The sequence below is a fragment of the Streptomyces puniciscabiei genome (genome assembly GCF_006715785.1).
Lineage (GTDB): Bacteria > Actinomycetota > Actinomycetes > Streptomycetales > Streptomycetaceae > Streptomyces > Streptomyces puniciscabiei.
Window position 1 is genome coordinate 173,015 of the sequence record NZ_VFNX01000001.1, and the last position, 113,971, is coordinate 286,985.

Sequence of the window (113,971 nt, forward strand, 5' to 3'; positions counted from 1 at the left end):
TCCTGCTCTTCGGCCCCGACAAGCTGCCCGAGGTCGTCCAGAAGGTGACCGGGTTCCTGCGAAAGGTCCGCGAGTTCTCCGAGGCCGCCAAGGAAGACGTCCGCTCGGAACTGGGTCCGCAGTTCAAGGACCTCGAGCTGGAGGACCTGCATCCGAAGACGTTCGTGCGCAAACACCTCCTCGGCGGCGAGGGCGACGGCCTCGGGATCGAGGAGATCCGCTCCGCCCTGGATCCGAGGGCGGAGCTGGCGGAACTGACCGACGCGGTGAACGGCGAGCCGGGCGAATCGACCGAGCGGGCCGCGCGAACCGACCCGACCGGGCGGGCCGGGGGTGCGGCGAGAGGAGCGGCGTCGCCGGAGCCGCCCACCGTGCATGCCTACGATCCCGACGCCACCTGAGCCACGACGAGTGGTCAGGTGGACGGGGCTGAACCGAGCGATCAGGGACACCGCGGAGGCCCGGCCCGTCACCTGCGGGATACGGCGGACGACCGGCCCGTCACCCGAGGGACACGGCTGTGGGCCGCCCCCATGACCCGAAGGCGAACGGGCCGCCCCTCGACGGTGGACGGAGGCGCACCGGCCCCTTAGGCCCGAGGAGGAAAGCGTGCCCCCTCACCCCGCGTGGCAGCCGCTGCCACACCGGCTGGGGTGGACGCCCCTCACCCTGGCGTGAACCAGCCGGTCCCCGGCTCAGCCTGAGCGGACAACACCTTTACGCCAACGTGAAGTACGCGAGGCTGCCCAGGCCCGCCACCGAGCAGTAGATGGCGAACGGGATGAGAGTGCGGTTCTCGAAGTAGCGGACGAGGTAGCGGGTGGCGAGGTAGGCCGCCACGAAGGCGGCGACGCTGCCCGCCAGCAACGGACCGCGCAGGCCGTCGCCCTGGGCGCCGAGCAGCGGGGGCAGCTTGAGCAGTGCGGCTCCGCCGATCACCGGCGTGGCGAGCAGGAAGGCGAAGCGGGCGGAGTCCTCGTGGCCCAGGCCCTTGAAGATCCCCGCGCTGATCGTGGATCCGGATCGGCTGATGCCAGGCAAGAGGGCGAGGATCTGGGCCGCACCGATCGTCACGGCCTGCCGGATCGTCATCCGGGTTATCCGCAGGTCCGACTGCTCCTCCGCCGACAGATGCTCCTCCCCGGGGGCGGTCACGGCCCCGGCCCGCCTGCGGCCGCTGCCGCCGCGCCGCAGCTGCTCGGTGACGAAGAGCACGATGCCGTTGAGCGCCAGGAAGATCGCGGTCGGGACGGGCTTCCCGAGCGTCGTGCGGAACACCTTGTCGAGCGCGACGCCGGCGACCGCGACCGGAATGCACGCGCTGACGATCAGCCAGGCGAGCCGCTGGTCCACGGTCTCGATCCGGCGCTGGGTGACCGACGTCGCAAGGCCCCGGATCACCCGGACCCAGTCCCGCCAGAAGTAGACGACGAGCGCGAGCGCGGTGGCCAGGTGGAGGCCGACCAGCTCGTTGAGATAGAGGGAGCCGTCGGCGGAGACGTCCAGGTCGTGTTTCCAGTGCCCGCCCAGCAGCGCCGGGATCAGGATGCTGTGCCCCAGGCTGGAGACGGGGAACAGCTCGGTGACGCCTTGCAGCAGGCCGACGCCCACGGCTTCGGGGTAGGTCAGAACGGACATGGGCCGGCCTTCGTCTCCAGGTGCGCGAGAGAACGGAACCGCGGACCCCGCGCGCGGCGGACGGCTCCGGTCGCGCAAGGTACTGCAGGCGGGCAAGAAACCGACAGGCCATCCGAAGTGTCCGGCAACCATTGCTCCCTCTTTGGACGCCGACACCCGGACCGGCGCCAGGAATTACCCGCCATCGCCCGAATTGCCCCCGCCGAGCAGGTTGCGTTCGTGGTGCTTGCGGGCCAGGACGAGTCCGGCGGCGTAGAGGGCGAGGACGATGGTGAGAAGCAGGTAATACTCAAGCGGGAGCGTGGGGAGGCCGAGCGGCGGGCCGAGAGGGGAGGGCGGCAGCACCAGGCCGATGACCGCGAGAGCGGCAGCGGCCCAGCCGACCGGGCCGGGCGGTCGGTCCTCGAAGAAGCGGCGGCCGGTGCGCAGCAGCAGCATCACCAGGCTCTGGGTGATCAGGTTCTCGGTGAACCAGCCGGAGTGGAAGACCGCCTCGTCCCCGGCTGGGCCCGCGCCGTGCAGGGAGAGGGCCAGGGCGGCGAAGGTGGCGAGGTCGGCCGCCGCGTTGAGGATGCCGAACCCGGTGATGAAGCGCAGCAGGGCGCTCGGATCCAGTGCGGCCGGGCGGCGCAGCAGGGCCGGGTGGGGGCGGTCGTAGGCGAAGGCGAGTTGCACGGTGTCGAAGCACAGGTTCTGCACCAGCACCTGCGCCGGGAGCATCGGCAGGAAGGGCAGCAGCAGGCCGGCTGCGAGCATCGCGATGACGTTGCCGACGTTGGAGGACAGGGTGACGCGCAGATACGTGGCGATGTTGCCGCTGCTGTGCCGGCCCGCGGAGATGGCGTGGCCGATGGCGGTGAGGTTCTTCTCGGCGAGCACCACGTCGGCGCTCTCGCGGGCCACGTCGGTGGCGTCGCGCGGGGCGATGCCGACGTCGGCCGCCCACAGCGCGGGCACGTCGTTGACCCCGTCCCCGAGGAAGCCGACCGTGTGCCCGCCGGTGCGCAGCGCGGCGCTGATCCGTGCCTTGTGCTCGGGGGTGCAGCGGGCGAAGAGCGTCGTACGGCGGGTCAGCTCGGCCAGTTCGGTGTCGGTCAGGCCGTTGGTGTGCTCGGCGGTGACGACGGCGTCCGTACCGAGCGGGACGCCCAGGTCGCGGCAGGCACGGGCCGCGGTGCCGGGGTGGTCGCCGGTAAGGATCTTGACGGTGACGCCGTGAGCGGCGAGCGCGGCGAGGGCGGCCGCCGCCGTGGGCGCGAGGGCGTCGCGCAGGGTGACGAAGCCGCGGAAATCCAGGCCGCGTTCGTCTGCCGGGGTGTAGTCGCGCAGCCGGGCCGGGCGTTCGGCGGTGGCGACCGCCAGCACCCGTAGACCGTCACGCGCGGCTCGGTCCGCCAGCTCCGCCAGGCTTTGCGCCTCCTCCGGCTCCAGGGCGCAACGCTCAAGGACGGTCTCCACGGCGCCCTTGACGACGAGCGTGTGCGAGCCCAGCCGGCCGGGGGTGCGCACCACGGCCGTGGCCAGCCGGCGCACGGGATCGAAAGGGAGCGCCGCGACCCCGTCGTACGCCATGAGGTCGTCCTCGTCCGCCGCGTCCAGGACCGCCTCGTCCAGGGCGTCGGGCTCGGGCAGCTCGGCGAGCTGGAGGGTCCACCAGGCGTTGACGGCGGCCCAGCGCACCACCTCGGGATCGTCGGCACCGGCCGCGTCCAGGCCCCGCTCGACCACCGGCCGGTCCTGAGTGAGGGTGCCCGTCTTGTCCAGGCACAGCACGTCGACCGCGCCCAGGTCGTGCAGGGACGGGAGCCGTTTGACGATCACCCCGTGCGCGCGGGCCAGCAGCGATGCGCCGCGCGCCAGACAGGTGGTGACGACGACCGGCAGCATCTCCGGCGTCAGCCCCACCGCCACCGCCACGGCGAACGGCAGGGTCTCCAGCCCCCGGTCGCGCAGCGCGGCGTTGGTCATCAGCACCAGCGGCGGGGTGAGCAGCATGAACCGGATCAGGATCCACGAGATGCCGTGCACGGACCGGTCGAAGGCGCTCGGCTCGCGTCCGCCGGCCGCGCGGTCATGGGCGGCCGCGAACCCGGTGCGCTCGCCCGTCTCCAGCACGACCGCGGTGCCGCTGCCGGTGGCGACGCTGCTGCCCTGGAAGCACAGCTGCGGCTGCTCGAACACCGCGGCCGGGGCGGGCCCGGCGAAGTCCGCCGCGTGTTTCGCGACCGGGGCCGACTCCCCGGTCAGCGCCGACTGGTGGACGGTCAGGCCCCTCGCGCGCAGCAGCCGTACATCCGCCGGGACCAGGTCGCCCGGGCCGAGCTGGACGATGTCGCCGGGGACCAGGTCCTCCACCGGGATCTCCCGGGCGACGGGTGCCGCGTCCTCGTCGGCCCGGCGCAGTACGGTGGAAGTGGTGGCGACCAGCTCGCGCAGGTGGGCCACGGACCGATCGGCCCGGCGCTCGCCCGAGGCCCGCAGTACCGTGCTGATCACGACCAGCACGAGAATCACACAGGCAGTGGCCCAGGCGAACACCACCGCGGAGACCACGGCGAGGCACAGCAGTACCGCGGTGAAGGGGTCGCGCAGGCTGCGCAGCAGCAGGAGCGGCCAGGAGGCGTCCTTGCGGGCGGGCAGCGTGTTGACCCCGAAGCGAGCCAGGCGCACCGCGGCCTCGTCCTCGGTCAGCCCGCGCGGCCCGGTGTCCAGCCGCCGCAGCACCTGCAGTGCCGTGCCCGCGTCGGGCGTTCCGGCGGCCGTCCGCGCAGCGGTGCTGCCCGGCGCGCGCGTGCCCGGTACGACCCCGGACACTGGCCCCGCGGCGTCCTCTCCCCAGGCTGGGGCACTCCTAGGCATCGGTCCTCTGCAATCCGCCCGCGAGGGCGGCCGGTTCCGCGGCGCGCCGGGACAACTGGCCGACCAGCACGCGGACGACCGTGACGACATCGGGGTCGTCGACGTAGTAGATCTGCCGCCGGCCCTCCCGGCGGGAGCGGACGAGACCCGCGAGTCTGAGCTTGGACAGGTGCTGGCTGACGGCGGGCAGCGCCCCGCCGATCCGGTCCGCGAGCGCGCTCACGTCGCTCTCGCCCTGGGCCAGCGCCCACATGATGTGCAGCCTCGGCGCCGCGGCCAGCAGCCCGAAAGTGGCGGCCGCCTCCGCGAGCACTTCGGCGGACGGATCCTCGAAGCCGCCGGCGATCTGCGCCACAGTTCCCTCCCCTTTTCGCCACCGGTCCACCAGGGTCGTCCGCATGCGCGCGGCCACCAGTCTAGGCGTCACCTGCCGGACCTCTCGGGCGTCACCTGCACATCGAGGCTGCGCTCGACGAAAGCGCCGGGCCGGCCGTGGTCTGTGCCCGCAGGTGGGTGACGGAGACTGGGCAACGAGGCGGGCCGCCTACACCAGCCGCGTGCAGGCGTCGGTCGTCACTCGGTGCGGCCGGCACCGATCCGCACTGCAACCACGCGACGAGCTTTCCCCGCTCACGAAGCGGCGTCCGTCCCACCGCCATCGGCCGACGTCGCCGGGACAGCCTCTCAGCGTGCGCCCTCCAGGCTGCAGGAATGCCGGGAGATGTGCGCCCCCGGGCTCCCCACCGCATCACTGCCGGACCGCGATCCAGGACAGACGCCATGACTTCCGACACCTCCGCTCCGCCGGTCGCCCCGGCCCCGCCCCTGGGCCGCGCGGGATCGGCCGGTGAGCGGCGCCCGGCGTCCGACCTGTGCCGGACTGGACGGCCCGGCCGCCCTGGTCGCCCTGGTCGCCCTGGTCGCCCACCGGTTGCACCGTCTCGGCATCGGACGGACAGCCGCGCGGCGCTGCTCCTGCCGAGGTCCAGAGACCAGCCGGGCCGGTCGCAGAGGTGCTCGGCCGGCTGTCCCCAAGGACATCGGCGGCCGACCTCGGACCGCCGCCGGCTTCTCATGGTGGTTTTGACGGCTTGATGAGCCGACGCTGACGCACAGCCCCGCCGCCCCAGGCCGGGTTTCAGACACTCCATACCCAAATCTCATACTTGTGCTGGAACCCGGGAGCGGTCAGGGGGAGTCATTCCAGGCAGGGGGTCGACCACCAGAGAGGCATGAGGATGGCTGATCAGAGCAGCTACCCCGCGCGGGGCGGGGCCGCCTGGCACTGGTGGTTCCTCGGCCCCTGGGCGGCGATCTGGTTCCTGGCGGACCTGCACGGCGGCGGCTACTCGTGGCACTATTTCGCGAACGGCAGCACCTTGCTGTTCTCCGGCTCCGGAGCCTCGCCGGCAGGGGGCCTGCACCTCTATGCGAACTACCCGAACCTACAGATAGGACCACTGGCCTTCCTCTGCGCCTGGGTTCTGGGGAACCTCGGCGGGGTCGTCGTCGCCCAGCTGACGATGATGAGCGTCGGCGTTCTGGTGCTGCGGCTGATCGAGCAGACGGCACTGGCCCGGCAGCCGGATCTGCGGTCGCGCCCGCAGGCCCTGCGGACGACCGTCGCGGCAGCCGGCGCGGTGTTCCTGATCGTCTGGGCATCGCTCGCGGTGCACTACAGCCACCTCGACGACGTGCTGGCGCTGCTCCTCGCGGCACTGGCGATCCGGGCGGTCCTCGCTGACGTCCCGGCACTGGCGGGACTGAGCCTGGGCCTGGCCGTGGACGCCAAGCCCTGGGCACTGGTCTTCCTGCCGCTGGCTCTCGCCGTGGCCCGCACCCGACGACGGCATGTCGCGTTCTACGCCGTCGCCGCCGTGCTGTTGGCCTGGCTGCCCTTCGTCGTCGCCGACCCCGCGACGCTGGGTGCGACCCAGTACCACATCGTCAACGAACCGTCCTCGGCGCTCCGCGCGCTCGGGGTGTCGGCGGCGGGGACGCCGTCCTGGGACCGGCCTGCGCAACTCGTACTCGGCTGCGTGCTCGGGGCGGCCGCGGTCCTCCGAGGGCGCTGGGTGGCGGTGCCGCTGCTCGGCATCGGCGCGCGACTCCTGCTGGATCCCGGCGTCTACGACTACTACTCGGCGGGACTCCTGCTCGGCACCTTGGTCTGGGAGGCCCTGGGGCTGCGTCGGCCCGTGCCCGTCTGGTCGCTGGTCTCCTTCAGCGCGCTCTACCTCGCCCCGAGGCTGACCAACGACGCGCACGTCCTGGGCGACCTACGGCTCTGGCTGATTCTGGCGGTGACCATCAGCGTCCTGCTGGCTCCACGGGACTGGTGCGCCGCGCCGAAACCGAGCAAGGTCGCCGTCGGCGCCCTCCGGCTTCCTCACCAAGGCCCGTGGGTCGCCCACTCGGTCGGCGCGGAAGCGAGCAGGCCGTCCGTGCATCACTGAGCATGACTGACATGAGCCAGGGCACAGGCTCTGTGACTACCGCGTCGACAGGCGGCCGTGAACCTGCTGACCGAAGGGGCTCGATTCCCCGCCCCGCCGACCTGGTCCCGGACGCTACCGGTCTGGACGCCCTCACCAGCGTGTGCAGGGCAGCCGAGAAGCAGCGAGCCATGTTCATCGCCGTCGGACGCCCAGCCCCGCGGTGGACGGTCGAAGCCGACGTGCTCGGTGCCCCACAGCACGCCATCGACGCCCGGCGTACCACGCCGTACGAGAGGCCGTCCTCCGCCTGATCCGCTCCCGGCGGAACCGCCCCGGCTCCTCCGCCGGCCCCGTCCACCTCGAGCTGCACGACGTGGACAGCGATGCCCGGGCCCGCGAACCGGCCGCCGAACTGCACGCCGCCCTCAATGGCCACCTCGAACGCCTGTCCGGCGGACCTGTCCCGTACGTGCGTGTTCGCGTCACATTTGCTCCAGCAGAAAGACGGCGACACATGAAGCATGCTGCGCGGCCCAGATGGCTGGCATTCGCCCTGCCAGCCGCAACTCTGGCCGCCGCGGTACCGTGCGTGATCCCGCCTCTCGCGGGCGCCTCTTCTGCGCCGGCCACGCAGCCGGCCTCACCCAGGCCGGGGAGCCGATGCCCAGCTCGACTTCCAGGCCGGAGGCCGTGGAACAGCGTCGTTCTGTGATCGGTCCCCACGACTGGGTGCGGATCACTTCGCCCAGCCCCGGTTCCACGGTCCAGGCATCCTCAAGCAGATATCGGGACCCGTCCGTGGTGAGCAGGACGATGTCGATGTCGGAGTCCGGTCGCGCGGCATTGCGGGCGCAAGATCCCGCCAAGAGCAGACCGACGATGTCATCACGACCTCTCGCCCAGCGTGTGATCCGGTCGATGACCTCGTTGATCTCAGCGACCCGTTCCGGCGACGGCGCGGTCGCACGATTCACTGAGCCTTTTCAGCGTGGCCACCGATCGGGTGATGACCTTGGTGCCCGCAACGGACAGGGCTCCCGTGCCGTTGGGTGAGGTGTTCGAAGTCTCAACCTGCCGGTCCAGGAGCCCTGTTGGTTCCCTATCCTGCCGCACTCGACCTGCCTCATGCGCTGGTCGAGTGGGTCACGATGCTTATCGTCACCCGCGAGGGTGACCGCCGCTGCAAGCTCCCGCCGCACCAGCGCGCCCTCGTCGCTCTCGCCTACCTGCGCAAGCACGAGACTCTCGCGCAGATCGCCGCCGGGTTCGGCATATCCGTCGGCACCGCCCACGCCTACACCACCGCCGTCGTGCGGCTCCTCGCCGACCGGGCGCCGGGCCTGCTCAAGACCCTGCGCGAGCACGACCCGGACTACGTACTCCTGGACGGCACCCTCAGCGAGTGCGACCGCCTGGGCGACGGACGCGCCGATTACTCCCACAAGCACCGGCGCCACGGCGTGAACGTGCAGGTCGTCACCGATCCCGTAGGCCAGCTTCTGTGGATCTCGCCGGCCTTGCCGGGCCGTGCTCACGATCTGACCGCCGCACGCACCCACCGCATCATCCGAATCTGCGAACGCCAGGGCGTCCCGATCGTCGCCGACCGCGCCTACATCGGCGCCGGCTCCTGGGCCACCACCGCCATCCGCCGCCCGCCCAACGGCGGAACTGTCACCGACCGAGCGGACGCTGAACCGGGCACTCGCCCAGGCCCGCGCTCCCGTCGAACGAGGTGTCGCCCGCCTGAAGTCCTGGCGGATCTTCCGCCGCAGCCGCTGCAGCCCGAACCGCATGACGGACATCGCCGCCGCAGTCCTCACCCTGGAGAGGCAACGTTGAAAAGGCTCACTGACTGAGGTCTTTCAGCGTTGCCGCTCCAGGGTGAGGACGGCTGCTGCGATTGACGTCATTCGATTCGGGCTGCACCGTGCTCGTCGGAAGATCCGCCAGGACTTCAGACGGGCAACTCCACCCTCGACTGGGGGCCGTGCCCTGGACAGCGCCCGGTTGACGGTCTGTTGGGTGAGCGACAGCTCGCCTCCGGCAGGCCGTCTGGCCGGTGTGGTCACCCACGCGCCGGCACCGATGTAAGGGCGATCGGCCAGGATCGGCACTCCCTGGCGCTCACAGATCCTGATGATCCGATGGGTACGGGCCGCGGTCAGGTCATGGCAGCGCCCCGGCAGGGCCGGCGACAGCCACAGCACCTCGCCGTGAGGGTCCGTGACCACCTGCACGTTCACCCCATGTCGACGATGCTTGGCCGAGTAGTCGGCGCGGCCGTCGCCGAGGCGGTCGCACTCAGCCAGGGTGCCGTCGAGCAGGACGAACTCGGGGTCTGCCTCGCGCAGAGCGCGCAACAGACCGGGCGCGCGGGCTGCCAGGAGGTCGATGACCGCGGTGACATAGGCGTGCGCGGTGCCGACCGAGATCCCAAACCCGGCGGCGATCTGTGCGAGGGACTCATGCTTGCGCAGGTACACCAGAGCGACCAGGGCACGCTGGTGCGGCGGGAGCTTGCAGCGGCGGTCACCCTCGCGGGTGACGATGAGCATCGTGACCCACTCGATGAGCGCATGGGGAAGGTCGAGTGCGGCAGGATGAGGGACCAACAAGGCTCCAGCGCCGATGGGTTGAGACTTCGAACACCTCCCTCAACGGCACGGGAGCCTTGTGCGTTCTGGCCACGGTGCCTGTCACTCGATCGGTGGCCCCCCTGAAAGACCTCACTGATCGTCGCGATGCACCTCTAATGTCCCGTCCCTCGCCGAAGAGCCGTTCGAAGGAACGAGCACCGGCCAGCGTCCTGAGGTTCGCCTCTGTGAGCCCGCATGACTCTTTTCCGCCCTGCTGCTGGTGTGCAGTTTATGCCCCGCCAGCAGGCGGGGTGAGAGCCGACAACTTATGTGGATTGACGTCCAACTCGACCAGCGCCAGGGTGCTCACCCGGTCACGGCCCTTCTCCCGGCGCGGGAGTTCACGGTCTCGGTTGCCGCCGCGAGGACGGTGACTCACTCAAGGCTCTGGCCCTCACAGCCCACCAGCTCCGCCAGCACCCGGCCTGCCGGATGCGCTGAGACGTCGCTGCCGCTGCACAACACGCTGCTTGGCACCGACTGAGACGTCGATATCCTTTGGCGTGATCCTTCATTGAGCCGCGCATGACGGATGTGTTGAGCGGTTGCTGCCGGACGAGTTGTGGACGCTGTTCCAGCGGGTGGTCCCGCTGACGCAGGTCGTAGGCCCGCAGGGCGGCGGCCGACGGCGCGCCGGACACCGTATGGGCCGCATCCGCCACGGTTCCAGTCGACACCGGTAATGGGGCCGCGCCGTGACGGGTGGCAGCATGGTCAGTCGCTTGCAGCCGTTCACAGGGTGCTGTGCCAAGGTGACGCACTATGTTCATCGTGTTTTCACCTTCATGCGAACCGACGCCGGAAGTGTGACCCATGTAGAGCGGTTGACGGAGAGGCCCTGAAACGTGACGGTGTGCTGGCGTGGAACGGTGACCGCGGGTCGCTCAAGGACATGGATGCCGGTGCTGGCCTGGGCGGTGACGCGAACCGCACTGCTGCTGACGCTGTTCGGCGCCCTGCACTTCCCCGGTGACGACGTCCGCCCCGACGTGGTCGTCATCTACCACGGCTGGTACGAACGGCTGCTGACCGGCAGCTTTCCGGCCGGCGACGTCACCTGGCAGTATCCGCCCGCCGCCGCGGCGGCCTTCCTCGCTCCGGCACTGCTGCCGTTCCTGACCTACTCGCACGCCTTCTACCTGCTCGCCTGCGCCGCCGACGCGACGGTCCTGGCGATGCTGCTGCGGGCCGGGCGGGCCGACAGCCGGGACCTGGCCGGCGCCTGGCTGTGGGTCGCCGGGGTCGCCGTGCTCGGCCCGCTGGCCCTGGCCCGCTATGACGTGATGGTCACCGCCCTCGCCGTCGCCGCCCTGCTGGCCGCCGCACGGCACCCCCGCGTGGCGGGCGCGCTGGCCGGGATCGGCGCGCTGGTCAAGGTCTGGCCCGTACTCGTGCTCGCCGGTGCGCGGCCGGGCCGCACGACCCGACGCTCCTGGGGGGCGGCGCTGGTCACTGCCGTCGGTGTCAGCGCCGCCTTCCTGGCTTTCACCCGGGGACCGTTCGCGTTCCTCACCGAGCAGCGTCAGCGCGGCGTCGAGATCGAGTCGCTGGGCGCTCTGCCGTTTCATGTCCTGCGCTGGCTCGGTCTGTGGCACGGCACCTCCCGGCTGCACTACGGATCGTTCGAGTTCCTGGGCCCGTATGTGCCCACCGCGGCCCGGATCGCACTGGTCGGCGCGGTGCTGGCCTTCTGCTGGCTGGTCTGGTGGCGGGTACGCGCCCGCACGTTCAGCGACGTCGTGCTCTACGACGCTGCGTTCGCCGCGGTGCTGGTCTTCGTCACCACCAGCCGGGTGATCAGTCCGCAGTACCTGATCTGGCTGCTCGGCCTCGGCGCGCTCTGCCTGACCAGCCGCTCCACAGTCCAGCGCCGACCCGTGCTGCTCATCCTGGTCGCGTGCTTCTTCACGGTGCTCGAATTCCCCATCGGCTTCGGTCCGGTCGTGCGGAGCAACCTGCCCGGCATAGTCGTACTGCTGATCCGCGACGGGCTGCTTCTGGTGGCAACGGTCTCCTCCTGCCGCCGACTCTGGCGCAGTACGGCCTCCCGGCCGGACGCGACGCCTGACGACGCGGCGTCCTCAGGCGCGGACTACGCGGTGGCGCACATGGGTTGACCCACCCGAGGACCAAGGGCGTCAGCCGCCCCCGCCCCGGTGATTGTCGGCGTCGATTCCGGCACGCACCTGGCCAAGTCGCCTTCGTCACCGGCGCCGGCTCCGGCATGGGCCTTGGCCACCGCCCGCGCCTTCGCCGCCTCCGGCGCCGCCGTCGCCCTCGCCGACATCGACGAGTCGGCCGTGAACGCGGCGGCGAAGGACCTCACCGACGACGACCACCAGGCCCTCGCCCTGTGTGCGACGTCGCCGACGAGGACCAAGCGCCGACCTCGGCTCGTCATCGATCGTGGAACGGTTCATGGCCTCACTTCGGCACGTGTGGCTGGACCGGTCCGGTGGTCTTGTCGGTCACCACGCCGGCGCATGCCTGCGCTTCCGCCAGGTACCGCGCCACCGGCCCCATCGTCAGCATCCCGCTCGCCCCGCCCGCGTGTTCGGTGCGGGCGGGGCGCAGGGCCGTTGCCGCGCGGGCGGCGAGCGGGCGCTCGTCGAGGCGGGCGGCGGCGTGGGCGGTCAGGCACCACAGCCACCGTCTCGGAGATCCTCAAGAACGAGGGCATCGAACCCGCGCCCGACCGAGCCGCCACAACCTGGTCCGACTTCCTGCACTCCCAGGCCGACACCCTCCTGGCATGCGACTTCATCGAGACCGTCACCCTGACCGGCCGAAGCCAGTACGTCCTCGCCGTCATCGAGCACACCACCCGCCGCATCCGGATCCTCGGCACCACGGCGCACCCCCGCCGCGCACTGGGTGAGCCAGGCCGCACGAAACCTCGTCATGGACCTCGAAGACGCCTCAGCCACCGTCTCTTACCTCATCCGGGACCGGGACTCGAACTTCCCTGCGCTCTTCGACCAGATCCTGGCAGCCGCCGGCGTCGAGACCGTGTTCACCGGCGTCCGGATGCCGCGCATGAACTCAATCATGGAGCGCTGGGGCCAGACCTGCCGCCACGAACTCCTGGACCGCACCCTCATCTGGAACGAGCGCCACCTGCGCCACGCCCTCCGCCAGTTCGAGCAGCACCACAACACCCACCAGTCCCATCAAGCGATGAACCAGGCAGCACCAGTGCGCGCGGTCCCTGAACCAATCACCGATCCGGGGCGCATCTCCTGTCTGGACATACGCCGCCGAGACCGGCTCGCCGGAGTGATCCACGAGTACCGACACGCCGCCTGCCCTGGTCGGACGAAATATTCGACAGCCGCAGGGTCGGCACCGTCCGCCGCGAGTGCACCGACCGCCTACTCATCATGAACGAACGGCACCTGCGCACCGACCCGAACACCTACACCGACCACTACAACCGGCACCGCCCCCACCGATCCCCACACCAACGATCTCCCCATGCCTCGGAGACCAGCCAGACGGCACCTGTCATCCCCTTCGGTGGCCGCGTCCGCCGCACTCAACTACTCGGCGGCCCCATCAACGAGCACCAGCAAGCAGCCTGACGGCAGCAACACAAACGGCCTGATCATCAGCCCGAACCAGGGTTTTCACGCGGGTCACCCATACCGCTGCCCGGGAACCCGAGTGCCCCGGTTATCCGGATTTACCGACAGAGATCATGTTCATCTCGGTGAATTCACTCGGTATTACGCTGTCGTGAGCCATGACTTCTGAATCCACCGCAGCTCCCGACACCGACTGGTTTCGGGTGGCAATTCGAGCGGGGTTCGCCGCCCTCGGTCTGCGCTGGTACGCGGTGCCGGCCGTCAGCGACATGTCGCTGGAGATCGGCGGGGTCACGTACCCGGCCGCGCCCTTCAACGGCTGGTACATGGGCACCGAGATCGGCTCCCGCAACCTCGCCGACACCGACCGCTACAACCTGCTGCCCGCCGTCGCCGAGCTGTTCGGCCTCGACACCCGCAACGAGCGCACTCTGTGGCGCGACCGCGCCCTGGTCGAGCTCAACCTGGCGGTCCTGCACCCCAGCCGCTACCGGCCGGCGACACAGGGCGCCGGTGTCGGTGGTGACTGGTTCGACCTGATCCCGCTGGGCGCCGGCCGGGTCGGCGTGCTGATCGGCGATGTGATGGGCCGGGGACTGGAGGCCGCAGCCGTCACGGGCCAACTCCGGTCCGCCGCACACGCATTGGCAAAGACCGGATTGCAGCCCCGACAGCTGATGCAGGCCATGGAAGCCGTGGTCGCCGACCTCGACGTCCCCGACCAACTGGTCACCTGCTGCTATCTGACCCTCGCCGCCGACGCGGGCGACGTGACCATATGCTCGGCCGGGCACTTGCCGGTTCTCGTCACCGTTCCCGGTCAAAGCACCCAGACGCTTCCCGCGACGGTGAACGCACCCCTCGGCGTCGGCGGCGTGATCTACGAACAGTGCTGCACGACGATTGCCCGCGGCGCCACCCTCGTGCTCTACACGGACGGCCTGATCGAGACCCCCGGCACCGACATCGAGGACCAGCTCATCCAGCTGGTGGCCACCCTGGACAAGCTCACGACCACAGCTCCCGACCTGGAAACCACCGCCGACCACGTCCCGTCGACCATGCTCCCGGACGCCGACGGCCACGACGACGTCACGCTCCTGCTGACCCGGTTGCCCGAGGCTCCGCTGGCCACGGCCGCGATGGACCTGCCCTCGGTGCCGGAGTCCGTTCCGACGGGCCGCGACCTCCTCGACAAGACGCTCAGTGCCTGGGGCTGCAACGAACCGCACGGACAACGCACGCCTCCTGCTCTCCGAGATCCTCACCAACTCCGTCCAGCACGCGGAAGGCCCGATCACCCTGCACCTGTGCCACACGGACACCGACCTCACCGTGGAGATCAGCGACCGCAGCCCCCACCTGCCCCAGCCACGTGTCACGGCCGAGGACGACGAATGCGGCCGCGGCCTGCTCCTCGTCCCCGCCCTAGCCAACGCCTGGGGCGTCCGGCCCACGGACGAGGGCAAGACAACCTGGTTCGGCCTCAAGCTCTGAGCTCGTCCCACCTTCCAAGCGTGGGTCTGCTCGCCTGGCGGCTGCGGTGCCTTCGGTCGCCTTCTTGGCTGCGCCGACCTCGGCGGCGAGTTCGTCGGCGTACTCCTCCGCTTCCCGGCCCGCTACTACGACACAACATCGGCCGCTTCACCCAACCCGCCCCCTCCGGCCGGGAAAACGCAATGCGGCACCGGCGGAGCACTCAGCGGACCTCGATCATCATCTCCATGGCGTCGCGAGCGGGGTGTGTCCTCGCCGGGGCGAAGGAGGCCGGGCCGGGCGCCTGACCGCCAGTGCCGGTCGGCCATGGTCACTCTTGCCGGTCGCGGGCCCGACGGAACCTGTCCAGGCCCTCGCGCAGGTCCACGATCGGGTCGGGGTAGTCGAGCGCGGCGCGGTCCGCTCCGGGCAGCTTCCACGGCTCGTGCACTGCAGGCGCGTCGATGTTCCTCAGTTCGGGCACCCAGCGGTGGACGTAGGTGCCGTCGGGGTCGTACCGCTTGGCCTGGGTGACGGGGTTGAGGACCCGGCCCGGCCGGGTGTCGGTCCCGGTACCGGCCACCCACTGCCAGTTGAGCTGGTTGCTGGCGATGTCACCGTCGACCAGCCAGTGCAGGAAGTGGGCGGCGCCGATGCGCCAGTCGACGTAGAGCGTCTTGGTCAGGAAGCTCGCGGTCAACAGGCGGGCCCGGTTGTGCATCCAGCCCTCGTGGCGCAGTTGCCGCATCGCGGCGTCGATCACCGGGTAGCCGGTACGGCCTTCCCGCCACGCCTCGATGTCGGCCTTCGCCGTGCGCTCGGTGCGCCAACGGTCGCCCTTTGTCCGGTAGTCGGCGCGGGCGGCGTCCGGGCGGGCTGCGAGCACCTGACGGTGGAAGTCGCGCCAGGCGAGCTGCCGTACCAGCGCCTCGGCGCCCGGTCCGCCGCGGCGGCGGGCGCGGTGCACCAGTTCTGCCGGGGAAAGGGTACCGAAATGCAGGTGCGCGGAGAGCCGGGAGGTGGCGTCGGCGGCCAGGTTGTCCCGGGTGTCGTCGTAGGCGTCCAGGCCGTGCCGCCAGTAGGCGGTCACCCGCTTGCGGCCCTCGGTCTCTCCGCCGGGCGGCAGGGCGGGCGAGACCCCGGTGACCTCGCTCCGGGCGGGCACCGGCTCGCCGTGCACCCGGTCGGGCACACGCACGCGACGCGGAGCGGCCACAGCCGGGCGCAGACGGGCCTGGGCCCACTGTCGGTAGTACGGCGTGAAGACGGCGAAGTGGTCCGACGAGGAGGGGCTCACCTCGCCGGGCGGCACGGCCACGGTGACCGCGTCGTGGACGAACAGGCGGCGGCCGCCGGACTCCAGGGCCCGCCGGAGCCGGTCCTCCCGGCGGGTGGCGAAGGCGCTGTGCGCCGCCGCCATGTACACCTCGTCGGCGTCGGCCTCCCGCACCGTACGGCACACCTCCTCCACCAGGTCGCCGGAGCGCACCACGAGGCGTCCGCCGCGCTCGCGCAGGGAGGCGTCCAGGTCGGCCAGGCAGTCGGCGAGGAAGGCGCTGCGGTTCGGCGTGGCGAACCCGGCGGCTTCGACGGCCAGGTCGCGCACGAAGAGCGGGACGACCGCGTCGGCGGACTTCAGCGCCGCGCGCAGCGGCGGGTGGTCGTGCAGGCGCAGGTCGGAGGTGAACAGGACGACCGAGACGCGCATGGGCTTCAACTACCCGCTGGACGAGTCCGGTTCCCGGCGGTGTGCCGAGGCTTCCGCGACCTGCTTCAGCGCCGATGCCGTGGCAGGGTCACCAACCTTGGCGGGTTGCTCGTGCGGGTGGCTCTCGTGGTGAAAATGGGAGGGCGCGAGCCTGTCGCCCGGGCCGTAGAGCTGCGACAAGGTGTCGGCGGAGTCCGTGAGGGCAAGGTCGGCGTCGGCCGCAGCGGGCCAGCTACCGCCCTGCGTGTCGTTCTCGGCGTTTCCGGCCCTGGTGGCCTGGGCCGCCTCCCCCGGCGCGCCTCGTCGGGGGCCCGGCTGGGTCAGCCACGCCACGGCCGCGCCGGTGAGAGCCACGGGCCATTCCACCACCCCGGCGACGCCGAGCACCCCGGCTCCGGTGTAGACCGCCATCCGCCGACCACGTGGAGAGATCGCTCCGATCCACTCCAGCGCGCTGTCGCCGACCTTGCTCACCCGCCCGGCTCCGGGCAGGCGGCGCAGCCCGGAGCCGACCGCCCGGAACGGCTGCGGAAGATCCGACAAACCTGTCCTGACCTGGCTCATGTCCCGCTCCTTCCGCACGTCCTCAAGGGGTCCGAGCCCCGAGTTTCCCGATGTCACACCGCATATGCCCCCGTGCAGGCGTTATCAGGTTCCGGGGCTCTGGTGCGTCCCCTCTCTGATGACGCGTTCCCAGGCAGGCTGGGGGAACTCGGAGCGGACGGACCGGAGGTGGTTCGGTGGCTGGTGAGGGTCTGGGCCTGGACGAGGTGCTGCGGGCGGCGGAGGATGCCGCGCCGGTGGAGTCAGTGGATGTGGTCGCCCGGAACCCGGAGAAACGGTTCTCGGCGACAGGGGTGTCGTTCCTGTTCGTCGACCTGATCGGGCAGGAAGCCGTACGCCTGCCCAGAGCCGGTAAGGCGGGGCGGGCGCGCGGCGAAACGGAGAGAGTCGAGCCGGCGGGCAGCGTCTATGACCGGGTCCTGCGCAGCCAGCTCCTGCACCAGGAGGACGACGGGGAGGGCGGGTGCCGGGCGGTGGTGCCGGTGACGAACCGCGGCGACCGCATCGGCGTACTGGACCTGGTCGTGCCGCACGCGAACGAAAGGGTCCGCGACGCGGTCGCCCACGCAGCGCACGCGCTCGCATACATCGTGGTCACCGACCGCCGCTTCACCGATCTCTACCACTGGGGCCGGCGCACCACTGCTGTGAGTCTTGCCGCGGAGATCCAGCACCAGCTACTTCCCTCGGTCTCCTGCTGCGAGGCGGCCCAGTTCACCCTGGCCTGCGGTCTGGTCCCGGCCGACGACATCGGCGGTGACACCTACGACTACGCCCTCAACCAGGACAGGCTGTATCTGTCGATCACTGACGCGATGGGGCATGACACCGCTTCCGCCATGCTGGCCACGCTCACGGTCAATGCCCTGCGCCGAGCCCGCCGCGCCGCTGAAGGTGTCCTCGGCCAGGCGCATGCCGCCCACGAGGCGATCACCGAGCACGCCCGCGGCACGGCCACCGGCCAGCTACTCTGCGTCACTCTGGGGACGGGCGAATGTCAGCTGGTCAATGCCGGCCACCCCTGGCCGCTGCGGCGGCGCGGGGCACGGCTGGAGGAGCTCGCCGTCAAGATCAACCTGCCCTTCGGGGTTCCCGTTCCGGTCACCTACGAGGCGCAGCGGTTCGACCTCCAGCCGGGCGACCGCCTGGTGCTGCTCACCGACGGCATGACCGAGCGCTGCTCGGCCGCTGTCGACCTGCCCGCCCTCATCCATGACACCCGCGACGAACGCCCCGCGAAGCGGTCCGCGCTCTGACTGGCGCTGTCCACGACGCGTGCGGCGGCTCTCTGCCGGACGATGCCACCACCATGGTCCTGGACTGGCACGGCGGCTCCGGCCGACGCCACAGCGGCGCCGGCGCCGACAGTTGACACACCTGGGCCCGCACGGATCTGCCGACGCTCCCAGGGGGGCGGGTGGGCTCAGGCTCCCCCGGTCCAGCGGCCGCGCCGGGAGAGCCGCCCCACCGTGGTCAGGACAGACTGCCCTTTTCGCACACCTGGCGGGCGACCTCGCGGAGCTTGACGTTGTTCTCCTGGGAGTAGCGGCGCAGGACGTCGAACGCCTGGTCCTGGGTGAGACGGTGGCTGCCCATGAGGATGCCCATGGCCTCCCCGATGACATGTCGGGTAGCGACGGCCTGTTCCATCTGGGCATGGGTACGAGCGCTGGAGAAGGCAACCGCGGCATGGGAGGCCAGCAGCCAGCCAGCCGTCTCACTGACCTCGGTGAACGCCCCGGGCCGACGGGAGTAAAGGTTCAGTGCACCGAGATCCTCGTCCTCGGTGAACAGCAGGAAGCCCATCATGCTGCCGAGTCCCAGCTCCCGGGCAGGGGGCGCGTAGGAGGGCCAGCGCTGATGCTCGGCGGCGAAGTCGGCGATGCGGAACACCCGCTCTCTGAAGTGTGTGCGGGCCGCGTCGAAACACGGGCCTTCCTGCAGGCGCCCTTGCAGCTGGTCGCTGTCGACGACCAGCCGGTCCGTCGGGGCGAGAGACTCCACGCGCTCGCCACGCAGAATCAGAACACCGGCGGCGTCGCAGCCCTCGACCAGCTCAGTGGCGGACCCGGTGATCCGCTCCAGTGTGGCATCCACCGAGTCCTGGGCCAGCAGATCACGTGCCATGGTCGCCATCTGCTGTGCGAACACACGCCAGTCCATGTCATCTCCTGTCGCCACCCTTGGCAGAGCAGATGCCTACTCGCTTGCCACTTCCTCGGACACGCCTGTTAGCTTATCCATACCAAACATTTTGGTATGGAGGAGAGGTCAAGGTGGGTGCGGAGAGGTCGGCGTGGCTGGACCAGGGCTTGACGTTGCTGGCGGAGCAGGGTGCGCCCGCGGTGACGCTGGATCGGCTGTGTGAGCGCATGGGCATGTCGAAGGGCGCCTTCTATCACCACTTCGGATCGATGCCGAAGTATCGGATCCGATTGCTCGACCACTTCGAGGCCAAGTGCACCACGGCGATCATCAATGGAGTTGAAGCGTCCGACACGCTTCCGGCCCGGGAGCGGCTGGCCAGGCTCCTGGCTGAAGTGACGAAGGACGCCGGCCCGCCGCTGGAGATCGCGATGCGGGCCTGGGCGAAACAGGATCCCGAGGCGGCGCGGGTGCAGGAGCGTGTCGACGCAACCCGCATTGGATATCTGCGGGATCTGTGCGAACAGGCCGGCCATGGCAGACCGGATCAAGTGGCCAAGATGCTCTATCTGATGTTGGTCGGGGCGGAGCACCTCACGCCCCCGCTCCCGAAGCCAGAGCTGCGCGGCATGTACGAGCTGCTGATGCCACTCCTGGACCGGTCGGCCTCCTGACTTCGTCGGCGATCGAGATGGATCCCTCACCCGACGTTCCCGGAAGGAACACTGCGTCATGAATGCCTCCGCCCGCCCCGAATCGCGCACATCCAACGCCAGAGGTCTCCGTCTGTGGGTTCCCCGCCTGATGCTCACTGCCGCAGCGGTGCACATGATGGTCGGCGTCATCGCCTCGTACTCGTACTGGAGCGGCATCGTCTCCGACGGACTGTGGAACACCGTCCGCAACGACAACTACACCCGCATGATGGCCCTTTGGTTCATGATCAGCGGAGTTGCCTTCTTCGGCCTTGGGCTCCTTTCTAGAAGAGTCGTGATCGCCGTAGGCGCGATGCCCGTGGAGACCGGATGGATCCTGCTGGCACTCGGAATCCCGGTGGCCGTACTGGAACCGGTCTCAGGTGGCTGGTCACTGATTGCCATCGGCGTGCTGGCGGTGGTGGCGTCGCGGCGCGACAGTGGCATGACGGACTACGACCGACCGGGCGGTCGACGAGCGGGAGGAACGCTCGCTCCAGGCGCGGCCCCACTCAATACCGCGCCCTCTGAATAGGTGCTCTGCACCAGTGTGCGGTTCGTGATCATTCATGCGGGATGATCTCGGCATGAGTGGTGGCGATGGGCTGTTCGAGGTCGAACCGGTCGAGAAGAAGCAGCCGCAGGGTTGTCCGGCATCCGTGGACAAGACGTTCCGGGACTTCGACCCGCACCAGGTCCTGCTGCTGCCCCCGTCGCTGGACGACTGGCCGCCTGAGGATCATCTCGCCCGGTTCGTTGCCGACCTGGTCGACGAGGTGCTTGACCTTTCCCCGATCCTGGCGGACTACGCCGACAAGCGCGGCTACCGGCCCTACGATCCGCGGTTGATGGTGCGGCTGCTGATCTACGGATACAGCACCGGTATTCGTTCTTCGCGGGCGATCGAGCGTCGTTGCGTCGATGATGTCGCGCTCCGGTTCCTGGCTGCCGATCAGGCCCCGAACTTCCGCTCGATCGCCCGGTTCCGCCGGCCGCCACTTGGATGCGCTGGCCGACCTGTTCGCCCAGTCGCTGCACCTCGCAGAAGCTGGGCATGGTCAAGATGGGCCGCGTCGCGCTGGACGGCACGAAACTGGAAGCGAACGCCTCCAAACACAAGGCGATGAGCTACGGCCGCCTGGTCGACAAAGAAGAGCAGATCGAGGCTGAGATCGCCGAGTTGGAGGCGAAGGCTCGAGGTTTGCCGGCCGACGCCGAGGCCACCGACGACGCCGAGGGCCAGGTCTTCGGCGTCGACGGCAACGAGGCGGACCTGCCAGCCGAGCTGGACCGGCGGGAGAAGCGCTCGCGAAGCTGCAGGCCGCCCGCGCGCAGATCGAGGCCGAGGCCGCCGACAAGGCCCATCGCCACGCAGAAGACAAAGAACGCCGCCGCCAGCAGCGCGCCGGTACCGGCGATGAGCAGGCTGTCGCTGACGCCGGCGAGAAGGCAGCCGCGAAGGCACGGCCGAAGCCCAAGGCCCAGGCGAACTTCACCGACCCTGACTCGCGGATCATGAAGAACAGCGACGGCGCCTACATCCAGGCATACAACGCCCAGGCCGTCGTCGACGAGCAGCCCCAAGCAAGTCTTGGTCGACGCCGGATACTGCTCCCAGACCAACCTCGAAGCCGCACGGGACCGCCAACTCGACTGCGACACCAGCACGTTCATGGCCATTGGCCGTTCTCGGCCACGACGAGCAGATCCTGCGCGCACCCCTCGGACGCATCCCCAAGAACGCCACGCTGAAAGAGCGCATGGCTCGCAAGCTGCGGACGAAACCCGGCAAGGCTGCCTACAGCCGCCGCAAGGCCATCGTCGAACCCGTATTCGGCCACATCATGACCTGCCGCAGCGGCCGCCAACTCCTCCTCCGAGGCGAGGACGGAGCCCGCGGCGAGTGGCGACTGCTGGCCGCCTGCCACAACCTTCGCAAGGTCTTCCGGCACGCCGGAACCACCGGCCTCGCCGCCCTGGCCGGCTGACCGACCGAGCCTCGCAGCTCGTCACCGGCCCCCACCCGGTCGCCCCCCACGACCCGCACCCCGACCGCCCTCACGGCTGTCCGCGGGGCGGCCGCGACCGACCCAATCAATCACGGCCGCCAGCCGCTCACCTGTTACCGAGACACGCTCCTAGCAGACGGCATGCGCGCTCCCGTCCCCCAGGATGCGGCGGCGGGTCCTCGCCAGGGCGTCCGGGTCGGCGCGGTCCACGTACCAGGGGCGGTTGAGCCGGTCGGAGTTCTCCCGCGGCACCAAGTGGACGTGGAGGTGGAAGACGTCCTGCCAGCCCGCGGGGCGATTCGCCTGGAACAGCGTCAGGCCGTCGGGCTTCAGTACCCCGTCGAGGACCTCGGCCATGCGGTGGACGGTACGCATCACCGCTGCCGCGTCGTCCTCGGAGATCTCCCAGATGTCCGCCGCGTGCGCGCGGGGGATGACGAGGGTGTGGCCCTCCATCACGGCGGTGTTGTCGAGGAAGGCCACGGTCCGCTCGTCCTGGAAGAGGATCTCCGCGTGCAGCCGGCCCGCCACGATGTCACAGAACACGCACTCGGACGCCATGTCAGCCCCCGTCCTTGCGGGCGGCGGCGTCGATCAGCTCACGCCAGCGGCGGACGGCGGCCGGGTCTACCGGGCTGTCCCAGCCCCGGTGACGCACCGAGGTGCCGACGTGGAAGGCGTCGACGCCCCGGGCGCGCAGCGCGGGGACGTGCTCGGCGCCGAGTCCCCCGCCCGCCATGACGGCCAGGGTGTGGCCGGGCTCGCCCTGGCGGTCCGCCTCGGCCAGCAGGGTGGGCAGTCCGTCCGCGACACCGGCGGCGCTGCCCGCGGACAGCAGGGTGTCCAGGCCGGGCAGCCCCTCGATGGCGAGCCGTACCGCCGTCCGGTCGGCCGCGTGGTCCACGGCCCGGTGGAACGTCCAGCGGCAGCCCGGCACCGCGTCGAGCAGGGCGCGGACCGCGGGCAGGTCCGGCGCGCCGTCCGCGGTGAGGAAGCCGAGGACGAACTCCTCGGCGCCCGCCGCCCCCAGCGCCCCGGCGGCGGCACGCAGGGCGTCGAGGTCGGCGGCCTGGAAGCCGCCCGTGTCGCGCAGCATGACCCGCACGGGCACGGTGACGGCGTCCCGGGTGCGCACGAACTCCGCGAGCGCGGGGGTCATTCCGTCGGCTTCCATGTCGGCCGCCAGCTCCAGCCGATGGGCGCCGCCCGCGACAGCGGCGCGCGCCTCCTCGGCGGAGGTGACGACGACCTCCAGAATCCCCTCGCCCATGGCTCAGACCTCCGTCCGGGTCGCGGCGGTCATGGCGGCCGTCGGCGGTGGCCAGGTCATCCCGGTGAGATCGGGGACGATCAGATCGGCCGCGGCCAGCGCCTCGGCGGACTGGGTGGAGGTGATCGCCACGCAGTCGGCTCCGGCGCTCTTCGCCGCCGCGACCCCGGCCGGGGCGTCCTCGAAGACCACGACGTCGGCGGGCGAGACACCCAGCGCCGCACAGCACTTGAGGCAGCCCTCCGGATCGGGCTTGCCGCGGCTCACGTCGTCGGAGGTGACTAGCACGTCGAACAGGTCCAGCGCCCCGACCGCGCCGAGTTCGTGCCGGGCGTAGTCCCGGGTGCCCGAGGTCACCAGGCCGAGCGGGACCCCCGACTTCCTCAGCCGGGCGAGGAGTTCGAGGGCGCCGGGGATCGCGCCGACCGGGGGCATGTCGGGGAGGGTCGTGTAGGCGAGGGCCTCGGCGAAGAGTTCGTCCACGGTGTGTCCGGGGAAGCGGGGCAGGTGGTCGAGCAGCGCCTCGCGAGGGGGCCGCCCGGCGAAGCCCCGGATGGTGGCTTCGTCGTGGGGGACGCCGTGGTTGCGGAAGAGCCGCGACCACGCCTCATAGCTGCGGGGCTCGGTGTCGATCAGGGTGCCGTCGAGATCGAACAGCGCGGCGGTGTACATGTCGGCTCCTTCGGACGGTCGGTGGCTCACCGCACCTGGGCGGAGAGGGCGGCAAGGTCGCGGGCGGTCCTGGAGAGCGGAAAGCGCGCCGCGTTGGCGAACCCGGACCGGCGCAGACCGTCCAGCGCGCCAGGGTCGTCCCGCAGCCCGGTCAGCTCGGCCAGCGCCCGCCGCGGATCGGCGAGGAGATCGAGGGGCAGCGCCGAGTCGCCCAGCGCGTCCCGCAGCCCCGGCACCGGCTGGTACGCCACCGGCAGCCCGCACGCCTGCGCCTCCACGGCCACCAGACCGAACGCCTCCAGCTTCGCGGACGGCACCACCAGCAGATCGTGCTCGGCGAACGTCGCCCACAGCTCCTCGCGGCTCAGCCACCCGAGATGCCGTACGGCCGACAGGTCCCGTTCCCCGGCCAGCCGCCGGAACTCGGCGACCGGCGCGGCCATGCTGAGCCGCACCCCGGGTACGCCGGTCAGCGCGGCGACCAGTTCGGCGGCGCCCTTCTCGGCGGTGAGCCGGCCGGCGTACAGCACCCGGAGCGGCCCGTCCTCCCGGGGGACGCGGACCGGCGGCTGGGCCAGCAGGGCGTCCGGGACGCCCCAGGGGATGTGGACGATACGGCCGCTGTCCGTCCGCGGGGCCAGCCGGCGCAGTTGGTCGGCCATCCCGGCGGTCGGCACCACCAGGGAGCGGGCCGACTCGACCGCCTCCCGCAGCACCGCGCCCTGGGTCTCGTACTCGGCGGCGAACAGCAGGTCCGTGCCGTGCACCAGGCCGATGGCGGGATGCTTGGGGTAGCCCCGCAGCAGCGCCGGGGTGGCGCCGAAGGCGAGGTGCTGGAGGTGGACGACGTCCTGCTCGGTGTGCGGGAAGCGGGCGGTGACCGCGTCCGTCAGTCGGTCGACGTAGGCCCAGAAGCCTTCGCCGCTGAGCTGTTTGCCGGGGACGCCCAGCAGGGCGAGGGGGCTTTCGTCGGGCGGCGGGGTGGCGTCCGCAACCCCGGGGATCAGCATGAACGCGCTCGCCGCCAGCGGCCCGTCCGGGTCGAGGTACAGGTCCTTGAGCAGCTCGACGCTGCCGCCCGGACTCCCCCAGGGCAGATCGAGTCCGGTCAGGATCCGGGGTGCGCTCACCGCAGCTCCTCGTACAGCCGCGAGATGTCGATCCCGCTGGTCCGGGTGTATTTGCGGCCCAGTCCCTGATAGCTGGCCATCGCGCCCTCGGCGACCAGGAAGACGATCTTCCCGAAGGGCATCAGCGGATAGACCCGCACCGGCCGCGCCACCCGGATCTCCAGGGTCCAGCGGATGGCGTGGCCCACGTGTCCGAGCGGGGCGGAGACATGGACCCAGATGCCGAGCGCGCCGAGGCTGCGGTCGCCGTTGATCATCTGGGCGTAGCGCTCGGAGTGGGTGCGCTCGTGGGTGACGCCGAGGTAGAGCTGCCCCGGCCGCAGCACCATGCCCTCGGGCGGGATGACGTGCTCGGTGACCCGGGTCACGGCGGCGGCGTCCAGCTCGTCGCCCTCGCAGACCCGGATGCGGTCCCCGAGGTGCCAGTCGTAGGCGTTCGGCGAGATCCGCTCGGGATCGTAGGGCTCGATCACGATGTCGCCGCGCTCCACGGCGGTGGCGATGACTTCGCGGGTGAGGATCATGTCGTCGGCACCGCCACGTCCTTCCAGTAGCGGGACTCCTGGGGGCCCGCCGAGGACTGGTACTTGCCGCGGTAGAGGTCGACCTCGCCGAGCGACACGAAGAACATGATCTGGCCGATCTTCATCCCCGGGTACACCCGCAGCGGCCGGACCGGGGAGAGCATCAGCGTCCACTGGCCGTGGAAGCCGATGTCGCCGATGGGCGCCGTGATCTCCACGAACAGCCCGAGCCGCCCGACCGAGGACCGCCCGAAGAGCAGCGGCACGTACTGGTCGGAGCCGACCTGTTCCACGGTGTGCCCGAGATAGAGCTGGTCGGGTCTGAGGACATAGCCGTCCTCCCCGATGGTGATCTCCCGGGTGGCGTTGGGCCGGTAGGGGTCGATGACCTCGTCGGTGTAGGTCAGCAGCCGGTCGCCGAGGCAGACGTTGTAGCTGTTGGGGTTCACCTGGGCCGGGTTGAACGGCGAGATGACGATCCGGCCGTCGTTCGCGGCCTCGGTGATCTCGGGACCGGTGAGGATCACGTGGCCCTCCCCGTGGCGCCCGCGGCGCCCTCGAAGTCGAAGTCCACCCGGTCCGCCACGTCCAGCTCCCGCAGCATGCGCAGGATCCCGGAGAAGTCGGTGACGAGCAGGTCCGCCTGTCCGCTGCCCCGGGAGTCCTCGACGATGTCCCGGGCCTTGGGGATGCCCGCGAACTCCAGGACCTTCAGCCACCAGTCGAAGTCCTCGGCGCAGAAGGCGTTGATGCCGGCGGGCAGGGACGCCACGAAGAAGTCCTGCTGGGGCTTGGAGAGGTTGACGAAGACGTCCTTCATCACCTCGACCATGACCGGGCCGTGCGCCGACTCGTCGCGGGCGTGCAGCCGGGCGATCGTGGAGTGCAGCGGCTGCACGGTGGTGTCCCGGGCCATCAGGTCGAGGAAGGCGTTGACGCTCACCTCGCCGACCGTGGTCCACAGCAGGTAGAGCAGGTCCGACTCCCAGCGCTCGGCGGAGGCGTCCTGCGCCTGGTGCAGCAGCCGGTTGGTGACGGGGTGCCCGCAGTCGGGTTCGGCGGTGATGCCCCGGGCCTGGCGGGTGCGCTGCATGCCGAGCATGTGCATGTACGTGTGCCACACCTCGTCGATGTGGGACTGCCGCACGATCTCCTTGACCTCGAAGCGGTCCACCCCGGGGAACACGGCATGGCCGAGCTTCTCGAAGGTGGGGTTGACGACGAACTCCTCGGCGGCCACGACGCGTTCGTTGTACGCGATCCAGCCCAGGGTGTTCGCCGTGCGCCGTTTGTCCTCCGGGGCGTCCCGGAAGTCGGGGTGCTCGCCGAACGGCATCAGCGCGACGGGGTAGTCGAGCAGTTCGGGGTCGTACTCCTCGGCTCCGGTGACCTTCTCCATGTCGGTGCGGACGGTGGCCCGGCGGGGCCAGGCCGCCGCCAGCCGGCGGAGCGTGCTGGGGCCGACCTGACCGGTGGCTTCCTCGATGGATCCCAACTCTTGCGTTCCTCCGTTGTCTTGCCGCGTCATTCGGCCGGTCCTGCGGTGGGGCGGGCCTCGATGACCCGGTATCCGCTGAAGCCGAGCGGCGCGCCGATCTGTGTCAGCTCGAGGCCGGCGGCGTCGAGGAGCTCGGTGAACTCCCGCTCGGTGCGCTCCCGGCCGTGGGTCAGGACCATCAGGTTGAGGTCGCTGACGGTGAGGAAGGGGTCGGTCGTGGTGTCCGCGACGGGCGGTGCGACGACCTCGACGATCAGCACCCGGGCCGGGTCCGCCATGGCCCGGCGGCAGTTGCGGAGGATCGTCACGCAGGTCTCGTCGTCCCAGTCGTGCAGCACGCTCTTGATCACATAGCGGTCGCCGCCCTCGGGCACGACGGTGCGGAAGTCCTGGGCGGCCAGTTCGCACCGGTCCGCGACACCCGCGGCGGCGAGGACGTCCGGGGCTGCGGCCACCCCCACCGGGGTGTCGACCAGGATCCCGCGCAGGTGGGAGTGGTGCCCGAGCACCCCGGCGAGCAGGGCGCCGTTGCCGCCGCCGACGTCCACGACGGTCTTGACGCCGTCGAAGTCGTACGACCGGGCCAGCGCCTGGGCCTCCGCGCCGCCACTGACCGCCATCGCGGCGTGGAACTCCGCGCCCAGCTCCGGATCGGCCGCGAACAGGTCGAAGACCGAGCCTCCGGTGACCGACTCCACGGACGGCCGTCCGGTGCGCAGACACTCGGTGAACCGTCCCCAGGACGCCCAGACGGCTTCGCTGAAGTAGGGCATCAGCATCGGGCGGACGGAGCCCGGCACGTCCGAGCGGAGCAGGTCGCCCGCCGGGGCCAGCCGGAAGCCGTCCTCGCCCTCCTGCTCCACCACGCCGAGGGTGGCCAGGCCCCGCAGCAGTCGGCGCAGCGCCGGGACCCGGGTCCCGGTGTGTTCGGCCAACTCCTCTGTGGTCAAGGGTTGTTCGGCGAGCAGGTCGGGGAGCCGCAGCCGGGCGGCGGCGTGGATCATCTGGGCGGGAATGAAACCGAAGGCGAGGCGGTAGAGGCGGGCTGCCGCCATCGGGTCGATCATGGTCACGTGCCACTCGTTTCCGGACGAACAGGAGCGAAGGAGATGGGCAGTGCGGTCAGCCCGCACAGGATGCTGATCTGGCGCCAGCGCAACTCGTCGGCCGGGACAGCCAGTTGCAGTCCGCCGAACCGGCCGAGCAGCGCTCCGAGCGCCGTGGTCGCGAGCATCCGGGCCAGCGGGGCGCCGAGGCAGTAGTGGATGCCGTGCCCGAAGGCCAGATGGGGGTTGGCCGTCCGCCGTACGTCCAGGGTGTCGGCGTCCAGGAAGGCGCCGGGGTCCCGGTTGGCCAGGGACAGGCCGATGTTGACGACCGAGCCGCGGGGGATCACGGTCCCGCCGATGACCACGTCGTCGACGGCGACCCGGAGTGCGGACTGGCCCGCCGATCCCTCGTAGCGCAGCAGTTCCTCCACCGCCGACGGCAGCAGCGCCGGGTCGTCGCGGACCAGGGTCAGCTGGTCCGGGTGGAGCAGCAGGGTGAGCAGTCCGTTGCCGATGAGGTTGGTGGTCGTCTCGTGTCCGGCGACGAGCAACAGCACGGCCAGGCCGATGAGTTCGTCGTCGTCGAGGCTGCTGCGCTGTTCCTGGGCCACAATGAGGGCGCTGAGCAGATCGGGCTGCTCGTCCGGCGCCAGGCCTGGTCGTACGGCGGCACGCTTGGCCGCGACGAGCCGGGTGAAGTAGGCGCGCAGTCGGCGGGAGCGCTCCTCGCGGGTGCGCGGTCCGGCGGCGGTGGACAGGGTGCGCGCGGCCCAGGCGCGGAAGGCGTCCCGGTCCTGGGTGGGCACGCCGAGCAGCTCGCAGATGACCAGCACGGGCAGCGGGAAGGCGAGGTCGGCAATGACGTCCGCACGCCCGGTGGGCGCGAGGGCGTCGAGGAGTTCGCCGGTGACGGCCTCGGCCCTCGGCGCCAGCGCGTTGATCCGACGGCGGGTGAACCCGTGGGAGACGAGTCCGCGCAACCGGGTGTGGTGCGGCGGATCGTTGTTGGCCATCGGGGAGTAGGCGTTCGCGGTGTCGACCGGACGGCCGAGACGGCGCGGGTCGTTGGAGAGCCCGGGGGCGCGCAGGGCCTGGCGAGCCTCGGCGTACCCGGAGACCAGCCAGTACGTGAAGCCGCTCTCCTCCCGTACCAGGCGGACCGGTGATTCCGTGCGCATCCGCTGGTGGACCGCGTCCGGTTCGGTGAGCAGCCGGTACGGGCTGAAATCGAGCAACGGTTCGAGATCCGGCTTAGTCTGCACCTGTTCCCCCTGAGCCGACCGACCGGATCACCTTCGCACCGTGTGCCGGAAGCTGTCGTCCGCCCCTGGACCGGATTTGCTTCTCAGACTGGAGGTTGAGGTTCCGACTCCGTCTCCACCGGCCGCCACCTGGGGCTGTGAAGCCGAGCTCGAATGGCGCTAGATCTTTCCGGCGAGCTATCAGTACTCTGCAAGACGAGACAAGTGGTCCAGACCATCGGTCGTGGCCCGCTTCCAGTACGTCTGTCTTCGGGATTCATGCACTCATGGGGGTTATTTCACAGCATGACGAACACAACTGAGGCTGACTGTATACGGGTCCTGATCTGCGACCCACGCCATCTGATGCGAGCGGGGATGGTCAGCGTCCTGGAGAGAGAACCGGACATCAGCGTGGTGGGCGAGGCCCTCGACGGCCGGGAGATGCTCACCGCGGTGCAGAGCCTGCGCCCGCATGTCGCACTCATCAACCACGACGCCGACGCCGTGGACGGCATCGCCATGGCGCGCAGACTGCGCAGAACGGCCCCGGACAACGCGCCGGGCGTCCTCATGCTCAGCTCCCGGACCGAGCAGGCGGAGCTGCTGTCGGCGCTGAAGGGCGGGGTGCGCGGCTTGCTCCCGGGCAACTGCGACCCGCGGACCCTGCCCGCCGCCATCCGTGACATCGCCGGCGGCGCGATGGTCCTGAAGTCACCGAACGCCGTGCAGCTGATCGGCAGACTGCTCAACCGCTCGCCCGAGGTGGCCGCTTCCGCGGGCTCCGGGCAGCTCGCGCTGCTCACCACCCGGGAGCGCGATGTGCTGTCACTCGTCGCGAACGGCCACTCCAACCTGGTGATCGCGAAGATGCTGTCGCTGAGCGAGGCGACGGTCAAGTCCCACCTCTATCACCTGTGCCAGAAGCTCGGCCTGCGCGATCGCACCCAGGCCGTGATCCTCGCGTACGAGACGGGCCTGGTCCGCCCCTGCGCGGCCTGATCCGGCGGCCGGGGGCGGTGTCGGCGGCAGCGACCGACGCCGGTACCGTCCTCAGCCCGCCGCGGAGAGCAGTTCGGCCGCGTCGACATGGCTCACCGCCACCGACAGGAACGTGTTCACGGACGCCGGATCGCTCGCGATCCATCGGGTGAACTCCAGTCTCTCCCGGGTCACTTCGAGCCGTGCGGTGTCGAGCGCGGTCCGGTAGCGCGGCTCCATCAGCCGTCGGTGGCCGTCGGCATAACGGTCCAGGGCGGTCTCCAGCTCCCGGACGTCGTGCAGCCCCGCGCCGACCGACCCGGCGAGCAGCGCGGCCTGTTCGAAGGCGTCGCTGATGCCGGTCCCGGTGATGGAGTCCTTGTGGCATCCGGCGTCCCCGACCAGGACCCAGCCCGGCCCTCTGACCGTATGGATGTGGTTGAGCTGGCTGCCGGTGCCGCGCAGCCGCTCCACGCGCCGTGCCGACAGGGCGCGTTCGGCCAGGTCGGGGGCGGTGGTCCGGATGGCCTCCCGGTAGGCGCGGTCCGCGTCCCGCCGTATGTCCTGGAACTCCGCCTGCGGGAAGTAGGCGGCCACCAGGGTCAGTTCGTCGTGGGTGCCGACCACGCCGACGAGCCGTCCGGTCCGCTCGTACACCTCGAACTGTGCAGGCAGCCCCTCCCAGTAGCCGTAGTAGACGCAGGTGCGCGGGGTGTCCTCCCGCTCCACCGCCGCCCCGCACAGGCCCGCCAGCGTCGAGCGCATCCCGTCGGCGCCCACCACCAGCCGGGCCCGCACCGCGCTCTCGCCCCGGCCGGTCCGGCAGCGCACCCCGGTCACCCGGCCGCCCTCGGTGAGCACCCCGGTGACGGTGTGACCCTGCCGGAACTCGGCCCCGGCCTCGACGGCCCCGTCGATCAGCATGCTGTCCAAGACGTACCGGCGCGGCGCGTACACCGCGTCGATGCCCTCCTCCACGGGGACCGGACCGGCGAGCCGGACGTCCTGGAGCGTGTAGGAGATCCGGCGCACCGGTGGGCAGCCGGTCGCGGCGAGCCGGTCCAGCAGCCCCCAGCGCCGGAGCAGCCGCAGTCCGGGCCGGTGGATGTGCTGGGTGGAGAGGGTGTCGCTGGGGAAGGCCGCCCGGTCCAGCAGCAGGACCCGGTACCCGGCCCGCGCGAACAGCAGCGCGGTCGAGGCACCGGCGCTGCGCGCGCCGGCCACCACCACGTCGTAGGACTCCATGAGTCGGGTGCTCCTTCTGTTCAGAAACCGGCTCGCAGGGGCAGGTGCGGGTCCGTGCGGTCCGGTGCGCGGGGGCCCACGGTCACCAGTACCAGCGGCTGGAGCGGACCCGTGGTCAGACCGAGGGCCGACCGCACACCCTCGGGGTCGAAGTCGCAGTGCACATGGCTCTCCAGGCCGACGGCCGCGGCGGCCAGCGCGATCCGCTGGGCCGTGGCACCGGCGGCGATGTTCTGCGCCCGGTACCAGCGGTCCCCGCAGCGCTCGACCCCGCTGCGCGGATCGCCGCAGACCGCGAGGACCGCGGTGGCGGTACGGCATTCGTCGGCCAGCATGGGGCTCTTGGCCGCGGCGAGCACGTCCGGTACGGCGTCGGCCCGCCGGGTGCCGGTCAGCGCGTGGGCTTCGGCGTCGTAGAGGTACGCGCCCGTCTCCACCTCCGGGACCCGCTGGAGCAGTCCGGCGAGTTGGACCGGGACCTCCACCCCGGCCACCGGGGTCCCCGCGGTGGCGAGGAGGGCGGCGAGCGTCCGCTCGGGCACCGGGGCCGGCCGGAAGCCGTACGCCGTGCGGCGGCCCGGGAAGCCGTCGGCGAGGTCGAGGGCGGCGCGGGGCAGGGCGTGCCGGGGACCGTCGGGGAGCGGCCAGGGGGCCGGGCGGTCGCCGAAGTCCCCCGGTGCGGCGCGTCGGATGGCGGCGTGCAGGGCGGCGGCCTCGGCCAGGGCGGGGACCTCGGTGATGGGCATCGGGTCGGGCTCGGCGGCGGGCACCTCGGCGCGGCGGCGTGTGGAAGGCGCCGCTGCGGGTGCGTCCGGCCGGTGCAGGGTGATCACCGCGAACACGCTCTCCGCGAAGGAGGAGAGGCCGAGCAGTTCGTCCAACGCGGCGTCCTCGTAGCGCAGATGGACGGTCGCCGTCAGGCCCGTCGCCTCGGCCGCGGCCACCGTCTGCGCGGCCGCCACCCCGGCGTCGAGGCTCTGGAGGCGGTAGCCGAAGACTCCGTACTTGGCCATGTTGCGCCACAGCACGCTGCCCAGCAGCAGGACGAACTCCGGTTCCCGTGCGGGCGGTTCGGCGAGCAGGGGCGTGACCAGGTGACGTCCGTCGTCCGCGCGCAGGTGCTCCAGGGCGTGGTGGACCGGGTCGTAGTGGGAGAGTCCGGCGGGGAGACCGTCCAGGGCGGGATGCGCGAGGTAGAACTCCACGGGGTAGCGGGAGCCGGAGGCGGCGGCGGTACGGCCGGGTGACAGGAGCCTCCGGCGGGCGGCGGGACTGCCGAGGCCGAGCGGCATGATGCCGCTCATCCAGCGCATCCGGGTCAGTCCGGCCGCCCGGTGCAGCAGCCAGGACAGACGCCGGACCGGTTCCGCGTCCCGGGGATCCGGTCGGTCCGGCAACGGCCGACGGCGCGCCGACGGGTAGCGCTTGTGGACCGGCGGAAGCCGGAGCGGGTCGGCCGCGGGCAGCGCGTCCGGCGGCTGGTGGCCGGAGTCGAAGTACTCCAGGGCGGCCGAGGTTGTCGAGGACGTCATGCGGACCTCCAGTGCGGGACGGACATCAGATAGCGCTCGTCGGCTCCGGGGGTGCCGAGGGCGATCTGGAACACCGGCTCGTGGCCCGGCGGCAGACGCAGCGCGTGGGCGAGCGGTCGGGCGGCGTAGCCGTTGTGGATCCGCGCGGCAAGCCCGGACCGGGCGCTCAGCACGCACAGCCGCTGCGCGACGACGCCCGCCTCGTGGTGCAGCACCCGGAACCCCCGGTCACCGAAGGCCACTTGGCCTCGGCGGGCGGGCACCGACAGGAAGACGACGGCGTTCACCGTGCGGTAGTCGATATTGGCCGCCTCCAGACCGAGGCCGGCGGCCTGGGCGGGACCGAGGTGCCGTAGACCGTGTGCGGTCACCTCGTGCACTCCGTCCTCGGCCCCGGTCACATCGACCGCCCACAGGTGCGCCCGCACGGGCGGCGCGGAACCCTCCGGCACGGCGTCGGACCCGTACGGCGTGAAGGCGGGCAGGACCGCGTCGAGCACGGCCGCCACCGGCACCGGCCGCGGCTTCGGGTGGAACGCCGGTGCGCCCGAGGTGCGTCCGCGCAGACAGTCGGCGAGTTCCCCGGCCGGGGCGGGCGCGGCGGGCGCGTGCTCCTCGTGCGGCAGCCGGGCGAAGGACGCCGTGTCGGTGAGACGGGCGGCGGTGTCCAGCTCGACGAGGTCGGCGAGCGCGCCGACACCGGTGGCGGGACGACCGGGCAGCGGCGTCAACGCCACCTCCGCCTCGCGAGACGCCAGGTCAGGGCCCCTGCGCCCCGCGTACAACGGCACCACCGCGGCCACACTCTCCTCCGGACGCGAGACCCCGATCAGCCGCTCCAGCGGTTCGTCGAGGAATTGGTGCCGCACCTGTCCCCGCACACCGAGCGCGCCCGCGACCATGAGCGCGTTGCCGGCCACCAGACCCGTCTCCTGCGCGCACAGCCGGTACGCATACGCCCCGTACCGGAACGCCGTGCGCCAGAAGACCGTGGACAGCAGCAGCACGCCCACCGCACCCCCGAGGTCCGTGCCGAGCGCCGCGCCGAGCAGGGCGCGGAAGTCGCCGGCCCGCCGCAGCACGAGGGCGTGGTGCGCGGGGTCGTAGGCGTAGACGCCTGCGGGCAGCCCGTCGTGGCCCGGCGTCCACAGGTACGTCTCCACCGGCGCGAAGCAGCGGGCGGAGGGGGCGGCCCGGTGATAGGGCCAGCGGGCGGTGGGGCCGAACTCGGTGCGCAGGACACCGCAGGTGTAGTGGAGCAGCGCGGAGTGGAGGTCGGCGCTCGGCGCGGGCGGGCTCCCGGTGCCGTCGCCGAGGGCCCGGCTCAGCGTGCCGAGCGTCCGGGGCGGCGCCGGCAGCGGATACCGCGGCAGCGAGCCGTGGCGGGTGAACCGCTCCGGTTCCTCCGGCGCGCCCTCCCTGCCGCCCGGCCCCCGCCCGATCAGGTCGGCGTAGGCGTGCAGAGACCGGTGCCAGTACCGTGCGCCGGGCGGCTCGAGGACCCGATCGGCGCCTTCGACGGCAGTCATCCGCGGGGTCCTCACGGGAACGGGTGGGGGTGGGGGTTGATGTCCTCGGGCGTCAGCACACGGTCGCGGTAGCCGAGTGCGTACGGCACGGTCAGCAGCCGCGGGATTCCGTCGACCCGCCGGTTCTGGTGCCCGAACGTCATCGGCAGGGTGCCCGGCACCATCACCTTGACGCAGGCGAAGCCGCCCGCCCGGTGTTCCGGGGTCGTCTGGTCCACGACCACGACGTCCAGGCCCCGGTCCAGATAGCGGCGGAGCATCTCCTCCAGGTCCGCCCGCAGATCGGTGTGCGCGGGCCACCGCCACTGCTCCTCGAAGCTCGTGAACGGCCGTGCCTCGCGCTCCCCCAGCAGGAAGTCGAACCGGTCGAAGGCGTCCTCGTGGCTGTAGAGCACGGAGTGGTCGCCCATCACCTTCACCAGGGACGGGTCGCGCACCATGCGTGCGGCGCGTTCCCGCTCCGCCGCGTCGTAGATCTTGGCGTGCTCCAGCAGATGTGCCGTCTCGTGCAGGACGTTGACGACGGCCTTCTCGGCCAGCAGCGCGGAGCCGCCCGCGCACAGGACGCGCGGTCTGCCCGGGTCGCCGAGCGTGTCGAGACCGACCGCCCAGAAGCACGGGACGCCCTGTTCCAGGGTGGCCGAGTAGAGGCGGACCTCGTACCCCGTCCGGTGGCGCAGATGCTCGATCATCATGGGGATCGAGCGGTCCCGCGCGGAGTCCGGGTCGACGCGCGGGATCGGCATCCGCCCGTACCAGGTCATCAGGAAGGCGTCCCGTTCGGCCACCTCCAGCAGCCCGCACAGGACGGCCTCCTCCAGACAGCCGCCCATGGCGCAGCCGTTGGAGATCTCGTAGACGAAACGCGGGTCGTCGTGGCTGTGCGCCGCGTAGTAGGCGTACCGCTCCGGGACCAGCACCGGCTCGGCGCGGGCGAAGGACCAGCCCCACACCCAGGGCATCACCAGGTCCTCGTGGTACCGGATGTAGGGGAAGCCGGGCAGGTCGTGGCGGTCATCGGGGTAGAGCCCGAAGAGGTGCGGGTCCAGGGCGCGTTCCCCCAGCTCCCGCCTGCTCGCCGTGACCGTGGTGCGCCGCCCCCGCGGCTGCTCCCCGCCGAAGCGCTCCAGTGCCTCCAGCACGGCGGTGATCCGGGAGGTGCGGTAGTCGGTCGTACGGCCCCACCCGTGCTGCGAGCTGTTGCCGCGCAGGGAGCTGAGCGGGGCCACCGCGCGCGGCAGCGGCCCGCCCCGCTCGTCGTCCACGGACGGCACGACACCGGCGACGCGGTCCACGTAGATGTCGTACAACTCCCGTTCGCGCGCCACGACGTTCTGCACCCGGAAGACGTCGGGCGCGGGCTTGGGCCGGGCGGCCGGGGCGATCCGTGCCGCCTCGGGACCGTCGGGCGGCAGACCGCCGCAGTCCGCGCAGAGCGTGTACGGCAGGTAGCGGTGGGAGCTGATGGCGAGCGAGGCGAGTTCGACGCGGAGGAACCGGTCGCCCGGCCGGCGGCCCTCGGCAGTGCCCGCGCGATCGGCGGCGTCCTGCGGCAGGGGTCCGCCGGTCAGGGTCGACCGCAGGAGGCCGACGGCGAGTTCGGCCGCCACGGCCGCCGCCGTCCGGGTGCGCAGCGACGTGAGCCGGGCGGACAGGGCGGTGCCGTGGCGGGCGCGCAGGGTCTCGTGGTGCTGGGCCTTGTCGCGGGCGAGGCGGCGGCGCCAGTCGGCGCAGGTCGGGCAGGCGTCCCCGACGACGGGTCCGACATGGATCGCGTCCGCCTCGGTGTTCAGCGGGATCCAGGGGACCCCGGCGGCCTCCGCGGCCTTGCGGATCTCGGCGTATCCGGTCGTGTCGGTGGTGTCCGAGGCCACCAGGACGGCGGCGCAGGAGCCGAGCGCGTCGGCGAGGGCGCCGCGGTCCGGCCGTACCAGCGGGAAGGAGCGGGCCAGGACGGCGGCGGTGGCCCGGTCGAGCAGTCCGCCGTCGCCGAACAGGGCGACCGGGCCGCTGGGGTGCTCACGCATCGAGCAGCACCACCCGGACGAGATGCGGCAGTACAGCGTGCACGACCGGGTCCTGGTCCAGCGGTACGACGACGGGGTCGAGTCCGTCGGCGCGCAGGGCCTCGACGAGCGGGCGGTGCCGTTCTCCGTCGGCGCCCTCGGGCGGGGCCCACAGGGAGACTTCGGGCGAGGGCGCGTACTCGGTCTGGTCGTGCGCGTGGGCCTGGTGGGCCAGCAGCAGGCGCCCCAGGCCGGACGCGGCGGCCTCGGCGGGGGTGAAACCGGCCCCGCGCTCGGTCAGCCCGGTCTCCGCGTCACCGAGGCGGAAGGCGTAGGCGGTGACCCCGGCGGGAGCCCGGAGCGCATACGCCGACAGTTCCTCGCCCGTGGTGAGCAGCAGATCGCGGAACCGGCCTGCGAAGTCGCCGAGTTGGAGGTCGGCGAGTGCCACCGGCTCCTGTCGCTCCGTCGGCATCCGTCGCGCGAGATGGTCCAGCAGCGCCCGCTCCACGGCGTCGTCCCGTGTCGCACCGGCGGCCGTGCCGACGGGGAGATGCCCGAACACCTCGTCCGCCGGCACGTCCCTGACCGTTCCGTCCGCCGCCGCGAACCCGGTCACCGGGCCGTCCGCCGACAGCGCGCCCGCGCGGACGGCGTACGCGGCGAGTCCGTGCCGCAGCGCGGCGTCCTGGGCCTGCGCGAAGTCGGCCCCCGCGCCCCACACCGGGAAGAACTCCCCGGGGCGCCCGGGGTCGGCGACGGCGACGCGGACGACCCGCAGGGGGAACTGCTCGTAGTGCCCCTCGGACACCGGCCCCAGCACCCCGAGCCGCTCATCGGTCAACGCACCCACGCGTTCGGCGAGTTCGCCGCCGTCGGAGGCGTCCGGCGCTTCGGCGAGCCGGTGGACGGAGGTCTGAAGCGTCTCCAGGTCGACGCGGACGACACCGGCCGCCGGGGTGTCCTCCTCCGCGACCCCGGTGACGTGCTCGAAGGCGCGGAACACCAGGTGGTTGGCGACGATGCCCGGGACGGGCCCGGTGAGCAGGTCGCTCCGCGTCTCCGGGCTGCCCAGTCTCCGCCACAGCCTCTCCCAGCGCATCGCGGGACGGTCCGCCGGGCACACCGGCCCGATCCACGCCTCCTCGCCCAGGAGGGTCACGGCGATCAGGGTCCGGCCGAGTTCCGCGCAGGCGAGGTCGACGGCCGTGAGGTGCCCGGGACCGGTGCGGTCGGCCGCGTACAGGACAAGGTCGGCGGCCTCGACCGCGTGCCGCAGCGCCGCCGTGTCGGTGACGTCCAGCGATCCGTGGTCCAGGTGCTGTTCCACCGCACGGTCCCGGGCCTCGTCGGCGAGTTCCTCGAGCCGCACGCCCACTCCCAGCTCCTCCCCGCCGGTGGTCAGGGCCGAGACCCGAGCCACGCCCGTGAGCAGGGCGCCCTCCACGGTGGCGGAGAGCACCGCGCCCGCGCCGAGGACCAGGAGCCGGGTACGGCGGTACCGCTGGAAGCGCAGCGCGGGCGAGGAGCGGAACGACTCGACGAAGCCGATCTCGGTGGCGTATGCCTCCAACTCGGCCTCGGACAGGGTGTGTTCCTCGTCCTCGCCGACATCGCGGACCAGGCCGGCCTCGTGCAGCGCGCCGACGAGCCGCTCGACCATCTGCCGGGTCGCGGGCCGCATGCTCGCGGTGAGGTCGCCGACGCTGTGTCTGCCGTCGAGGTGCGGGGACAGCTTCTCCAGCCACGCGTAGGTCGAGGCGCCCTGGAAGGTGACGATGTCGCTGCCCTTGGTCAGCAGCACACCGTCCCCTTCGGGGGCGGGGGTGAAGAAGACGCCGGTTCTCATCCGCGGGCGCATGGCCGCGATCGTGCTCTGCATGGTGGAGGACTCCGCGTTCTACTGGTCGGGCGTGCGCCCCGAGCGAGTCGTGAGGTCGATCGTGTCAGCGGGCCCCCGCCCCGGTCGTCCGTCGGCAGTCTGCATTCCTGCCTCCGCCGAGAAGACACGGGCGGGCCCGGTCTCCCACTGGTGTGGGGGCCGGGGTCTCAGATCCGCTGGTGATGGCGGGTCAGCTTCTTCAGCACCGGGACGAGTTCGGCGGCCCCCGGAAGCCGCGCCAGCTCGTCGCGCCAGACGGCAGCGCCCTCCCGGCAGTCCTGGAGAACCGACCACAGAGCCGCCCGCAGCGACTCGGGGCTCGACTCCCCCCGCCGGAGGGCGACTCCGGCGCCTTTGCGTACGAGCTGTACGGCCGCCGCCTCCTCGTCCCAGGCCGGCTCCGGCACCATCAACTGGGGCACGCCCGCCGCGGCGGCCGACGCGAAGACCTCGGCACCGCCGTGGTGGACGACCGCCGAGCAGCTCGGGAGAAGCCGCGCCCAGGGGGCGTCCAGCGGGCCGACCAGCTCGATGTCCAGCTCCCGCAGGGCGTCCGCGAACTCCTCCCCCGCCACCCAGACCCGCGGTCGCAGCGGCCGGCCGCGCAGCCGCTCCGGGACGCTGCCGCCACCGCCGTACGGCACCCAGCGCACGTTCTCGTACCGGACGCCCGGCGCGGACAGCCGCATCCCGGGCGGCATGGGGTCGATGGTCCACTGGCCGAGGACCAGTTCCTCGGCGTAGGGCAGTCCGTAGGGTTCGAGGAGCTGCTGCATGGTCTCCTCCAGCGGCTCCGGGAAGCCGCCGCCGGGGGCCTGGTCCCGGTAGCGCGCCGAGCGCCCGCGCAGCCAGGCGATGTTGTCGCGGCCCCACAGCAGCCGGGCGTGGGCGGCGCCGCCGACGCGGGCGGCGACGGCGGCCGGGAGGCAGAAGGGGTCCCACAGCACCAGGTCGGGCCGCCAGCGGACGACGGTGCCGGTCAGCTCCTCCAGCAGGGGGCGCAGGGCCGCGAAGGCGCGGGTGGTCCGGTACCACTGGGCGCCCCAGTCGGGGCAGTCCCCCGGGCCGATGTGCAGTCCGCCCCCGGGGTGGCCGGCCAGGGCGGGGTTGCGGCCGAGGTCGGTCAGCGCGGCGAGGTCCTCGCCCTGGCCCACCGGGACGGCCGCGAGCCCCGCTTCGGTCACCCCGCGTACCAGGTCCGGGTGGGTGGCGACGCGCACCTCGTGGCCCGCGTTCTGGAGCGCCCAGGCGAGCGGGGGCACCGGGAAAGCACGGGCCGCGACGGGAAAGGCGGCGAACAGGACACGCACGGGTCACTTCCTTCTCGCGGGGTGTTCGATGAGCCGGCGGTACCGGTCGACGGTCTCCGCAAGGCCCTGTTCGAAGGGGACTCGGGCCCGGTGGCCGAGGCGCCGCGGCTTGCTGTCGTCGACGCCGTAGCGGCGGTCATGCCCCTTGCGGTCCTCGACCGGGCGCACCGCGTCCCAGCCGGCACCGCAGGCATGAAGGAGCAGCCCGGTCAGCTCGCGGTTGGTCAGCCGGGTGCCGCCGACGACGTTGTGGACTGCGCCGGGCGCGCCGCGGTCCAGGACCAGGGAGTCGGGCCGGACGGGGGCCTCCTTGGAGCGGTCGACGAGTGCGGCGTCGGTGATGTCCCCCTGCACGAACCGCAGCCGTGGATCGCCGAGCACCGGCGCGAGTCCGGTCGGGTCCCCGGCGTAGGTCAGCGCGTCGAGGACGGTGACCTCGACGGCGGGGGGACCGGCGGGTCCGAGAAGGTCGCGGACGAAGTGCGAGCCGATGAACCCGGCCGCTGGGGTGACGAGGTAGCGCGTCATGAGGCGATCCGCACGGTGCTGTGGTCGCCGAGCACCAGCCGGTGCGAGGTGGGCACGCGGGGCGCGGGCGCGACCTGGACGTGGCAGCCGATGAGGGAGGCGTCGATCCGGCGCACTCCGGTGATGGTCGCTTCGCTCAGCACGATGGAGAACTCGATCTCGCTGTCCTCGATCCGGCAGTTCTCGGCGATCGAAGTGGACGGACCCACATAGGAGTTGACGATGGCCGATCCGGCGCCGATCAGCGCCGGGCCCACGATCCGGGAACCCCGCACGACCGCTCCCGCGCACACCCTGACCCGGCCTACGAGTTCGCTGTCGGCGCTGACGCTGCCCTCGACGGCGGGTTCGAGCACCTCCAGGACACTGCGGTTGGCCTCCAGCATGTCGGCGACGGTGCCGGTGTCCTTCCAGTACCCGGTGATGACGGTCGGGCGGATGTCCCGGCCCTGCGCGAGCATCAGCCGCAGCGCGTCGGTGATCTCCAGCTCGCCCCGCTCGGAAGGGGCGATGGCGCGGACGGCCGCGTGGACGGCGGGGGTGAACAGGTAGGCGCCGACGATGGCCAGATCGCTCGCGGGCCGCTCCGGCTTCTCCCGCAGGTCCGTGACGCGTCCGTCGGCGGAGAGCGTGGCGACGCCGTAGGCACTGGGGTCGGGGACCCGGGTCAGCAGGAGCTGGGCGTCCGGGCGGTGTGTGTGGAACTCGTCGAGCAGCGCGCCGATGCCGCCGACGATGAAGTTGTCGCCGAGGTACATCAGGAAGTCGTCGTCACCGAGGAAGTCCCGGGCGATCAGTACGGCGTGGGCGAGGCCGAGCGGCCGGGGCTGCGGAAGGTAGGTCACCCGCAGCCCGAAGTCGGAACCGTCGCCGACGGCCCGCCGGATCTCGGTGGCGGTGTCGCCGACGATCACCCCGACGTCCTTGATCCCGGCGTCTGCGATGGCTTCAAGGCCGTAGAACAGGACGGGCTTGTTGGCGATGGGGACGAGTTGTTTGGCGGAGGTGTGGGTGATCGGGCGCAGTCGCGTGCCCGCGCCGCCCGCCAGCACGAGGGCTTTCACGAGGCTCCTTTCGATGCTCGGTGCGTCCGGGTGCTCAGTGCCTGGGCGCGCGGAACGCGGCGACCGTGAGCGGGCCGAAGACCACGAGCAGCAGCAGGGACCAGCCGAGCGTGGCGGCGATCGGGTGCGCGATCGGCCAGGCGGCGTCGGCGGGTGCGGCGACGGGGTTGCCGAACAGCTCCCGTACGGCCGACACGACCGCGCTCACCGGGTTCCAGTCGGCGAGCAGCCGCAGCCCTGTGGGCAGCCCTTCGGTGGGGACGAAGATGTTGGAGATCATGGTGAGCGGGAACATCAGCATGCCGACCAGGTCGGTCGCCGACCGGGAGGGCATGACCAGGCCGATCCACATCCCCAGCCAGCTGAAGGCGTAGCGGGCGAGGAGCAGCAGGGCGAGCCCCGCCACGACCCCGGTCGGGCGCCAGCCGACCAGCAGCCCACAACCCGCCATCAGCACCAGGGTGATGACCCCGCCGAGGCACTCGGCGAGTGACTGCCCGACGGGCACGCCCGTGCGGCTCATGGGCAGCGAGTGGAAGCGGTCGGTGATCCCCCGCTCCTTGTCCTCGGCCACCACGGCCGCGCTGGCGGCGATGCCGAACACCGCCATCTGCGCGAGCATGCCGGGCACCAGGAAGTCGACGTACGAACCACCGCCGGGCGGCCGCATGTTGCTGCCGAGCACGTAGACGAACAGCAGGGTGAAGAGCAGCGGGATCACCAAGGCCATCACGGCCCGCTCCGGGGCGCTGCGCAGGTGCAGGAGATAGCGCCGGGCGACCGTCGCCGCGTCCCCGGCGCACCAGCGCAGCCGGGACAGCAGGGGTTCGTCGGCGGTGTGCCAAGTGGTGGGCGAGCAGGGCGTGTTCACACAGGCTCCCGGTCCCGGTCCGGCCGGCGCATGAGGTTCAGGAACACCTCGTCCAGCGTGGGCCGCCGCAGGGCGAGGTCCGCTACGGCGATGTCGGCGGCCTCCAGTTCGCGCAGTGCCGTGGCGAGCACGGCCGAGCCGGGCGCCGCGTCCGCGCCGAGGGCCAGGGTGACCCGGCGGGGGTCGTCGCCGGTGCCGGGATCCCGGCCGCCGGCTCGGGCCAGGATCTCGGCGGCCCGGCCGCGCTGTCCGGCGTGGCGGACGGTGAGGTCGATGGACTCGCCGCCGAGCGCGGACTTCAGCTCGAAGGGGGGTGCCCTCGGCGACGACCCGGCCGCCGGTGCCGTCCGGGCCGTTCAGCACGGCGATCCGGTCGGCGAGATGGTCGGCCTCGTCCAGGTACTGCGTGGTCAGGAGCACGGTCGTCCCGGCCCGGACCAGCTCCCGCACGCTCTCCCACAGACCACCCCGGCTCTGTGGATCGAGGCCGGTCGTGGGCTCGTCGAGGAACATCACCGCGGGCGGGACGACCAGCCCGACCGCGAGGTCGAGCCGTCGGCGCATCCCGCCGGAGTAGGTGCGCACCGGCCGCTGGGCCGCGTCCGTCAGCCCGAAACGCTCCAGCAGCTCCTCGGCCCGTCGCCGTGCGGCGGCTCCGCGCATCCGGTACAGCCGGGCGAACATCACCAGGTTGTCCCGCCCGCTGATCACCTCGTCCACCGAGGCGTACTGTCCGGTCAGCGCGACGCTTCCGCGCACCCGGGCGGGGTGCCGGACGACATCGTGCCCGGCCACGCGGGCGGTTCCGCCGTCCGGGAGGGACAGGGTCGCCAGGATCCGGACCAGCGTGGTCTTCCCCGCGCCGTTGGGCCCGAGCAGTCCGCAGACAGTTCCGGGGGCGACGGTGAGGTCGACTCCGCCCAGGGCGGGCGTCGCCCCGAACGCCTTGCGCAGTGCGCGCACCTCGATCGCGGGGGCGTCGAGCGGGGGTGGGGGCACGGGTTCTCCTCGGGACGAAGACTTACGGTCGGGTTCGGGCGGCGGGGCGCAACCGCACCGGCAGCGTCAGCAGCCCGCGCATGTCCCCGACGGGGCGCCACAGCGGGGGCGCGCTCGGATCGGCCGCGGCCAGCTCCGGGCAGCGGTCGAGCAGTACGGCGAGGACGGTCTCCGTCTGGAGCCGGGCGAGCGGCGCACCCAGGCAGAAGTGAATGCCGTGGCCGAAGGAGAGATGGGGGCCGCGGGCCCGGGTGAGGTCCAGCCGGTCGGGCTCGGGGAAGACCTCCGGGTCCCGGTTGGCCGCCGAGAGCGCCACGCTGACGACGCTGGCCGCCGGGATGACGGTACCGGCGACCCGCACGTCCTCCCGTGCCACCCGCAGCGTGGTCCGCGCCAACGACGCCTCGTAGCGCAGGAGTTCGTCCACCGCGGAGGGCAGCAGCTCGGGACGGTCGCGCAACAGCGCGAGCTGGTCGGGATGGCGCAGCAGGGCGTCGACCGCGTTGCCGATCATCCCCGTCGTCGTCTCATGGCCCGCCACGAGCAACAGCACCAGCAGGCCGACGAGTTCCTCGTCGTCGAGGCGTTGTCCCCGATCGTGCGCCACCACGAGGGCCGCGAGCAGGTCGGGCTGCTCCTCCTGGGGCAGATCGGTGCGGACGTGGGGGCGCTTCGCGGTCACGAGGGAGGCGAACCAGCGGTGCAGTCTGCGGGTGCGCTCCGCGGGCCCCGATCCGTTGCCGGAGACGGTGAGCATCCGGGTGGCCCAGGTCAGCAGCGCGCCACGGCTGCGGTGCGGAACCCCGAGCAGCTCGCTGATCACCAGGACCGGCAGCGGGAAGGCCAGCGCCGTCATCAGGTCGACGCCGTCCTCGTCCGGGACCGCGCCGAGGAGTTCCCGGGTGAGCCGTTCGACCCGTGGCCGCAGCTCCTCCACCCGGCGCGGGGTGAACGCACCCGAGATCAGCCGCCGTAGCCGGGTGTGGTCCGGAGGGTCGCTGTTGACCAGGGGCAGGAAGAAGCTGTCGGCGCCAAAGACGCCGTACCCGGCGGAACTCAGCGCCTCTTCGGCGAGCCGGGGGTCCTTGGAGAAGCGGGGGTCGAGCAGCACGGCCCTGGCGTCGGCGTGCCGGGTGATCAGCCAGTAGTCGAGGCCCTGCGGGTTGCGCACGAGCCGGGGGCCGGGGCTCTCGCGCAGCCGGGAGTAGTAGGCGTGCTGATCGGCGAAGAAGGCGGGCGTGTCGATCTCGGTCGGCTGGGTCACCGGGAGTCCAGCAGGGATTCGATGGCATCGGCCGCTGCGGGGGCTCCGCCGGCCCGCTGGATGTGCCCGCGCATGTCCTGCACCCGGCCCCCGAACGAGGAGTCGCACAGCACCCCGAGCGCCGCCTGCCGCAGACTGCCGGCCGTCACCTCGGTCCGGTGCAGCATCACCCCGAGCCCCAGCTCCGCCACCCGGTCCGCGTTCGCCCGCTGCTCACTCATCTGCGGAATCGCCACCATCGGCACCCCGAACGACAGCGACTCCATCACACTGCCCATCCCGGCATGCGTCACGAACAGATCCGCCTCACGCAACACCCGAAGCTGCGGCACATGCGCCCGCACCTCCACATGCCCAGGCACCCCCGCCAACCGCGCGGGATCGACCCGGTCCCCCACCGCCATCACCACATCCCACCGCAACCCGGCAAAGGCATCCACACACTTCTGGAAGAACCCCAGATCATCGTTGTGAATCGTCCCCAACGACACCAACACCAACGGCCGTTCACCACCCGCCCGCCGACTCCACTCCCCGTCGAACCGGCGCTCCGACCAGCAAGGCCCGACGAAGTGGAAGTCCTCCCCGAAGGTCTCGCCCCGGAACTGGAACTCGCGCGGGATGAACACCAGCGCCGGACCCGACTCGCTCCCGGTCATCAACTCCTTGGGCCCGAGGGGCACCCGCACCCGGTCCAGCAGCTTGGCGACACCGTGGAAGACGCGCATGATCTCCGGATGCAGCGGATCGACCTCGGTCCGGTCACTGGCCAGCGACCAGTCAGCGCTCGCCGCGAAGGTGGTCCGGTACGGCAGCGCCGTGATGCCCCGTCGTGCCGCGGCCAGCCGGGCCGCCCACCCGGACGGGTCGTCGTACACCACCAGATCGGGCCGGTCCGTCGCGAACGCGCGGTCCAGCGGCCCGAGTACGGCCACGGTCTCGCGCAGCAGATCGCGCAGCACCTTCGCGAGATCGGCGCTGCCGAACCGGTCCGAACGGTCCCCGGCGCTGTCGTCGGCCGGCAGCCCGTCCATGGTGGACTCGTAAAGCAGCGGCGTCGCCCCGGTCCCGGCCACGGCGGCAGCGAACCGGTCGGTCGTCGCGAAGCTCACCCGGTGCCCGCGCCGCGTCAGCTCCTCGGCGACACCGAGCGCCGGGTTCACATGGCCGTGTCCGGGCAGAGCGAAGAACGCGATGTGCGCCGAGCGGGGACTACCGGCCTGGAGGAGATCACTCACCGTGCCACCTCTGCCCGCACCAGCAGGGATTCGATGACGTCGGCCGCTGCGGGGGCTCCGCCGGCCCGCTGGATGTGCCCGCGCATGTCCTGCACCCGGCCCCCGAACGAGGAGTCGCACAGCACCCCGAGCGCCGCCTGCCGCAGACTGCCGGCCGTCACCTCGGTCCGGTGCAGCATCACCCCGAGCCCCAGCTCCGCCACCCGGTCCGCGTTCGCCCGCTGCTCACTCATCTGCGGAATCGCCACCATCGGCACCCCGAACGACAGCGACTCCATCACACTGCCCATCCCGGCATGCGTCACGAACAGATCCGCCTCACGCAACACCCGAAGCTGCGGCACATGCGCCCGCACCTCCACATGCCCAGGCACCCCCGCCAACCGCGCGGGATCGACCCGGTCCCCCACCGCCATCACCACATCCCACCGCAACCCGGCAAAGGCATCCACACACTTCTGGAAGAACCCCAGATCATCGTTGTGAATCGTCCCCAACGACACCAACACCAACGGCCGTTCACCACCCGCCCGCCGACTCCACTCCCCGTCGAACCGGCGCTCCGACCAGCAAGGCCCGACGAAGTGGAAGTCCTCCCCGAAGGTCTCGCCCCGGAACTGGAACTCGCGCGGGATGAACACCAGCGCCGGACCCGACTCGCTGCTGCCGAAGAACTCCTGGGCGCTCAGGCCCACTCCGAGGTCCGCCAGCATGGTGGCGATCTCCCCGTAGACGGCGTTCAGTCCGGCGTGCTCCGGCTCGAAGGTCGCGTACTCCCCGTCCGTACCGAGCGACCAGTGCTCGTTCGCGGCCAGCGTGGGAATGCTCCGCACGGCCGGTATCCCCCAACTGTGCGCGAGGAGGCGGCCCGTCCACCCGGACAGTCCATCGTGGACCAGCACGTCCGGACGGTCACCGGCGAACGCCTCGGCGAGCCTCGGGTACACCGCCTCGGTCTCCCGCACCAGGCCCCGCAGCACCTGTACGAAGTCGCCCGTGGTGAACCGGTCGACGCTCTCCAGGTCGTTCATCGCGTTCCGGGTCTGCCGCATGGTCGACTCGTACGGCACCAGCGTGGCGCCAGCCTCCTCGACCTCCGTGCCCTGGCGTGCGGTGACCGCGTAGCTGACGCGATGGCCGCGCGCCACAAGTTCCGCGACGATCCCCGCCGTCGGATTGACGTGACCGGTTCCAGGAATGTTGAAGAAGGCGATATGGGACATCGAACCACCTGTGTTTCCGGGCGGGCAGAACTGTCATCGGACCGGCAACGTAGCAAAGGATTCTGCCCGTTCGGTATGCGCGGGCTCCGTCCATTGCCGTAATAGCGGGAAGGTGAGCCCGCGTCTCACACCCGTGTGGGAGACGGAGGGCCGGCTTCCTACTCGTGCGGGGAGCGAGAAACCAGCGGGACGGCGGAAGAATTCGGGATGCTCCCCGGACAGCATGGCGACCGCCGCCCGGATCGGGCGGCCCGCGGATGGATTCCCCATCCGTCGGAATGTCCCTTGTCGAAGGAGGCACCATGCCCGTCGCCGACCTGCTGGCCGATGACCTGCTGGAGCTGGACGCCCTGACCGAGGACGAGCTCCTCACCGTCGAGGCGGACGAGAACGAGGCGCAGGCCATCCTGTGCTCCTGCTGCTGCTCCTGGTGCGGTTGCTGAGTATCGGCCTGATACACGTCCCCCGGGAGGCCCGGCCTCCGGGGGGACGACTGGACGCTGTCGCCCAGGAGACCGGAGTACGCGATGACAGGTGATGTGCGCGATGACAAGTGAAGAGAACTGGGGAATGCCGCCTATCCCGATTCCTCCCCTCGGAGTGAAACGCCTTCTCCTGGTCGGCACCGGCTCATCGAACGCCGCTTTCCTTCCGCTGTGGGTCAACTGGTTCCAGGTCAGTTATCCGAAAGTGGAATTGCGCATCGTCCTGACGCGTTCCGCGCAACGTTTCGTGACCCGGGAGGGTCTTTCGGTTCTCACCAACCGACTGGTTTTCGAGGATTCCTGGTCCGAGGAGCCGCAGACCCGGAAACTCCATGTGGAGCTGGCGAGCTGGCCGGACGGAATCGCCGTATATCCGGCGGGCCTGCACTTCATCGCCCGCCTCGCCCAGGGCCTCGCCGACACTCCGGTGACCATGGCACTGCAATGCACCAAGGCGCCGATCGCGCTGGCCGCCGCGCTGCCACCGGGCGGCTGGGAGAGCGCGGCGATGACGGACCACCGGGCGCGGCTGGAGCAGCGCGCCAATGTCGTGCTGCGCCCGCCGGTGACGGGGTTGAGCATGACGACCGGACGCCATGACGGCAACCAGCCGGACACCCTCCCGAACCTCCTCAGGAGCCTGGAGGACCTCCGCACCCGGCACGAGACGGTGAACGGTGCCGGCCCCCGCTGAGCCGGGAGCGGCGGCCCGGCACGTGGCGGTCTGCACGGCCGCCGCGTACAGCCACATCGGCCCGCTGCTGGGCACGGTGGCCGAGCTGGTACGGCGCGGCGTCCACGTCAGTTACGCCACGACCGAGCAGTTCGCGCCGCTGGTGAAGTCCGTCGGTGCCACGCCCGTGCCGGTGCGCTCCTCGCTCCCCGCGGACCCGGCCGACTGGCCCACCGACATCCGCTGGCTGCCGCTCCTCTACCTCGACGACGCCCGCGCCGCGCTGCCCCAACTGACGGCGGCCTTCGCGCGGAACCGCCCCGACCTCGTCCTCACCGAGGACCCTGCGGGCGCGGGCAGCGTCCTCGCCGCCCGGTGGGGCATCCCGTCGATGCAGGTCTGGACGTACCTGGCGGCACCCCACCACTGGTCCCTGGCCCCGCCCGGGACGCCCACGGCGAACCCCGTGGCGCCCGAATTCCTCTCCCGACTGGCGGAGTTCCTCGCGGTGGAGGGCGTACGGACCACAGCGCGGGACCACTTGACCACGGCGCTGTCAGGCGGACTGGTCCTCATCCCCCGCTCCTTCCAGCCGGACGGCGACACCTTCAGCGAGGAGTACGCCTTCGTGGGCCCGACCCCGGCCCCCGAACCGGCGGACTGGACCCCGCCCGACGCGGACACCCCCGTCGCCCTGGTCTCCCTGGGGTCGATCGACCATGCCCACCCGGAGTTCTTCGCGACGGTCGCCGAGGCGTTCACCGATCTCCCCTGGCACGTCGTGATGGCGACCGGCGATCGCTGCGACCTGCCCCCGTTTCCGGCGAACGTCGAGGCGCGTTCCTGGGTGCCGAACAGGGCCGTACTGCGCCATGCCGCCCTGACCGTCCACCACGGCGGGATGGCCACCACGATGGAGGCCCTCCAACACGGGGTGCCGTCCCTGGTGGTGCCCCGGCTGCCCGAACAGGCCGGCACCGCACGGCGCGTGCGCGAGCTGGGCCTGGGCACGGCGATCCCGTTCCGCTCGGTCACCCCGGCGGCCCTGCGCACCACGGCACTGCGCCTGCACGCGCACGACGGCGTCCGCCGGCGGGTGGCCGCGATGCGCGAGGAGATCCGCCGTGCGGGCGGCGCCCGCACCGCGGCCGACGCCGTCCTGCGACGCCTCGCTCCTGTATGAGCGCCGAAGTGATCGGTGACGGATTCATCGCCCGCCACCTCCGCCGCCACCCGCTCCCGCACCACCGGGTGACCGTGCTGGCCGCGGGAGTCTCCAGAACCTCGGAGTCCGCGCCGGAGCAATTCGCCCGCGAGGCACGGCTGGTGACCGCCACGGCCCGCCGCTGCCGGGAGCAGCGCCGGCTGCTGGTCCTGCTGTCCACAGCGGCCACCGGCCTGTACGGCAGGCAGGGCGAGGGTCACGAGAGCGCGCGGATCACCCCGCTGACGCCATACGGCCATCACAAGCTGGCGATGGAACGGCTGGTCACCGCCTCCGGCGCCGCCGCGCTGATCCTGCGCCTGAGTCATCTGGTCGGCCCGGACCAGAACCCGGCCCAGCTGATCCCGTCGCTGGTCCGTCAGATCCGCTCGGGCACGGTCACCGTCCACCACGGGGCGCGCCGGGACCTACTGGACGTACGGCACTTCGGCACGGTGCTGAACCGGCTGCTGGACCTCGGGGTGCACGGCCGTACCGTCAATGTGGCCTCGGGGATCTCCTACTCGGCCGAGGAGATCGTCACCGCGGTCGAGGCGGCCCTGGGCAGGCGGGCGCACCGGGTCCCGCACGAGGTGCCGCCCGAGTCCCTGCGGATCTCTACCAGCCGGATGCGGGCCTACGTCCCCGAGGCCGCGCACTTCGGCTTCGGCCCCGCCTACCTGGACGGCCTCATCGCGCGCTACGCGCCAGCCACGGTGTGAGGTTGGCGTCCACGATCAGTTCCTTGTAGGTCTCGTCCCCCGGGAGCGGCACGATGAGCCACTGGCCGGGCGGGAACAGCCGGCCCTTGGTTTGGGCGAGCCCGCCGTAGACGGATCGCAGGAACCCGGGCACGGAGTCCCGCGGCACATCGTGGAACTCCACCCCGTCGACGATGATCCGCGCGTCGTCCTCGGGAAAGAGCCGGACGCTGACGGAGGGCGACCCGGCCAGCTCCACGAACGCCTCGTGCGGCAGCGAGCCGTCGGGGTCGAACACGGTGAACAGCTCTGCCGAGGTGCGGCGCGAGGTCTGGTCGGCACCGATGTCGTCGGTGACGGTCATGCTCACCCCGAACTCCACCGCGAGGTCACGAATCGCCACGACAGCGGACTCAGTGGTCGGCAAATGCGCTCTCTCCATGCGCCGATCATGCCCGACGAACCCCACAGAGGTCTAGACAACGCTCCTCGCCTCTCCTGACGGGCCAGGCTTTCCGCCCTTCCGCGTCGAGAGAGTGAGCCGTTTGCATCCTCACTCTGAACTGGTCAGATGCAGGGTGAGGACAGCCTGAACGAGACTCGTGATGCGGGTGGTCGAGCAGCCGAGTTTACGTAGGAGCCGCCAGGACTTGAGGGTGGCGACGGCCTGCTCGACGAGGGCCCGGATCTTCGCGTGGGACCGGTTGACCGTGTGGGGCTCGTAAAGTCATCGCCGCAGGTTGGGATGGTACAGCGGTTCCGGCTGGGACCATGTCCCCCGTGATCCTCTCGATGCTGTACAAGGTAGCCCGCAAGCTGTTGTCCGTCCCCGCGGTGCTGCTGCGCCGCGACAACCTCGAAGGACGGCGAGTTGCTTGTCCTCCGCCACGAGGCTGCGGTGCTACGGCGTCAGATCGCCGGCCCGGTCCGCTACGAGCCCGCCGACCGGTTCTGGCTGGCCGCACTCTCCAGCCTGATACCCCGGCGCCGCCGGCGCGAGGTCTTCGCGGTCACTCCCGATACCCTGCTGGCCTGGCACCGCAGGTTCATCGCCGCGAAGTGTGACTACAGCGCCGACGCGGCCGCACCGGACGCCCGCACCAGGGCAGCGCCCAAAAAGCTGATCCTGCAGCTCACTCGAGAGAACGCGAGGTGGGGACACCGGCGGATCCAGGGCGAACTGGCCCGACTCGGGCACCCCATCGCAGCCTCCACGGTATGGGAGATCCTCCACGCAGCGGGCATCGATCCAGCCCCGCGCCGTACCGGGCCAACCTGGCGGGAGTTCCTCACCAACCAGGCCCAGAGCATCATCGCCGTCGACTTCTTCCACCTCGACACTGCCCTCGGACGCAGGCGCTACGCACTGGCGTTCCTCGAACGCGGCGCCCGACGCCTGCACATCGCCGGCGTCACCGCAAACCCGACCCGTGAGTGGACGGTGCAGCGAGCGCGGAACCTTGCCGCCGACCTCGGCACGCGCATGGAGTCCTTGCACTTCCTGCTGCGTGACCGCGACGGCAAGTACGGCCAGCCCTTCGACGCCGTCTTCGAGGCCGAGGAGATGGAGATCCTCAAGAGTGCGCCGCGAGCACCTCGGATGAACGCCCACTGCGAGCGGGTGATCGGCAGCATCCGGCGCGAAGCCCTCGATCACGTCCTTATCCTGAACGAGGCCCACGCCCGGCACGTCTTGACCGCCTACGAGCGGCACTACAACGACCACCGCCCCCACCGGGCCCGCAACCAACGACCTCCAAACGCCGACCAGCAGCCCATCACCGTGCACGAGCGCGAAGGCCGCAGGCTCCTCCGCACCCGCATCCTCAGCGGTGTCATCAATGAGTACCGATACGCGGCCTGACCTGCAGCGACGACTTTCCGAGCCCCACACCCAGACCCCCGAGCAGGCCCAAGCACGCCAGGCGATCAAGGACTGCGAGCGGCGCCTCGCCCGCTACCAGGCAGCCCTCGACGCCGGAGCCGACCCCGCCGTCGTCACCCAGTGGATCAACGAGGCCCAGCGAGGCAAGGACGCGGCGCAGAAGAAGCTCGACGCGCACCCCGCCGTCACCCGAAAGAACCAGATCCCGCTCGACGCGCGACAGATCCGGCAGATCACTGAGAGTCTTGGGGATATCGCACAGCGCATCCAGACTGCCGCCGCCGAGAAGAAAGGCCCGCTCTGCGACGCCCTGGTCATCACCATCAGCTACGAACACGCAACGAGGACCGCGACCGTAAGGTCGAGGCCCTCGTCACCGTATCGTCAATCGTTGTGTCCGAGGGGGGACTTGAACCCCCACGCCCGATAAAGGGCACTAGCACCTCAAGCTAGCGCGTCTGCCATTCCGCCACCCGGACTAGGTGTCGGCCGCCTTGCCGGGGTGTTCCCCGCGGCGACAGGGACAACAATACCAAGGTTTCGGAGTGCGTTTCACCTGCGTATCCGTCCCGTGGGGGCGGCCCGGGACCGGCCGGGCCGCCTCGGCGGGGGGAGTGTACGGAATGGATGGGGTTGCGTACGGGGCGTGAGGGTTACGGCATGAGCTGGTGGTCCGGGAAGTTCCCCGGCAGCCGCTCCTCCGCCGGGCCCCGGGTCACGGCGCGGACCAGGAGGTCGCCGCCCACGAAGGCACCGCGCCAGGAGGCGCCGAAGCCGCCGAACAGTTCGTCGCGGTCGCCCCGGGAGCGGGGGACGCCGTGGCCGGTCTTGAAGGCGCGGATCTGCGGGGCGAGCCGGTCGTAGGTGGCCCGGTCGTCCGTGGCGAGGGTGGCGACCAGCGCGCCGTTGGACGCGTTCATGGCGGCCAGCAGCTCGGCCTCGGTGTCGACCAGGACGATCGTGTCGACGGGTCCGAAGGGTTCCGCGTGGTGCAGCGGGGAGGACGGCGGCGGGTTGAGGAGGGTGACCGGGTGGACGTAGGCGGAGGTGTCCTGACCCGGAAGGAACCGCGTGTCGTCCGGGCGGCCTCGGTACGGCGGTACGGCACCCCGGTCGACCGCCTCGGCGACCTGGTCGGTGAGTTCCTTGGACTTGGCCGCGTTGATCAGCGGGCCGAAGTCCAGTTCGGGGAGCGGGTCGGCCGGGTCCGCCACCGCGAGGGGGTGGCCGACGCGGACGGAGCGGACCGCCGGGAGGTAGGCCGCCAGGAACGCGTCCAACAGGGAGCGCTGCACCACGAAACGCGGGTAAGCGGTGCAGCGCTGTTTTCCGTACTCGAAGAGCTTGGGGATCACGGCCGTGAGCCGCTCCCAGCCCGAGAAGTCCCAGATGCCCCAGGTGTTCAGGACCTCCTGTTCCAGGATGTGCGGTTTGCCGAGGCCGGCGACCGCCGTCGCGACGTCGGCTCCGGTGTCGCGGCCCCCGACGAACGACACGCAGCCGATCTCCGGCGCCCGCACCAGCGCCTGGTTCAGCTCACGACCGCTGCCGCCGACCAGCGTGACCGGCACTCCCTCGCGAGCGGCCAGCGCCATGGCCAGGGTGAGGCAGGCCACACCGCCGTCGGTCGGTGTCTTGGCGATCACGGCGTTGCCGGCCAGGGCCTGCACGAGGGCGGCGTGCACGAGCACGCTCATCGGATAGTTCCAGCTGGCGATGTTGGACACCGGTCCGTCCAGCGGTGCCCGGCCGGCGAGCATGGGCTCGATGCCGTCGGCGTACCAGCGCACGCCGTCGATCGCCCGGTCGACGTCCGCGAGAGCCAGCCTCCAGGGCTTGCCGATCTCCCAGACGAGCAGCAGGGCGAGCAGATCGCGGTGTGCGGTGAGCGCGTCCAGGGTTGCGGCGATCCGCGCACGCCGTTCGGGCAGCGGGATGTGCCGCCAGGCTCGGTGCTGGTCGAGGGCCGCTCGTACGGCCTGCTGGGCGGTGGCGCCGTCGAGCCGCGGGGCGCCGGCGATCGGGGTGCCGTCGACCGGGGTGGTCGCCGGGAGCGTACGTCCGTCGGGACGCCAGGCGGTGCCCCACAGATTGAGGACGCGGTCGTCCCGGAACGCCTCCGGCGCGGCTGCCCGGCAGCGCCGCCAGGCGTCGGCGTAGGCCGTGCCGGGTTTCAGAAGCACCGGGACCGGGGCGGCCGGGCGCTCGGCGGGGTCCGGGGGCGGCGGGTTCGGGGTGAGGGTGGATGTCATACGTCGGCTCCGCTCTCGCTGCACGGTCGGGGCGGGGTGGGGTGGGGTGCGGTGGTGCGGGGTGGGGTGCAATGGGATGGGGTCGGGGTGCAGGGGTATAGCGGGGTGGGGTGGAGTGGAGGGCTCGGGCAGCGGGTGGAATGTGAGGGATCGAACGCGCCCGGCTCCGCCGCACACGCTCGCCCCCCGTCACCCGGCCCGCAGGGTGTTCAGAACGAGCCGGGCCGTCTCCGACGGGGTGCGGCCGACGCGGACTCCGGACGCCTCCAGGGCCTGCTGCTTGGCGCGGGCGGTGCCGGTGGAACCGGAGACGATCGCGCCGGCGTGGCCCATGGTCCGGCCCTCGGGTGCGGTGAATCCGGCGATGTAGCCGACGACCGGTTTGGTGACGTGGTCGCGGATGTAGGCGGCGGCGCGTTCCTCGGCGTCGCCTCCGATCTCCCCGATGAGTACGACGAGTTCGGTGTCGGGGTCGTCCTGGAAGGCGCCCAGGCAGTCGATGTGGCTGGTGCCGACCACGGGGTCGCCGCCGATGCCGACGCAGGTGGAGAAGCCGATGTCGCGGAGCTCGTACATGAGCTGGTACGTGAGCGTGCCCGACTCGGAGACCAGGCCGACGGGGCCGGGCTTGGTGATGTCGGCGGGGGTGATGCCGGCGTTGGACTGGCCGGGGGTGATCAGGCCGGGGCAGTTGGGGCCGACGATCCGGGTGCCGTTCCGGCGCGCGTACGAGGTGAAGGCGACCGTGTCGTGGACCGGGATGCCCTCGGTGATGACCACGGCGAGGGGGATGCGGGCGTCGGCGGCCTCGATGACGGCGGCCTTGGCGAACGCGGGCGGCACGAAGACGACGGTGACATCGGCGCCGGTGGACTGTATGCCGTCGGCGACCGAGCCGAAGACGGGGACGGTCTGCCCGTCGAAGTCGACGCTCTGCCCGGCCTTGCGCGGGTTGACCCCGCCGACGACGTTCGTGCCGCCCGCGAGCATGCGCCGGGTGTGCCGCATGCCCTGGCCCCCGGTCATGCCCTGGACGAGGACCTTGCTCTCCTTGGTGAGGTGGATGGCCATGTCCCGGCTCCTCAGGCGGTGTGGGCGAGTTCGGCGGCCCGGCGGGCGGCGCCGTCCATGGTGGTGGCCTGTTCGACGAGCGGATGGGCGCGCTCGCCGAGGATCGCGCGTCCGTGTGCGGCGTTGTTGCCGTCGAGGCGGGCGACGAGCGGCTTGGTCAGCCGGACGGTGTAGACAGCGGCCACGATTCCCTCGGCGACCGCGTCGCAGGCGGTGATCCCGCCGAAGACGTTGAGGAGGACGGATTTCACGGCCGGGTCGGAGAGGATCACCGACAGGCCGTCGGCCATCACCTGCGCGGAGGCGCCGCCGCCGATGTCGAGGAAGTCGGCGGGGCGGGCGCCGCAGCCGGCGACGACGTCCAGGGTCGACATGACCAGGCCCGCGCCGTTGCCGATGACCCCCACCTCGCCGTCGAGCCTGACGTAGGTGAGGCCGCGTTCGGCGGCGGCCGCCTCCAGGGGGTCCTGGCACTCCTCGTCCCGCACACCCCAACGCGCCTGCCAGTAGCGGGCGTTGTCGTCCAGGGTGACCTTGCCGTCCACAGCGAGGATCCGCCCCTGGGGGGTGCGCACCAGCGGGTTGACCTCGACCAGCAGGGCGTCCTCGCGGACCAGCACCTGCCACAGAGACCGGCGGCGAGCACGCGGCCGACCGCCTGAGACCGGCGGCGAGCACGCAGCCGACCACCTGAGACCGGCGGCGAGCACGCAGCCGACCACCTGAGACCGGCGGCGGGCATGCGGCCGACGTCCTGGGCATGTCTGCCGGAGGTTCCCCCTCTACGATCTGCACAGCGATCGCCGGAGGGGGAACACCGCATGCACAGCACGCCGTTGGAGGCGGCGGCCGAGGAGACGGGGCGCCGGGTCACCACCCTGGAGCTCTTCTTCGACCTGGTCTTCGTCTTCACGCTCACCCAGCTGACCGTGCTGCTCGCGCACGACCTGTCGTTCGCCACGGCAGGCCGGGTCGCACTGATCCTCGTCGTCCTGTTCTGGATGTACGGCGCCTACGCCTACCTCACGAACCAGGTGCCGCCCGACCGGCCGTCCCGGCGGTTGCTGCTCATGCTCGGCATGGCCGCGTTCCTGGTGTGCGCGCTCGCGATCCCCCGGGTCTTCGACGACACCGGCGTGGTCTTCGGCCTCGGGTTCCTGCTCGTGGTGGTCGTGCACACCGCCCTGTACACCCGAAGCCACGGCTGGGACTCCATCTGGTACGGCGTCACCAACGCGCTGGCGGCCCTGTCGGTGACCGGCGCCGGGCTCGTCCACGGGCTTGCCACGGACGGGCTCTGGCTGCTGGCGATCGCCCTGCAGTTCGTGACGCCGCTCGTGGCCGAGCACGGTCCCGGCCGTAAGGACGGACGCAGCGCGGCGGCGCTGCGGGTGCAACTGGGCGCCCTGGACCCGGCGCACTTCGTGGAGCGGCACGGGCTGCTGCTGATCATCGCCTTCGGCGAGTCCGTGATCTCCATCGGTGTCGGCATCGGTGATCTTCCGCTCACCCCCGGACTGTTCTGCGGCGCATTCCTCGCGCTGGCCCTGTCGGTCGCGCTGTGGTGGACGTACTTCGTGCGGGACGAGGAGGCGGCCGAGGCCGCGTTCCGGGCGACGCCCGCCCCGGCCCGCTGGCGGCTCGCGATGAACGCCTACTACTACGCCTTCCTGCCGATGCTGCTCGGCATCGCCTACCTCGCCGCCGGCATCAAGAAAACCCTCGGCCATCTGACCGAACACCCGCAGCCGGGACCGGCGTTGGCGCTCGCGGGCGGGGTGGCCCTGTTTCTCGCGGGCGACGTGGGCTTCCGTGCGGCCCTGCGGCTGCGGCCGGTCCGCTTCCGGGCGGCCGGCGCCGCCGTCGCCCCGGCCACCGCCGCGGTCGGCGTCCGCATGCCGGTCTACGGCGAACTGCTGCTGCTGGTTGCCGTGTTGGTGGGCATGCTGGCCGTGGAGGCCCGGTCCTGCGCGGCGGTCCGGCCGGCCGTCGCCGGAGTGGACGAGCCCGTGTGATCAGGATCCGTTGCGCTCGTGGTAGGAGCGGCGGGTGTGCTCGGTGTGGATCCGCATCAGGTAGGCAGCCTGCTCGTCGTCGCGATCGGCGATCGCGGCGATCAGTTCCCGGTGCTCGATCCACGACTGCCGTCCGCGCTGCCGGGCCACCGGGGTGTAGTACCAGCGGACCCGGCGGTCGACCTGGGCGGCGAGCTCGGCGAGGACCGCGTTGCCCGCCAGTTCCATGACCTTGGCGTGGAAGGCGGCGTTGAGGGCGACGGCGCGGTCCACGTCGTCGGCGGCGACGGCCTTCTCCCCCTCGGCACACAGTTCCACCAGTGCACCGACCTTCTCGGCGGTGGAGTCGATGGCGGCGAGCCGGGCCGCCTCCGCCTCCAGCAGGGTGCGGACCGTGAGCAGCTGGTCGGCCTCCTCCTCGGTCGGCTCGTGCACGAACGCGCCCTGCGCGGGTCGCAGATCGACCCAGCCCTCGGTGTTGAGCCGCTGCAGTGCCTCGCGCACCGGCTGCCGGGAGACGCCGAGGTGTCCGGCGAGCTCGCTCTCGACCAGATGCTGGCCGGGCTGCAGCGCGCGGGTGGTGATGAGCTCCAGCAGTGCCTCGTAGACACGGTCGCGCAGGGGTCCGGGGCGCTCCAGCTTGGGCACCGCCCCGTGCGGCAGTCCGGTCGACAACATCACGGTCCCCTCCTGGGCAGTTCTCGCGCGTGGGCGCTGGACGCCAGTATCGATTGTCTTTTGTCTACAGTCTACGGTGCACCAAATCCAGGCCTGTTCGCGCCCGCTTCACCGTTCGCCGCACCCCTCACGGGCAGCGTACGACCTGCCCGGCGTACGACAGGTTGCCGCCGAAGCCGAACAGCAGCACGGGGTCGCCGGCCCGGAGCCGCCCCTGCTCGATCAGCTTGGAGAAGGCGAGCGGGATGCTGGCGGCCGAGGTGTTGCCGGATTCGGTGACATCGCGGGCGACCACGGCGTTGACGGCGCCGAGCTTCTCGGCCAGCGGTTCGATGATCCGCAGGTTGGCCTGGTGCAGGACGACCCCGGCGAGCTCCTCGGGGGCCACACCGGCCCGTTCGCAGGCACTGCGGGCGATGGCCGGCAGCTGGGTGGTGGCCCAGCGGTAGACGCTCTGCCCCTCCTGCGCGAACCGCGGCGGGGTGCCCTCGATCCGCACGGCGTGCCCCATCTCGGGCACCGATCCCCACAGCACCGGCCCGATCCCCGGCTCCTGGCCCGGCGGGCAGGCCTCGACGACGGCGGCCCCGGCGCCGTCGCCGACCAGGACACAGGTGGTGCGGTCGCTCCAGTCGGTGACGTCGGACATCTTGTCGGCGCCGATGACCAGCGCGCGGGAGGCGGCACCGGCCCGGACGGTGTGGTCCGCGGTGGCCAGCGCGTGGGTGAACCCCGCGCACACCACGTTGACGTCCATCGCGGCGGGCTGCGGGATGCCCAGTCGGGCCGCGACCCGGGCGGCGGTGTTGGGGGAACGGTCGATCGCCGTGGAGGTGGCGACCAGGACCAGGTCGATGTCGCCGGGGGCCGTGCCGGCGGCGGCGAGGGCCTTGGCGGCGGCGTGCGCGGCCAGCTCGTCCACCGGCTCGTCGGGTCCGGCGATGTGCCGGGTGCGGATGCCGACCCGGCTGCGGATCCACTCGTCGCTCGTGTCGACCAGCCCGGCCAGGTCCTCGTTGGTGAGCACCCGGGCGGGCTGGTAGTGACCGATGGCGGCGATGCGCGAGCCGTTCATGGCGGGAGTCCCCTCGTGGCCGTGGGTAGCGGGATCCACCAGTCTGATCAGTGACCCACGGGTACGAGGGCAGGTGAAGCCACAGGAATCGGGCGTCCCAGTTGTCGGCTTCCCTCAGACCCTCGGACGCCCGAGCAGTCACCCGGTGAACAGCTGCGTCGCCTTCTGCACGAGTTCGTACACCCCGTAGGCGAGGGGCGCCCCCACCCACAGCCAGGCGAGGGTGATCAGGCCCCGTCGGCTAGGCGGGCTGCTGTCGCTGGGCATCTGCGGCCTCCCTCTGGGCGGGGATGTGGTGGCGGGCGTGGACGGGACGGACGAGTTCGTTGGCGACGAAGCCGACGACGAGGAGGCCGATCATGATGCCGAAGGACAGCCCGTACAGGGACGGGCCGTGCTTCCCGGCCTCCTTCTGCCGGTCCGCGATCCAGTTGACGATCAGCGGCCCGAGGACGCCCGCGGTGGACCAGGCCGTGAGCAGCCGGCCGTGGATGGCACCGACCTGGTAGGTGCCGAACAGGTCCTTCAGATAGGCGGGGACCGTCGCGAAACCGCCGCCGTAGAAGGAGAGGATCACCAGGGCGCACAGTACGAACAGCGGCTTCGCCGAGTCCCCGAACAGCGCGATGAGCAGGTACATCAGCGCGCCGACGCCGAGGTAGCAGCGGTAGATGTTCTTGCGGCCGATCCGGTCGGAGGCGGACGACCAGCCGATCCGGCCGGCCATGTTGGCCGCCGACAGCAGCGCGACGAAACCGGCGGCCGCGGAGGCCGACACCGGGGCGGAGCTGTCGGCGAAGAAGTCCGTGATCATCGGGGCGGCCTTCTCCAGGATGCCGATGCCGGCGGTCACGTTCGTGCACAGCACGACCCACAGCAGCCAGAACTGCGGCGTGCGCACCGCGCTGCGGGCGGACACCTGCACGCCGTCGACGGCACGCGGCCCGCTCGCGCTCGCGCTCGCGCCGGGGGTGTCCGCGCGCGGCACGCGCACGAGGAGCACGCCGAGCGTCATGAACACGGCGTACGACAGCCCGTGCACCAGGAACGCGAGGGCGATCCCGGAGTGGCCGGTGCCGAAGGAGGACAGCATCTGCGCCGACCAGGGCGAGGCGATCAGCGCGCCGCCGCCGAAGCCCATGATGGCGATGCCGGTGGCCATGCCGGGCCGGTCCGGGAACCACTTGATCAGCGTGGAGACGGGCGAGATGTAGCCGATGCCGAGGCCGATCCCGCCGACGAAGCCGTAGCCGAGGACGATCAGCCAGTACTGGCTCGTCCGGGCGCCGAGCGCGGAGATCAGGAAGCCGGAGGAGAAGCAGACGAGGGCCACGGTCATGGCCCAGCGGGGCCCGTTGCGTTCGACGAGGGTGCCGCCGAACGCGGCGGACAGGCCGAGCATCACGATCGCGAGCTGGAAGGGCAACGCGCTCTGGGTGCCGTCGAGGTGGAGCGCGGATTCCAGCGGCGGTTTGAAGACGCTCCAGGCGTAGGCCTGCCCGATGGAGAGATGGACGGAGAGGGCGGCGGGCGGGACGAGCCAGCGGCTCCAGCCCGGGGGTGCGAGAGGGGGGCTGCTCATGCCCGCGAACGGTAGGGCGGGGGGCGGGAGTTGAGAAGGCTGCGGTCGACCGTATGCGGTGAACGGTATCCGGGAGGCGTTCAACGGTCGCCGCGCGGACCCTTGTCGGAGGTAACTCCATACTGTAGACAATATTTCGTCGACAGCATTCGCGCGACATCCGACGAATCCGACGACGGTCGGCCGACGTTCAGCCGACGAGCGGCTCGCGTCGGCCCCTCTCCCCCGACACCTCCGCGGTATCCCTCAAACCGAACGGAGTGCTCCCGTGAAAGTGGCAGTTCTCGGCGCCGGCGCCATCGGCGCCTACGTCGGTGCCGCGCTGCACCGCGCCGGCGCCGATGTGCATCTCATCGCCCGTGGACCGCATCTGGCGGCCATGAGGCAGCACGGAGTACGTGTGCTCAGCCCGCGCGGCGACTTCACCGCGCACCCCCACGCCACCGACGACCCCGGCGAGGTCGGCCCGGCGGACTACGTCTTCCTCGGCCTGAAGGCCAACGCGTACGCGGCGTGCGGGCCGCTGATCGCTCCGCTGCTGCACGAGCGCACCGCGGTGGTGGCCGCGCAGAACGGAATCCCCTGGTGGTACTTCCACCGGCACGGCGGCCCGTACGACGGCCACCGCCTCGAGAGCGTCGACCCGGGGGGCGCCGTCAGCCGCGTCCTCGCCCCCGAGCGGGCCGTCGGCTGTGTCGTCTACGCCGCGACGGAACGCCGGTCCCCCGGCGTCGTACGGCACTTGGAGGGCACCCGGTTCTCCGTCGGCGAGCCGGACCGCAGTCTGTCGGCGCGCTGCCTGGACTTCAGCGAGGCCATGCGGACCGGCGGGCTGAAGTGCCCGGTGGAGCGGGACCTGCGCGGGGACATCTGGGTCAAGCTGCTCGGGAACATCTCCTTCAACCCGATCAGCGCGCTCGCCCGCGCCACCATGCGGCAGATGTGCCTGCACGGGGGCACCCGCCGGGTCATCGAGACGATGATGCGCGAGACGCTCGCGGTCGCCGAGGCCCTCGGCTGCAGGGCCGGCGTCTCCGTCGAACGCCGGCTCGCGGGCGCGGAGCGCGTCGGCGACCACCGCACCTCCACCCTGCAGGACCTGGAGCGCGGCAAGCCGCTGGAACTGGACGTGCTGCTCGCGGCCGTCGTCGAACTCGCGGAGATCACCGGCGTCGAGGTGCCCACGCTGCGCACCGTGCACGCCATCTCGGACCTGCTCGCGCTGAGGAGCGCCGCATGAGGAAACGGCAACCGAGGACCTACACCCGGCTGACCCGCCCGCTGGTCCGGGACAGCCGCGAGGAACCGTTCCGGCGGGCGAGCTGGCAGGAGGCGCTGGACCGGGCGGCCCGGGGCCTGGAACGCAACCGGGGCGCGTTCGGAATGTTCTCCTGCGCCCGCGCCACCAACGAGATGAACTACGTGGCGCAGAAGTTCGCCCGGGTCGTCATGGGCACCCACAACGTCGACTCCTGCAACCGGACCTGTCACGCGCCGAGCGTCGCGGGCCTGTCGGCGGCGTTCGGCTCCGGCGGCGGCACGTCGTCGTACGAGGAGATCGAACGCACCGACGTCATCGTGATGTGGGGGTCCAACGCCCGTTTCGCGCACCCGATCTTCTTCCAGCACGTGCTGAAGGGCATCAGGAACGGCGCCCGGATGTACGCGGTCGACCCGCGGCGCACGTCCACCGCCGAGTGGGCGGAGAGCTGGCTCGGTCTGAACGTGGGCACCGACATCCCGATGGCGCACGCGATCGGCCGCGAGATCATCCGGGCGGGGCTGGTCAACGAGGCATTCGTCGAGCGGGCGACCAGCGGCTTCGAGGAGTACCGCGCGCTGGTCGAGCCGTGGACGCCGTCCCTCGCGGAGAAGGTGACCGGCGTACCGGCCCGCACGATACGGGAGCTGGCACACGCGTACGCCCGCGCCGAGCGGGCCCAGCTGTGCTGGACGCTCGGCATCACCGAGCACCACAACGGCACCGACAACGTCCGGGCGCTGATCAACCTGGCCCTGCTCACCGGCCACGTCGGCCGCTACGGCTCCGGGCTGCAGCCGCTGCGCGGGCAGAACAACGTGCAGGGCGGCGGCGACATGGGCGCGATCCCCAACCGGCTGCCCGGCTTCCAGGACATCCTCGACCCGGACGTCCGGCTGAAGTTCGAGTCGGCGTGGGACACCGTCATACAGCCGCACCACGGGCTGAACCTGACGGAGATGTTCGAGGCGATGGAGGAGGGCAGTCTTCGGGCGGTGTACTGCATCGGGGAGAATCCGGCGCAGTCGGAGGCCGACGAGCAGGCCGTACGACGTTTGAGGGCGCTGGACTTCCTCGTCGTGCAGGACATCTTCCTCACCAGGACGGCCGAGCTCGCGGACGTCGTGCTGCCGGCGACCGCCGGGTGGGCCGAGACGGAGGGCACGACCACCAACAGCGAGCGCCGGGTGCAGCGCGTCCGGCGTGCCGTCGCTCCGCCCGGCGAGGCACGCGAGGACATCGACATCATCTGCGCGCTGGCGGCGCGGCTCGGCCATGACTGGAAGTACGCCGACGCCGAGGCGGTCTGGAACGAGCTGCGCTCGGTGTCCCCGGACCACTACGGCATGACGTACGAGCGGCTGGAGGAGCACCAGGGCATCCAGTGGCCCTGCCCCAGCACCGACCGGCTCGAACCGACGTATCTGCACGGCCGGTTGTGGGAGGCCGATCCCGAAAGACGGGGTCCGCGGGCGCCGTTCGGCCTGGTGCCGCACGATCCACCGGTGGACCTCACCGACGAGGAGTACCCGATCCGGCTGACCACGGGCCGGCGCCTGGACTCGTACAACACCGGTGTACAGAGCGGCGGTTTCGCCTCCCCGCTGCGCCGCGGCGAGTACGTCGAACTGTGCCCGGAGGACGCCGAGCGCCACGGGGTCGTGGTCGGCGAGGAGGTGCGGATCACCTCGCGGCGCGGATCGGTGGTGGCGCCGGTGTGGATCGACACCGCGCTGCGGCCCGGCCTGGCCTTCATGACCATGCACTTTCCCGACGAGGTGGACACCAACCGGCTGACGATCGAGGCCAATTGCCCGATCGCGGGGACGGCGGAGTTCAAGGCGTCGGCGATCCGCGTCGAGAAGCTGCCCGCAGCGACGTACGCGAGGTGACGTGAGTGGACCTGCACTTCGGCGACGGCAAGCCGACGGACGAGGAACGGGCCGCCGTGGACGCCCTGCTGGGCCCGCCCGGGTCCTCCTGGGAGGGCGCCGACCGCAGCGACGCCGACCTTCGGTGGGCGCGCGGCGGCCGAGCCGCCCGGGACCGGCGCGATCTGGTGCTGCCGGGGCTGCACGCCCTCAATGACCGGGTCGGCTGGATCAGCGAGGGCGGCCTCGGCTATCTCTGCCGCCGGCTGACCGTGCCGCCGGCCGAGGCCTACGGGGTCGCCACCTTCTACGCCATGTTCTCCCTGAAGCCCCGCCGGGCGACCGTGCTGCACGTGTGCACCGACCTGGCCTGTACGGCGGCCGGAGCGGGCGAGCTGCGCGCCGGCCTGGAGAAACGGCTCGGCAGCGGGGTGGGCGTCGAGCGCGGCCCCTGCCTGGGCCTGTGCGAGCGCGCCCCGGCCACGCTCGCCGTCAGGGCGGGCGATCCGGTGCGTACGGCGGTGGCGGCGCCCGCGACCATGGCCGAAGCCGTACGCGCGGCCCACTCGCCCGACTCGGCGCCCGAGGAGCCACCGGCGGCGACGGCCGTGCCCCAGGCCGGGCAGGAGGGCCTCCTCCTGCTGCGGCGGGTGGGTGTCGTCGACCCGGCCTCCCTGGACGACTACCGTGCGCACGGCGGCTACACCGCGCTGCGCCGGGCCTTCGCGCTCGGGCCCGCCGGAGTGATCCGCGAGGTCACCGACTCCGGCCTGGTCGGGCGTGGCGGCGCGGCCTTCCCCACCGGCCGCAAGTGGCAGGCCACGGCGTCCCAGCCCGACCATCCGCACTACCTGGTGTGCAACGCCGACGAATCCGAGCCGGGCACCTTCAAGGACCGCGTGCTCATGGAGGGCGACCCGTACGCGCTGGTCGAGGCGATGACCATCGCGGCGTACGCGACCGGCGCCCACAAGGGATACCTGTACGTGCGCGGGGAGTACCCGCGCGCCCTGCGCCGCCTGGAGCACGCGATCGCGCAGGCACGCGCGCGTGGCTTTCTCGGGGACGACGTGCTCGGTCAGGGCTACGCCTTCGACATCGAGATCCGGCGGGGCGCGGGGGCGTACATCTGCGGGGAGGAGACAGCCCTGTTCAACTCCATCGAGGGCTACCGGGGCGAGCCGCGCTCCAAGCCGCCGTTCCCGGTGGAGAAGGGCCTGTTCGGCAGGCCCACCGTCGAGAACAACGTGGAGACACTGGTCATCGTCCTGCCGGTCCTGACGCTCAGCGCCCCGGCGTACGCGGCGATCGGCACCGAGGGGTCGACCGGGCCGAAGCTGTACTGCGTGTCCGGGAGCGTGGCGCGCCCCGGCGTCTACGAACTCCCCTTCGGGGCCACACTCGGCGAGCTGCTCCACCTGGCCGGGGCCCGGGAGGGGTTGCGGGCGGTGCTGCTCGGCGGCGCGGCGGGCTCCTTCGTACGGCCGGACGAGCTGGACATCCCGCTGACCTTCGAGGGCACCCGGCAGGCGGGCACCACGCTCGGCTCGGGTGTGGTGATGGCCTTCGACGACCGCGTGCCGCTGCCCCGGCTGCTGCTGCGGATCGCCGGGTTCTTCCGGGAGGAGTCCTGCGGGCAGTGCGTGCCGTGCCGGGTCGGGACCGTGCGGCAGGAGGAGGCGCTGCGCCGGATCGCCGAGCGCACCGGCGCGGCCGCAGCCGATGACATCGCGCTGCTGCGGGAGGTCGGCCGGGCGATGCGGGACGCCTCGATCTGCGGTCTGGGGCAGACCGCCTGGAACGCCGTGGAATCCGCCATCGACCGTCTGGGGGCGTACGCATGACCGTCACACCGCTGGGGATCCCGCGCCGGATGCTGGAGTTCAGCCTCGACGGTGAGCCGGTCCGGGTGCCGGAGGGCTCGACGGTACTGGACGCCTGCCGGGCGGCGGGCAAGGACATCCCGACGCTGTGCCAGGGAGACACGCTGCGGCCGAAGAACGCCTGCCGGGTGTGTAGTGGAGGTCGAGGGCTCGCGGACGCTGGTGCCGGCCTGCTCGCGCAGGGCGGAGCCGGGGATGGAGGTCCGCACCGGCACCGAGCGCGCCCGGCACAGCCGGAAGATCGTCCTGGAGCTGCTGGCCTCGTCGGTCGACCTGTCGACCACACCGGGGGCGGCCGAGTGGATCAAGGAGTACGACGCGAAGCCGGACCGTTTCGGCCCCGACGCGGCCCGGCTGAACGAGGAACCGAGGATCGACAACGAGCTGTACGTGCGGGACTACGGCAAGTGCATCCTGTGCTACAAGTGCGTCGACGCCTGCGGTGACCAGTGGCAGAACACCTTCGCCATCTCGGTCGCCGGGCGCGGTTTCGACGCGCGGATCGCCGTCGAGCACGACGCCCCCCTCACCGACTCGGCGTGCGTGTACTGCGGGAACTGCGTGGAGGTGTGCCCGACCGGGGCGCTCGTGCCGAGGACGGAGTTCGACATGCGGGCCGCGGGCACCTGGGACGAGTCCCGGCAGACGCGGACGTCCACGGTGTGCGCGTACTGCGGAGTGGGCTGCACCCTCACGCTCCATGTGCAGGACAATGAGATCGTGAAGGTCACCTCGCCGCACGACAACCCGGTGACCCACGGCAATCTCTGCATCAAGGGCCGTTTCGGCTACCAGCACGTACAGAACCGGGGCTGATCAGGACATGGGACGAGTCACGGAACGACGCAAGGTCCTCCGCATCCGGGACGGGGCGCTCTCCACCCGGCCGGACACACTCGTCGCCGAGGAACCCCTGGAGATCCGGCTGAACGGCAAGCCGCTCGCGATCACCATGCGCACCCCGGGCGACGACTTCGCGCTGGCGGCGGGGTTCCTGGTGAGCGAGGGCGTCCTGGCCTCCACGGACGATCTGCGCAACATCGTCTACTGCGCGGGAGCGACGGCGGACGGCTCCAACACGTACAACGTGGTCGACGTGAAGACCGCGCCGGGGGTCGCCCTGCCGGACTTCACCCTGGAACGGAACGTCTACACCTCCTCCTCGTGCGGCCTGTGCGGCAAGGCCAGCCTGAACGCCGTGCGCACGACCGCGCGTTTCCCGATCGCCGACACTCCCCCGGTCCGGATCACCCCCGAGCTGCTGGCGAGCCTCCCCGACCGGCTGCGGGCGGCCCAGCGGGTGTTCGACCGGACCGGGGGCCTGCACGCGGCGGCGCTGTTCAGCGAGGGCGGCGAGCTGCTGGACGTACGGGAGGACGTGGGCCGGCACAACGCGGTCGACAAACTGGTCGGGCGGGCACTGCGGAACGGCGACCTGCCGCTGTCGCGGGCGATTCTGCTGGTGTCCGGGCGGGCCTCGTTCGAGCTGGCGCAGAAGGCGGTGATGGCCGGGATCCCGGTGCTGGCGGCCGTGTCGGCGCCGTCGTCGCTGGCGGTGGACCTGGCCGCCGAGGCGGGTCTGACGCTGGTGGGTTTCCTTCGGGGCAGCTCGATGAACGTGTACGCGGGCGAGGACCGCATCGCCCTGCACGAGGCGGCCGCCCAGGGCTGAGGTGCCTCCCCCTTTTTTTGCTTCGTTCGCCTCCGGGGGCGCCTCAGCCGGTGTCGTGGGGCCCGATCGTGCTCGGCGCTTCGCGCCTGCGCGCGTTCGGGCCCCTCGACACCGGCGCGCCCCCTGCGGCTCTCTTCGCGGCCGGCGCGTCGGGACAGCCGTCCTTGGTGGGCTCTTGCCGTCGGCCGGGGGGCCCGGGTGTGCTGGGCGGTGTCAGGTGAAGGTCACGTCGGACGACCTCGTCACCGTGCCCAGCCTCGGGAAGTCCAGCCGGACGGACGCCTCGTGCTCGGCGGCGGTGAAGGCGGCCATGGCGTCCTCGGCGAAGACCAGGCCGTAGCCGAGGTCGGCGGCGGCGCGTGCGGTGGACTCGACGCCGAGGTTGGTGGCGATGCCCCCGAACACCAAGGTGGTGACGCCGCGTTCGCGGAGCCGCTCGTCCAGGCCGGTGCCCTGGAAGGCGCCGACGGTGCGCTTGACCACCTCCAGGTCGCCGGGCCGGGCCAGGCCGGGCACGAGCCCGCTGCCGGGCGGCTGTTCGGCGACCGAGGGGCGTTCGACCCGGACGAGGACGACGGGCGCCCCGGCGGCGCGGAAGGCACCGGCCAACTCTTCGGCGGCGGTGAGCACTTCGGTGCCTTTGCGGGGTTCCAGGGGCAGCGCGACGATGCGTTCCATCAGGTCGACGAGGACCAGGGCGGTGCGCTGCGGGTCGAGGACGGGAGCTGCGGTCATGACGGAACGTTAGCCGCCGTCAGCCGTCCGTGCCGGAAATCCGGATCAACAGGCCCATGAACTGCTCGCGTTCGGCGGCGGACAGCGGGGCGAGCAGCTCGTCGTTGGCCTCGCGGGCCGCCTTCTCGCAGCGCGCGAGGAGGCGGGCGCCGTCCTCGGTGAGGGACACGGCGTTCTTGCGCCGGTCCCCGGGGTCGGGGGCGCGCAGGACGTGTCCGGCGGACTGCAGGTCGTTGAGCACGCCGACCAGGTCCTTGGGGTCCAGGCCCACACTGCGGCCGAGGTCGGCCTGGGCCACGGGCTGGAGGTCGCGGACGGCGGAGAGGACCACGTGGTGCCACATCTTCTGACCCTCCGCCGCGAGCGCGCCGGCGACCAGGGAACGGCCCCGGGCGGCGGCCCGGCCGAGGAGCCAGCTGGGCAGGGAGCGGATCGCGGGCAGGGGTGCTTCGGCCATGCCGGCAGCCTATCCGAGAAACCGTTGGAGCTCCCAACGAATCTTCGGTATCGTTGGTGCTCCCAATGAATTCGTAGGTGCTCCCGACGATCGATGCGCCGGGTCCGCCCGGCCCTGGAGGTGTGTGCGATGCGTCGCGTCCGTTATGAATCCACCGGCGGCCCGCTGTTCCTGGAGGAGGCGCCGGTCCCCGAGCCCGGCCCCGGGGAGCTGCTGGTGCGCTGCGCGGCGGTCGGGGTCACCCTGCCCGTGGTCCGCAAGGTCACCGAGGCCGCCGAGCCGATCGCGCTCGGCGGTGAGATCGCCGGCGAGGTGGTGGCGGTGGGCGAGGGTGTGACCCGCTTCCGGCCGGGCGGGAGGGTGACCGGCTGTGCTTCGGACACGGGTACGCCGACTTCGCCCTGCTGCACGAGACCATGGCCTCCCCGATACCGGACGGCGCCGATGCCGTGGACGCGGTCGCGCTGGTGCGCAGCGGCCTGGTGGCGTTCGGGGCGCTGGAGGCGGCGCACCCGGTGCCGGGCGAGGCGGTGCTCGTCACGGCGGCGGCGAGCGGGGTCGGGCACCTGGCCGTGCAGCTGGCGCGGGCGCGGGGTGCGCGGCGGGTGGTGGGAGCCGTGTCCGACCCGGGGAAGGCGGAGTTCGTCCGCTCGCTGGGCGCGGACGACTGTATTCGGTATGGCGACGACAGCTGGGGAGATCCTGTCGACTGTGTACTGGATGCCGTCGGCGGTGACCTGCTCACTCCCGCCCTCGCCGCCCTGGCCCCGCACGGCCGCCTGGTCGCCTACAGCTCCGGCGGCGGCACCGTCCAGGCGTACGACCTGCTGGTGGGCGCCAAGTCGGTGATCGGCTTCCAGATGGCCCTGATCGCCCGCGGCCGGCCGGAGCTGTACGAGCAGTGGCGCCAGGAGCTGTGGCGCCTGTTCGCCGAGGGCACCCTCAGTCCGGCGGTACACGCCGAGTTCGCCCTGGAGGACGCGGCGAAGGCGCACGAGGTGATCGAGCGGCGGGCCAACCTCGGCAAGGTGGTGCTGCGCCCGTAGCGCTTTCGCGCGCCGAGTGTGCTGCACGCTTCTTGTGAGGCGTCCCGGCCCCAACTACCGTCGACGGTGCGCACGTTGGACGTGGGATGTCCGGATGTCCAGATGTCCGGCCGACGAAGGGCAAGGTCCCGCCATGCCGTCAGGTCTACGCGCCCGGCTCAGAGCCGTACTCGTCACCGCCCTCACCACGGCGGCACTGCTGCTGGTGCCGCTCGCAATCCCCCACCCGGCACACGCCCAATCCCCCGCCGCCGAGCCCGAATTCGAGCAGCAGGTCCTGTTCAAGGCCTCCCAGGACCCCGGCTACGCCTGCTTCCGCATACCGGCGATCCAGCGGTCGAACGACGGCACCCTGCTGGCGTTCGCCGAGGGCCGGGTCCTCAACTGCGGGGACGCCGCCGACATCGACATCGTGCTCAAGCGCTCCACCGACGGAGGCCGCACCTGGGGCCCGCTGCAGGTGGTCAACGAGGGCGCCGGCGACACCCACGGCAACCCGGCGCCGATCGTGGACCGCGCAACGGGCCGGATCTGGCTCGCGGAGACCTACAACACCGGCCGTACCGACAGCGCCAGTTGCTCGGTCCCCTGCGACCGCACCCCGCACCTGCAGTACAGCGACGACGACGGCCGGACCTGGTCCGTGCCGCGCGATCTGAGCCCGGAGATCCTGCCCGCCGACTGGAACTCCTGGTACGCCACCGGGCCGGTGCACGGCATCCAGCTCACCAAGGGCCGGTACGCGGGCCGGCTGGTCTTCGGCGTCAACACCGAGACCTGGGACGGCAGCCGGGTGACCGCCAACCACGCGGCGCTGATCGTGAGCGACGACCACGGCGGCCACTGGCGGATCGGCGCCACCGACACCTGGCCCATCGCCGACGACGGCACCTTCCGGCAGAAGCCCTCCGAACTGGCCCTGGCCGAGCGCGGTGACGGCTCGATCCTGGTCAGCGCCCGGGAGCAGGACGGCACCGACCTCGGCCACCGCACCCAGGCCGTCAGCCGCGACGGCGGCGGCAGCTTCACCGCGCCCTTCCACGACCTGCCCGACCTGTACGCCCCGCAGGTGCAGGGCTCGCTGCTGCGCCTCGGCGACCGCGTCCTGCTGGCCTGCCCCGGCGACCCCGACCGGCGGCGCACGATGATGATCCGCTCCTCCTACGACGGCGGCCGCACCTGGGACAGCGTGGACCGCGGCACCGTCGTGACCAAGGACTGGTCCGGCTACTCCGACCTGGTGCGTGCCGACGCGGACACGGTCGGCCTGATCTACGAGGGCGGCGCGGTGGACGCGCGCGACGAGATCCGCTTCGCCCGCTTCACCGAGGACTGGCTCGCCCCGCGTCGCGGCCCCGACCCGGTCACCGCCGACCTCGCCCCGCACGCCCGCCCGGCCACCGTGCTCGGCGGCGCACGGGAGACGGACGGGGTCTTCGGCGGCGCGCTGGAGTTCGACGGCACCGACGACGCCGTACGCCTGCCCTTCCGCACGGGGCTGCCCCTGGGGACGAAGGACTTCACGGCGTCCCTGTGGTTCCGGTACACGGCCACGGCCGGCGAGCAGCCGCTGCTGTGGATGGGCGGGGTCGGCACCACCCAGCCGCAGGTGTGGGTGCGCGGGGAGCCGGCGAACAACCGCATACAGGGGCTGATCACCGTACGGGACGGGGCGATCGCGCCGCAGACCACCTCTGTGCGCACGGGCACCGCGTACAACGACGGCCAGTGGCATCACCTGGTGCTGCGCCGGGGCGGAGGGCGGCTGTCGCTGTCCGTCGACGGCACGGAGACCTCCGTCGCCGACATACCGGGATCGGTGAGCCGTAACTCCCCCTTCGGCGTGCACATCGGTCAGCGCATGGACAGCCGGGCCTTCTTCACCGGCGCCATCGACGAGGTGCACGTCTGGGACCGGGCCCTGACCGACGCGGAGCTGGCGGACCCCAAGGCGCTCAGGTCACCGAAGGACACGGTCCTGTGGCTGCCCCTGGACCGGGTGAGCGGCTGACGCGCGGACGCCGGCGCCCGGGGCCTGGTGCGGGTCCCGGGCCCGGCGCTTGGCGATGACCGCGCACACCATCAGCTGCATCTGGTGGAACAGCATCAGCGGCAGCACGGCGAGCGAGGCGTGGGCGCCGAACAGGACACTGGCCATGGGCAGCCCGGAGGCCAGGGACTTCTTCGACCCGGCGAACTGGATGGCGATCCGGTCCTCCCGGCCGAAGCCGAGCGCCTTGCCGCCGTACCAGGTCAGCAGAAGCATCACGGCGAGCAGGGCGGCCTCGACGGCGAGCAGCCCGCCGAGCCTGGCCGGGCTGACCTGGTGCCAGATGCCCCGGACCATGCCCTCGCTGAAGGCGGTGTAGACGACCAGCAGGATCGAGCCCCGGTCGACCAGCCCGAGGACCTTCTTGTGCCGGGCGACGAACCGGCCGATCCACGGCCGCAGCACCTGCCCGGCGAGGAACGGCACCAGCAGCTGGAGCACGATCTTGACCAGTGAGTCGGCGGAGAACCCCCCGCCGCTGTTGCCCAGCAGTCCGGCCGCCAGCAGCGGGGTGACGACGATGCCGACGAGGGAGGAGAAGGAGCCCGCGCAGATCGCCGCGGGCACGTTTCCGCGGGCGATCGAGGTGAACGCGATGGACGACTGGATCGTGGACGGCACGAGCGTCAGGAACAGCAGTCCCTGGTAGAGCAGCTGGGTCAGCAGCACCGGCACCAGGGCGCGCGCCGCCAGCCCGAACACCGGGAAGAGGACGAACGTGCAGACCAGGACGGTGACGTGGAGCCGCCAGTGGCGCAGCCCGTCCAGCGCCTCCCGCGTCGAGAGCCGGGCGCCGTAGAGGAAGAACAGGAAGGCGATCGCGGCCGTGGAGGCGCCGGAGGCGACGTGGGCGGCGGTGCCGTGGGCCGGGAACAGGGCCGCGAGGCCCACCGTGCCGATCAGCAGCACGATGTACGGGTCTACCGGCATCCAACTCGGCCAGCGCAGGCGTTTCACGGTGCTCCGATTGCAGTGGGTGTCGTCTTGCGGTGTGTCGTTGCGGTCCGGGGCCCGCAGGGCCCCCCTCCATCGTCCTCCGCAGCCCGCCGATCGGGAATCCGGCATACCACTCTGACTGTCATCACGATATCCGATAGGCGGCTACGCTGCCTTGTATGTACGACCCCACGCAGCTGCGCACCTTCCTCGCCGTGTCGCAGACGCTGAGCTTCACGCAGGCCGCGCGCCGGCTGGGGCTGCGGCAGTCCACGGTCAGCCAGCACGTGCGCCGGCTGGAGGACGCGACCGGGCGGCAGCTGTTCACCCGGGACACCCATTCGGTGGAGCTGACCGAGGACGGCGAGGCGATGCTGGGCTTCGCCCGCCGGATCCTGCAGGTCCACGAGCAGGCCACGGCGTTCTTCACCGGCACCCGGGTGCGCGGCCGGCTGCGGTTCGGCGCGTCCGAGGACTTCGTGCTCACCCGGCTGCCGGAGATCCTGGAGGGCTTCCGCTACGACCATCCGGAGGTCGACCTGGAGCTGACCGTGGAGCTGTCCGGCACCCTGCACGAGCAGCTGGCCGCCGGGAAGCTGGACCTGGTGCTGGCCAAGCGGCGCCCGGAGGATCCCGGGGGCGAACTGGTCTGGCGCGACGACCTGGTGTGGATCGGCGCCGAGCGGCTGCGTCTGGACGCGGACCGGCCCGTCCCGCTGATCGTGTATCCGCCGCCCGGCATCACCCGGGCCCGCGCGCTTCAGGCGCTGGAGCGCGAGGGCCGCGCCTGGCGGATCGTGTGCACCAGCGGCAGCCTCAACGGACTGATCGCGGCGGCCCGCGCCGGGCTCGGCGTGATGGCCCACTCCCGGCGCCTGATCCCGCCCGGTCTCTTCCGCCTGCCGGACCGTGCCGGGCTGCCCGACCTGGGCAAGGTCGACTTCGTCCTCGTCCACGGCCGCCGCCGGGGCACGGCGGAGGAGGCGGCGAACGCGCTGGCCGCGGCCGTCCTGGCGGGCGGGGAGCGGCTGCGCCGGCGGGGCGGCTGAGGGCGTCACCCGGGCGTTGAGGCCCGTCAGCGGGGCACCGGGTACGTCAGCTGCTTGACCCGGCGCAGGAACGGCGTGGTCTCCACGTGCTGCACGCCCTCCAGCTGCCCGAGGGGGCCGCTGAGGTAGGCGTAGAGACCGGCGGTGCTGCGGGCGATCGCGGTGACGACGAGGTTGGACGGTCCGGCCGTCGCGGAGACCCAGGCGGTCTCCGCGTGCGCGGCCAGGGCCTCGCCGACGGAGTGCAGGGCGGCCGGCGAGGCGGTGATCCACAGCGCGGCGACGACGGGATGGCCGAGTGTCTCCGTGTGGTACTCGGCGTCGATGTACACCGCGCCGGAGGCGCGCAGCGCGGCCAGCCGGCGCTTGACCGAGGACTCCGAGCGGCCTGTGGCGCGCTGCAGTTCCGGGTAGGAGGCCCGGCCGTCGCGTTCCAGGACGGCCAGCAGGGGCTCGTCCTCGGGCTCGATGCGGGGCGGGCCCGGGGCGGGGTCGGCGGCGGGGCGCAGGGCGGCGATCTGCTCGTCGCTGAGGACGGCGAGCTTGCGGAGCCAGCCCTCGTCACCGCCGTAGAACCGGTGCAGCAGCTGGTGGGCACGGATCTCGACCACGCTCGGTGTGCGCGGCAGCTTGCCCAGCAGCAGCTCGTCGTGGTCGCCCGGGGTGCGCGGCCGGGTCAGGCACAGCACCTCGGTGCCGCCCGAGGCGAGCCCGATCCAGTAGGTGTCGGGGCGCCGGGCGAGGGCCTCGGCGATGGCCGCGGCGCTGTCCGGTGCGCAGCGGATCCGCAGCATCCACTGGTCCATGCCGAGCCGGTAGGAGTCCCGCATGGCGACCACCCGCAGGCCCCCTTGCGCGCACAGGCGCCGGTAGCGGCGCGCGATCGTCTGGTCGGAGACACCGAGCACGGACGCGATGCGGCTGAAGGAGGCCCGGGCGTCGACCTCCAGAGCGGACAGCAGCTGCAGGTCGAGCCGGTCGAACCTGTCGGATTCCATCTCCAGCATGCGCTCTCCTGTCGGATTCCACCGTACGCGCACGCCGCACACATTCGATCGGCCGTGCCGGGGCCATCGTACGGAGAGATCGGACGCTGTCGTACGGACTGACGGGAAGTGGAAGAGACATGCGCAGCTGGGGGACGCTCACGGCCGTGTGCCTGGGCACGTTCATGTTGCTGCTGGACGTGACGATCGTGGTGGTGGCGCTGCCGGACATGGCCGCTTCGCTGCACGCGTCGCTGGGCGACCTGCAGTGGGTGGTGGACGGGTACGCGCTCGCGCTGGCCGCGCTGCTGCTCGGGGCGGGGGCCGCCGCCGACATTCTCGGGCGGCGCAGGGTGCACGTGGCGGGCGTGGTGGTGTTCGCGGCGGCCTCGCTGCTGTGCGGGCTCTCCACGGGGCCGGTCGTGCTGGTGGCCGCGCGGGCACTGCAGGGGGTGGGCGCGGCGGCGATGTTCGCGACGACGCTGCCGTTGCTGGGCTCGGTCTACCAGGGCAGGCAGCGGTCGGCGGCGCTCGGCGTCTGGGGCGCGGTGAGCGGCGGCGCGGCGGCGGTCGGCCCGGTGCTGGGCGGTCTGCTCACCGAGGGGCCCGGCTGGCGCTGGATCTTCTTCGTGAACCTGCCCGTCAGCGTCGTCGAGGTGTTGCTGACCCTGCGGGCGGTGCCGGAGTCGCGGGGGCCGCGGGGGATGCGCGTGGACTGGGCGGGCATGGCCGCGTTCGCCGGCTTCGGGGGCGGTGCGACGTACGCGGTGGTGCGGGCCGGCGAGGACGGCTGGACGGCGCCGGCGGCGCTCGTGGCGTTCGGGTGCGCGGCGCTGGCGCTGGTGGTGTTCGTGGTGGTGGAGCGGCGCACCGCGCATCCCCTTCTGGACCTGTCGCTGCTGCGGCGGCCCGCGTTCGTCGGGGTGATGCTGGGGGCGTTCGCGTTCAACGGGGCGGCGTTCGGGGTGACGCCGTACCTGTCGATCTGGATGCAGACGCTGCTGGACATGTCGCCGGTGCGCGGCGGGCTCACCCTGCTGCCGATGACGGTCGCGGCGATGCTCGTCGCCGTGCTGGTGGGCCGGCTGCTGCACGGGGTGCCGGCACGGCTCACCATCGGCGGCGGTCTGTTGCTGATCGGCACCGGGACCCTGTGCCAGGCCGTCCTGGACGCGGCTGCCTCCTGGACGGTGCTGGTGCCCGGGTTCGTGCTGGTCGGCGTCGGCACCGGGTTCGTCGGCCCGACGGTCGCCGGGGCCGCGCTGGCCTCGGTGCCGCCGGAGCGGGCCGGGATGGCGGGCGGCGCGGTGAACACCGTCCGGCAGCTCGGGTACGCGCTCGGCGTGGCCGTCCTCGGCACCGTGCTCACCTCCCGGATGACCGGCATGCTGCCGGCCGGCGCGGCCCACGGGCTGGCCGGAGGTGGAGCCGGTGCGCTGCGCGGCTCCTTCCCGGAGCACACCTTGCGCGCCGCGTACGCCTCCGGCCTGAACGGCGCGCTGGTGGTGGCGGGGCTCGCGGGCACGGTCGCGGGCGCGCTGGTGCTGCTGCTGGTGCGGGCGGACCGGCCCGCGCGGCGCACGGCGTCCGGGGCGGAGGCGGAGAAGGCGGTGGCGGCGCACCACTGACCACGACGTACGGCGGTGAGGGCGGTCCGGGAGCTGTTCCTGGGCCGCCCTCGCGGCCGTATCTCTGCGGGCCGGGCCGCTGCCGGGCCACGCCCGATATGCGAGGATCGGTGCAGTGTGCGCCGTAATCGCCGCGTACAGATTCGGTGGAGATTACGGCACCGAAACTTACTGACCCGTCAGTATTGTGTCCGGCCCTTCCCCATGTGCGGGCATTTTCCGATCACCGCCCGGGTGAAACGTGAGCTTTGCTCGGTTTCCGACCCCCTCCCGCCCGGTGACGGCGTGGGGTAGCTTTCACGGCGCTGTGCCGCGTATCACGGCGTGACCAAGCAGTGAGGACCGGGGAGCGAGGATTGCGCGAGTTCACCAACCCGCCGCTCACATCGGCACCGCCGGTGGGCGGTCTGGCCGACGCGGTCTTCGAGCATGCCCGGACGGACCCCACGCACGTCGCCCTCGGCCGCAAGGACGCCTCCGGGCAGTGGCGCGAGGTGACCTCCGCCGAGTTCCGCGACGAGGTCCTGGCCCTCGCCAAGGGCCTGCTCGCGCGCGGCATCCGCTTCGGCGACCGCGTCGCCATCATGTCCCGCACCCGCTACGAGTGGACCCTGTTCGACTTCGCGCTGTGGTCGATCGGCGCCCAGGTGGTGCCGGTCTACCCGACGTCCTCGGCCGAGCAGTGCTTCTGGATGCTGTACGACGCCGAGGTGTCCGCGGCGATCGTGGAGCACGAGGACCACGCGATGACCATCGCCACCGTCATCGACCGCCTCCCGCAGCTGCGGCAGCTGTGGCAGCTGGACTCCGGCTGTGTTCAGGAGCTGTACGACGCCGGGGCGCACCTGGACGACGAGCTGGTGCACCGGCACCGTCAGGCGGTCACCCCGGATTCGGTCGCCACGATCATCTACACCTCGGGCACCACCGGCCGCCCCAAGGGCTGTGTCCTCTCGCACGCCAACTTCATGTACGAGGCGGACACGATGATCGAGCGCTGGCAGCCGGTGTTCCACACCAAGAAGGACGACGAGGCCTCCACCCTGCTGTTCCTGCCGCTCGCGCATGTCTTCGGGCGGATGGTGGAGGTGGCCGCGATCCGCGGGCGGGTCCGCTTCGGGCACCAGCCGCAGCTGAACGCCGCCGCCCTGCTGCCCGACCTGCAGGCGTTCAAGCCCACCTTCATCCTCGCGGTGCCGTACATCTTCGAGAAGGTGTTCAACGCGGCCCGCCGGAAGGCGGAGAAGGAAGGCAGATCCGGGCCGTTCGAGAAGGCCGTCGACATCGCGGTGAAGTACGCGGAGGCCGTGGAGGCCAAGGCGTGGGGCACCGGGCCCGGCCCGTCGGCGGGATTGCGCATGCAGCACCAGTTCTTCGACAAGGTCGTGTACTCCAAGGTCCGCGCGGCGATGGGCGGCCGGATCCGCAACGCGATGTCCGGCGGCTCGGCGATGGACCGCCGGCTGGGCCTGTTCTTCGCGGGCGCGGGCGTGCAGATCTACGAGGGCTACGGCCTGACCGAGTCGACGGCCGCGGCGACCGCCAACCCGCCCGAGCGGACCCGGTACGGCACCGTCGGGCAGGCCATCCCGGGCGTGACCGTGCACATCGCCGACGACGGGGAGATCTGGCTGTACGGCGGAAACGTTTTCCAGGGCTATCTGAACAACCCGAAGGCCACCGACGAGACGCTGCACGACGGCTGGCTGGCCACCGGCGACCTCGGTGCGCTCGACGAGGACGGCTATCTGACCATCACCGGCCGCAAGAAGGAGATCCTGGTGACCTCCGGCGGCAAGAGCGTGTCCCCCGGGGTGCTGGAGGAGCGGGTCCGTGAGCATCCGCTGGTCAACCAGTGCATCGTCGTCGGCAACGACCGGCCCTACATCGCCGCCCTGGTCACCCTCGACCAGGAGGCCGTCGAGCACTGGCTGCAGATGCGCGGGAAGCCGCGGATGACCCCGGCCGAGCTGGTGCGCGACCCGGACCTGGAGACGGAGGTGCGGCGGGCGGTGGTCGCCGCCAACACCCTCGTCTCCCAGGCCGAGTCCATCCGTACCTTCCGCATCCTTGCGCAGCCGTTCACCGAGGAACACGGCCTGCTCACGCCGTCGTTGAAGCTGAAGCGGAAGGCGATCGAGAAGGCGTACGGCAACGAGGTCGAGGCCCTCTACCGAACCTGAGCCTTGGTTGACGGGAGGTCAGCTGATCGTCACCTTGAAGATCTTGTCCGATCCGTCGGCGGCGCCTCCGTTGTTGTCGCAGTTGGTGGTGGACAGCCACAGCTGGTCGGCGCCCGGCACCTTGGTCACGGTCCGCAGCCGGCCGTAGGTGCCCACGTAGTACGCACTCGGTGTGCCGACGCTCTCCGTGTCACCGTTGATGGGGATGCGCCACAGGCGTTCGCCGCGCAGGGACGCCATGTAGATCACGTTGCGGACGACGGCGATGCCGCTCGGCGAGGCCTCGGAGACGTTCCAGGTGGCTTTGGGGTTGGTCATGCCGGCGACGTTGCAGTTGCCCTCGCAGGTGGGCCAGCCGTAGTTCGCACCGGGCTTGATGAGGTTGAGCTCGTCCTTGGAGCTGTTGCCGAACTCCGCCTCCCAGAGTCGGCCGTTGCGGTCGAAGGCGAGGCCCTGCGGGTTGCGGTGGCCCAAGGAGTAGACGTAGTTGCCGAAGGGGTTGCCGGGGGCCGGTCTGCCGTCGGTGGTCATGCGCAGGATCTTGCCGTTGAGGGAGTTCTTGTCCTGCGCGAGGTCGGGCTGCTGGGCCTCGCCGGTGGAGACGTACAGGTAGCCGTCGGGGCCGAAGGCCAGGCGGCCGCCGTTGTGGTAGCGGTTCTTCTTGATGCCCTGCAGCAGGACCTTGTAGTCGCCGAGTGTCGTGCCGTCGTAGGTCATGCGGACGACCCGGTTGCCCTCGGCGGCGGTGTGCATGAAGTACACGTAGTGGTTGGTCTCCCACTTGGGGTCGACGGCGACGCCGAGCAGGCCGCCCTCGCCGTTGGTGGTGACGGCGTTGGGCACCGTGCCCACCTGCGTCCTCGTGCCGCTCCTGGTCAGCTTCCACACCCGGAAGTCGTCCCGCTCGGTGACCAGGGCGGACTGGCCGTCGGGCAGCCAGTAGGTGCCCCAGGGGATGGTCCAGCCCGTGGAGAGCGTGGCGATGGAGGACGGGACACCGCCGTCGGTGGCGCAGGCCTTGGTGGTGAAGGAGACCGTGTTGCTCGGCGCTGAGACGTTGCCGGCGGCGTCACGGGCCACCACGTTCAGGCTGTACGGGCTGTCGCAGGCGAGCCCGGTGAGCGTGGTGGAGGTGCCGGTGACGGTCTTGTAGACGGTGGTGTCGCTGCGCACGTCGTAGGCGGTGACCGCGCGGTCGTCGCTCGAGGCGCCCCAGGTGAGGTCGACCGTGTTCGACGTGACGTTCGCCGTGTGCAGGGTGCCCGGCGCGGTCGGCGGTGTGGTGTCGGAGCTGGGCCTGGTGGTGCAGTCGACGACCAGGCTGGCGGGCGAGGTGTTGCCGGCCGCGTCACGGGCGACGACCGTGAGGTCGTAGGTGGTGTTCGGGGCGAGCCCGGTCAGCGTCTTCGTGGTCGCGCTGCCCGGTGCCTCGCCGAGCTTGTTGCCGTGTTCGTACAGGTCGTACGCCGCGACGCCCACGTCGTCCGTCGACGCGCCCCAGGACAGGGTCAGGCGGTCCTCGCCGATGTCCGGGCAGGAGGGCTGCCCGGGGCGGGTGGGGGCCTGGGTGTCGGTCGGCGTGCCGAGGCTCAGGCGGTCGAGGTTCGGGCCGCCGTTCGCCGTGGTGGCCGTCGCCCGGATCTTGTTGCTGCCGGCCTTGAGGGTGACGGTGACGCTCCTGGCCGCCCAGGTGTTCCAGTCGGGCGTGCCGGGGAAGGAGACGGCGGGCGCGACGACGGTGCCGTTGACGGAGAGGTCCATCGGCCGGTCGGCGGCGGTGCCGTTGGCGTACCGCAGGGTGACCGACGCGGGTCCGGCGGAGGCGGCGCCGACCGTGAACTCCACGTAGGAACCCCTGGTGTTGGTGTAGTCGACGAAGCCGGTGCCCGTGTAGCCGGTGTGGTTGGTGGCGACGGCGCCCTGGGAGATCAGGGCGTCCTCGGCCTGGTAGTCGGTGGCCGCGGCGGCGGTGCCCTGGCTCAGGCCGGCGAGCGGCAGTGCGAGGGCCGCGGCCAGGCCGTACGGCAGAACTCTTCTGAGACGCATGGGTGTTTCTCCTCGTTCCCGCTCACCCCGTGGAGGGGGCTTCGCCGTTGGATGCACTGGGCCTCACCCGGATGAGCCGGGTCTCGCCCGGGCGGAGGGTCGCGCTGTAGGAGCCGTTGATCGTGCCCTTGTGGGTGCCGGACCACAGGTCGGTGACGTCGCCGGAGCCGGTGAAGCCGACCTGGGACCAGCTCACGGTGACCGTGGCGCTGCCGGAGGTTCCGGTGTTGAACAGGGCCACCACGTGGTCGCCGTTGCTCTCCCGCTTGCTCCACACCTGCTTGACACCGCTGTTCACGAGGCGTTTGGCCGCGACCCCGTCCTGGTCGACCCCGATCAGCCGGTCGTTGGTGAGCATCGCCCTGTCGACGGAGTCCAGGTGGGTGAGGTCGGTGCCGAGCAGGAGGGGGGCCGCCGCCATCGCCCACAGCGTGAGGTGCGAGCGGCGCTGGTCGGCCGTGAGGGCCGCCTGGTCGCCGTTGCCGATCTCCAGCGAGTCCAGGTCGTTCCAGCCGCCCGGGCCGGCGTACGGCTGCCAGGACGCGGCCGAGTCGAAGCGCCTGGAGACGTGGGACCAGTCGGTGAGCGGATAGCCGCTGCCGTGGGGGCCGGGGCCGCAGTAGCACTCCACGTCGCCCTGGGTGCGCCAGCTGTTCGCGAGCCTGCGCCAGGTGGTGGCGTGGTCGATGGGGAGGTTGTTGGACAGGGCGAAGGTGATGGGCCGGCCGGTGGCACGCAGGGCCCTGTCCCAGGCCTGGACGTCGGGGATGTCCTGGCTGCCCACACCGTCGATCTTCAGGTAGTCGACTCCCCAGGAGGCGAACTGCCTGGCCCAGGAGTCCACGAACTCCTGTGCGCCGGGCTTGGAGTAGTCGATGGCGTACATGTTCCCGCAGTTGTAGTTCTTCTCGGTCCTCGTGGTGTCCGCGATGTCCTTCGCGTGGTACGGCGTCCCTTCGATCGGCGTGTTCCTCAGGACGGCGTTCCGGGCGATGCCGGGGGTGACGTAGAAGCCGAATCCCAGACCCCTGGAGTGGACGTGGTCGGCGAGGGCCTGGATGCCGTCGGGGAACTTGGCGGGGTCCACGGCCCAGCGGCCGTGGGAGTCGACGGTGAACCCGTTCGCGTCGCACTTCTGCCAGAAGTCGTCGAGGTTGACCTGGGTGAAACCGTGGTCCTTCAGCCCGCTGGAGGCCAGCGCGTCGGCCTGGGCCTCGATCTTCGCCTCGGTCGGCTGCCGGCGTACGAAGCTCCAGCTGCTCCAGCCCATGGCGGGGCGCAGGGACCGTCCGTTGTCGGAGGACGGGGTGAGTGTGGCCGCGGGTGTGGCGTACGACGTGCCGATCCAGGCCTCGTCGATCCGCAGCCGCCGGTAGCGGCTGGTGTCGGTGGCGGCGGCCCAGGTGGTGTCGACCTCGAGGCGGACGTAGCGGGCCGTGGTGCCGGGCAGGTCTATGCCCTGGATGCCGCGGGCGCTGGGGAGTTGGCCGGACGTGACCGCCGGGCCCCAGTTCGTGCCGTCGTCGCTGAGGTAGACCTTGTAGGCCTTGATCCTCGCGGACTGTTCGGTGGCGGAGCGGGCGTAGGCGACGGAGTCCTCGCGCTGGTTGAGCCCCACGTACCGCACCTTCTTCGCGGAGCCGAGGTCGAAGGTGAGCGTCACCGGGAGCGTCCCGCCGTTGTCCCAGTAGGTCAGGTAGTCGCCGTCGCCTGCGGCGGACCCTGGGCGGCCACTCACCGAGGTGCTCGCGGTGACCTTGACGCCGGTCGCGATGCCCTGGCGGCCCGCGGTGATCACCTTGAAGACGGTGTCGTACGGGTCCCAGCCGCCGAGACCGGTGAGGGTGAGCACTCCGCCGGACTGCGACCAGGCAACCGGCGCTCCGGTGCGGAGGTCGGTGACCGAGGCGATGCGGTAACCGTTGTCGCGGATGCGCAGGGTGCCGGTGTTCGGCGGGGTCAGGACGTGGATGTACTGCCGGTTGGGGTCGTCCTTGGCGACGGTGGTGACGCCGTGGGCGCCGTCGTTCCAGAAGCCGGGTTTGAGGCCGCCGTACATGTAGCCGCCGCCCTCGGTGCCGTGCAGGGACTCCCAGATCTTGTCGAGGTAGGAGTTGGCGAAGTTGTCGAAGTCGGCCTGGTTCGACGGGAACTTCCCGTTGACCTGGGCGGTCTCCGCCATGAGCGCCTTCACCGAGGAGCCGGCGTTGGTGATCAGCCGGCCGAGGGTGAGCATCTTGTCGACGGTCGGGTTCGAGCCGTCGTACCACCAGGCGCCGGTCGACGGCAGCTTGAAGTCGGCCTCCGTGAGCCGGGGTTGGGCGGTGTAGAGCGCCTGCGGGTAGTCGTAGGCGGGTGTCATCCCGGTCTTCTGCTCATTGCTGATCATGTCCATGATCGGCGTGTCCTCGTTGTTGTTGCTGAGGGTGTAGTTCGGGCGCTTCCGATAGATCTGCGCGTAGAGGTTGTGGCTCTCCCAGTACGCGTTGTCGTTGTCGATCCAGAAGCCGCCGAGGTCGGGGTAACGGTCCATGACCTCGAAGAAGTTGTCGTAGGAGAACTGCCCGAAGCCGTCGCGGGTGGTCAGGTCGACATGTCGGCCCTTGTAGGCGGAGTAGGCGGCCGAGTCGAGCCATTCGTGACCGCCCTCGTCGTGCCACTGGGGGTCGTCGGTCATGTAGAGGATGACCTTCATGCCCTTGGCCTTGGCGGCGTTGATCAGCTCACCGAGGAAGTCCCGCTTGGTGGAACAGGAACCGGGGATCTTCGACGGCCACGGGCGGGCGTAGCCGAGCCTGCTGTGGAAGGTCGCCAGCACGAGGTACTGCGTGTGCAGTTTCCGCGCCTCGTTCACCCAGTACTCCGGCGTCCAGCCGCCGCTGGTGACGTCCTTCTCCCAGGCGGTGCAGTCGGTGTGGGCGGGGACGGTGCGCAGGCCCCAGTGCAGGAAGAGGCCGCCGACGGAGGCGCGGAGGAAGGCCTGGCGGGGGTTCTCGACGTCACGGGGGCGCACCTGTGTCGCGCAGTTCCGGCTGGATCCGCTCGCCGAGACGCGCAGGGCGCCGCCGGTGGTGGTGTGGCTGTCGCCGACGCAGTAGCCGGTGACGGACTGGAAGCCGAGGTCGTGAGGTGAGGTGCTGCCCTTCTGCGCCGTGAACCGGGTCAGCCGGATGCCGCTCGCCGCGTTGGCGATGAGGGCGGGCCGGCCGTCGTCGGCGGCATATCGCACACTGCTGTCGGTGAACTGTATGCCGTCGGCATTGTGCAGGTACCAGCCGTACGCCGGCCGGGTCCCGATGCTCTTGGGGTTGTAGTCCTTCGGGTCGTTGCCCGGCACACCGGTGGACATCGTGCCGTTGCCGCCCGGGACCGTGATGTCGACGTGGTCGAAGGTGACGTCGCTGATGCGGTGGCCGTCCTCGCCCCACAGGGTCGGGCTGAAGGACGGGCTGTTGCCGGTGGCCGTGATGTCGTCGTAGGTGATGTCGCTGATCGATCCGACACCGGGGCTGTTTCCGCACCGTCGACGCGTGCCGATCTTCTCCATGATCGGCGAGTGCACGTCGGTCATGGTGATGTCGCGGTAGTGGACGTCGGAGATCTTCGCGCCGTCCATCGAGACCATTCCGAGGCCGGACTTGTCGGCACCCTCGATGCGGATCTTCTCGAACTGGTAGTCGGAGAAGTCGCCGCAGGTCTCGGAGCCGAACATCAGGGCGTTGCAGCAGCGCGCCGACAGCACCGAACCGCTCACCCGTACATGGCCGTTGGGGAGTTTGGCGCCGAGGGCGTAGTCGCTCTTGAAGACCAGGGCGTCGTCGTTGGCCGCGATGTGCGCGTTGGTGATGGTCACGTCGGTGGTGGAGATGACGTTCCAGCCGTCGCGGTCGCTCGCGGTGTCGATGGTCAGGTGGTCGGAGACGACGTTCGTGCAGCCGTTGATCAGGGCGGCGAAGTGGCCGCCGCGGCGCAGGGTGAGGCCGTCGCCGAGCCGGAGTCCGTCGCAGCGGGTCAGCGAGAGGATCTTGTCGGCCTGGCCGGACTTCGGGTTGCCCGTGATCAGGTTGCCGGCGCCGTCGATGACCCCGCCGCCGGTGAAGCCGATGTCGGTCAGCCGGTCGCCGTAGATCATCGCGTCGTGGAAGTGGCTGTGCCCGTAGTCCTGGTACTTGTCGTTCGGGTTGGACTCGGGCGGGTCGTAGGCGCCGGCGGAGGAGCCCTGGAGGGTGGCGCCCTTGTCGATCTGGAGCGTCACATGGCTCTTCATGTGGATGGTGTTCCTGGACCTGTAGGTGCCGGCCGGGAGGCGGACGGTGCCGCCGCCCGCCGCGGCCGCCGCGGTGATGGCCTTGTCGATGGCCGGGGTGTCGTTGGCGGACCCGTCGCCCTTGGCGCCGTAGTCGCGCACGTCGTACACGGTTGCGGGGCGGGGCGTGGTGGGGTGCGGGGCCGCGACGGCGGCGGGGTGGGTGAGGCCGAGGACGACGGCGAGGACGCCCAGGACGATCGTCGCCGCCCGTCTCGGGCCCCTTCTAATCATGTTCATGACACCTCATCACCTCGCAGTTGCTCGTTCATGATCAGGAAGGCCCCGAGCCCGTGGAAGTCGTTGGTGGCCCGGGTGCGACCGACGTAGTAGACGTAGTCGCCGACGTTGGTGCCGACGGATATGCCGGCCAGGTTCGTACGGCCGTCCGCGCCGACCGAGAGCCGGGCCAGCACTCCCCGGTAACCGCGCCGGGCGACCGCCTCGAAGCGCGGGTCCAGGTAGCCCTGCCGGGCGCCGCGGGAGAGGGCGTAGGCGAACATGCTGGAGCAGGAGGTCTCGGTCCAGTCGTCCGGCCGGGAGCCCTTGTCGATCACCTGGAACCAGCGCCCGGACGCCGGGTCCTGGTACTTCTCCAGCGCCGAGGCCAACGAGTGGAGGATGCCGAGCAGTTGGGGGCGCCCGGGCTGGTCGGCGGGGATCGCGTCGAGGACGTTCACCAGCGCCATGGCGTACCAGCCGACGGCACGGCACCAGTGCTCCGGAGCGAGTCCGGTGGCCGGGTCGGCCCAACCCGCCGACCTCGACTCGTCGTAGGCGTGCCGCAGCAGGCCGTTCGCCACCTGGAGGTGACCGCCGTAGACGGACAGCTGCCGGGCGGCCTCCTCGTTCGTGTACGCGCTGTCGCCGAATTCCCTGCCGTACTCGACCAGGAAGGGGTTGACCATGTAGGCGCCGTCCGCCCACAGCTGGTGGGCCCGGCCGCTGGTGTCGGCGTGCCAGAAACCGCCGTCGGAGGTGCGCGGGTAGCTGTTCAGGCGGCCGCGGATCCTCCGCGCGGCCCTGCGGTAGCGGTCCTGACCGGTCTCGTGGTGCAGGATCACCAGCAGCCGGCCCGCCTGCATGCTGTCGAGGCTGTCGAAGGACTGGTCGATCGTGCCGTCACTGTGCACGAACCGGTCGACGTAGGCCTTGATGTAGGTGAGCAGACGGGGATCGTGGGTGCGCCGGTACACGAGGTACTGGCCGTACAGGTACAGGCCCACGGGGTACGACCAGCCGCCGATGGTCGCCGGTGTGTAGCGGGCCATGGTGGAGTCCACGACGGCCGTGGACCAGTCGCGGGCGGCGGCGGGGCGGGGCGCCAGGGCCGCGGCGGAGGGTACGGGCGCGGCGCTCGCCGAGGGTACGGCGGCGGGCAGCGCGGCCAGGGTGGCGGTGGCGAGCGTGACCGCGGTCAGCGCGGCTCGCAGGCGTCGGCGTCTCATGGTCCTCCTTCTCGGTAGGCGTACGCGGGCGGATGAGCGCAGTCGGCGGCGCCGCGCACCGCCGCGGCCACGACGGGGTGGTCCGGGGCGTGCCGGCAGGCGGGGTCGGTGCGGGTGGCATCGCCGGTCCGGGCGTACGCCTGGCAGCGGCAACCGCCGTGGTCGACCGTGCGCAGGGCACAGCCGCGGCACGGTTCGGGCATCCAGGACTCGCCCCGGAAGGCGTTGAAGGCCCGCGACTCCCGCCAGATCCAGCCGAGTTCGCGGTGTGTCACGTTCGGCGGGTCCAGGCCGGGCAGGGTGCCGGCCGCGGGGCACGGCAGCACCGTGCCGTCCGGGGCGACGGTGAGCGAGACCGCGCCCCAGCCGCCCATGCAGGGTTTCGCGGTGGCGTCGACCAGGTCGGGGGCCACCCACACCAACTCCGGTGTCCTACCGAGGCGTTCACGCCAGCTTGTCACTCGGGCCCGGGCGCGTTCGACCTGGGCGGGTGTGGGCAGCAGCGCCGCGCGGTTGCGGGCCGCCCACCCGTGGTACTGGGTGTTCGCCAGCTCGATCCGGTCGGCGCCCCAGTCGAGCGCGAGCCTGATGAGACCGTCGAGGTCGTCCAGGTTGCCGCGGTGCAGCACGGCGTTCAGCCCCAGCGGCAGTCCGGACTCGCGGATCAGCCGGGCTGCACGCTCCTTCGCGGTGAAAGACCGTGCGCCCGCGATGTGTTCGGCGGCGGTGCGGTCCGCGTGCTGCACCGACAGCTGCACACTGCGCAGCCCGGCCCCGGTCAGTTCGGCCAGCCGGCGCTCGCCGAGGCCCACCCCGCTGGTGACGAGCTGCGTGTACAGGCCGGCCCCGTCGGCGGCGGCCACCAGGTCGGGCAGGTCGCGCCGCAGCAGCGGCTCGCCACCGGACAGATGGGTGTGCACGACACCGAGGGCACCGGCCTGCCGGAAGACCTCCGACCACTCCTGCGTGGACAACTCCGCCGAACGGCGGACGAGTTCGACGGGGTTGGAGCAGTAGCCGCAGCGCAGGGGGCAGGCGTGGGTGAGCTCGGCGAGCAGGGCCCAGGGCGGGTCGGTCATCTCAGAAAGCCCTCCTTCCGCAACCGGTGGAGAAACGCCGGGACTTCTGCGGCGACGGGCGCGGCGGGATGGCGTACGGCCAGGACGGCGACGACGGCTGCCACGTCCCGGACGCCGTCGCACAACCTCAGGACCGCGCCCGCACTGCCGTCGAGGACCACCACCCGCTCCGGCAGCAGCAACAGGTCGGCGTCCCGGACCGGGTCGTGCCGCAGCACCACACCTCGGGCGAGCGCCGGACGCCATGACGGGGCAAGCGGTGCCGGCGGCGCCGTCATGTCCCGCTCCGGTCCACCGCGTCCAGCAGGGCCCACAGCACCTCGCACTTGAACTCCAGTGCGCCCAGGGCGCGTTGCTGCTCCGCGCGGGTGCGGGCCCGGGCGAGGACCAGGGCGAGGGCCTGCTCGGCGTCCCGGGCCCCTTGGGTGACACGGGTGCGGAAGTAGGCGAGGCCCGCGGGGTCGATCCACGGATAGTGGCGTTCGAAGGCGGCGATGCGGGTGCGCATCAGGTCCGGGGCGGACAGCTCGGTCAGGGAGGCCGCGACGGCGTCCAGCACCGGGCGCCGCCGGCAGAAGGTGACGTATCCCTCCACCGCGAACCGCACCCCGGGCGGGACCCGGGAGGTGTCCCACAGCTCCTCGCGGGCGAGCCCGGCCGCCTCGCCGAGCCGCAGCCAGCGCTCGATGCCGCCGCCCTCCGGGGAGTCGGCGTCGGTACCGTCCTGGTCGTGGATGCGGCGCAGCCAGGCCCGGCGGTCCTCGGGCCGGTCGAACTTGGCGAGGATCAGCGCGTCCTTGACGGGGATGTGCCGCTGGTAGTGGAAGCGGGCGGCGATCCAGCGGCGCAGTTCGGCCGGGGTCAGTTCGCCGCGGTGCATCCGCTGGTTGAAGGGGTGCCGGTCGTGGTAGCGCGTCGCGGTGACTGCGCGCAGCCGCTCGGTGAACCGGGCGGCCGGCCAGGCGGCACAGCCGTCGGGTTCCGGTGGTGCCGCGGTCATGCGGCCGGGGGCGGCTCGGGCGGCCGGCGGTCGGCGAGCGCGTAGGCGGTCACCTCCAGCGCCGTCTCCACGACGTGGTAACCAGGGTTTCTCCAGACCTTTTCATCCGATGTCTCGGGGCCGGAGCGGTGCGTCAAGACAGGCAGGGAAGGGTTCTCGGTCATGGGTGCGTACTCGCTTTCCTGAGGGTGGGGAGTCTCAGAAGGGAGCCGGAGGGGGAACGCGGCCTGGTCAGGACCCGTTCACATGTATGCACCGGGTTCAGTGACGCGTCCGGTGGCGCGATACAGAGTTGCGGGACGACGGGCTCCGGTCAATGGTCCGGACCGAAAACGTCGGATGCGTTTCCGGCCAATCTCCACTCCTGGGGCTGACTGACCGGTCAGTTCGAGGCGGATCACGCCGTCAGGAATGCGGCGCGGCGCTTGATCGTTGACGATGGGAGTACCACCTGTCGACAACGAAGGATCAAGAGGCTCGTGAGCAGCAAGGTCCCCCCGATCATCCTGAACAACGGCGTCGAGATGCCCCAGCTGGGCTTCGGCGTGTGGCAGGTGCCGGACGACGAGGCCGAGCGGGCCGTCGCCACGGCGCTGGAGGCCGGGTACCGCAGCATCGACACCGCGGCGATCTACGGCAACGAAGAGGGCACCGGCAAGGCGATCGCCGCCTCCGGCCTGCCCCGCGAGGACATCTTCGTCACCACCAAGCTCTGGAACAGCGACCAGGGGTACGACGCCACGCTGCGCGCCTTCGACGCGTCGCTGCGGAAGCTGGGCCTCGACCACCTCGACCTGTACCTGATCCACTGGCCGCTGCCGGCCCGCGGCACGTACACCGACACCTACAAGGCGTTCGAGAAGCTGCTGGCCGACGGCCGGGTCCGCGCCATCGGCGTGTCCAACTTCCTTCCGGAGCACCTCGAGCGGCTTCTCTCCGAGACCTCGGTCATCCCCGCGGTCAACCAGATCGAGCTGCACCCGCATCTGCAGCAGCACGCCGCCCGGGAGTTCCACGCCGAGCAGGGCATCGCGACCGAGGCCTGGTCGCCGCTCGGCCAGGGCAAGGGCCTGCTGGAGGTGCCGGCGATCGTCGCCATCGCACAGAAGCACGGCCGCACCCCGGCCCAGGTCGTGCTGCGCTGGCACGTCCAGCTCGGCAACGTGGTGATCCCGAAGTCTGTGACGCCGTCCCGAATCAGGGAGAACATCGAGGTCTTCGACTTCAGCCTGGACGACGAGGATCTCGCGGCGATCAGCGCGCTCAACGAGGACCGGCGCCTGGGTCCCGACCCGGCCACCTTCGACATGGGCTGACACCCAGCGCCTTCGGCACGGGCTGACGCCCACCGCGCAGCGCACGGCCACGCGTCCCGTCCACGACACGGGGCGGGACGGGTGGCCGTGCGCGCTTCGGGGCGGCCACCCGGCGCACCACGCGTCCGACCTGGGATGCCCCGGATCGCTCGTGGGGCTCAGTCGCCCCGTACGTCGGCGTGGACGACCTCGAACTCCTCCAGGGCGACGACCGTGCAGTGCGCCTTGGCCGCGCCCTCGCGCCGGATCGCCGCCTGTCCGGCACGGGACGCGGTGAGCGACGCGCGGTCGGCGAAGAGGACCCCCGCCATGCCGCGGCCGCGTTCCCGGTCCACGAAGAGGGCCGCACCGGCGAATCCGGGCAGGACCTCCAGCCGGGGCAGCGCGCCGGTGTGGAAGGTGTCGGTGGCGAGGTCCGCGTCCGCCGGGTCGAACTCGAGCCGGGTGACCCGCAGCCCGCCGCCGGTGACGGGCCGGTGCGCGCGGTGGAAGACGGCGGCCTCGTAGTTCTCGACCGCGAGGGTCCCGGCGAAGGGCTGCAGCAGCTCCGGCCGCCGGGCGCTCATCACCTCGTCGCTGATGCGGCGCGCGTCCGCGGACTCCCACCAGCTGACCGTGAGCAGTTTGCCGAGCTCACGGTCGACGAAGACGCCCGCACCCCGGTAGCCGGGCCGTTCCTCGAGCAGGTCGTGCCCCCGTGTGTTCAGGGCCCCCACGGCCGTGCCCAGCCGCGCCGGATCGCCGGTCGCGTACACCGTGCGTACGAACATGCGCCTCGCCTCCCGGAGCGGCGGCCCCGCCGATCGACGCGGCAGGGACATCCGGAAAAAGTGGTCTCCTTCAGTGTTGCCACGGTCTCAAATCCCCGCAATACGCACAGCTTTCGGGAGCCCGCAACCGCAGGGTTGACGCGGACATGCAGATGGGTCCACGGTGTACGGCACCTGGTAAGGAAACTTTCCTAACAGAAGGGCCCCTCACAGTGCGCCTTCGAACCCTGACCCTTGCCGCGGCCTCCGGGGCCGCCCTGCTCGCCGCCGGAGTGCTGCCCGCCCACGCGTCCGCCGGCCCGGCCGCGCGGACCGCTCCCGCCTCCGCCCAGGAGGGCTCGGTCAGCGCGGCCGATCTGCTCGCCAAGGTGAAGTCCTGTTCGCAGATATCCAACGGCAAGTACAAGACCGACGACGAGACGTCGGCCACGGTCCCCGTGTGCGGCAAGAACGGCGCGGTCTTCTGGAAGGCCGACATGGACATCGACTGCGACGGCCAGCGCACCACCAACTGCAACGAGAACCGCGACCCCTGGTACCAGGACGACACCGCCTTCCACCAGTCCGACGGCAAGCCGCTGAAGGCGGAATCGCTCCCGTACATCGTCGTCCCCAGCTCCAGCAGCATCTGGAACTACGCCGGCGCCGGCATCAAGGGCGGCGGCGTGGTCGCGGTCATCTACAACAACAAGGTGGAGTACGCCGTCGTCGGCGACACCGGCCCCACGAAGATCATCGGCGAGGCGTCGTACGCCACCGCCAAGGCGCTCGGCATCGACCCGGACCCGAAGTCCGGCGGCGCCGACTCGGGCGTGACCTACATCCTGTTCAAGAACTCCCGGGTCTCCCCCATCGAGAGTCACAGCGCCGCGGTCTCCCTCGGGGACCAGCTGGCCAAGCAGTTCCTCGCCAACAACTGACTAGCTCTGTAGGTCAGTTGGGCTGACCCAGCGGCCGTACGACCACGGTGTTGACGTCGACCCCGGCCGGCTGCCGGATCGCCCAGACCACCGAGTCGGCGATCTGGTCGGCGGTCAGCAGGTGCCCCGGGGGCAGGCTGCCGAGGCCGTCCCAGAACGGGGTCTCCACCCGGCCGGGGGCGACCAGCGTCACCCCGATCCCGAACTCCGTGACCTGGCGCCGGGTGTTCTCGGCGAGCCCGGTGACCGCCCATTTGGTGGCGCCGTAGAGGTTGCCCGGGGTGTTCACGAACCCGGCGACGCTGCCGATCAGGACGATCCGGCCGCGGGACTCCTTCAGCGCCTCGACGGAGGCCCGGACGAGCAGGGCCGGGCCGAGGACATTGGTGAGCACCATCTCGGTCCAGCCGGCCGGGTCGCCCTCGGCGACGGTGTCGTGGGTGGCGAAGCCGGCGTTGGCGACGACCGTGTCGAGTCGGCCGTACGCCTTGAGCGTACGGCCGACAGCGTCCTGTACGTCGTCGAACGCCGACGCGTCCCCGGCGACCGTCAGCAGTTCCTCGGGATTCCCGAGCCCCTCGGCGAAGTCCCGCAGCCGGGCCTCCGTACGGCCGGTGACGGTGACCCGGTGGCCGGCGGCCAGCAGCTGCCGGGTGACGGCGGCGCCGATGCCGGTGCCACCACCGGTGACGAGTGCGACCGGAGAGTCGTTCATGTGGGGTCCCCCTGTGTGTCGGTGAGGCCAGGAGTCCATCACTTGGAGCCCTCTCGAAGTCAAGTGCCGTCGCAGCTGGGGCGGTACGGCACCGACGGCAGGTACCGGCGCCAAGCCGCGGGCCCGACCCCGCCGCGCGCCCTCGAGCAGACGGCCGCAGCGACCCGCTCCGGGTCCAACGGCCGTCCAGGGGAGGGCAGATGCGCCGTGGCGAGGCGCAACTCCCCTGCTCCGGAGCCGAATCCGACGGCGAGCGCTGGGCCGTCCCCGGCCGGGATCGTCACCGGTGCGAGGCGGGGCTGCCCCGTCTCCCACACCTGGACGGACCCGTCCGGGGCGCCGGCCGCGAACAGCGCGCCGTCCCCCGAGGGCGGATCCGGATCCGCGCGAGGCGGTCAAGCGCGGGGTGCTCGCCGGGCACTTCGAGGAGTGCCGGACCTGGGCGGTGCGGGCTGCCCGGGTGGGTGTGTTCGTGCGGGCGGGCGGTGCTCGGTGGCGCGGTCGGGCGGGCGGCCGGTGCCGGGGCATGCTCGGTGGTGCGCTCCCGGAGACACCGGGTCACACCGGCCGTACCGCCCGGTGCACCGTATGGGCCGCCAGTACGAACACATCGGGACGCCGGTGCAGGCTGCCGGGGTCGGTGGGGTCGAGGAGGCGGTCGAGGGTGGCCCTGTCCTCGGCGTCCAGGGCGTCGGCGTGGATGTCCCTGGTGCGGCTCAGCGCGCCGACGACGAATGCGCGGACCCGGTCCGGTACCGGGGCGGGGATGTCGAGGAGGAAGCTGCGGGTGCCCGTGTGCTTCAGGCCGGCCGCGGCCAGGAGGGCGGCCCAGTCCTCGGCCTCGGCGACCGCGCCCGGCAGCTCGGCGCGCATCCGCGCGAAGCGGTCCTCCTGGGCCACGTCGAGGCGGGCCTGCAGTCCGGGGCGGCCGAAGCCGATCTCGCGGGGCAGATAGCGGGCGTGCAGGCCGCCCTCCAGGATGGCCAGGGTGCCGCCGGGGGCGAGCCGGGCACCGAACGCGGCGAGCGCGGCCCTCTGGTCGCCGAGGTGGTGCAGGCTGCGGCTCGCCCACAGCAGGTCGGCCGGATAGTCCAACCCGGCGAGGGATTCCGGAAGTTCGCCCACGAGGGTGTCGAAGCGGTCGGCGAAGCCCAGGCGGGTGGCCCGGTCCCGGGCGCGTTCCAGAAGCGGTGCGGAGGCGTCGGCGGCGACCACCCGCGCGCCGGGGAACGTCTCCGCCATCAGGCAGGCGATCACTCCGGGCCCGCTGCCCGCGTCCACGATCAGTCCCGGCTCGGTCACTTCCTTGCCCAGCCAGGCCAGGGCGCGCGCGTACGCGGGGGCCGACACCTCGGCCTCCGCCTCCAGGAGCGCCGCCATCGCGGCCCAGTCGACGTCGCCGCCGTGGGTGTGACCGTGACCGTGCCGTGTGGGGTGCCCGTGGTGATGGGCCTGGTGGTCGTGTGCCATGTCGCTCAGCCTCTCGCTCGGATGCGGCCAGAGTGCGACGGCACACGAGGAGACGCCAGTTTCGTTGCCGGTGCCGCAAAAAGGGTGCCGGAACGGCAAGGAAAATCCGGGTGCGCGCGAGCGGGCGCGGCGCCAGTATGGGGCTTCGTGGACGACGAACCGGTGCAGCGCTTCCTCGACGACGGCTTCGTGAAGATCGACGGCGCGGTCCCGGCCCCTGTCGCCGAGGACTGCGCCAGGCTGCTGTGGCGGGAAACCGGTTACGACCCGGACGACCCGGGCACCTGGAAGGATCCCGTGGTGTGGGTCGGGGACATGGCCCAGGAGCCGTTCGACGCGGCGGTCAACTCCCCTGTGCTGCGCGAGGCGTTCGATCTGCTCGTGGGTGAGGGCCGATGGACTCCGCGCCGTTCGCTGGGCACGTTCCCGCTGCGCTTTCCGCACACCGAGGAGCCTGACGACGCCGGGTGGCACATCGAGGGCAGCTATCTGCCGCAGGGCGAGACCTGGTACTTCGCCAACCTGCGCTCGCGGGACCGCGCGCTGCTGATGCTGTTCCTGTTCAGCGAGGTCACCGAGGCCGACGCCCCGACGCGGATCCGGGTCGGCTCGCACCTGGACGTGCCGCCCCTGCTGGAGCCGTACGGCGAGGCGGGGGCGTCCGTCCTGGAGCTCGGTCCCCGGCTGGACCGGGCCACGGCCCACCGGCCGCTCGCCCACGCCACCGGCCGCCCCGGTGACGTCTTCCTCTGCCACCCGTTCCTGGTGCACGCGGCCCAGCCGCACCACGGCACCCGGCCGCGTTTCATGGCGCAGCCGCCGCTGTATCCGGCGGTGCCCTTGGAGCTGGAGCGGCCGGACGGCACGTACGCGCCGGTGGAGCGCGCGATCCGCCGGGGTCTGCGCCGGTAGGAGCCGACCCCGGCGGAGGTCACCGGGTCACCGGGTCAGGGCAGCGGCGGATACGCGTTCTGCATCAGCTGCTGGAACTGGGCGGAGAACCAGTGCCCGGCCAGCGGCGCGTTCGGCAGCGCACCCGTGGGGTTGTTGCCGTTGCGGGCGTTGCCGCCGTAGGTGGGGTCACACATCCGGTCGAAGCCCTTGCCCTCGTCATTGGCGATGGCGGTGCTGGAGCCGTCGGACTCCCCCGGCGCCTTGGCCCACACATAGGCGTCGATACCGGCGGCCGGCGCCGCGGTCGGCCGTTCGCCGAGGCCCGCGCCGCTCTGGTTGCACCAGTTGCCGACGTGGATGCGCCGGTCGGTGCGGCCGCCGTTGACATAGTCGTCCACGGAGGTCAGCGGGCCGGGACCGGTGGGCCGTGCGGTGCCGCCCCAGCCGTTGCGGGAGGTGTCGATCAGCATGCCGAGGCCGGAGCCGAACCCGGCGGCGATCAGCTTGTCCCGCAGGGCGAGGGCGTACGACTGCTCGTCCACGTACTGGTTCCAGTCCACCCACTTCGACTGGCGCACGGTCGTGCCGTTCACCGTGTCGGTGACCTTGACGTACGGCTCCTTGGTGGCGCTGTAGTTGGCGGTGTTGACGATGAAGCCGGCCACGTCGTTCACGCTCGCGCCGTTCGTCGTCGCGACCTTGTGGAACTCCTGCACCGCCGGGCCGAGGTTGGTGTCCCAGCCGAGCCAGCCGTGGTGACCGGCGTCCACGTAGTTGTACACGTTGGGGATGGCCCCGAGCTTGTCCAGGGCGTAGGAGACGCCCTTCTCGTAGTTGCCGTTGTTCTTCATGGTCACGCAGGCGTCCGTGGTGGAGTTGGTGCCGCCGGCGTTGGTGACCAGGTTGGGCAGGGAGTCGGGCTCGATGACGGTCACGATCCTCAGGGAGGCGTACGCCGGGTCGGAGAGGATCGAGGCGATCGGGTCGATGTACTGCGTCTTGTACCTGTCGATGTCGTCGGGGCCGAGTTCGCCGTTGGAGGCGAGGGCGGCGCAGTCGCGTCCGGGGAGGTCGTAGATGACCAGCTGGACGACCAGGTCGCCGGAGCCCTTCTGCTTCAGGGCCTCGTTCAGGTGGTCGCGCAGGCCCATGCCGCCGTTCACGCCGTTGATCGCGGCGATCCGGTCGAGCCACACGGCGGTGGGCTGGTCGGAGACGCGGCTGCCGCCCGGTTCGGCGGCGGCCTTCGCCGACCACTCGGGGTTCACATAGACCTTGGCCCCCGCGTAGGGGTTGTCGACCCGGCTGCCGGTACTGCCGCCGCCCGTGCCGCCACCGCCGGTACCTCCACCACCGGTACCTCCACCACCGGAGCCGCTGCCGTCGTCGACGTTGCAGGTGACGCCGTCGAGGGTGAAGGTGGCGGGCACGGCGTTGGTGCCGCTGTAGGAGGCGTTGAAGCCGAAGCGGACCGACCCGCCGGTCGCGAGAGTGCCGTTGTAGCCGGCGTTGGTGGCGGTGACATCGGCGCCGCTCTGGCCGACCTGCGCGTTCCAGGCGTCGGTGACCTTCTGGTTGCCCGCGTACGACCACTTCAGCGACCAACTCGACTTGGCAGCCCCGTTGTTGGTGATGGTGACGGCGGCGGTGAAGCCGGTGTCCCACTGGTTCTGCACGGTGTAGGCGACGGTACAGGGGACGGTGGAGGTGGCGGCGCCGGCGGGTGCCGCGAGCAGCGCCGTCCCGGAGGTCCCGGCGACCAGCGCCAGGGCCGCGAGCAGCGAGGTTCTGGTACGACTCATGAGTGCGGGTTCCTTCTTCCGTCGTTGGGCTTACGGGTTCAGGGCGCGCAGGTGGTCGCGCAGCCCGGTGCCGTACGCGGTGGGTGTGCCGTCGTAGGCGGAGATCAGGGACGGGCCCGAGGAGCAGTCCCAGGTGTTCCAGGCCCAGCCCAGATAGGACAGGTTCCGGTCGTCGAACCACTTCATGACCTGGTCGACGAACGCGTGCGAGCAGGTGTTCTCGCCGATCTCACCGGCGATCAGCGGTACCTGGGCAGCGACCGGGGCGAGGGTGGAGTTCCAGCAGCTCTCGGTCGAGCAGGTGTTGAAGTTGTAGACGTGATAGGCGGCGGTCAGATTGCCGGCCGGGTCGGTGGGCTTGTAGGTCAGCCACTGGCTGAGGTCGTTGGAGTACGCCGGCCCGCCGGCCATGATGACGTTCTTGGCTCCGGCGGACCGGATACTGTCGACGAGATCCTGCATACCGGCGACCTCGTACGAGATCCCGGGGCAGGTCCCGCCGTCCCGCCAGCACTTCCAGGCGTCCGTGGTGCTGGAGGTGGCCCGGTCCGGATAGGGCTCGTTGAACAGGTCGAACACCGGTGCCGGGTCGTCCTTGAAGGTGCCGGCCACCGACGCCCAGAACGACGGGCTGTACTGCCTGTCGGGCATCGGCTTCTGGCAGGTGGCGTGGACGTCCGAGCAGCCGGCCGAGTTGCCGGTGTACTGGCCGTAGGACCAGTGCAGGTCCAGGACCGGGGTCAGGCCGTGCGCCTCGACGCGGGCCACCAGGTCCTTGACGGCGGCTATGTAGTTGGCGCCTGCGTACTGGGGCTTGACGTTGGAAAGACCCAGCCAGCACTCCTCGTTGAGCGGTATGCGCACCGCGTCGGCCTTCCAGTCGGCGATCGCCTTGATCGCCGCGTCGTCGACCGGGCCGTCCCAGATGCCGTAGCCCTGGACACACATGAACTCGCCACCGGAGCGGTTGACGCCGAGGAGGCGGTGGTCCTTGCCGGCGGCGTCCACGAGCCTGTTCCCCAAGACGTGCAGGGCGGGGGCGGCGCCGCCGGAGGCCGGGGGCGGCGTGGTCGGGGGCGGAGTCGGCTCGGGGTCCGCATTGCAGGTGGTGCCGTTGAGCCTGAACACCGTGGGCGCGGTGTTGGTCCCCGCCCAGGAGGCGAGGAAACCGGCGGTGACACTCGCGCCGGTGCCGAGGGAACCGTTGTAGCTCTCGTTCCCGGCGCTCACGGTGCCGCCGGACTGCGACCACTGGGCGTTCCAGCCCTGGGTGACCTTCTGGCCGTCGGCGAAGTCGAAGGTGAGCCGCCAACCGCTCAGCGCGGACCAATTGTTGGTGATCCTGACGGAGCCCTGGAAGCCGCCGTCCCACTGGCTGGTGACGGAGTACTCCACCGTGCACGCGGGCGTGGCTCCCTGGGCCGACACCACCGGGACGACCGCGCTCGCCACGAGCGCGACCGCACCGGCGGCGGCTAAAAGTACTGAACGCGGGGGGTGTCGCATGAGCGACTCCTTGCAGTTGGGCGCGCCGTGACGGACGCGTCGACTGACCGGAACCGCTCCCACTGGTGCGAAGGAAGGTAGCGCCAAGTGCCCGGGATGCCCAGGGGAGTTGCTGACTTTTCCGCAACCGCCTCCGTCGAATCTTTTCGACTCTTCAAGCGCCTTGACGGCCCACAGGGACGTCATCACCATGGGAGCGCTCCCACTGGTTCAAGCCTTGACTTCTCCCCCACGCCCCAAGGAGGAACCAGCACATGGATCCCGGACGTAGGAGCAGAGCCGTGCGGCGGCTTTGGACCGCCTTGGCGGCCGCGTTCGCCCTGCCCCTGTCGATGCTCGCCACCGGCACCACGGCCGCGCACGCGGCGTCCGTGCAGTGCAGCGTCGACTACAAGACCAATGACTGGGGTTCCGGCTTCACCGCCGACCTCACGATCACCAACCGCGGCACGGACCCGATCGACGGCTGGACGCTGACCTACACCTACACCGGCAACCAGACGCTGTCGAACGGCTGGAACGGCACCTGGTCCCAGTCCGGCAGGACCGTCACCGTGAAGAACGCCTCGTACAACGGCACCATCGCCGCGGGCGGCGCGGTCTCCACCGGCGCGCAGTTCGGCTACAGCGGGACCAACACGGCTCCCGCCTCCTTCGCCGTCAACGGCACGACCTGCGCCGGCGCCCACCAGCCGCCGGTGACGGTGCTGACCAGCCCGGGCGCGGGGGCGGTGTACACACAGGGCGACGCGGTGCCGCTCGCGGCGACCGCGGCGGCGGCCGACAACGCGACGATCAGCAAGGTGGAGTTCTACGACGACACCACGCTGCTCGGGACGGACACGAGCGCGCCGTACACACTGTCCGCCTCCGATTTGACCGTGGGCAGCCATTCCCTGGTGGCGAAGGCGTACGACAGCCTGGGCGCGTCCGCCGAGTCCACACCGGTGGGCATCACGGTGGCCTCCCGACCCGCGGTCGTGGCCTCGCCCACCCAACTGGGCGTCCAGCAGGGCAAGTCGGGCACGTTCGGTGTCAAGCTGTCGACCCGGCCGAGCGCGAACGTGACCGTGAGCGTGGCCCGTACGGACGGCACCACCGGACTGTCCGTCACCGGCGGCTCCTCGCTGACGTTCACACCGTCGAACTGGAACACGGCGCAGAACGCGACCGTCACGGCGGACTCCTCCGGCACCGGCAGCGCGACCTTCACCGCCTCGGCCACCGGGTACACCAAAGCCACGGTGACGGTGACCGAGCTGGCGGCGGCGAAGGCGTACGACGCCCGCTTCCTGGACCTGTACGGGAAGATCACCAACCCGGCGAACGGCTACTTCTCCCCCCAGGGCATCCCCTACCACTCGGTGGAGACCCTGATCGTCGAGGCCCCGGACTACGGGCACGAGACGACGTCGGAGGCGTACAGCTATCTGCTGTGGCTGCAGGCCATGTACGGCAAGGTCACCGGCGACTGGTCGAAGTTCAACGGCGCGTGGGCCCTGATGGAGAAGTACATGATCCCCACACACGCCGACCAGCCGACGACCTCCTCCTACAACGCCTCCAAGCCCGCGGCCTACGCGCCCGAGGAGGACACCCCGGACCAGTACCCGGCAAAGCTGGACACGTCCGTGTCCGTGGGATCGGATCCGATCGCCGGCGAGCTGAAGAGCACGTACGGCACGGGCGACGTCTACGGCATGCACTGGATCGAGGACGTCGACAACGTCTACGGCTACGGCGACACACCGGGCGGCACCTGCGAGGGCGGCCCGACGGCGAGCGGTCCGTCGTACCTGAACACCTTCCAGCGCGGCCCGCAGGAATCGGTGTGGGAGACGGTCCCGCAGCCGACCTGCGACGCCTTCAAGTACGGGGGCAAGAACGGGTACCTGGACCTGTTCACCGGTGACAACTCCTATGCCAGGCAGTGGAAGTACACCGACGCCCCGGACGCGGACGCCCGCGCCGTGCAGGCGGCGTACTGGGCGGACGTATGGGCGAAGCAGCAGGGCAAGGGCGGTGACGTGTCCGCCACGGTCGCCAAGGCCGCGAAGATGGGCGACTACCTGCGGTATGCGATGTACGACAAGTACTTCAAGAAGATCGGCAACTGTGTGGGGGCCTCGACCTGCCCGGCCGGCACCGGCAAGGACGCCTCGCACTACCTGCTGTCCTGGTACTACGCCTGGGGCGGCGCCACCGACACCGGCGCGGGCTGGGCCTGGCGGATCGGCTCCAGCCATGTCCACGGCGGCTACCAGAACCCGCTCGCCGCGTACGCGCTGAGCAGCTACCCGGACCTGGAGCCCAAGTCGGCCACCGGCGCCTCGGACTGGGGCAGGTCGCTGCAGCGGCAGCTGGAGTTCTACCAGTGGCTGCAGTCGTCCGAGGGCGCGATCGCGGGCGGCGCGACCAACAGCTGGCAGGGCCGTTACGCCACCCCGCCGGCCGGGACGCCGACCTTCTACGGCATGTACTACGACTGGGAGCCCGTCTACCACGACCCGCCGTCCAACCAGTGGTTCGGCTTCCAGGCCTGGTCGATGGAGCGGGTCGCCGAGTACTACCAGCAGACCGGGAACGCCACGGCCAAGGCGGTCCTCGGCAAGTGGGTGAAGTGGGCGCTGTCCCAGACCACGATCAACCCCGACGGCACCTACCGGATCCCCTCGACGCTCCAGTGGTCCGGCCTGCCCGACACCTGGAACCCGTCAAGTCCCGGCTCCAACAGCGGACTTCACGTCACGGTCGCCGACTACACCGACGACGTCGGGGTGGCGGCCGCGTACGCCAAGACGCTGACGTACTACGGCGCCAAGTCCGGTGACGCGACGGCCAGGTCGACCGCGAAGGCGCTGCTGGACGGGATGTGGAACAACCACCAGGACAGCCTGGGCATCGCCGTCCCCGAGACACGCAGCGACTACAGCAGGTTCGGCGACAGCGTGTACGTGCCGAGCGGCTGGAGCGGCACCATGCCGAACGGCGACGCCATCAACTCCTCGGCCACGTTCACCTCGCTGAGGTCCTTCTACAAGAACGACCCGGCCTGGTCGAAGATCGAGGCCTACCTCAAGGGCGGCGCCGCGCCCAGCTTCACCTATCACCGCTTCTGGGCCCAGGCGGACATCGCGCTGGCCATGGGCTCGTACGCGGAGCTTCTGGAGTAGGCGACCGCAACCGCGCCTCTTCTGTCCGGGCTGAACCGCCGGGGGTGTACCGCTGAGGTACGCCCCCGGCACTCCCACGGCGAAGATTTCGCCGTCAGCCCGCCTCCGCCTTCCGGAACGCGCGCACCGCGAACACCGGGTCCGGGCGCGGGCGGTCCTGGTCCGGGAGGCGGGACAGGCGCGCGGCGAACTCCTCGGTGCGCGGCTCGCCGGGTGGCAGCTGGGTGAACCAGCCGCGGCGCAGGTCGGCGATGGTGGTGCGGGGGCTGCGGCCCTGGCCGACGCCCGGGAACACGGCGCTGCCGGCCGGCCGGAGCCCGTGCCGGACGGCGTGCGCGGTGACGGTGGCCGCGGCGTCCCGGGCGGGGTGGCGCGGACGGGAGGCGAGGACGGCGTCGATGTCACTGCCGACGTCGTGCGCCGCGGCCTTGTCGACGGTGGTGACGTAGACCCCGCCGGGCCGCAGCACCCGGGCACACTCGGCGACGATGCGGTGGACGTCCTCGGCGTCCGGCAGCAGGTGCAGCAGCCAGATGCTGGTGACGGCGTGGAAGGTGCCGGTGCGAAACGGCAGCCGGCGGCTGTCGGCCCGTACGATCGCGCCCGGCAGCCGCGCGCCCGCCCTGCGCACCATGGCGGCGGTGAGGTCGGCGCCCGTCACCCGCAGCGCGGGGCGGCCGGCGGCCAGCCGGCGGGTGACGATGCCCGTGCCGCAGGCCACGTCGAGGAGCCGGCCCGGCCCCTCGGGGATCAGGCCGAGCACCGCCTCGGTGGCCGCCGCGGCGCGGGCCTCGCCGCCACGGGAGGCGTCATAGGCGCCGGCTTCCTTGTCGTAGTCGAGCACGCCCCTCAGTGTGCGTGGTGACCTGGGGCGATGTCCTCCACCCTGCGGGCGAGCGCGAAGTCGTTCGCGGTGAGTGCGCCGCCCGCGCTGTGTGTGTGGACGCTGAGGGACACGGTGTTGTAGCCGAGGGTGAGGTCGGAGTGGTGGTCCAGTTCGTCCTGGACGGCGGCGATGTGCATGACCAGCGCCGCCGCCGCGACGTGCGAGCCGAGGCGGTAGGAGCGGGTGAGCCGGCCGGTGTCGTCGACCGACCAGCCGGGCAGCTCGGCGAGCCGGTCCTCGATCTCCTTCTGCGACAGCGGTTCGACGGCCATGGCCTCGGTCCTTCCCGATGATGCGGCACGGACTCCCAGCGTGCCACAGCCGTACCGGCTCGGCTCCGGTCGATCACGCCGGCCCGAAGAGCCACCCGCGGACCCGCACCGCGCCGAGGTCGTCGGCGAGCACGGCGATCCTGGCCCGGCCCTCCACCCGCTGGACCCACTCGTGCGGCAGGGCATGGTCGCCGTACTGCGCGCCGAGGAGGTTTCCGCAGATGGCGCCGGTGGAGTCGCTGTCGCCGGAGTGGTTGACCGCCATCAGCAGCTTGGTCTCGACGCGGCCCGGATACAGCGCGCAGAAGACGGCTATGGCCAGCGCCTCCTCGGCCACCCAGCCCGCGCCGAGCCGCTCGACACGCTCCGGCGGCGCCACCGAGACGTCCCCGGCCTCGGTGACGGCGCGCTCCAGGACCTCGGTCGTCTCCTCGTGGCCCGGGTAGCGGGCCAGCAGCCGCATCGCACGCAGGACCGCGCCCTCCATGGAGTCCCCGGCGACGAGATTGGCGACGATCGCGGCCAGCGTGCCGGCCGCGTAGTAGCCGGTGGGGTGGCCGTGGGTGATCTGGGCGGCGCGGGCCGCCATCTGGAAGGCTACGTGGTCGTACTCGGCGATGAGGCCGAAGGGGGCCGAGCGCATCACCGCGCCGCAGCCCTTGGAGGCGGGGTTGACCTCGCCCGGCCGGCCCTCGAGAGGCAGCCACCGGTCGGGGGTGTACCGCCGGGCGACGCCGGACAGGCAGGCGTTGCCGGGGGCGCGGCGGGCGTACAGCCACGGCTCGGTGACCAGGCCGCCCGCAGGGCCGGCCAGCAGCGGCGCGGTTACCGGTCCGGGCTGGGACTGGGTGTGCAGCCAGCGTTCGTACGCCTGGAGCATCATCTCGGGCCAACGGTCGGAGATGTCCCCCATTCTTCCGCGGTCGTGGCGTTCCCCCTTCCTCTCGAAGGAGTGGGCCTCGACGAGGGCCTCGGCCGTGAAGAGCGTCATCTGCGTGTCGTCACTGATCAGGCCCACCTCGCCGTGCGGCCCGGGCACCAGGTCGGTCACCCCGTGGGGGCCGTGGGCGGCGCGGATCCGGTCGATGGCGTCGAACTCGACGGGATAGCCCAGCGCATCGCCGATCGCCCCGCCCAGCAGGCAGCCGCGCACCCTGGCGCGGTACTGCGCCGCGCCGTCCCTGTCCCACGGCCCGTTCATACACGCACTCCTCGACTACGGTCGTATCCATGACCATTGTCGCGACCGGTAAAGCCACTTACTCCGCCACCCCGTCCGACAAGGGCGTCGGCCCGCTGCTGCGCGCCTGGCGGGAGCGGCGCCGGATCTCCCAGCTGGAGCTGGCGCTGCGCGCCGACTCCTCGGCCCGGCACATCAGCTTCATCGAGACCGGCCGGTCCCGGCCGAGCGAGGAGATGGTGCTGCGGCTCGCCGAACATCTGGACGTGCCGGTGCGCGAGCGCAACGCGCTGCTGCTGGCGGCCGGTTACGCCCCGCACTATCCGGAGACCCCGCTGGACGACCCGGCGCTGAACGCGCTGCGCGACGGCATGGAACGCCTCATCCAGGGCTACGAGCCCTACCCGGCCCTGGTGGTCGACGCCTGCTACACGGTCGTGGCCGCGAACCGGGGCATCATGATGCTGCTGGACGGCGTGCCGGAGTCACTGCTCGCGGCACCGAACGCGATGCGGCTGACCCTGCATCCGGAGGGTCTGGCACCGCGCATCCGCAATCTGCGTGAGTGGCGCGGGCACCTGCTCGCGCAGATGGAGCGGCAGATCGCCCTGCAGCGCTCGGACCAACTGCGCGCCCTGTACGAGGAGGTGGCCGCCTACCCGGTGCCGGAGGACGCGCCGGGTGCCGAACCCGCCGAACCGGTCCCGTACTTCGCGCTCCCCATGGTCATCGAACACGACGGCCGGGTCCTGTCGTTCGTGTCGTCCATCTCCACGTTCAACACGCCGATGGACGTCACGGTCGCCGAACTCGCCATCGAGACGTTCCTGCCGGCGGACCCGGCGACGGTCAAGTACCTGCACACGCTGGTCGGTTGACCGCTGCCGGGGGGATCGTTCCCCGCCACCGGATCCCCTCGGACCGGTGTGCGAGAGGGGATCACATGGCAGACTGCGCGGGTACTTCGGCGCGTGGGGAGGGCGTGGCGTGAGTGAGCGGCGGGCTGCGCCCACCGTGGGACAGGTGGTGCTCGGTAAACGGTTGCAGGAACTGCGCGAGGCGTCGGGCCTGAGCCGGGAGGAGGCCGCCCGGGTCCTCAGGGTGGCGTCGGCGACCGTACGGCGGATGGAGATGGCCGAGGTCGCGCTGAAGATCCCGTACGTGCAGGTGCTGCTGGACACCTACGGGGTGGCCGAGGAGGAGGCGGCCGCGTTCGTGCGGCTGGCCGAGGAGGCGAACCAGCCGGGCTGGTGGCAGCGGTTCCACGACGTCCTCCCGGACTGGTTCAGTCTGTACGTCAGCCTGGAGGGCGCGGCCCGGATCATCCGCTCCTACGAACCGCACTTCGTCCCCGGTCTGCTGCAGACCGAGGACTACGCGCGGGCGGTGCTGGAGGCCGGGACGATCGGGCAGACCTCGCCCGAGACCGTGGAGCGGCATGTGTCGCTGCGTATGGAACGGCAGCGGCTGCTGGAGCGGCACGACCCGCCCCACCTGTGGGTGATCATGGACGAGACGGTGCTGCGGCGCCCGGTGAGCATGCGCGGCGAGGTGATGCGCGACCAGCTGGACAAGCTGCTGGAGTACGCCGAGCGGGACCGGGTCACGCTGCAGCTCGCCGAGTTCGCGGCGGGCCCGCATCCAGGGACGTACGCGCCCTTCACGCTGTTCCGGTTCGCCGAGCCGGAGCTGCCGGACATGGTGTTCACCGAGTACCTGACCGGCGCCCTCTACCTGGACTCCCGCCGCGAGGTGGCCGCGCATCTGGAGGTGCTGGACCACATGACGGCCCGCGCCGCGTCGGCCCAGCGCACCCGGACCCTGCTGCGGGAGTTCCGCGAGACCCTGTGACGCCACGCCGGACCGATTCCTGGGGGAAACCACCGTATGACCGCACGCGATGCCACGCCGACGCCGCTCGACACCGGCCGTCCGCACCCCGCCCGGGTGTACGACTGGTGGCTGGGCGGCAAGGACAACTACCCGGTGGACGAGGAGCTGGCGCGGAAGATCCTCGCCGTGGACGGCACGGTGCTGCGCGGGGCGCGGGCCAACCGCCGCTTCATGCACCGGGCCGTCCGTACGGCGGCCGAGGCCGGGGTACGGCAGTTCCTCGACATCGGCACCGGCATCCCGACCGAACCCAACCTGCACCAGGTCGCGCAGGGCGTGGCCCCGGAGTCCAGGGTGGTGTACGTCGACAACGACCCGATCGTGCTGCGGCACGCGGAGGCGCTGCTGCAGGGTTCCGCCGAGGGCGGCACGGACTATGTGCACGCCGATGTCCGCGATCCCGGCACCATCCTGGGCCTGGCGCGCGAGTCCCTCGACTTCGGCCGCCCGGTCTCACTGTCGCTGGTCGCCCTCACCCACTACCTGGGTGACCAGGAGGACGATGTGTTCGGGCTGGTCAAGCGGTACGTCGACGAGCTCGCGCCGGGCAGTTTCCTGATCCTCTCGCAGGTCACCCAGGACCTCGGTCCGGAAGGTGTGGCCAAAGCGGCCGAGCTGTTCCGCAGGAGCGGCACGCCGTTCCACCCCCGCACGCTGCCCGAGTTCTCCCGCTTCTTCGACGGCCTGGAACTGCTCGGTCCCGGCGTCATCCCGGTGTACGGCTGGCGTCCCGAACCGGTGGACGTGGCGGCCCAGGCGGAGGGCGTCGTGCCGGTGTACGCGGGGGTGGCGGTCAAGCGCTGACCCGCGCACGCCGCGCCGCCGGTCCGGGACGGCCCGTACGGGTGGCCGGGCGGCGCGCGGAGGGTGGAGGGTGACCATCCGGCCGGATGACCCGTACGGGTCCGTGGACGGGTGCGCTCCCCTGCTCGCCCCTAGGTTGCTGACCACGGGGTGGCTGCGCCGACGGCGGACCTCTGCCGACCCGGCCGATGCGAAGGAGCCCTGATGCCCTCGGACGCGGTGCTGTACCAGGCGGCGGCGCTCTGCCTGACCTACCCGGACGACGACCTCATCGCCCGGCTGCCGCTGCTGCGCGAGGCCGCCCCGCAGCTGCGGGCGTTCACCGACCATGCCGCCCTCACCCCGGCGCGGGAGCTGGCCACGCACTATGTGCGGGTCTTCGAGGCCGGGAACCGGCACAGCCTGTACCTGAACCGGTGGCACGACGGGGACGCCCGGCGGCGCGGAGTGTCCCTGGAGGGCCTCAAGAAGGTGTACCGCGAGCACGGACTGGAGTTCAGCGGCGAGGAGCTGCCGGACTTCCTGCCGGCGGTGCTGGAGTTCACCGCGCGGACGGGCGACACCAGCCTGCTGACCGAACACCGCGACGGCTTGGAGCGGCTGCGCACCCGGCTGACCGTCTACGGCACACCGTATGCGGCCGTCCTGGACGCCGTATGCGCCACACTGCCGACCGCATACAAGCCGTAGCCGGGCAGGCGTCAGGCGGCTCCGCCCTTGCTGCCGGGTTCGTCGTCCACGATCTCCGCGTCGACCACCCCCTCCTCGTCGGCCGTGCGCTCGCCCTCCTGCGCGCCCCGGCCGCCCGAGGAGGCGGCCGCGTACATGGCCTGTCCCATCCTCTGGCTGACGGTGGCGAGTTTCTCCACGCCGGTGCGCAGGGCGGTGGTGTCGGCGTTCCGTTCCAGCAGGGTCTTCAGCTCCGCCGCGGCCGACTCGACCTCGCCGCGTGTGTCGGCGGGCACCCGATCGTGGTTGTCGCGCAAGAACTTCTCGGTCTGGTAGACGAGTTGCTCGGCCTGGTTGCGCATCTCGGCGGCCTCGCGGCGCCGCCGGTCCTCCTCGGCGTACTGCTCGGCCTCCCGCATCATGCGGTCGATGTCCTCCTTGGGCAGCGCCGAGCCGCCGGTCACCGTCATCTTCTGCTCGCGTCCCGTCGCCAGGTCCTTCGCCGAGACGTGCATGATCCCGTTGGCGTCGATGTCGAAGGCGACCTCGATCTGCGGGACGCCGCGCGGGGCGGGCGGCAGCCCGGTGAGGTCGAAGACGCCGAGCTTCTTGTTGTAGGCGGCGATCTCGCGTTCGCCCTGGTAGACCTGGATGCCGACCGAGGGCTGGTTGTCGGTGGCGGTGGTGAAGATCTCCGAACGGCGGGTCGGGATCGTGGTGTTGCGCTCGATCAGCCTGGTCATGATGCCGCCCTTGGTCTCGATGCCCAGGGACAGCGGGGTGACGTCCAGGAGGAGGACGTCCTTGACGTCGCCGCGCAGGACGCCGGCCTGGAGCGCGGCGCCGACGGCGACCACCTCGTCGGGGTTGACGCCCTTGTGCGGGTCCTTGCCGGTGAGCTCGCGCACGAGATCGGTGACGGCGGGCATCCGGGTGGAGCCGCCGACGAGGATGACGTGGTCGATCGCGGACAGCTGGATCCCGGCGTCCTGGACGGCCTGGTGGAAGGGCTTCTTGCAGCGGTCGAGCAAGTCGGCGGTCAGCTCCTGGAACTGAGCGCGCGTCAGTTTCTCCTCCAGGTGCAGCGGGCCCTCGGCGGAGGCGGTGATGTAGGGCAGGTTGATGGTCGTCTCCGAGGAGGAGGACAGTTCGATCTTGGCCTTCTCGGCGGCCTCCCGCAGCCGCTGCACCGCCATCTTGTCGGCGCCGAGGTCGATGCCGTGACCGCCCTTGAACCGCTTCACCAGGTACTCGACGATCCGCTGGTCCCAGTCGTCGCCGCCGAGCCGGGTGTCGCCGTTCGTGGCCTTCACCTCGATGACGCCGTCGCCGATCTCCAGCAGGGACACGTCGAAGGTGCCGCCGCCGAGGTCGAAGACCAGGACCGTCTGTTCGTCGCCCCGGTCCAGGCCGTAGGCGAGGGCGGCGGCGGTCGGCTCGTTGATGATCCGGAGCACCTTCAGGCCCGCGATCTCGCCGGCCTCCTTGGTGGCCTGCCGCTGGCTGTCGTCGAAGTACGCCGGTACGGTGATCACCGCGTCCGTGACGTCCTCGCCGAGGTAGGCCTCCGCGTCCCGCTTCAGTTTCTGCAGCACCCGCGCGGAAAGCTCCTGCGCGCGAAAGCGGGTGCCGTCGACGGAGCCCTGCTCCGGAAAACGCCAGGAAGCGTCTCCCATGTGCCGTTTCACCGAGCGGGCGGTGCGCTCCACGTTGGTCACGGCCTGCCGTTTGGCGACCTCGCCGACCAGCACCTCCCCGTTCTTCGCGAACGCCACCACGGACGGCGTGGTCCGGGCGCCCTCCGCGTTGGTGACGACGGTGGGCTCGCCGCCCTCCAGGACGGCCACCACCGAGTTCGTCGTCCCGAGATCGATCCCGACCGCACGTGCCATGGTCCGTCCCCTTCCGCCCGGGCGACTGCCGCACTCCCAGCACAGGACGTGCCCGCGACGCTGTCAATGCCCGGGTTCCCGGGAACGGCGATGCCGCGCCCCCGGACCGGGACGCGGCATCGAGGCGCCGTACGAGCCGTTAGGCCAGCTCGGCCGTCAGGGTGATGGTGGTACCGGCAAGGGCCTGGCTGACCGGGCAGTTCTTCTTGGCGTCCTCGGCGGCCGAGGCGAAGCCCTCCGCGTCCAGGCCCGGCACCTCGCCGCGCACGGTGAGGTGGATGCCGGTGATGCCCTCGCCCGGCTGGAAGGTCACGTCGGCCTTGGTCTGCAGCCGGGTGGGCGGGGTGCCGGCGCCGGTCAGGCCGTGCGAGAGGGCCATGGAGAAGCAGCTGGAGTGGGCGGCGGCGATCAGCTCCTCGGGGCTGGTCTTGCCGTTCGCCTGCTCGGCGCGCGACGGCCACGACACCGGCTGCTCGCCGATGCCGGAGGAGTCGAACGTGACGACGCCGTGCCCCTGGAGCAGGTTGCCTTCCCAGACGGTGTGCGCGGTGCGCGTGGTGGCCACGATGGTTCCTTTCGCGTCGGGTCCCGTCACGTGAGATCCCGTTACGGGAGTTTTCCGTGCTCCTATCCGATCACATCCGGGCTCATCGCACTCCGAAGACCGGGCCACGCGGCGTGAACGGGAGGTGACTTCCCCGCGGGATGGCGCAACCCGCCGAAGTTCGAGCGGTGTACGACTCGAGCAGTGCGGGTGTCCGGCCGGGCGGGCGCAGCCGGTTCTCAGGCGGCCTGCTCGTCCTCGGTTTCGTCGGTGCCGGTGTCCTCGGTTTCGTCGGTGCCGGTGTCCTCGGTGAGCGGTACCTGGGGTCCGTTCAGTTCGCCCAGCCAGCGGCGCAGTACCCGGTGCACCTGCTCGGCGCCGGTCAGTTCCTCCTCGCCGTCCACGGGCGCGGACAACTCCAGCGGCGAGAGCAGGAACGGGTGGGCCTGGGCGCCGCCGAGACCGCCGTGGGAGCCGATCTGCTCCTCGAAGGCGAGGACCTCGCCGTCGGCGGGGTCGAAGGCGGAGTTCACCATGATGTCGGCGGTGTGCGGGAAGGAGTGCGTGCGCCGGACCGCGTCGGCGGCGCCGGGACCGAAACGGGCCAGCGGGCCGGGTTCCCCGTCCAGCTCGGCCAGCGGAATCTCGGTGCCGTAGGGGCCCAGCACCACGCCGTCGTGCTCCGCGCTGCGCACCAGCAGGAAGCCGATGCCGGGGTGGTTGGCGAGGGTGGTGAGCAGGGCGGGGTGGCGGGCGTCGATCTCCTCCTTGGTCATGCGGTGCGGCACGTCCGGGAAGGAGACCAGGCCGAGGTTGCCGGAGGCCAGCACGACGGGCTCGGAGCCGCGGACGGGGCGCTGCTGCTCGTCCTTCTCCTCCACGGGCCGGCGCAGCGCGGCCCGGACGGCGGCACGCGCCTCGGCACCGCTGTGCGTGCCCTCCGCCCGGCGCGGCACGTGCAGCCCGCAGCCGGCCCGGACCAGGTCGCCGAGGGTGAGCCCGTACCGGGAGCGGAAGGTCTCGCCGGGGGTCTGCCCGTGGTCGGACAGGACGACCATGCGGTACGGGCGCGGTGCGTGCTCGGCGACCCGCTGGAGGAGGGCGAGGGAGCGGTCGAGGCGCCGCAGCACCTTCTCGGCGTCCCGGCTGCACGGTCCGGAGTGGTGGGCGACCTCGTCGTAGGCGACGAGATCGGCGTAGACGGCGGTGCGCCCGGCGAGCATGTCGCCCATCACCGCGGCGACGACGACGTCCCGTTCGACGACGGTCGCGAAGGCGCGGACGAGCGGGTAGAGCCCGCCGCGGCTCACCCGGGGACGCTGCTTCCGGATTCGGGCGCGGGTGGACTGACCGATCTCACGGGCCACCTCGGCGACGAAGGACAGGGCGGTGCGGACGGCGCCCGCGGGGTCGGAGAAGTAGGCGAAGTAACCGGCGCGGGAACGGTTCTCCCGGCTCCGGCGGCGGGCCGCGATGGACAGGACCAGCGCCTGTTCCCCGGCGCCGCCGCTGAAGAGGTTGCCGCGGCTGGCGCCGTCGACGGTGAGCAGTCCACCATCGCCGGTGTGCCGTATGGCGCGGCGCTGCAGTTCGGCGGCGCTCGTCGGCCGGTTGCACACCATCACCTCCCCGCGGTCCTTCTCGTACCAGCGGAAGGCCGGCACGTCGAAGGTGCTGCCGTGCAGGATGCCGAGCTGGCTGGCACCGGTCTGGCTGGACCAGTCGGTGCGCCAGGGGGTCAGGCGGTGTGTGGGCCGGGGGCCGCCGTGGCCGGCCGGCGGTATGCCGTCCGCGTTCCGGACTTCGCCGGCCGGCCGTGTGCCGTCGCCCGTGCCCAGCCAGCCCGCGACCGTGGGCATCAGGCCCTTGCGGACGGCGTCCACCAGCACGTCGTGGCCGACACCGTCGAGCTGGACGAGGACCAGGCCCGGGGTGGTGGGGCAGGGCGGGTCGGATCTGCGGCGGCGGGCGGCGAGGCGGTGCAGACGGCGCCGGTAGGTCTCGTCGTCGCGTACGGCGAGGGCCGCGCCGGTGGCGGAGGCGACGGCGGACATCACCGCGGCCACGATGACGGCGGTCTCGGGAGCCGCCTCGCCGCGCCCGGAGGGGTTGATGCGCAGGGCGAGCAGCAGCAGGGAACCGTTGAGGAAGAAGACCAGCAGACCGAGCACGAGGGCGGGCACGAGCAGCAGGAGCCGGACCAGGAGCGGCCACACCACGGCCGACAGCACACCGAACGCACCGGCGCCGCAGGCGGCGGTGACGGCGATGCGGGTGGCGCTGTCACCGTCGGCGGACTGGAGCTGGAAGTCGGGCAGGAGCGCGGCGAGGACCAGCATGGTGAGGGTGGAGACCGCCCATACGGCGATGCTCCGTCCCACCTGACTCGCGACCCGCCGCCACCGCACGTCTCGTACCCCCCTGCACATCTCACGTCCCGCCCCGCTCGACGCCCACGGCCTCGCTCCACCTTGTCACACGGGTCTGCCGCGGGCCGTCGCCGTCGAGCCGATCGCGTTGTCGGTCCCCGGACCCGACGGACGCGCCTCCCGGACCGCCCCGGCGCAGGTGAAGGACGGATTTCCCGACGAGCTCGCGGAGTTGAATGCCCTGGCCGAGTCGGTACGAGGCACCTTGTCCGGCGAGCGGGCACGCGTCGAGGCGCTGATGTCGGCGGGGCGCGAGTGGCCGTACGACGAATGGTGCCGCCACTACCGCGACCATCCGGTCACCGGCGTCCTCGCCCGCCGGCTGATCCGGGAGTTCCAGGGAGCCGACGGCACGTGGCGGGCGGCGGCACCCGACCATCCTCACGCAGCTCAAGAGGGGTGCCTGAGGGCCGCCGTGACGTTCCGGGACGAGACCGCGACGGGCAAGCCGGTCGCCGCGTGGGAGGTCGCCGGGCTGCCGGACCGGATGGCCGTACGGGAGCTGATCGGACTCCGGGTCCAGGAGGAGGTCGCCCGGCACAACGCCCGTCCCGGCAACCGGTTCGACGGACTCGTGCGCCCCGCCGACGCCGAGGTGGAGCTCAACGGCTACCGGCTGCGCGAGCCCCGCCGCATCGGCGCGGAGTGCCAGGCCGAGATCGCCGAACGCGCCTTCCTGGCGGGCGGGTTCTTCGTGCTGACCGGCGATCGCCAGGTCGAGGATCTCGACGAGGTCGTGGAGCTCACCGTCGAGCCCGACCTGGTCTTCGTCGAGCTGGTCGCCCTCGTGGGCGGTCAGCGGCCGTCGTAGCCCGCCGTCGGCATGGACAGCCTGCGGTGGACCCGGGCCTTCATCTGCGCGTCGTACGACGGCTCGGCCCGTCCGACGGTCTCCACGCGCACGCCCCGGCGCGCGCACTCCGCGGTGAACGCCTCGACCGAGGAGAGAGCGCGCCTCAGCACGCGCAGGCTGGGGGCGACGAACACGTCCACGCCGGGCCGGACGCCGTCCCACAGGGCGCCGTGGTCGAAGCGCAGTCCGCCGACGAGGAGTTCCCGGGCGATGACGTACCCGTGTTCGGCGGCCCAGCGGGCGCACATGGCGTGCTGGCTCCGGGAGTCGACGAGGAACGGGTCCGCTTCCAGTTCCTCCAGCGGGGTCAGGCTGGCGATCGCGATGACCCGCACCGGCGCGGGCGCGGGTGTGTCGGAGGTACCCCGCAGCTGTCCCATGGCGTCCCCCTCACCTCCGGGTTTCGCCGCAGACCCTACTCCTGCCCGTAGGCTTCGGGGAGTCGCGTGAAGGAGGCGAAAAGGGTGCCGGTGGAGATCACCTGGTGGGGTCACGCCACCTGCACGGTGAGCGATGCGAACACACGGGTGCTCACCGATCCCCTGTTCGCCCGCCGGCTGGCGCATCTGCGGCGGCGCCGGGGTGCCGTACCGCCGGCCGAGGCCCGCCGCGCGGACGTGGTGCTGGTCTCGCATCTGCACGCCGACCATCTGCATCTGCCCTCGCTTGCGGAGCTCGCCCCCGGCACGCGCCTGCTCGTGCCCCAAGGCGCACCACGGGCCGTGCCCGGTCTGCGCCGCCTGCGCCGGCTGCGGATCATGGAGGTGGCGCCCGGGGACGCGGTGCGGATCGGTGAACTGCTGGTGCGGGTGGTTCCGGCACTGCACGACGGGCGGCGGCTGCCGGTGGGCCCGCACCGCTCACCCGCGCTCGGCTATGTCGTGGAGGGCGAGGCGCGGACGTACTTCGCCGGGGACACCGGGCTGTTCGACGCGATGGCCGAGCGGGTCGGGCCGGTGGACATGGCGCTGCTGCCGGTGGGCGGCTGGGGGCCGTATCTCGGCGCGGGCCATCTGGACGCGGGACGGGCGGCGCGGGCGCTGGCCCGGCTGGCGCCGCGGGCTGCGGTGCCGGTGCACTACGGGACGTACTGGCCGATCGGGATGGACGCGGTGCGCCCGCACGAGTTCCATGCGCCGGGGGACGAGTTCGTGCGGCTGGCGGCCGTGGCGGCACCGGATGTGGCGGTGCACAGGCTGGGCCACGGCGAGAGCGTGCGGCTGGAGGTCGCGCGGTGACCTGGCTCGCCGATGCCTCGAGAGCCGTGACGACCGAGTCCACGCAGCAGGCGGTGGGCTATCCGTCGTTGTTCCTGCTGGTGCTGATCGGGGCGCTGGTGCCGGTGGTGCCGACCGGGGCGCTGGTGAGTTCGGCGGCGGTCGTGGCGCTTCATCAGACGGCGCCGTCCTCGCCGGCCCTGGTGTTCGTGACGGCGTCGCTGGCGGCGTTCCTGGGGGATGCGGCGCTGTACTCGCTGGGGCGGCGCGGGATGCGGTCACGGAACGGGTCGCGGTGGCTGGAGGCGATCCGGAGCCGGGCGCCGGAGGAACGGCTCGCGCAGGCGCGGGGGAAGTTGGGCGAGCACGGGGTCGCGGTACTGGTCCTGTCCCGGCTGGTGCCTGCCGGTCGCATACCGGTGATGTTGGCTTGTCTGATGGCGGAGTGGCCGCCCAGGCGGTTCGCTCGGGGGAATCTGCCTGCGTGTCTGGCCTGGGCGGCCACGTACCAAGTCATCGGGATCTTGGGGGGGTCGTTGTTCGAACAGCCGTGGGAGGGGGTTGTGGTCGCGGTCGCGCTGACCGTGGTGATCAGCGCGATGCCGAGTGTGGTGCGGCGGTTCCGGTAGCGCGCCCCTGAAGGGACGCCTCAGTCGAGCACCATGGAAGCGCCGATCGGCAGGTCCCACAGGTCTTCT

96 protein-coding genes, 1 tRNA gene and 9 pseudogenes (2 of these 106 cut by a window edge) are annotated in these 113,971 nt (G+C 71.6%); 40 read left to right on the plus strand and 66 right to left on the minus strand.

Translation table 11 applies throughout. The features are described 5' to 3' along the window. Window positions 1-401 carry the 3' portion of a sec-independent translocase gene (locus FB563_RS00675; protein WP_055704672.1) on the plus strand. 52 nt of this gene lie to the left of the window's left edge, so 401 of the gene's 453 nt are visible here — the last part of the coding sequence; its start codon lies beyond the left edge, outside the window; it ends in the stop codon at window positions 399-401. Between the two features lie 316 nt (window positions 402-717). Here the strand turns inward: FB563_RS00675 and FB563_RS00680 are convergent, their stop codons facing one another. The 3 genes from FB563_RS00680 to FB563_RS00690 form a co-directional block, all read right to left on the minus strand. After that, complete coding sequence (locus tag FB563_RS00680) at window positions 718-1,638, minus strand: undecaprenyl-diphosphate phosphatase (protein WP_055704671.1); 921 nt, start codon at window positions 1,636-1,638, stop codon at window positions 718-720. 174 nt (window positions 1,639-1,812) lie between these two features. Continuing rightward, window positions 1,813-4,497 (minus strand): magnesium-translocating P-type ATPase, encoded by a 2,685-nt coding sequence (gene mgtA / locus FB563_RS00685; protein WP_079048581.1) that lies wholly within the window; start codon window positions 4,495-4,497, stop codon window positions 1,813-1,815. Beyond that, window positions 4,490-4,852: an ArsR/SmtB family transcription factor gene (locus tag FB563_RS00690; protein ID WP_055704669.1), complete on the minus strand. Its 363-nt coding sequence runs from the start codon at window positions 4,850-4,852 to the stop codon at window positions 4,490-4,492. Before FB563_RS00690 ends, mgtA begins: the two co-directional genes overlap by 8 nt. A gap of 883 nt (window positions 4,853-5,735) precedes the next feature. On the opposite strand from FB563_RS00690, the gene FB563_RS00700 reads away from it, so the two are divergent. Next, window positions 5,736-6,953 (plus strand): hypothetical protein, encoded by a 1,218-nt coding sequence (locus tag FB563_RS00700; protein WP_055704668.1) that lies wholly within the window; start codon window positions 5,736-5,738, stop codon window positions 6,951-6,953. Between the two features lie 170 nt (window positions 6,954-7,123). Beyond that, window positions 7,124-7,246 (plus strand): hypothetical protein, encoded by a 123-nt coding sequence (locus FB563_RS44855; protein ID WP_280116547.1) that lies wholly within the window; start codon window positions 7,124-7,126, stop codon window positions 7,244-7,246. A gap of 171 nt (window positions 7,247-7,417) precedes the next feature. Here the strand turns inward: FB563_RS44855 and FB563_RS00705 are convergent, their stop codons facing one another. Continuing rightward, window positions 7,418-7,909, minus strand: a complete 492-nt coding sequence (locus FB563_RS00705; protein WP_107100534.1) for a nucleotidyltransferase domain-containing protein — start codon at window positions 7,907-7,909, stop codon at window positions 7,418-7,420. Window positions 7,910-8,026: 117 nt separating this feature from the next. Between FB563_RS00705 and FB563_RS00710 the strand changes: the two are divergent. Then, a pseudogene (locus tag FB563_RS00710) lies at window positions 8,027-8,777 on the plus strand (transposase). A gap of 23 nt (window positions 8,778-8,800) precedes the next feature. On the opposite strand, the gene FB563_RS00715 reads toward FB563_RS00710, so the two are convergent. Further along, window positions 8,801-9,550 carry a transposase family protein gene (locus tag FB563_RS00715; protein ID WP_142218391.1) on the minus strand — a complete coding sequence of 250 codons (750 nt, stop codon included), beginning with the start codon at window positions 9,548-9,550 and terminating at the stop codon, window positions 8,801-8,803. A gap of 920 nt (window positions 9,551-10,470) precedes the next feature. On the opposite strand from FB563_RS00715, the gene FB563_RS00725 reads away from it, so the two are divergent. Continuing rightward, complete coding sequence (locus FB563_RS00725; protein WP_055704392.1) at window positions 10,471-11,691, plus strand: glycosyltransferase 87 family protein; 1,221 nt, start codon at window positions 10,471-10,473, stop codon at window positions 11,689-11,691. Window positions 11,692-11,998: 307 nt separating this feature from the next. Here the strand turns inward: FB563_RS00725 and FB563_RS43735 are convergent. Further along, window positions 11,999-12,220, minus strand: a pseudogene (locus tag FB563_RS43735) (hypothetical protein); the annotation flags it as partial. A 255-nt stretch (window positions 12,221-12,475) separates the two neighbouring features. Between FB563_RS43735 and FB563_RS45090 the strand changes: the two are divergent. The 3 genes from FB563_RS45090 (at window position 12,476) to FB563_RS45380 (ending at window position 14,942) form a co-directional block, all read left to right on the plus strand. After that, window positions 12,476-12,958, plus strand: coding sequence for an integrase core domain-containing protein (locus FB563_RS45090; protein ID WP_063797019.1), 483 nt, complete (start codon window positions 12,476-12,478; stop codon window positions 12,956-12,958). After that, on the plus strand, window positions 12,955-13,155 hold the full coding sequence (locus tag FB563_RS00740) for a hypothetical protein (RefSeq protein WP_199832723.1): 201 nt from the start codon (window positions 12,955-12,957) through the stop codon (window positions 13,153-13,155). The genes FB563_RS45090 and FB563_RS00740 overlap by 4 nt, the downstream gene beginning before the upstream one ends. A 161-nt stretch (window positions 13,156-13,316) precedes the next feature. Further along, window positions 13,317-14,942: a nitric oxide synthase oxygenase gene (locus FB563_RS45380; RefSeq protein ID WP_425281726.1), complete on the plus strand. Its 1,626-nt coding sequence runs from the start codon at window positions 13,317-13,319 to the stop codon at window positions 14,940-14,942. Window positions 14,943-14,965: 23 nt separating this feature from the next. Here the strand turns inward: FB563_RS45380 and FB563_RS00750 are convergent, their stop codons facing one another. Both FB563_RS00750 and FB563_RS42695 read right to left on the minus strand, forming a co-directional pair. Continuing rightward, a complete protein-coding gene (locus tag FB563_RS00750) occupies window positions 14,966-16,342 on the minus strand; it encodes a cryptochrome/photolyase family protein (protein WP_142218392.1) in 1,377 nt (458 codons plus the stop codon). A gap of 9 nt (window positions 16,343-16,351) precedes the next feature. Further along, window positions 16,352-16,906: a hypothetical protein gene (locus FB563_RS42695; RefSeq protein WP_055703593.1), complete on the minus strand. Its 555-nt coding sequence runs from the start codon at window positions 16,904-16,906 to the stop codon at window positions 16,352-16,354. Between the two features lie 176 nt (window positions 16,907-17,082). Between FB563_RS42695 and FB563_RS00760 the strand changes: the two are divergent. Next, a pseudogene (locus FB563_RS00760) lies at window positions 17,083-18,278 on the plus strand (PP2C family protein-serine/threonine phosphatase). Between the two features lie 101 nt (window positions 18,279-18,379). Here FB563_RS00760 and FB563_RS00765 read toward each other — a convergent pair. Continuing rightward, complete coding sequence (locus FB563_RS00765; RefSeq protein ID WP_055703594.1) at window positions 18,380-19,069, minus strand: GAF and ANTAR domain-containing protein; 690 nt, start codon at window positions 19,067-19,069, stop codon at window positions 18,380-18,382. Between the two features lie 113 nt (window positions 19,070-19,182). On the opposite strand from FB563_RS00765, the gene FB563_RS00770 reads away from it, so the two are divergent. The 3 genes and pseudogenes from FB563_RS00770 (at window position 19,183) to FB563_RS00780 (ending at window position 21,734) form a co-directional block, all read left to right on the plus strand. Further along, window positions 19,183-19,725 (plus strand): TetR/AcrR family transcriptional regulator, encoded by a 543-nt coding sequence (locus FB563_RS00770; RefSeq protein WP_055703595.1) that lies wholly within the window; start codon window positions 19,183-19,185, stop codon window positions 19,723-19,725. Between the two features lie 58 nt (window positions 19,726-19,783). After that, window positions 19,784-20,281, plus strand: a complete 498-nt coding sequence (locus FB563_RS00775) for a DUF6463 family protein (RefSeq protein ID WP_142218394.1) — start codon at window positions 19,784-19,786, stop codon at window positions 20,279-20,281. Window positions 20,282-20,405: 124 nt separating this feature from the next. Then, a pseudogene (locus tag FB563_RS00780) lies at window positions 20,406-21,734 on the plus strand (transposase). A 150-nt stretch (window positions 21,735-21,884) separates the two neighbouring features. On the opposite strand, the gene FB563_RS00785 reads toward FB563_RS00780, so the two are convergent. The 9 genes from FB563_RS00785 to FB563_RS00825 are packed head-to-tail and all read right to left on the minus strand — an operon-like array spanning window position 21,885 to window position 29,160. After that, on the minus strand, window positions 21,885-22,316 hold the full coding sequence (locus FB563_RS00785) for an HIT family protein (RefSeq protein WP_055703600.1): 432 nt from the start codon (window positions 22,314-22,316) through the stop codon (window positions 21,885-21,887). Between the two features lies 1 nt (window position 22,317). Next, complete coding sequence (locus FB563_RS00790) at window positions 22,318-23,025, minus strand: copper homeostasis protein CutC (protein WP_055703601.1); 708 nt, start codon at window positions 23,023-23,025, stop codon at window positions 22,318-22,320. 3 nt (window positions 23,026-23,028) lie between these two features. After that, window positions 23,029-23,697: an HAD family hydrolase gene (locus tag FB563_RS00795; protein ID WP_055703602.1), complete on the minus strand. Its 669-nt coding sequence runs from the start codon at window positions 23,695-23,697 to the stop codon at window positions 23,029-23,031. A gap of 26 nt (window positions 23,698-23,723) precedes the next feature. Next, window positions 23,724-24,827 (minus strand): glycosyltransferase family 4 protein, encoded by a 1,104-nt coding sequence (locus FB563_RS00800; protein ID WP_055703603.1) that lies wholly within the window; start codon window positions 24,825-24,827, stop codon window positions 23,724-23,726. Beyond that, window positions 24,824-25,351 (minus strand): dCTP deaminase, encoded by a 528-nt coding sequence (locus tag FB563_RS00805; RefSeq protein ID WP_055703604.1) that lies wholly within the window; start codon window positions 25,349-25,351, stop codon window positions 24,824-24,826. Before FB563_RS00805 ends, FB563_RS00800 begins: the two co-directional genes overlap by 4 nt. Next, on the minus strand, window positions 25,348-25,878 hold the full coding sequence (gene dcd / locus FB563_RS00810; protein ID WP_055703605.1) for a dCTP deaminase: 531 nt from the start codon (window positions 25,876-25,878) through the stop codon (window positions 25,348-25,350). The genes FB563_RS00805 and dcd overlap by 4 nt, the downstream gene beginning before the upstream one ends. Continuing rightward, the gene (locus FB563_RS00815) at window positions 25,875-26,846 is read right to left on the minus strand and encodes a diiron oxygenase (RefSeq protein ID WP_055703606.1); all 972 of its coding nucleotides are present in this window, start codon (window positions 26,844-26,846) and stop codon (window positions 25,875-25,877) included. Before FB563_RS00815 ends, dcd begins: the two co-directional genes overlap by 4 nt. Before the next feature lie 29 nt (window positions 26,847-26,875). Further along, complete coding sequence (locus FB563_RS00820; protein WP_063797008.1) at window positions 26,876-27,916, minus strand: methyltransferase; 1,041 nt, start codon at window positions 27,914-27,916, stop codon at window positions 26,876-26,878. Between the two features lie 2 nt (window positions 27,917-27,918). After that, window positions 27,919-29,160 (minus strand): cytochrome P450 family protein, encoded by a 1,242-nt coding sequence (locus tag FB563_RS00825; RefSeq protein WP_063797006.1) that lies wholly within the window; start codon window positions 29,158-29,160, stop codon window positions 27,919-27,921. Between the two features lie 285 nt (window positions 29,161-29,445). Between FB563_RS00825 and FB563_RS00830 the strand changes: the two genes are divergently transcribed. Next, window positions 29,446-30,141, plus strand: coding sequence for a LuxR C-terminal-related transcriptional regulator (locus FB563_RS00830; protein ID WP_063797007.1), 696 nt, complete (start codon window positions 29,446-29,448; stop codon window positions 30,139-30,141). Between the two features lie 51 nt (window positions 30,142-30,192). Here the strand turns inward: FB563_RS00830 and FB563_RS00835 are convergent, their stop codons facing one another. The 13 genes and pseudogenes from FB563_RS00835 to FB563_RS00895 form a co-directional block, all read right to left on the minus strand. Next, window positions 30,193-31,365, minus strand: a complete 1,173-nt coding sequence (locus FB563_RS00835) for an NAD(P)/FAD-dependent oxidoreductase (protein ID WP_055703610.1) — start codon at window positions 31,363-31,365, stop codon at window positions 30,193-30,195. A gap of 20 nt (window positions 31,366-31,385) precedes the next feature. Then, the gene (locus FB563_RS00840) at window positions 31,386-32,897 is read right to left on the minus strand and encodes a SagB family peptide dehydrogenase (RefSeq protein ID WP_055703611.1); all 1,512 of its coding nucleotides are present in this window, start codon (window positions 32,895-32,897) and stop codon (window positions 31,386-31,388) included. After that, window positions 32,894-34,426, minus strand: a complete 1,533-nt coding sequence (locus FB563_RS00845; protein WP_055703612.1) for a SagB family peptide dehydrogenase — start codon at window positions 34,424-34,426, stop codon at window positions 32,894-32,896. The genes FB563_RS00840 and FB563_RS00845 overlap by 4 nt, the downstream gene beginning before the upstream one ends. Before the next feature lie 11 nt (window positions 34,427-34,437). Next, window positions 34,438-36,453, minus strand: a complete 2,016-nt coding sequence (locus FB563_RS00850; RefSeq protein ID WP_055703613.1) for a TOMM precursor leader peptide-binding protein — start codon at window positions 36,451-36,453, stop codon at window positions 34,438-34,440. Further along, the gene (locus tag FB563_RS00855; protein WP_055703614.1) at window positions 36,446-38,314 is read right to left on the minus strand and encodes a hypothetical protein; all 1,869 of its coding nucleotides are present in this window, start codon (window positions 38,312-38,314) and stop codon (window positions 36,446-36,448) included. The genes FB563_RS00850 and FB563_RS00855 overlap by 8 nt, the downstream gene beginning before the upstream one ends. Before the next feature lie 167 nt (window positions 38,315-38,481). Next, complete coding sequence (locus FB563_RS00860) at window positions 38,482-39,624, minus strand: nucleotide disphospho-sugar-binding domain-containing protein (protein WP_055703615.1); 1,143 nt, start codon at window positions 39,622-39,624, stop codon at window positions 38,482-38,484. A 3-nt stretch (window positions 39,625-39,627) separates the two neighbouring features. Beyond that, the gene (locus FB563_RS00865) at window positions 39,628-40,152 is read right to left on the minus strand and encodes an NAD-dependent epimerase/dehydratase family protein (protein ID WP_055703616.1); all 525 of its coding nucleotides are present in this window, start codon (window positions 40,150-40,152) and stop codon (window positions 39,628-39,630) included. Beyond that, window positions 40,149-41,216, minus strand: a complete 1,068-nt coding sequence (locus FB563_RS00870) for a glucose-1-phosphate thymidylyltransferase (RefSeq protein WP_055703617.1) — start codon at window positions 41,214-41,216, stop codon at window positions 40,149-40,151. Before FB563_RS00870 ends, FB563_RS00865 begins: the two co-directional genes overlap by 4 nt. A 34-nt stretch (window positions 41,217-41,250) precedes the next feature. Further along, complete coding sequence (locus FB563_RS00875) at window positions 41,251-42,087, minus strand: ABC transporter permease (protein ID WP_055703618.1); 837 nt, start codon at window positions 42,085-42,087, stop codon at window positions 41,251-41,253. Continuing rightward, a pseudogene (locus tag FB563_RS00880) lies at window positions 42,084-43,086 on the minus strand (ATP-binding cassette domain-containing protein). The gene FB563_RS00875 and the pseudogene FB563_RS00880 overlap by 4 nt, the downstream one beginning before the upstream one ends. Window positions 43,087-43,108: 22 nt before the next feature. Continuing rightward, window positions 43,109-44,350, minus strand: coding sequence for a cytochrome P450 family protein (locus FB563_RS00885; protein WP_055710494.1), 1,242 nt, complete (start codon window positions 44,348-44,350; stop codon window positions 43,109-43,111). Continuing rightward, window positions 44,347-45,588, minus strand: coding sequence for a macrolide family glycosyltransferase (locus tag FB563_RS00890; RefSeq protein WP_142218395.1), 1,242 nt, complete (start codon window positions 45,586-45,588; stop codon window positions 44,347-44,349). Before FB563_RS00890 ends, FB563_RS00885 begins: the two co-directional genes overlap by 4 nt. Then, window positions 45,585-46,811 carry a macrolide family glycosyltransferase gene (locus tag FB563_RS00895; protein WP_142218396.1) on the minus strand — a complete coding sequence of 409 codons (1,227 nt, stop codon included), beginning with the start codon at window positions 46,809-46,811 and terminating at the stop codon, window positions 45,585-45,587. The genes FB563_RS00890 and FB563_RS00895 overlap by 4 nt, the downstream gene beginning before the upstream one ends. 302 nt (window positions 46,812-47,113) lie before the next feature. Here FB563_RS00895 and FB563_RS42700 point away from each other — a divergent pair, with 302 nt between their 5' ends. The 4 genes from FB563_RS42700 (at window position 47,114) to FB563_RS00910 (ending at window position 49,895) form a co-directional block, all read left to right on the plus strand. Next, window positions 47,114-47,254, plus strand: coding sequence for a hypothetical protein (locus tag FB563_RS42700; RefSeq protein WP_159045587.1), 141 nt, complete (start codon window positions 47,114-47,116; stop codon window positions 47,252-47,254). Window positions 47,255-47,348: 94 nt separating this feature from the next. After that, window positions 47,349-47,990: a flavoprotein gene (locus FB563_RS00900; RefSeq protein WP_234357935.1), complete on the plus strand. Its 642-nt coding sequence runs from the start codon at window positions 47,349-47,351 to the stop codon at window positions 47,988-47,990. After that, window positions 47,974-49,152, plus strand: a complete 1,179-nt coding sequence (locus FB563_RS00905) for a macrolide family glycosyltransferase (protein WP_055709002.1) — start codon at window positions 47,974-47,976, stop codon at window positions 49,150-49,152. Before FB563_RS00900 ends, FB563_RS00905 begins: the two co-directional genes overlap by 17 nt. Next, window positions 49,149-49,895: an NAD-dependent epimerase/dehydratase family protein gene (locus FB563_RS00910; RefSeq protein WP_055709001.1), complete on the plus strand. Its 747-nt coding sequence runs from the start codon at window positions 49,149-49,151 to the stop codon at window positions 49,893-49,895. The genes FB563_RS00905 and FB563_RS00910 overlap by 4 nt, the downstream gene beginning before the upstream one ends. Here the strand turns inward: FB563_RS00910 and FB563_RS00915 are convergent. Both FB563_RS00915 and FB563_RS00920 read right to left on the minus strand, forming a co-directional pair. Then, window positions 49,864-50,316 carry a hypothetical protein gene (locus tag FB563_RS00915; protein ID WP_055709000.1) on the minus strand — a complete coding sequence of 151 codons (453 nt, stop codon included), beginning with the start codon at window positions 50,314-50,316 and terminating at the stop codon, window positions 49,864-49,866. The genes FB563_RS00910 and FB563_RS00915 overlap by 32 nt on opposite strands. Before the next feature lie 111 nt (window positions 50,317-50,427). Further along, window positions 50,428-50,583 (minus strand): annotated as a pseudogene (locus FB563_RS00920) (IS5/IS1182 family transposase); the annotation flags it as partial. A 162-nt stretch (window positions 50,584-50,745) separates the two neighbouring features. On the opposite strand from FB563_RS00920, the gene FB563_RS00925 reads away from it, so the two are divergent. Continuing rightward, on the plus strand, window positions 50,746-51,738 hold the full coding sequence (locus tag FB563_RS00925; protein WP_055708999.1) for an integrase core domain-containing protein: 993 nt from the start codon (window positions 50,746-50,748) through the stop codon (window positions 51,736-51,738). Here FB563_RS00925 and FB563_RS00930 read toward each other — a convergent pair. The 5 genes and pseudogenes from FB563_RS00930 to FB563_RS00950 all read right to left on the minus strand — a co-directional run. After that, the gene (locus FB563_RS00930; protein WP_055708998.1) at window positions 51,713-52,096 is read right to left on the minus strand and encodes a hypothetical protein; all 384 of its coding nucleotides are present in this window, start codon (window positions 52,094-52,096) and stop codon (window positions 51,713-51,715) included. The genes FB563_RS00925 and FB563_RS00930 overlap by 26 nt on opposite strands. A 57-nt stretch (window positions 52,097-52,153) precedes the next feature. Next, a tRNA-Leu gene (locus FB563_RS00935) sits at window positions 52,154-52,238 on the minus strand. A 174-nt stretch (window positions 52,239-52,412) separates the two neighbouring features. After that, window positions 52,413-54,011, minus strand: coding sequence for an aldehyde dehydrogenase family protein (locus FB563_RS00940; RefSeq protein WP_142218397.1), 1,599 nt, complete (start codon window positions 54,009-54,011; stop codon window positions 52,413-52,415). 189 nt (window positions 54,012-54,200) lie between these two features. Next, window positions 54,201-55,082: a succinate--CoA ligase subunit alpha gene (gene sucD, locus FB563_RS00945; RefSeq protein WP_055710252.1), complete on the minus strand. Its 882-nt coding sequence runs from the start codon at window positions 55,080-55,082 to the stop codon at window positions 54,201-54,203. Window positions 55,083-55,093: 11 nt separating this feature from the next. Next, window positions 55,094-55,711 (minus strand): annotated as a pseudogene (locus FB563_RS00950) (ADP-forming succinate--CoA ligase subunit beta); the annotation flags it as partial. 192 nt (window positions 55,712-55,903) lie between these two features. On the opposite strand from FB563_RS00950, the gene FB563_RS00955 reads away from it, so the two are divergent. After that, window positions 55,904-57,097: a low temperature requirement protein A gene (locus FB563_RS00955; protein WP_063797165.1), complete on the plus strand. Its 1,194-nt coding sequence runs from the start codon at window positions 55,904-55,906 to the stop codon at window positions 57,095-57,097. Here the strand turns inward: FB563_RS00955 and FB563_RS00960 are convergent, their stop codons facing one another. The 4 genes from FB563_RS00960 to FB563_RS00970 form a co-directional block, all read right to left on the minus strand. Then, entirely contained in the window at window positions 57,098-57,775 is a 678-nt protein-coding gene (locus FB563_RS00960) for a GntR family transcriptional regulator (protein ID WP_055710253.1), read from the minus strand. A gap of 127 nt (window positions 57,776-57,902) precedes the next feature. Continuing rightward, window positions 57,903-58,850: a beta-ketoacyl-ACP synthase III gene (locus FB563_RS00965; RefSeq protein WP_055710254.1), complete on the minus strand. Its 948-nt coding sequence runs from the start codon at window positions 58,848-58,850 to the stop codon at window positions 57,903-57,905. A gap of 138 nt (window positions 58,851-58,988) precedes the next feature. Further along, window positions 58,989-59,117: an MFS transporter small subunit gene (locus FB563_RS44865; RefSeq protein ID WP_267888677.1), complete on the minus strand. Its 129-nt coding sequence runs from the start codon at window positions 59,115-59,117 to the stop codon at window positions 58,989-58,991. Beyond that, window positions 59,092-60,432 (minus strand): OFA family MFS transporter, encoded by a 1,341-nt coding sequence (locus FB563_RS00970; RefSeq protein ID WP_063797166.1) that lies wholly within the window; start codon window positions 60,430-60,432, stop codon window positions 59,092-59,094. The genes FB563_RS44865 and FB563_RS00970 overlap by 26 nt, the downstream gene beginning before the upstream one ends. A 268-nt stretch (window positions 60,433-60,700) precedes the next feature. Between FB563_RS00970 and FB563_RS00975 the strand changes: the two genes are divergently transcribed. The 5 genes and pseudogenes from FB563_RS00975 to fdhD all read left to right on the plus strand — a co-directional run bounded on the left by FB563_RS00975 (window position 60,701) and on the right by fdhD (window position 67,119). Further along, window positions 60,701-61,672: a 2-dehydropantoate 2-reductase gene (locus FB563_RS00975; protein WP_055709845.1), complete on the plus strand. Its 972-nt coding sequence runs from the start codon at window positions 60,701-60,703 to the stop codon at window positions 61,670-61,672. Next, entirely contained in the window at window positions 61,669-63,585 is a 1,917-nt protein-coding gene (locus tag FB563_RS00980) for a molybdopterin oxidoreductase family protein (RefSeq protein ID WP_142218398.1), read from the plus strand. Before FB563_RS00975 ends, FB563_RS00980 begins: the two co-directional genes overlap by 4 nt. A gap of 5 nt (window positions 63,586-63,590) precedes the next feature. After that, window positions 63,591-65,408: an NADH-ubiquinone oxidoreductase-F iron-sulfur binding region domain-containing protein gene (locus FB563_RS00985; protein WP_055709843.1), complete on the plus strand. Its 1,818-nt coding sequence runs from the start codon at window positions 63,591-63,593 to the stop codon at window positions 65,406-65,408. Beyond that, window positions 65,405-66,263, plus strand: a pseudogene (locus tag FB563_RS00990) (2Fe-2S iron-sulfur cluster-binding protein). Before FB563_RS00985 ends, FB563_RS00990 begins: the two are co-directional and overlap by 4 nt. 7 nt (window positions 66,264-66,270) lie before the next feature. Further along, complete coding sequence (gene fdhD / locus FB563_RS00995) at window positions 66,271-67,119, plus strand: formate dehydrogenase accessory sulfurtransferase FdhD (RefSeq protein ID WP_055709842.1); 849 nt, start codon at window positions 66,271-66,273, stop codon at window positions 67,117-67,119. 213 nt (window positions 67,120-67,332) lie between these two features. On the opposite strand, the gene FB563_RS01000 is transcribed toward fdhD, so the two are convergent. Together FB563_RS01000 and FB563_RS01005 are read right to left on the minus strand one after the other, a co-directional pair. Further along, window positions 67,333-67,854 carry an isochorismatase family protein gene (locus FB563_RS01000; protein ID WP_055709841.1) on the minus strand — a complete coding sequence of 174 codons (522 nt, stop codon included), beginning with the start codon at window positions 67,852-67,854 and terminating at the stop codon, window positions 67,333-67,335. Window positions 67,855-67,873: 19 nt separating this feature from the next. Next, window positions 67,874-68,311 carry a MarR family winged helix-turn-helix transcriptional regulator gene (locus FB563_RS01005; RefSeq protein WP_055709840.1) on the minus strand — a complete coding sequence of 146 codons (438 nt, stop codon included), beginning with the start codon at window positions 68,309-68,311 and terminating at the stop codon, window positions 67,874-67,876. A gap of 129 nt (window positions 68,312-68,440) precedes the next feature. Here FB563_RS01005 and FB563_RS01010 point away from each other — a divergent pair. Both FB563_RS01010 and FB563_RS01015 read left to right on the plus strand, forming a co-directional pair. Further along, window positions 68,441-69,357, plus strand: a pseudogene (locus tag FB563_RS01010) (quinone oxidoreductase family protein). A gap of 133 nt (window positions 69,358-69,490) precedes the next feature. Next, window positions 69,491-71,368 (plus strand): sialidase family protein, encoded by a 1,878-nt coding sequence (locus FB563_RS01015; protein ID WP_055709839.1) that lies wholly within the window; start codon window positions 69,491-69,493, stop codon window positions 71,366-71,368. Here the strand turns inward: FB563_RS01015 and FB563_RS01020 are convergent. Continuing rightward, entirely contained in the window at window positions 71,318-72,364 is a 1,047-nt protein-coding gene (locus FB563_RS01020) for a bile acid:sodium symporter family protein (RefSeq protein ID WP_234358049.1), read from the minus strand. The genes FB563_RS01015 and FB563_RS01020 overlap by 51 nt on opposite strands. Window positions 72,365-72,522: 158 nt before the next feature. On the opposite strand from FB563_RS01020, the gene FB563_RS01025 reads away from it, so the two are divergent. Beyond that, the gene (locus tag FB563_RS01025; RefSeq protein WP_055709837.1) at window positions 72,523-73,392 is read left to right on the plus strand and encodes a LysR substrate-binding domain-containing protein; all 870 of its coding nucleotides are present in this window, start codon (window positions 72,523-72,525) and stop codon (window positions 73,390-73,392) included. A gap of 26 nt (window positions 73,393-73,418) precedes the next feature. Here the strand turns inward: FB563_RS01025 and FB563_RS01030 are convergent, their stop codons facing one another. Continuing rightward, window positions 73,419-74,399: an Lrp/AsnC family transcriptional regulator gene (locus FB563_RS01030; protein WP_208766277.1), complete on the minus strand. Its 981-nt coding sequence runs from the start codon at window positions 74,397-74,399 to the stop codon at window positions 73,419-73,421. A 119-nt stretch (window positions 74,400-74,518) separates the two neighbouring features. Between FB563_RS01030 and FB563_RS01035 the strand changes: the two genes are divergently transcribed. Continuing rightward, window positions 74,519-76,006 (plus strand): MFS transporter, encoded by a 1,488-nt coding sequence (locus tag FB563_RS01035; protein ID WP_142218399.1) that lies wholly within the window; start codon window positions 74,519-74,521, stop codon window positions 76,004-76,006. Between the two features lie 356 nt (window positions 76,007-76,362). Next, the gene (locus FB563_RS01040; protein ID WP_055709731.1) at window positions 76,363-78,189 is read left to right on the plus strand and encodes an AMP-dependent synthetase/ligase; all 1,827 of its coding nucleotides are present in this window, start codon (window positions 76,363-76,365) and stop codon (window positions 78,187-78,189) included. 18 nt (window positions 78,190-78,207) lie between these two features. Here the strand turns inward: FB563_RS01040 and FB563_RS01045 are convergent, their stop codons facing one another. The 7 genes from FB563_RS01045 to pqqA are packed head-to-tail and all read right to left on the minus strand — an operon-like array spanning window position 78,208 to window position 88,232. Further along, a complete protein-coding gene (locus FB563_RS01045) occupies window positions 78,208-80,235 on the minus strand; it encodes a PQQ-dependent sugar dehydrogenase (protein ID WP_055709730.1) in 2,028 nt (675 codons plus the stop codon). Window positions 80,236-80,257: 22 nt separating this feature from the next. Continuing rightward, a complete protein-coding gene (locus tag FB563_RS01050) occupies window positions 80,258-84,781 on the minus strand; it encodes a glycosyl hydrolase family 28 protein (RefSeq protein ID WP_244328987.1) in 4,524 nt (1,507 codons plus the stop codon). Then, window positions 84,778-85,989: a glycoside hydrolase family 88/105 protein gene (locus FB563_RS01055; protein WP_055707971.1), complete on the minus strand. Its 1,212-nt coding sequence runs from the start codon at window positions 85,987-85,989 to the stop codon at window positions 84,778-84,780. The genes FB563_RS01050 and FB563_RS01055 overlap by 4 nt, the downstream gene beginning before the upstream one ends. Continuing rightward, complete coding sequence (pqqE, locus tag FB563_RS01060; protein ID WP_055707972.1) at window positions 85,986-87,068, minus strand: pyrroloquinoline quinone biosynthesis protein PqqE; 1,083 nt, start codon at window positions 87,066-87,068, stop codon at window positions 85,986-85,988. Before pqqE ends, FB563_RS01055 begins: the two co-directional genes overlap by 4 nt. Continuing rightward, complete coding sequence (pqqD, locus tag FB563_RS01065) at window positions 87,065-87,346, minus strand: pyrroloquinoline quinone biosynthesis peptide chaperone PqqD (protein ID WP_055707973.1); 282 nt, start codon at window positions 87,344-87,346, stop codon at window positions 87,065-87,067. Before pqqD ends, pqqE begins: the two co-directional genes overlap by 4 nt. After that, window positions 87,343-88,068, minus strand: coding sequence for a pyrroloquinoline-quinone synthase PqqC (pqqC, locus tag FB563_RS01070; RefSeq protein ID WP_055707974.1), 726 nt, complete (start codon window positions 88,066-88,068; stop codon window positions 87,343-87,345). The genes pqqD and pqqC overlap by 4 nt, the downstream gene beginning before the upstream one ends. Beyond that, window positions 88,065-88,232 (minus strand): pyrroloquinoline quinone precursor peptide PqqA, encoded by a 168-nt coding sequence (gene pqqA, locus FB563_RS43455; RefSeq protein ID WP_199832907.1) that lies wholly within the window; start codon window positions 88,230-88,232, stop codon window positions 88,065-88,067. Before pqqA ends, pqqC begins: the two co-directional genes overlap by 4 nt. 315 nt (window positions 88,233-88,547) lie before the next feature. Between pqqA and FB563_RS01075 the strand changes: the two genes are divergently transcribed. After that, on the plus strand, window positions 88,548-89,384 hold the full coding sequence (locus tag FB563_RS01075) for an aldo/keto reductase (protein WP_055707975.1): 837 nt from the start codon (window positions 88,548-88,550) through the stop codon (window positions 89,382-89,384). Between the two features lie 158 nt (window positions 89,385-89,542). Here FB563_RS01075 and FB563_RS01080 read toward each other — a convergent pair whose 3' ends face one another. After that, window positions 89,543-90,154, minus strand: a complete 612-nt coding sequence (locus FB563_RS01080) for a hypothetical protein (RefSeq protein ID WP_055707976.1) — start codon at window positions 90,152-90,154, stop codon at window positions 89,543-89,545. A gap of 212 nt (window positions 90,155-90,366) precedes the next feature. Here FB563_RS01080 and FB563_RS01085 point away from each other — a divergent pair, with 212 nt between their 5' ends. Continuing rightward, window positions 90,367-91,074, plus strand: a complete 708-nt coding sequence (locus tag FB563_RS01085; RefSeq protein ID WP_055707977.1) for a glycoside hydrolase family 75 protein — start codon at window positions 90,367-90,369, stop codon at window positions 91,072-91,074. A 13-nt stretch (window positions 91,075-91,087) separates the two neighbouring features. Here the strand turns inward: FB563_RS01085 and FB563_RS01090 are convergent, their stop codons facing one another. Both FB563_RS01090 and FB563_RS01100 read right to left on the minus strand, forming a co-directional pair. Next, window positions 91,088-91,789, minus strand: coding sequence for an SDR family oxidoreductase (locus FB563_RS01090; protein ID WP_055707978.1), 702 nt, complete (start codon window positions 91,787-91,789; stop codon window positions 91,088-91,090). A 558-nt stretch (window positions 91,790-92,347) separates the two neighbouring features. Next, window positions 92,348-93,259: a class I SAM-dependent methyltransferase gene (locus tag FB563_RS01100; RefSeq protein WP_055707979.1), complete on the minus strand. Its 912-nt coding sequence runs from the start codon at window positions 93,257-93,259 to the stop codon at window positions 92,348-92,350. A 147-nt stretch (window positions 93,260-93,406) separates the two neighbouring features. Here FB563_RS01100 and FB563_RS01105 point away from each other — a divergent pair, with 147 nt between their 5' ends. Next, the gene (locus tag FB563_RS01105; RefSeq protein ID WP_055707980.1) at window positions 93,407-94,171 is read left to right on the plus strand and encodes a phytanoyl-CoA dioxygenase family protein; all 765 of its coding nucleotides are present in this window, start codon (window positions 93,407-93,409) and stop codon (window positions 94,169-94,171) included. Between the two features lie 35 nt (window positions 94,172-94,206). On the opposite strand, the gene FB563_RS01110 is transcribed toward FB563_RS01105, so the two are convergent. Next, entirely contained in the window at window positions 94,207-95,955 is a 1,749-nt protein-coding gene (locus tag FB563_RS01110) for a glycoside hydrolase family 6 protein (RefSeq protein ID WP_055707981.1), read from the minus strand. A 30-nt stretch (window positions 95,956-95,985) separates the two neighbouring features. After that, window positions 95,986-97,461, minus strand: a complete 1,476-nt coding sequence (locus tag FB563_RS01115; RefSeq protein ID WP_142218400.1) for a cellulase family glycosylhydrolase — start codon at window positions 97,459-97,461, stop codon at window positions 95,986-95,988. Window positions 97,462-97,715: 254 nt separating this feature from the next. On the opposite strand from FB563_RS01115, the gene FB563_RS01120 reads away from it, so the two are divergent. Then, window positions 97,716-100,634 (plus strand): glycoside hydrolase family 48 protein, encoded by a 2,919-nt coding sequence (locus FB563_RS01120; RefSeq protein WP_055706241.1) that lies wholly within the window; start codon window positions 97,716-97,718, stop codon window positions 100,632-100,634. A gap of 94 nt (window positions 100,635-100,728) precedes the next feature. On the opposite strand, the gene FB563_RS01125 is transcribed toward FB563_RS01120, so the two are convergent. The 3 genes from FB563_RS01125 to FB563_RS01135 all read right to left on the minus strand — a co-directional run bounded on the left by FB563_RS01125 (window position 100,729) and on the right by FB563_RS01135 (window position 102,993). Beyond that, window positions 100,729-101,478: a class I SAM-dependent methyltransferase gene (locus tag FB563_RS01125; RefSeq protein ID WP_055706242.1), complete on the minus strand. Its 750-nt coding sequence runs from the start codon at window positions 101,476-101,478 to the stop codon at window positions 100,729-100,731. 5 nt (window positions 101,479-101,483) lie between these two features. After that, on the minus strand, window positions 101,484-101,792 hold the full coding sequence (locus tag FB563_RS01130; protein ID WP_055706243.1) for a 4a-hydroxytetrahydrobiopterin dehydratase: 309 nt from the start codon (window positions 101,790-101,792) through the stop codon (window positions 101,484-101,486). 73 nt (window positions 101,793-101,865) lie between these two features. After that, on the minus strand, window positions 101,866-102,993 hold the full coding sequence (locus FB563_RS01135) for an ADP-ribosylglycohydrolase family protein (RefSeq protein ID WP_055706244.1): 1,128 nt from the start codon (window positions 102,991-102,993) through the stop codon (window positions 101,866-101,868). A gap of 29 nt (window positions 102,994-103,022) precedes the next feature. On the opposite strand from FB563_RS01135, the gene FB563_RS01140 reads away from it, so the two are divergent. From FB563_RS01140 to narJ, 4 genes are all read left to right on the plus strand, one after another. After that, on the plus strand, window positions 103,023-103,850 hold the full coding sequence (locus FB563_RS01140; RefSeq protein ID WP_055706245.1) for a helix-turn-helix domain-containing protein: 828 nt from the start codon (window positions 103,023-103,025) through the stop codon (window positions 103,848-103,850). A 109-nt stretch (window positions 103,851-103,959) separates the two neighbouring features. Further along, complete coding sequence (locus tag FB563_RS01145) at window positions 103,960-104,823, plus strand: helix-turn-helix domain-containing protein (RefSeq protein WP_079048769.1); 864 nt, start codon at window positions 103,960-103,962, stop codon at window positions 104,821-104,823. A 36-nt stretch (window positions 104,824-104,859) separates the two neighbouring features. Beyond that, on the plus strand, window positions 104,860-105,669 hold the full coding sequence (locus tag FB563_RS01150; RefSeq protein ID WP_055706247.1) for an SAM-dependent methyltransferase: 810 nt from the start codon (window positions 104,860-104,862) through the stop codon (window positions 105,667-105,669). A 204-nt stretch (window positions 105,670-105,873) separates the two neighbouring features. Further along, window positions 105,874-106,359, plus strand: a complete 486-nt coding sequence (gene narJ / locus FB563_RS01155; protein WP_142218401.1) for a nitrate reductase molybdenum cofactor assembly chaperone — start codon at window positions 105,874-105,876, stop codon at window positions 106,357-106,359. Between the two features lie 11 nt (window positions 106,360-106,370). Here the strand turns inward: narJ and dnaK are convergent, their stop codons facing one another. The 3 genes from dnaK to FB563_RS01170 all read right to left on the minus strand — a co-directional run bounded on the left by dnaK (window position 106,371) and on the right by FB563_RS01170 (window position 111,203). Then, window positions 106,371-108,230, minus strand: a complete 1,860-nt coding sequence (gene dnaK / locus FB563_RS01160) for a molecular chaperone DnaK (protein ID WP_055709927.1) — start codon at window positions 108,228-108,230, stop codon at window positions 106,371-106,373. A 139-nt stretch (window positions 108,231-108,369) separates the two neighbouring features. After that, complete coding sequence (locus tag FB563_RS01165; protein ID WP_055709926.1) at window positions 108,370-108,795, minus strand: OsmC family protein; 426 nt, start codon at window positions 108,793-108,795, stop codon at window positions 108,370-108,372. A gap of 218 nt (window positions 108,796-109,013) precedes the next feature. Then, window positions 109,014-111,203, minus strand: a complete 2,190-nt coding sequence (locus FB563_RS01170) for a phage holin family protein (RefSeq protein WP_079049100.1) — start codon at window positions 111,201-111,203, stop codon at window positions 109,014-109,016. An 88-nt stretch (window positions 111,204-111,291) separates the two neighbouring features. Between FB563_RS01170 and FB563_RS01175 the strand changes: the two genes are divergently transcribed. Further along, the gene (locus FB563_RS01175; protein ID WP_079049099.1) at window positions 111,292-112,014 is read left to right on the plus strand and encodes a DUF4132 domain-containing protein; all 723 of its coding nucleotides are present in this window, start codon (window positions 111,292-111,294) and stop codon (window positions 112,012-112,014) included. On the opposite strand, the gene FB563_RS01180 is transcribed toward FB563_RS01175, so the two are convergent. Beyond that, on the minus strand, window positions 111,999-112,436 hold the full coding sequence (locus FB563_RS01180) for a hypothetical protein (protein ID WP_055709925.1): 438 nt from the start codon (window positions 112,434-112,436) through the stop codon (window positions 111,999-112,001). The genes FB563_RS01175 and FB563_RS01180 overlap by 16 nt on opposite strands. 84 nt (window positions 112,437-112,520) lie before the next feature. Between FB563_RS01180 and FB563_RS01185 the strand changes: the two genes are divergently transcribed. Both FB563_RS01185 and FB563_RS01190 read left to right on the plus strand, forming a co-directional pair. Beyond that, window positions 112,521-113,294, plus strand: a complete 774-nt coding sequence (locus tag FB563_RS01185; protein ID WP_055709924.1) for an MBL fold metallo-hydrolase — start codon at window positions 112,521-112,523, stop codon at window positions 113,292-113,294. Continuing rightward, window positions 113,291-113,902, plus strand: a complete 612-nt coding sequence (locus tag FB563_RS01190) for a DedA family protein (protein WP_142218402.1) — start codon at window positions 113,291-113,293, stop codon at window positions 113,900-113,902. Before FB563_RS01185 ends, FB563_RS01190 begins: the two co-directional genes overlap by 4 nt. 20 nt (window positions 113,903-113,922) lie before the next feature. Here the strand turns inward: FB563_RS01190 and FB563_RS01195 are convergent, their stop codons facing one another. Next, window positions 113,923-113,971 carry the 3' end of an MBL fold metallo-hydrolase gene (locus tag FB563_RS01195; RefSeq protein ID WP_244328988.1) on the minus strand. The gene runs 1,130 nt beyond the window's last position, so 49 of the gene's 1,179 nt are visible here — the last part of the coding sequence; the start codon falls outside the window, past its right edge — the gene reads right to left on this strand; it ends in the stop codon at window positions 113,923-113,925.

Coding starts and splice junctions, on each gene's coding strand:
- mgtA (WP_079048581.1), bottom strand. CDS start 4,497: ATGCCTAGGAGTGCCCCAGCCTGGGGAGAGGACGCCGCGGGGCCAGTG.
- FB563_RS01015 (WP_055709839.1), top strand. CDS start 69,491: ATGCCGTCAGGTCTACGCGCCCGGCTCAGAGCCGTACTCGTCACCGCC.
- FB563_RS00980 (WP_142218398.1), top strand. CDS start 61,669: ATGAGGAAACGGCAACCGAGGACCTACACCCGGCTGACCCGCCCGCTG.
- FB563_RS01110 (WP_055707981.1), bottom strand. CDS start 95,955: ATGAGTCGTACCAGAACCTCGCTGCTCGCGGCCCTGGCGCTGGTCGCC.
- FB563_RS00740 (WP_199832723.1), top strand. CDS start 12,955: ATGAACGAACGGCACCTGCGCACCGACCCGAACACCTACACCGACCAC.
- FB563_RS00790 (WP_055703601.1), bottom strand. CDS start 23,025: ATGGGCGAGGGGATTCTGGAGGTCGTCGTCACCTCCGCCGAGGAGGCG.
- FB563_RS45380 (WP_425281726.1), top strand. CDS start 13,317: ATGACTTCTGAATCCACCGCAGCTCCCGACACCGACTGGTTTCGGGTG.
- FB563_RS00835 (WP_055703610.1), bottom strand. CDS start 31,365: ATGGAGTCCTACGACGTGGTGGTGGCCGGCGCGCGCAGCGCCGGTGCC.
- FB563_RS00680 (WP_055704671.1), bottom strand. CDS start 1,638: ATGTCCGTTCTGACCTACCCCGAAGCCGTGGGCGTCGGCCTGCTGCAA.
- FB563_RS00750 (WP_142218392.1), bottom strand. CDS start 16,342: ATGCGCGTCTCGGTCGTCCTGTTCACCTCCGACCTGCGCCTGCACGAC.
- FB563_RS00970 (WP_063797166.1), bottom strand. CDS start 60,432: ATGAGCAGCCCCCCTCTCGCACCCCCGGGCTGGAGCCGCTGGCTCGTC.
- FB563_RS01000 (WP_055709841.1), bottom strand. CDS start 67,854: ATGACCGCAGCTCCCGTCCTCGACCCGCAGCGCACCGCCCTGGTCCTC.
- FB563_RS01035 (WP_142218399.1), top strand. CDS start 74,519: ATGCGCAGCTGGGGGACGCTCACGGCCGTGTGCCTGGGCACGTTCATG.
- FB563_RS00910 (WP_055709001.1), top strand. CDS start 49,149: ATGAGCGCCGAAGTGATCGGTGACGGATTCATCGCCCGCCACCTCCGC.
- FB563_RS01030 (WP_208766277.1), bottom strand. CDS start 74,399: ATGCTGGAGATGGAATCCGACAGGTTCGACCGGCTCGACCTGCAGCTG.
- FB563_RS01050 (WP_244328987.1), bottom strand. CDS start 84,781: ATGAACATGATTAGAAGGGGCCCGAGACGGGCGGCGACGATCGTCCTG.
- FB563_RS01170 (WP_079049100.1), bottom strand. CDS start 111,203: ATGTGCAGGGGGGTACGAGACGTGCGGTGGCGGCGGGTCGCGAGTCAG.
- FB563_RS00845 (WP_055703612.1), bottom strand. CDS start 34,426: ATGACTGCCGTCGAAGGCGCCGATCGGGTCCTCGAGCCGCCCGGCGCA.
- FB563_RS00850 (WP_055703613.1), bottom strand. CDS start 36,453: ATGCGTGAGCACCCCAGCGGCCCGGTCGCCCTGTTCGGCGACGGCGGA.
- FB563_RS01115 (WP_142218400.1), bottom strand. CDS start 97,461: ATGCGACACCCCCCGCGTTCAGTACTTTTAGCCGCCGCCGGTGCGGTC.
- FB563_RS01120 (WP_055706241.1), top strand. CDS start 97,716: ATGGATCCCGGACGTAGGAGCAGAGCCGTGCGGCGGCTTTGGACCGCC.
- dnaK (WP_055709927.1), bottom strand. CDS start 108,230: ATGGCACGTGCGGTCGGGATCGATCTCGGGACGACGAACTCGGTGGTG.
- FB563_RS00805 (WP_055703604.1), bottom strand. CDS start 25,351: ATGATCCTCACCCGCGAAGTCATCGCCACCGCCGTGGAGCGCGGCGAC.
- sucD (WP_055710252.1), bottom strand. CDS start 55,082: ATGGCCATCCACCTCACCAAGGAGAGCAAGGTCCTCGTCCAGGGCATG.
- FB563_RS00700 (WP_055704668.1), top strand. CDS start 5,736: ATGGCTGATCAGAGCAGCTACCCCGCGCGGGGCGGGGCCGCCTGGCAC.
- FB563_RS00965 (WP_055710254.1), bottom strand. CDS start 58,850: ATGAACGGCTCGCGCATCGCCGCCATCGGTCACTACCAGCCCGCCCGG.
- FB563_RS01100 (WP_055707979.1), bottom strand. CDS start 93,259: ATGGCACACGACCACCAGGCCCATCACCACGGGCACCCCACACGGCAC.
- pqqA (WP_199832907.1), bottom strand. CDS start 88,232: ATGACCGAGAACCCTTCCCTGCCTGTCTTGACGCACCGCTCCGGCCCC.
- FB563_RS00840 (WP_055703611.1), bottom strand. CDS start 32,897: ATGACGTCCTCGACAACCTCGGCCGCCCTGGAGTACTTCGACTCCGGC.
- FB563_RS01135 (WP_055706244.1), bottom strand. CDS start 102,993: ATGAACGGGCCGTGGGACAGGGACGGCGCGGCGCAGTACCGCGCCAGG.
- FB563_RS00855 (WP_055703614.1), bottom strand. CDS start 38,314: ATGCAGAGCACGATCGCGGCCATGCGCCCGCGGATGAGAACCGGCGTC.
- FB563_RS00940 (WP_142218397.1), bottom strand. CDS start 54,011: ATGACATCCACCCTCACCCCGAACCCGCCGCCCCCGGACCCCGCCGAG.
- FB563_RS00915 (WP_055709000.1), bottom strand. CDS start 50,316: ATGGAGAGAGCGCATTTGCCGACCACTGAGTCCGCTGTCGTGGCGATT.
- FB563_RS00785 (WP_055703600.1), bottom strand. CDS start 22,316: ATGGCGTCCGAGTGCGTGTTCTGTGACATCGTGGCGGGCCGGCTGCAC.
- FB563_RS00955 (WP_063797165.1), top strand. CDS start 55,904: ATGCACAGCACGCCGTTGGAGGCGGCGGCCGAGGAGACGGGGCGCCGG.
- FB563_RS42700 (WP_159045587.1), top strand. CDS start 47,114: ATGCCCGTCGCCGACCTGCTGGCCGATGACCTGCTGGAGCTGGACGCC.
- FB563_RS01130 (WP_055706243.1), bottom strand. CDS start 101,792: ATGGCCGTCGAACCGCTGTCGCAGAAGGAGATCGAGGACCGGCTCGCC.
- FB563_RS00830 (WP_063797007.1), top strand. CDS start 29,446: ATGACGAACACAACTGAGGCTGACTGTATACGGGTCCTGATCTGCGAC.
- FB563_RS00900 (WP_234357935.1), top strand. CDS start 47,349: ATGTGCGCGATGACAAGTGAAGAGAACTGGGGAATGCCGCCTATCCCG.
- fdhD (WP_055709842.1), top strand. CDS start 66,271: ATGGGACGAGTCACGGAACGACGCAAGGTCCTCCGCATCCGGGACGGG.
- FB563_RS00895 (WP_142218396.1), bottom strand. CDS start 46,811: ATGTCCCATATCGCCTTCTTCAACATTCCTGGAACCGGTCACGTCAAT.
- FB563_RS44865 (WP_267888677.1), bottom strand. CDS start 59,117: ATGCCCAGCGACAGCAGCCCGCCTAGCCGACGGGGCCTGATCACCCTC.
- FB563_RS00775 (WP_142218394.1), top strand. CDS start 19,784: ATGAATGCCTCCGCCCGCCCCGAATCGCGCACATCCAACGCCAGAGGT.
- FB563_RS44855 (WP_280116547.1), top strand. CDS start 7,124: ATGTTCATCGCCGTCGGACGCCCAGCCCCGCGGTGGACGGTCGAAGCC.
- FB563_RS01025 (WP_055709837.1), top strand. CDS start 72,523: ATGTACGACCCCACGCAGCTGCGCACCTTCCTCGCCGTGTCGCAGACG.
- FB563_RS00865 (WP_055703616.1), bottom strand. CDS start 40,152: ATGACGCGCTACCTCGTCACCCCAGCGGCCGGGTTCATCGGCTCGCAC.
- pqqE (WP_055707972.1), bottom strand. CDS start 87,068: ATGACCGACCCGCCCTGGGCCCTGCTCGCCGAGCTCACCCACGCCTGC.
- FB563_RS01140 (WP_055706245.1), top strand. CDS start 103,023: ATGACCATTGTCGCGACCGGTAAAGCCACTTACTCCGCCACCCCGTCC.
- pqqC (WP_055707974.1), bottom strand. CDS start 88,068: ATGACCGCGGCACCACCGGAACCCGACGGCTGTGCCGCCTGGCCGGCC.
- FB563_RS00725 (WP_055704392.1), top strand. CDS start 10,471: ATGCCGGTGCTGGCCTGGGCGGTGACGCGAACCGCACTGCTGCTGACG.
- FB563_RS01090 (WP_055707978.1), bottom strand. CDS start 91,789: ATGAACGACTCTCCGGTCGCACTCGTCACCGGTGGTGGCACCGGCATC.
- FB563_RS01045 (WP_055709730.1), bottom strand. CDS start 80,235: ATGCGTCTCAGAAGAGTTCTGCCGTACGGCCTGGCCGCGGCCCTCGCA.
- FB563_RS01080 (WP_055707976.1), bottom strand. CDS start 90,154: ATGTTCGTACGCACGGTGTACGCGACCGGCGATCCGGCGCGGCTGGGC.
- FB563_RS01055 (WP_055707971.1), bottom strand. CDS start 85,989: ATGAGACGCCGACGCCTGCGAGCCGCGCTGACCGCGGTCACGCTCGCC.
- FB563_RS01150 (WP_055706247.1), top strand. CDS start 104,860: ATGACCGCACGCGATGCCACGCCGACGCCGCTCGACACCGGCCGTCCG.
- FB563_RS45090 (WP_063797019.1), top strand. CDS start 12,476: ATGGACCTCGAAGACGCCTCAGCCACCGTCTCTTACCTCATCCGGGAC.
- FB563_RS01005 (WP_055709840.1), bottom strand. CDS start 68,311: ATGGCCGAAGCACCCCTGCCCGCGATCCGCTCCCTGCCCAGCTGGCTC.
- pqqD (WP_055707973.1), bottom strand. CDS start 87,346: ATGACGGCGCCGCCGGCACCGCTTGCCCCGTCATGGCGTCCGGCGCTC.
- FB563_RS00960 (WP_055710253.1), bottom strand. CDS start 57,775: ATGTTGTCGACCGGACTGCCGCACGGGGCGGTGCCCAAGCTGGAGCGC.
- FB563_RS00765 (WP_055703594.1), bottom strand. CDS start 19,069: ATGGACTGGCGTGTGTTCGCACAGCAGATGGCGACCATGGCACGTGAT.
- FB563_RS00820 (WP_063797008.1), bottom strand. CDS start 27,916: ATGATCGACCCGATGGCGGCAGCCCGCCTCTACCGCCTCGCCTTCGGT.
- FB563_RS42695 (WP_055703593.1), bottom strand. CDS start 16,906: ATGAGCCAGGTCAGGACAGGTTTGTCGGATCTTCCGCAGCCGTTCCGG.
- narJ (WP_142218401.1), top strand. CDS start 105,874: ATGCCCTCGGACGCGGTGCTGTACCAGGCGGCGGCGCTCTGCCTGACC.
- FB563_RS01180 (WP_055709925.1), bottom strand. CDS start 112,436: ATGGGACAGCTGCGGGGTACCTCCGACACACCCGCGCCCGCGCCGGTG.
- FB563_RS00795 (WP_055703602.1), bottom strand. CDS start 23,697: ATGTACACCGCCGCGCTGTTCGATCTCGACGGCACCCTGATCGACACC.